105 protein-coding genes and 2 pseudogenes are annotated in these 113,588 nt (G+C 63.9%); 60 read left to right on the plus strand and 47 right to left on the minus strand.

The window, feature by feature from the left end; translation table 11 throughout:
* The 6 genes from NKI49_RS15680 to NKI49_RS15705 all read left to right on the plus strand — a co-directional run.
* Window positions 1-2,499 (plus strand): beta strand repeat-containing protein (locus tag NKI49_RS15680; protein ID WP_352695677.1); only part of this gene is annotated, 2,499 nt, incomplete at its 5' end.
* A gap of 26 nt (window positions 2,500-2,525) precedes the next feature.
* A complete protein-coding gene (locus NKI49_RS15685) occupies window positions 2,526-2,894 on the plus strand; it encodes a hypothetical protein (RefSeq protein WP_352604028.1) in 369 nt (122 codons plus the stop codon).
* Between the two features lie 32 nt (window positions 2,895-2,926).
* Window positions 2,927-3,685: a lytic transglycosylase domain-containing protein gene (locus NKI49_RS15690; RefSeq protein ID WP_352604026.1), complete on the plus strand. Its 759-nt coding sequence runs from the start codon at window positions 2,927-2,929 to the stop codon at window positions 3,683-3,685.
* A 92-nt stretch (window positions 3,686-3,777) separates the two neighbouring features.
* Window positions 3,778-4,971 (plus strand): ABC transporter substrate-binding protein, encoded by a 1,194-nt coding sequence (locus tag NKI49_RS15695; protein ID WP_352604024.1) that lies wholly within the window; start codon window positions 3,778-3,780, stop codon window positions 4,969-4,971.
* Between the two features lie 375 nt (window positions 4,972-5,346).
* Window positions 5,347-5,736 (plus strand): thermonuclease family protein, encoded by a 390-nt coding sequence (locus NKI49_RS15700; RefSeq protein ID WP_352604022.1) that lies wholly within the window; start codon window positions 5,347-5,349, stop codon window positions 5,734-5,736.
* Window positions 5,737-5,928: 192 nt separating this feature from the next.
* A complete protein-coding gene (locus tag NKI49_RS15705; protein ID WP_352604020.1) occupies window positions 5,929-6,666 on the plus strand; it encodes a GGDEF domain-containing protein in 738 nt (245 codons plus the stop codon).
* Window positions 6,667-6,832: 166 nt separating this feature from the next.
* Here NKI49_RS15705 and fabF read toward each other — a convergent pair whose 3' ends face one another.
* Window positions 6,833-8,128, minus strand: coding sequence for a beta-ketoacyl-ACP synthase II (fabF, locus tag NKI49_RS15710; protein ID WP_352604018.1), 1,296 nt, complete (start codon window positions 8,126-8,128; stop codon window positions 6,833-6,835).
* A 156-nt stretch (window positions 8,129-8,284) separates the two neighbouring features.
* A pseudogene (locus NKI49_RS15715) lies at window positions 8,285-8,498 on the minus strand (TetR family transcriptional regulator); the annotation flags it as partial.
* A gap of 307 nt (window positions 8,499-8,805) precedes the next feature.
* Between NKI49_RS15715 and NKI49_RS15720 the strand changes: the two are divergent.
* Both NKI49_RS15720 and NKI49_RS15725 read left to right on the plus strand, forming a co-directional pair.
* Entirely contained in the window at window positions 8,806-11,220 is a 2,415-nt protein-coding gene (locus NKI49_RS15720) for a TOTE conflict system archaeo-eukaryotic primase domain-containing protein (protein WP_502899549.1), read from the plus strand.
* A gap of 23 nt (window positions 11,221-11,243) precedes the next feature.
* The gene (locus tag NKI49_RS15725) at window positions 11,244-13,724 is read left to right on the plus strand and encodes a DEAD/DEAH box helicase (RefSeq protein WP_352604016.1); all 2,481 of its coding nucleotides are present in this window, start codon (window positions 11,244-11,246) and stop codon (window positions 13,722-13,724) included.
* A 47-nt stretch (window positions 13,725-13,771) separates the two neighbouring features.
* On the opposite strand, the gene NKI49_RS15730 is transcribed toward NKI49_RS15725, so the two are convergent.
* Window positions 13,772-15,055, minus strand: a complete 1,284-nt coding sequence (locus NKI49_RS15730; protein WP_352604014.1) for an NAD(P)/FAD-dependent oxidoreductase — start codon at window positions 15,053-15,055, stop codon at window positions 13,772-13,774.
* A gap of 366 nt (window positions 15,056-15,421) precedes the next feature.
* Here NKI49_RS15730 and NKI49_RS15735 point away from each other — a divergent pair, with 366 nt between their 5' ends.
* From NKI49_RS15735 to NKI49_RS15765, 7 genes are all read left to right on the plus strand, one after another.
* Window positions 15,422-16,195 (plus strand): SDR family NAD(P)-dependent oxidoreductase, encoded by a 774-nt coding sequence (locus NKI49_RS15735; protein ID WP_352604012.1) that lies wholly within the window; start codon window positions 15,422-15,424, stop codon window positions 16,193-16,195.
* Between the two features lie 82 nt (window positions 16,196-16,277).
* Window positions 16,278-17,600: a histidinol dehydrogenase gene (hisD, locus tag NKI49_RS15740; RefSeq protein WP_352604010.1), complete on the plus strand. Its 1,323-nt coding sequence runs from the start codon at window positions 16,278-16,280 to the stop codon at window positions 17,598-17,600.
* Window positions 17,601-17,615: 15 nt separating this feature from the next.
* Window positions 17,616-18,641, plus strand: coding sequence for a zinc-dependent alcohol dehydrogenase (locus NKI49_RS15745; protein WP_352604008.1), 1,026 nt, complete (start codon window positions 17,616-17,618; stop codon window positions 18,639-18,641).
* A gap of 32 nt (window positions 18,642-18,673) precedes the next feature.
* Window positions 18,674-19,405 (plus strand): histidine utilization transcriptional repressor HutC, encoded by a 732-nt coding sequence (gene hutC / locus NKI49_RS15750; protein WP_352604044.1) that lies wholly within the window; start codon window positions 18,674-18,676, stop codon window positions 19,403-19,405.
* 226 nt (window positions 19,406-19,631) lie between these two features.
* The gene (locus tag NKI49_RS15755) at window positions 19,632-20,639 is read left to right on the plus strand and encodes an ABC transporter substrate-binding protein (RefSeq protein ID WP_502899546.1); all 1,008 of its coding nucleotides are present in this window, start codon (window positions 19,632-19,634) and stop codon (window positions 20,637-20,639) included.
* A gap of 112 nt (window positions 20,640-20,751) precedes the next feature.
* The gene (locus tag NKI49_RS15760) at window positions 20,752-21,519 is read left to right on the plus strand and encodes an ABC transporter permease (protein ID WP_502899545.1); all 768 of its coding nucleotides are present in this window, start codon (window positions 20,752-20,754) and stop codon (window positions 21,517-21,519) included.
* A 10-nt stretch (window positions 21,520-21,529) separates the two neighbouring features.
* A complete protein-coding gene (locus NKI49_RS15765) occupies window positions 21,530-22,312 on the plus strand; it encodes an ABC transporter ATP-binding protein (RefSeq protein ID WP_352604004.1) in 783 nt (260 codons plus the stop codon).
* 16 nt (window positions 22,313-22,328) lie between these two features.
* On the opposite strand, the gene NKI49_RS15770 is transcribed toward NKI49_RS15765, so the two are convergent.
* From NKI49_RS15770 to NKI49_RS15785, 4 genes are all read right to left on the minus strand, one after another.
* The gene (locus tag NKI49_RS15770) at window positions 22,329-23,429 is read right to left on the minus strand and encodes an alcohol dehydrogenase family protein (RefSeq protein WP_352604002.1); all 1,101 of its coding nucleotides are present in this window, start codon (window positions 23,427-23,429) and stop codon (window positions 22,329-22,331) included.
* A 169-nt stretch (window positions 23,430-23,598) separates the two neighbouring features.
* A complete protein-coding gene (locus tag NKI49_RS15775; protein WP_352604000.1) occupies window positions 23,599-24,978 on the minus strand; it encodes an aspartate aminotransferase family protein in 1,380 nt (459 codons plus the stop codon).
* A 29-nt stretch (window positions 24,979-25,007) separates the two neighbouring features.
* The gene (locus tag NKI49_RS15780; RefSeq protein WP_352603998.1) at window positions 25,008-26,501 is read right to left on the minus strand and encodes an NAD-dependent succinate-semialdehyde dehydrogenase; all 1,494 of its coding nucleotides are present in this window, start codon (window positions 26,499-26,501) and stop codon (window positions 25,008-25,010) included.
* A 130-nt stretch (window positions 26,502-26,631) separates the two neighbouring features.
* Window positions 26,632-27,123, minus strand: coding sequence for an Lrp/AsnC family transcriptional regulator (locus tag NKI49_RS15785; protein ID WP_352604040.1), 492 nt, complete (start codon window positions 27,121-27,123; stop codon window positions 26,632-26,634).
* Between the two features lie 83 nt (window positions 27,124-27,206).
* On the opposite strand from NKI49_RS15785, the gene ehuR reads away from it, so the two are divergent.
* The 10 genes from ehuR to doeB all read left to right on the plus strand — a co-directional run bounded on the left by ehuR (window position 27,207) and on the right by doeB (window position 37,008).
* Complete coding sequence (gene ehuR, locus NKI49_RS15790; protein ID WP_352603996.1) at window positions 27,207-28,592, plus strand: MocR-like ectoine utilization transcription factor EhuR; 1,386 nt, start codon at window positions 27,207-27,209, stop codon at window positions 28,590-28,592.
* A 176-nt stretch (window positions 28,593-28,768) separates the two neighbouring features.
* Entirely contained in the window at window positions 28,769-29,560 is a 792-nt protein-coding gene (gene ehuA / locus NKI49_RS15795; protein ID WP_352603994.1) for an ectoine/hydroxyectoine ABC transporter ATP-binding protein EhuA, read from the plus strand.
* A gap of 105 nt (window positions 29,561-29,665) precedes the next feature.
* Window positions 29,666-30,517: an ectoine/hydroxyectoine ABC transporter substrate-binding protein EhuB gene (gene ehuB, locus NKI49_RS15800; RefSeq protein WP_352603992.1), complete on the plus strand. Its 852-nt coding sequence runs from the start codon at window positions 29,666-29,668 to the stop codon at window positions 30,515-30,517.
* 70 nt (window positions 30,518-30,587) lie between these two features.
* Window positions 30,588-31,247, plus strand: coding sequence for an ectoine/hydroxyectoine ABC transporter permease subunit EhuC (gene ehuC / locus NKI49_RS15805; protein ID WP_352603990.1), 660 nt, complete (start codon window positions 30,588-30,590; stop codon window positions 31,245-31,247).
* Between the two features lie 16 nt (window positions 31,248-31,263).
* Complete coding sequence (ehuD, locus tag NKI49_RS15810; RefSeq protein ID WP_352603988.1) at window positions 31,264-31,923, plus strand: ectoine/hydroxyectoine ABC transporter permease subunit EhuD; 660 nt, start codon at window positions 31,264-31,266, stop codon at window positions 31,921-31,923.
* 3 nt (window positions 31,924-31,926) lie between these two features.
* Window positions 31,927-32,706: an ectoine utilization protein EutA gene (gene eutA, locus NKI49_RS15815; protein WP_352603986.1), complete on the plus strand. Its 780-nt coding sequence runs from the start codon at window positions 31,927-31,929 to the stop codon at window positions 32,704-32,706.
* A gap of 5 nt (window positions 32,707-32,711) precedes the next feature.
* Window positions 32,712-33,698, plus strand: a complete 987-nt coding sequence (eutB, locus tag NKI49_RS15820; protein WP_352603984.1) for a hydroxyectoine utilization dehydratase EutB — start codon at window positions 32,712-32,714, stop codon at window positions 33,696-33,698.
* A complete protein-coding gene (eutC, locus tag NKI49_RS15825; protein WP_352603982.1) occupies window positions 33,695-34,687 on the plus strand; it encodes an ectoine utilization protein EutC in 993 nt (330 codons plus the stop codon). The genes eutB and eutC overlap by 4 nt, the downstream gene beginning before the upstream one ends.
* 135 nt (window positions 34,688-34,822) lie before the next feature.
* Complete coding sequence (doeA, locus tag NKI49_RS15830; RefSeq protein WP_352603980.1) at window positions 34,823-36,001, plus strand: ectoine hydrolase DoeA; 1,179 nt, start codon at window positions 34,823-34,825, stop codon at window positions 35,999-36,001.
* On the plus strand, window positions 36,001-37,008 hold the full coding sequence (gene doeB, locus NKI49_RS15835) for a N(2)-acetyl-L-2,4-diaminobutanoate deacetylase DoeB (RefSeq protein WP_502899543.1): 1,008 nt from the start codon (window positions 36,001-36,003) through the stop codon (window positions 37,006-37,008). Before doeA ends, doeB begins: the two co-directional genes overlap by 1 nt.
* Window positions 37,009-37,173: 165 nt before the next feature.
* Here doeB and NKI49_RS15840 read toward each other — a convergent pair whose 3' ends face one another.
* The 8 genes from NKI49_RS15840 to NKI49_RS15875 form a co-directional block, all read right to left on the minus strand.
* Window positions 37,174-37,629: a MaoC/PaaZ C-terminal domain-containing protein gene (locus NKI49_RS15840; RefSeq protein WP_352604038.1), complete on the minus strand. Its 456-nt coding sequence runs from the start codon at window positions 37,627-37,629 to the stop codon at window positions 37,174-37,176.
* Complete coding sequence (locus NKI49_RS15845) at window positions 37,626-38,702, minus strand: Gfo/Idh/MocA family protein (RefSeq protein ID WP_352603976.1); 1,077 nt, start codon at window positions 38,700-38,702, stop codon at window positions 37,626-37,628. The genes NKI49_RS15840 and NKI49_RS15845 overlap by 4 nt, the downstream gene beginning before the upstream one ends.
* A complete protein-coding gene (locus NKI49_RS15850; protein ID WP_352603974.1) occupies window positions 38,695-39,024 on the minus strand; it encodes an L-rhamnose mutarotase in 330 nt (109 codons plus the stop codon). The genes NKI49_RS15845 and NKI49_RS15850 overlap by 8 nt, the downstream gene beginning before the upstream one ends.
* A gap of 9 nt (window positions 39,025-39,033) precedes the next feature.
* A complete protein-coding gene (locus NKI49_RS15855) occupies window positions 39,034-40,146 on the minus strand; it encodes a mandelate racemase/muconate lactonizing enzyme family protein (RefSeq protein ID WP_352603972.1) in 1,113 nt (370 codons plus the stop codon).
* Window positions 40,147-40,151: 5 nt separating this feature from the next.
* Window positions 40,152-41,249, minus strand: coding sequence for an ABC transporter ATP-binding protein (locus NKI49_RS15860; RefSeq protein WP_352603970.1), 1,098 nt, complete (start codon window positions 41,247-41,249; stop codon window positions 40,152-40,154).
* Between the two features lie 4 nt (window positions 41,250-41,253).
* The gene (locus NKI49_RS15865) at window positions 41,254-42,120 is read right to left on the minus strand and encodes a carbohydrate ABC transporter permease (protein ID WP_352603968.1); all 867 of its coding nucleotides are present in this window, start codon (window positions 42,118-42,120) and stop codon (window positions 41,254-41,256) included.
* Window positions 42,120-43,016 (minus strand): carbohydrate ABC transporter permease, encoded by an 897-nt coding sequence (locus tag NKI49_RS15870; RefSeq protein ID WP_352603966.1) that lies wholly within the window; start codon window positions 43,014-43,016, stop codon window positions 42,120-42,122. Before NKI49_RS15870 ends, NKI49_RS15865 begins: the two co-directional genes overlap by 1 nt.
* A gap of 132 nt (window positions 43,017-43,148) precedes the next feature.
* Entirely contained in the window at window positions 43,149-44,468 is a 1,320-nt protein-coding gene (locus NKI49_RS15875) for an ABC transporter substrate-binding protein (RefSeq protein WP_352603964.1), read from the minus strand.
* A 169-nt stretch (window positions 44,469-44,637) separates the two neighbouring features.
* Here NKI49_RS15875 and NKI49_RS15880 point away from each other — a divergent pair, with 169 nt between their 5' ends.
* A complete protein-coding gene (locus NKI49_RS15880) occupies window positions 44,638-45,423 on the plus strand; it encodes an IclR family transcriptional regulator (RefSeq protein ID WP_352603962.1) in 786 nt (261 codons plus the stop codon).
* Between the two features lie 64 nt (window positions 45,424-45,487).
* Complete coding sequence (locus NKI49_RS15885; RefSeq protein ID WP_352603960.1) at window positions 45,488-46,327, plus strand: amidohydrolase family protein; 840 nt, start codon at window positions 45,488-45,490, stop codon at window positions 46,325-46,327.
* A 102-nt stretch (window positions 46,328-46,429) separates the two neighbouring features.
* Here NKI49_RS15885 and NKI49_RS15890 read toward each other — a convergent pair whose 3' ends face one another.
* The 6 genes from NKI49_RS15890 to NKI49_RS15915 form a co-directional block, all read right to left on the minus strand.
* The gene (locus tag NKI49_RS15890) at window positions 46,430-47,575 is read right to left on the minus strand and encodes an extracellular solute-binding protein (RefSeq protein WP_352604036.1); all 1,146 of its coding nucleotides are present in this window, start codon (window positions 47,573-47,575) and stop codon (window positions 46,430-46,432) included.
* Between the two features lie 14 nt (window positions 47,576-47,589).
* Window positions 47,590-48,750 (minus strand): CaiB/BaiF CoA transferase family protein, encoded by a 1,161-nt coding sequence (locus NKI49_RS15895; RefSeq protein WP_352603958.1) that lies wholly within the window; start codon window positions 48,748-48,750, stop codon window positions 47,590-47,592.
* A 2-nt stretch (window positions 48,751-48,752) separates the two neighbouring features.
* Window positions 48,753-49,304 carry a MaoC family dehydratase gene (locus tag NKI49_RS15900; protein ID WP_352603956.1) on the minus strand — a complete coding sequence of 184 codons (552 nt, stop codon included), beginning with the start codon at window positions 49,302-49,304 and terminating at the stop codon, window positions 48,753-48,755.
* Between the two features lie 399 nt (window positions 49,305-49,703).
* Window positions 49,704-50,687 (minus strand): Tim44 domain-containing protein, encoded by a 984-nt coding sequence (locus tag NKI49_RS15905; protein WP_352603954.1) that lies wholly within the window; start codon window positions 50,685-50,687, stop codon window positions 49,704-49,706.
* A 74-nt stretch (window positions 50,688-50,761) separates the two neighbouring features.
* Window positions 50,762-51,058 carry a TFIIB-type zinc ribbon-containing protein gene (locus tag NKI49_RS15910; protein ID WP_352603952.1) on the minus strand — a complete coding sequence of 99 codons (297 nt, stop codon included), beginning with the start codon at window positions 51,056-51,058 and terminating at the stop codon, window positions 50,762-50,764.
* 297 nt (window positions 51,059-51,355) lie between these two features.
* Window positions 51,356-52,333: a zinc-dependent alcohol dehydrogenase family protein gene (locus tag NKI49_RS15915; RefSeq protein WP_352695680.1), complete on the minus strand. Its 978-nt coding sequence runs from the start codon at window positions 52,331-52,333 to the stop codon at window positions 51,356-51,358.
* On the opposite strand from NKI49_RS15915, the pseudogene NKI49_RS15920 reads away from it, so the two are divergent.
* Window positions 52,293-53,127: pseudogene (locus NKI49_RS15920) on the plus strand (LysR family transcriptional regulator). The gene NKI49_RS15915 and the pseudogene NKI49_RS15920 sit on opposite strands and share 41 nt — an antisense overlap.
* Before the next feature lie 146 nt (window positions 53,128-53,273).
* Entirely contained in the window at window positions 53,274-54,920 is a 1,647-nt protein-coding gene (locus NKI49_RS15925; protein WP_352603948.1) for an acetolactate synthase large subunit, read from the plus strand.
* 113 nt (window positions 54,921-55,033) lie between these two features.
* On the opposite strand, the gene NKI49_RS15930 is transcribed toward NKI49_RS15925, so the two are convergent.
* A complete protein-coding gene (locus tag NKI49_RS15930; protein ID WP_352603946.1) occupies window positions 55,034-55,678 on the minus strand; it encodes a GNAT family N-acetyltransferase in 645 nt (214 codons plus the stop codon).
* Between the two features lie 164 nt (window positions 55,679-55,842).
* On the opposite strand from NKI49_RS15930, the gene NKI49_RS15935 reads away from it, so the two are divergent.
* The 3 genes from NKI49_RS15935 to NKI49_RS15945 are packed head-to-tail and all read left to right on the plus strand — an operon-like array spanning window position 55,843 to window position 59,510.
* Entirely contained in the window at window positions 55,843-57,144 is a 1,302-nt protein-coding gene (locus NKI49_RS15935) for an ArgE/DapE family deacylase (RefSeq protein ID WP_352603944.1), read from the plus strand.
* Window positions 57,141-58,199 (plus strand): phosphotransferase, encoded by a 1,059-nt coding sequence (locus tag NKI49_RS15940; RefSeq protein WP_352603942.1) that lies wholly within the window; start codon window positions 57,141-57,143, stop codon window positions 58,197-58,199. The genes NKI49_RS15935 and NKI49_RS15940 overlap by 4 nt, the downstream gene beginning before the upstream one ends.
* A complete protein-coding gene (locus NKI49_RS15945; protein WP_352603940.1) occupies window positions 58,200-59,510 on the plus strand; it encodes an aspartate aminotransferase family protein in 1,311 nt (436 codons plus the stop codon).
* Window positions 59,511-59,541: 31 nt separating this feature from the next.
* Here NKI49_RS15945 and NKI49_RS15950 read toward each other — a convergent pair whose 3' ends face one another.
* The 5 genes from NKI49_RS15950 to NKI49_RS15970 are packed head-to-tail and all read right to left on the minus strand — an operon-like array spanning window position 59,542 to window position 64,154.
* Window positions 59,542-60,840: an NAD(P)/FAD-dependent oxidoreductase gene (locus NKI49_RS15950; protein WP_352603938.1), complete on the minus strand. Its 1,299-nt coding sequence runs from the start codon at window positions 60,838-60,840 to the stop codon at window positions 59,542-59,544.
* Window positions 60,837-61,820 (minus strand): branched-chain amino acid ABC transporter permease, encoded by a 984-nt coding sequence (locus tag NKI49_RS15955; RefSeq protein ID WP_352604034.1) that lies wholly within the window; start codon window positions 61,818-61,820, stop codon window positions 60,837-60,839. The genes NKI49_RS15950 and NKI49_RS15955 overlap by 4 nt, the downstream gene beginning before the upstream one ends.
* Window positions 61,817-62,725 (minus strand): branched-chain amino acid ABC transporter permease, encoded by a 909-nt coding sequence (locus NKI49_RS15960; RefSeq protein ID WP_352603936.1) that lies wholly within the window; start codon window positions 62,723-62,725, stop codon window positions 61,817-61,819. Before NKI49_RS15960 ends, NKI49_RS15955 begins: the two co-directional genes overlap by 4 nt.
* Entirely contained in the window at window positions 62,722-63,489 is a 768-nt protein-coding gene (locus NKI49_RS15965) for a branched-chain amino acid ABC transporter ATP-binding protein (RefSeq protein ID WP_352603934.1), read from the minus strand. Before NKI49_RS15965 ends, NKI49_RS15960 begins: the two co-directional genes overlap by 4 nt.
* Window positions 63,486-64,154 (minus strand): ABC transporter ATP-binding protein, encoded by a 669-nt coding sequence (locus NKI49_RS15970; protein WP_352603932.1) that lies wholly within the window; start codon window positions 64,152-64,154, stop codon window positions 63,486-63,488. The genes NKI49_RS15965 and NKI49_RS15970 overlap by 4 nt, the downstream gene beginning before the upstream one ends.
* Before the next feature lie 125 nt (window positions 64,155-64,279).
* Between NKI49_RS15970 and NKI49_RS15975 the strand changes: the two genes are divergently transcribed.
* Genes NKI49_RS15975 through NKI49_RS16000 form a run of 6 tightly spaced genes read left to right on the plus strand, consistent with a single transcriptional unit; the run spans window position 64,280 to window position 68,627 of the window.
* Entirely contained in the window at window positions 64,280-65,014 is a 735-nt protein-coding gene (locus NKI49_RS15975) for a GntR family transcriptional regulator (protein WP_352603930.1), read from the plus strand.
* The gene (locus NKI49_RS15980) at window positions 65,011-65,502 is read left to right on the plus strand and encodes a DUF3830 family protein (protein ID WP_352603928.1); all 492 of its coding nucleotides are present in this window, start codon (window positions 65,011-65,013) and stop codon (window positions 65,500-65,502) included. Before NKI49_RS15975 ends, NKI49_RS15980 begins: the two co-directional genes overlap by 4 nt.
* Window positions 65,495-65,848, plus strand: coding sequence for a TIGR04076 family protein (locus NKI49_RS15985; RefSeq protein WP_352603926.1), 354 nt, complete (start codon window positions 65,495-65,497; stop codon window positions 65,846-65,848). The genes NKI49_RS15980 and NKI49_RS15985 overlap by 8 nt, the downstream gene beginning before the upstream one ends.
* Window positions 65,845-66,900 carry an aldo/keto reductase gene (locus NKI49_RS15990; RefSeq protein ID WP_352603924.1) on the plus strand — a complete coding sequence of 352 codons (1,056 nt, stop codon included), beginning with the start codon at window positions 65,845-65,847 and terminating at the stop codon, window positions 66,898-66,900. The genes NKI49_RS15985 and NKI49_RS15990 overlap by 4 nt, the downstream gene beginning before the upstream one ends.
* A complete protein-coding gene (locus NKI49_RS15995) occupies window positions 66,897-67,328 on the plus strand; it encodes a hypothetical protein (protein WP_352603922.1) in 432 nt (143 codons plus the stop codon). Before NKI49_RS15990 ends, NKI49_RS15995 begins: the two co-directional genes overlap by 4 nt.
* Before the next feature lie 39 nt (window positions 67,329-67,367).
* Window positions 67,368-68,627, plus strand: a complete 1,260-nt coding sequence (locus tag NKI49_RS16000) for an ABC transporter substrate-binding protein (protein ID WP_352603921.1) — start codon at window positions 67,368-67,370, stop codon at window positions 68,625-68,627.
* Window positions 68,628-68,709: 82 nt separating this feature from the next.
* Here the strand turns inward: NKI49_RS16000 and NKI49_RS16005 are convergent, their stop codons facing one another.
* The 9 genes from NKI49_RS16005 to pcaQ form a co-directional block, all read right to left on the minus strand.
* Window positions 68,710-69,426, minus strand: coding sequence for an ABC transporter permease (locus tag NKI49_RS16005; protein WP_352603919.1), 717 nt, complete (start codon window positions 69,424-69,426; stop codon window positions 68,710-68,712).
* A 79-nt stretch (window positions 69,427-69,505) separates the two neighbouring features.
* Complete coding sequence (locus NKI49_RS16010) at window positions 69,506-70,378, minus strand: ABC transporter permease (protein ID WP_352603917.1); 873 nt, start codon at window positions 70,376-70,378, stop codon at window positions 69,506-69,508.
* Window positions 70,375-71,478 carry an ABC transporter ATP-binding protein gene (locus tag NKI49_RS16015; RefSeq protein WP_352603916.1) on the minus strand — a complete coding sequence of 368 codons (1,104 nt, stop codon included), beginning with the start codon at window positions 71,476-71,478 and terminating at the stop codon, window positions 70,375-70,377. Before NKI49_RS16015 ends, NKI49_RS16010 begins: the two co-directional genes overlap by 4 nt.
* A gap of 76 nt (window positions 71,479-71,554) precedes the next feature.
* Entirely contained in the window at window positions 71,555-72,580 is a 1,026-nt protein-coding gene (locus NKI49_RS16020; RefSeq protein WP_352603914.1) for an ABC transporter substrate-binding protein, read from the minus strand.
* Window positions 72,581-72,632: 52 nt separating this feature from the next.
* Window positions 72,633-73,631: an AraD1 family protein gene (araD1, locus tag NKI49_RS16025; protein ID WP_352603912.1), complete on the minus strand. Its 999-nt coding sequence runs from the start codon at window positions 73,629-73,631 to the stop codon at window positions 72,633-72,635.
* A gap of 29 nt (window positions 73,632-73,660) precedes the next feature.
* Window positions 73,661-74,437, minus strand: a complete 777-nt coding sequence (locus NKI49_RS16030; RefSeq protein ID WP_352603910.1) for an SDR family NAD(P)-dependent oxidoreductase — start codon at window positions 74,435-74,437, stop codon at window positions 73,661-73,663.
* A gap of 11 nt (window positions 74,438-74,448) precedes the next feature.
* Window positions 74,449-76,176 carry an IlvD/Edd family dehydratase gene (locus tag NKI49_RS16035; RefSeq protein WP_352603908.1) on the minus strand — a complete coding sequence of 576 codons (1,728 nt, stop codon included), beginning with the start codon at window positions 76,174-76,176 and terminating at the stop codon, window positions 74,449-74,451.
* A complete protein-coding gene (locus NKI49_RS16040; protein WP_352603906.1) occupies window positions 76,173-76,973 on the minus strand; it encodes a FadR/GntR family transcriptional regulator in 801 nt (266 codons plus the stop codon). Before NKI49_RS16040 ends, NKI49_RS16035 begins: the two co-directional genes overlap by 4 nt.
* Before the next feature lie 193 nt (window positions 76,974-77,166).
* Complete coding sequence (gene pcaQ, locus NKI49_RS16045; RefSeq protein ID WP_352603904.1) at window positions 77,167-78,084, minus strand: pca operon transcription factor PcaQ; 918 nt, start codon at window positions 78,082-78,084, stop codon at window positions 77,167-77,169.
* Window positions 78,085-78,177: 93 nt separating this feature from the next.
* Here pcaQ and pcaD point away from each other — a divergent pair, with 93 nt between their 5' ends.
* From pcaD to NKI49_RS16080, 7 genes are all read left to right on the plus strand, one after another.
* Complete coding sequence (gene pcaD, locus NKI49_RS16050) at window positions 78,178-78,990, plus strand: 3-oxoadipate enol-lactonase (protein ID WP_352603902.1); 813 nt, start codon at window positions 78,178-78,180, stop codon at window positions 78,988-78,990.
* Window positions 78,983-79,390, plus strand: a complete 408-nt coding sequence (gene pcaC, locus NKI49_RS16055; protein ID WP_352603900.1) for a 4-carboxymuconolactone decarboxylase — start codon at window positions 78,983-78,985, stop codon at window positions 79,388-79,390. The genes pcaD and pcaC overlap by 8 nt, the downstream gene beginning before the upstream one ends.
* Window positions 79,380-80,135: a protocatechuate 3,4-dioxygenase subunit beta gene (gene pcaH / locus NKI49_RS16060; protein WP_352603898.1), complete on the plus strand. Its 756-nt coding sequence runs from the start codon at window positions 79,380-79,382 to the stop codon at window positions 80,133-80,135. The genes pcaC and pcaH overlap by 11 nt, the downstream gene beginning before the upstream one ends.
* Window positions 80,135-80,749: a protocatechuate 3,4-dioxygenase subunit alpha gene (gene pcaG, locus NKI49_RS16065; RefSeq protein WP_352603896.1), complete on the plus strand. Its 615-nt coding sequence runs from the start codon at window positions 80,135-80,137 to the stop codon at window positions 80,747-80,749. The genes pcaH and pcaG overlap by 1 nt, the downstream gene beginning before the upstream one ends.
* A gap of 19 nt (window positions 80,750-80,768) precedes the next feature.
* On the plus strand, window positions 80,769-81,821 hold the full coding sequence (locus tag NKI49_RS16070) for a 3-carboxy-cis,cis-muconate cycloisomerase (RefSeq protein WP_352603894.1): 1,053 nt from the start codon (window positions 80,769-80,771) through the stop codon (window positions 81,819-81,821).
* On the plus strand, window positions 81,821-82,993 hold the full coding sequence (pobA, locus tag NKI49_RS16075) for a 4-hydroxybenzoate 3-monooxygenase (protein ID WP_352603892.1): 1,173 nt from the start codon (window positions 81,821-81,823) through the stop codon (window positions 82,991-82,993). The genes NKI49_RS16070 and pobA overlap by 1 nt, the downstream gene beginning before the upstream one ends.
* Before the next feature lie 339 nt (window positions 82,994-83,332).
* Entirely contained in the window at window positions 83,333-84,367 is a 1,035-nt protein-coding gene (locus NKI49_RS16080; RefSeq protein ID WP_352603890.1) for a LacI family DNA-binding transcriptional regulator, read from the plus strand.
* Here NKI49_RS16080 and NKI49_RS16085 read toward each other — a convergent pair.
* From NKI49_RS16085 to NKI49_RS16095, 3 genes are all read right to left on the minus strand, one after another.
* Entirely contained in the window at window positions 84,355-85,320 is a 966-nt protein-coding gene (locus NKI49_RS16085) for an alpha/beta hydrolase (protein WP_352603888.1), read from the minus strand. The two genes, NKI49_RS16080 and NKI49_RS16085, sit on opposite strands and share 13 nt — an antisense overlap.
* 8 nt (window positions 85,321-85,328) lie before the next feature.
* Window positions 85,329-86,477 (minus strand): Gfo/Idh/MocA family protein, encoded by a 1,149-nt coding sequence (locus tag NKI49_RS16090; RefSeq protein ID WP_352604032.1) that lies wholly within the window; start codon window positions 86,475-86,477, stop codon window positions 85,329-85,331.
* A 269-nt stretch (window positions 86,478-86,746) separates the two neighbouring features.
* On the minus strand, window positions 86,747-87,508 hold the full coding sequence (locus tag NKI49_RS16095) for a DeoR/GlpR family DNA-binding transcription regulator (RefSeq protein WP_352603886.1): 762 nt from the start codon (window positions 87,506-87,508) through the stop codon (window positions 86,747-86,749).
* Between the two features lie 161 nt (window positions 87,509-87,669).
* On the opposite strand from NKI49_RS16095, the gene NKI49_RS16100 reads away from it, so the two are divergent.
* The 12 genes from NKI49_RS16100 to NKI49_RS16155 all read left to right on the plus strand — a co-directional run bounded on the left by NKI49_RS16100 (window position 87,670) and on the right by NKI49_RS16155 (window position 99,394).
* On the plus strand, window positions 87,670-88,470 hold the full coding sequence (locus NKI49_RS16100) for a beta/alpha barrel domain-containing protein (protein WP_352603884.1): 801 nt from the start codon (window positions 87,670-87,672) through the stop codon (window positions 88,468-88,470).
* A 3-nt stretch (window positions 88,471-88,473) separates the two neighbouring features.
* Complete coding sequence (locus NKI49_RS16105; protein ID WP_352603883.1) at window positions 88,474-89,424, plus strand: PfkB family carbohydrate kinase; 951 nt, start codon at window positions 88,474-88,476, stop codon at window positions 89,422-89,424.
* 86 nt (window positions 89,425-89,510) lie between these two features.
* Window positions 89,511-90,656: an ABC transporter ATP-binding protein gene (locus tag NKI49_RS16110; RefSeq protein ID WP_352603881.1), complete on the plus strand. Its 1,146-nt coding sequence runs from the start codon at window positions 89,511-89,513 to the stop codon at window positions 90,654-90,656.
* A gap of 110 nt (window positions 90,657-90,766) precedes the next feature.
* Complete coding sequence (locus NKI49_RS16115; RefSeq protein ID WP_352603879.1) at window positions 90,767-92,014, plus strand: ABC transporter substrate-binding protein; 1,248 nt, start codon at window positions 90,767-90,769, stop codon at window positions 92,012-92,014.
* Window positions 92,015-92,156: 142 nt separating this feature from the next.
* Entirely contained in the window at window positions 92,157-93,053 is an 897-nt protein-coding gene (locus NKI49_RS16120) for a carbohydrate ABC transporter permease (protein WP_352603877.1), read from the plus strand.
* A gap of 2 nt (window positions 93,054-93,055) precedes the next feature.
* Complete coding sequence (locus NKI49_RS16125) at window positions 93,056-93,898, plus strand: carbohydrate ABC transporter permease (protein WP_214471291.1); 843 nt, start codon at window positions 93,056-93,058, stop codon at window positions 93,896-93,898.
* 207 nt (window positions 93,899-94,105) lie between these two features.
* Window positions 94,106-94,927 carry a sugar phosphate isomerase/epimerase family protein gene (locus tag NKI49_RS16130; protein ID WP_352603874.1) on the plus strand — a complete coding sequence of 274 codons (822 nt, stop codon included), beginning with the start codon at window positions 94,106-94,108 and terminating at the stop codon, window positions 94,925-94,927.
* Window positions 94,928-94,931: 4 nt separating this feature from the next.
* Window positions 94,932-96,008 (plus strand): Gfo/Idh/MocA family protein, encoded by a 1,077-nt coding sequence (locus tag NKI49_RS16135; RefSeq protein ID WP_352603873.1) that lies wholly within the window; start codon window positions 94,932-94,934, stop codon window positions 96,006-96,008.
* Window positions 96,008-96,826 carry a sugar phosphate isomerase/epimerase family protein gene (locus tag NKI49_RS16140; protein ID WP_352603871.1) on the plus strand — a complete coding sequence of 273 codons (819 nt, stop codon included), beginning with the start codon at window positions 96,008-96,010 and terminating at the stop codon, window positions 96,824-96,826. Before NKI49_RS16135 ends, NKI49_RS16140 begins: the two co-directional genes overlap by 1 nt.
* On the plus strand, window positions 96,826-97,656 hold the full coding sequence (locus NKI49_RS16145) for an alpha/beta fold hydrolase (protein WP_352603869.1): 831 nt from the start codon (window positions 96,826-96,828) through the stop codon (window positions 97,654-97,656). The genes NKI49_RS16140 and NKI49_RS16145 overlap by 1 nt, the downstream gene beginning before the upstream one ends.
* Window positions 97,653-98,375 carry a ribulose-phosphate 3-epimerase gene (locus NKI49_RS16150; protein WP_352603867.1) on the plus strand — a complete coding sequence of 241 codons (723 nt, stop codon included), beginning with the start codon at window positions 97,653-97,655 and terminating at the stop codon, window positions 98,373-98,375. The genes NKI49_RS16145 and NKI49_RS16150 overlap by 4 nt, the downstream gene beginning before the upstream one ends.
* Window positions 98,372-99,394 (plus strand): ROK family protein, encoded by a 1,023-nt coding sequence (locus NKI49_RS16155; protein ID WP_352603865.1) that lies wholly within the window; start codon window positions 98,372-98,374, stop codon window positions 99,392-99,394. Before NKI49_RS16150 ends, NKI49_RS16155 begins: the two co-directional genes overlap by 4 nt.
* A 107-nt stretch (window positions 99,395-99,501) precedes the next feature.
* On the opposite strand, the gene NKI49_RS16160 is transcribed toward NKI49_RS16155, so the two are convergent.
* A complete protein-coding gene (locus tag NKI49_RS16160; RefSeq protein ID WP_352598923.1) occupies window positions 99,502-100,830 on the minus strand; it encodes a dicarboxylate/amino acid:cation symporter in 1,329 nt (442 codons plus the stop codon).
* 315 nt (window positions 100,831-101,145) lie between these two features.
* Here NKI49_RS16160 and NKI49_RS16165 point away from each other — a divergent pair, with 315 nt between their 5' ends.
* The 3 genes from NKI49_RS16165 (at window position 101,146) to NKI49_RS16175 (ending at window position 104,836) form a co-directional block, all read left to right on the plus strand.
* On the plus strand, window positions 101,146-102,954 hold the full coding sequence (locus NKI49_RS16165; protein WP_352598921.1) for a sensor histidine kinase: 1,809 nt from the start codon (window positions 101,146-101,148) through the stop codon (window positions 102,952-102,954).
* A complete protein-coding gene (locus tag NKI49_RS16170; protein ID WP_352598919.1) occupies window positions 102,951-104,342 on the plus strand; it encodes a sigma-54-dependent transcriptional regulator in 1,392 nt (463 codons plus the stop codon). Before NKI49_RS16165 ends, NKI49_RS16170 begins: the two co-directional genes overlap by 4 nt.
* 65 nt (window positions 104,343-104,407) lie before the next feature.
* Window positions 104,408-104,836: a GNAT family N-acetyltransferase gene (locus NKI49_RS16175; RefSeq protein ID WP_352598917.1), complete on the plus strand. Its 429-nt coding sequence runs from the start codon at window positions 104,408-104,410 to the stop codon at window positions 104,834-104,836.
* Here the strand turns inward: NKI49_RS16175 and NKI49_RS16180 are convergent.
* The 7 genes from NKI49_RS16180 to murQ form a co-directional block, all read right to left on the minus strand.
* Window positions 104,833-105,948, minus strand: coding sequence for an anhydro-N-acetylmuramic acid kinase (locus NKI49_RS16180; RefSeq protein WP_352598915.1), 1,116 nt, complete (start codon window positions 105,946-105,948; stop codon window positions 104,833-104,835). The two genes, NKI49_RS16175 and NKI49_RS16180, sit on opposite strands and share 4 nt — an antisense overlap.
* Window positions 105,949-105,953: 5 nt before the next feature.
* Window positions 105,954-106,943: a serine hydrolase domain-containing protein gene (locus tag NKI49_RS16185; protein WP_352598913.1), complete on the minus strand. Its 990-nt coding sequence runs from the start codon at window positions 106,941-106,943 to the stop codon at window positions 105,954-105,956.
* Between the two features lie 229 nt (window positions 106,944-107,172).
* On the minus strand, window positions 107,173-108,921 hold the full coding sequence (locus NKI49_RS16190) for an ABC transporter ATP-binding protein (protein WP_352598911.1): 1,749 nt from the start codon (window positions 108,919-108,921) through the stop codon (window positions 107,173-107,175).
* A complete protein-coding gene (locus NKI49_RS16195; protein WP_352598909.1) occupies window positions 108,918-109,757 on the minus strand; it encodes an ABC transporter permease in 840 nt (279 codons plus the stop codon). The genes NKI49_RS16190 and NKI49_RS16195 overlap by 4 nt, the downstream gene beginning before the upstream one ends.
* Complete coding sequence (locus NKI49_RS16200) at window positions 109,757-110,716, minus strand: ABC transporter permease (protein WP_352598907.1); 960 nt, start codon at window positions 110,714-110,716, stop codon at window positions 109,757-109,759. The genes NKI49_RS16195 and NKI49_RS16200 overlap by 1 nt, the downstream gene beginning before the upstream one ends.
* A gap of 148 nt (window positions 110,717-110,864) precedes the next feature.
* A complete protein-coding gene (locus tag NKI49_RS16205) occupies window positions 110,865-112,382 on the minus strand; it encodes an ABC transporter substrate-binding protein (RefSeq protein ID WP_352598905.1) in 1,518 nt (505 codons plus the stop codon).
* 122 nt (window positions 112,383-112,504) lie between these two features.
* Entirely contained in the window at window positions 112,505-113,428 is a 924-nt protein-coding gene (gene murQ, locus NKI49_RS16210) for an N-acetylmuramic acid 6-phosphate etherase (RefSeq protein ID WP_352598903.1), read from the minus strand.
* Between the last annotated feature and the right edge of the window lie 160 nt (window positions 113,429-113,588).

Here is a 113,588-nt window from a genome sequence, read left to right on the forward strand (position 1 = left end):
CAGCACATTGTGGCAAATGGTGCTCAGATCAGCTCGATCGGCAATGTCGGGGTCGTCGCGACCGATACCGACGGCGACGCCACCACCGGCATCGTCAATATCAATGTGCAAGACGACGTGCCTGTGCTGAATTCGATCCAGAATGCAATCGCAGCTAATACGACTGGCACTGTTACCGGCCATATCGATGTTCAGTATGGAGCAGATGGGCCGGATGCCGGTTCCGCGCTGGTCATCACCGGCTATGATAACCTGCCTGGGATTGTCGAAGTTCTGTCAACCGACGGTCAAACGCTTACGGCCTTCATCGATACCAACAATGACGGCATCCATGACGCGGGCGAAACCCAGGAGTTTTTCAAACTCAGCCTGAATGATACCGACAACACCTATACCCTGACCTACACTGAGCGTCCTGTCATCTCCATTCCACTCGATTTCAGCTCGGCAATTGGTGGCGGCGGCGGTGAGACATTGACGGTACCTGCCGGCAGTTACGAGCTGACGTTCAATGGCGGTATCTTCAACGGAACGACTTTGGTCGACCTAGGCCAAGGTGACAACGCTGACAACGTCAAGCCGACAGGTACTGGTTTCGGCATAGGTGGTTCAACAGACCAAACGACGATCGAGAACAACGAAGGATTCTTTGTTAAGGTCACATCAAACGGAAATCCCACAGTTGCGGACGCGTTGACGTTCGAGATGGATCGAAACGGCGGCGGCGGCACCACGACCATGGTGGTCAACTGGCGCGCGTTCGACGCGAATGGAAATCCGATTTCGGGGGGTACTGGCTTCAACGCTGGATCGGGTTCTCAAACCTTTACGGTTGTACAGTCGCCGAGCACCGGATTCATTACAATAAACCCGCCGGGCGAGTTCGCGTCGATCGAAGTATGGTTTACCGACCAGAACGGCAAGGGAAATGCCAGAATTGACGGGGTACAGCTCGTCACGACTGTCGTCCCCGAAGATCAGCCGCTCCACTTCGATATTGCGGCGCGGGATGGGGATGGTGACGTAAGTGCGCCAGCTACGCTGAGCGTCCTCCTGCAGGGCGGCGAAGGTCCTGGTTATACGCTGCAAGGCACAGCAAGCGATGAAATCATGACCGGAGGTTCCGCCAACGACACGATCTGCGGCGGCGGCGGTAACGATGTCCTCATTGGCGGCACCGGTATCGATCAATTCCGGCTGGCGACCAACACCGGGACGGATACCATCAAGGACTTCGTGGTCGGGACGGACAAGATCGGTCTGCTGGACACGAATTCGACCGGAGGCGGCAGCGTCAATTTCGTCAATACGATCGGAACCTCCGCCGGCGCGACCCTCAATGCCAGCGACTTTGCGGTGCGGGGATCGATCTCCGCCCTCACAGCCGGCGACTCGGCGCACGTCGTTCAAATCAACGTGGCGCAGACGTCAGCCGAGATCGCGGCGGCGACAGCCGCGATGGCAGCCAACACCTATGTGCTTGTCTTCAACTCGACCACCGTACATGGCGAACTTTGGTTCGATACGAATTGGAACGACGCTGCGGACCGCACCAAGGTCGCAACCTTCGACAACATCACCACAATCGCGCAGCTCAACGCGGTCACCGTCACGGATTTCGTTGTCTACAATAGCGCCACCGACCCCATCATTCTTGACGTCAATCATGATGGCTTCGCCTTCTCCGACCTCAACCACGGGGTCCAGTTCGACATGAATGGCGATGGCACGAAGGATCAGGTCGCATGGAACACCTCGAACGACGGCATGCTGGCGATCGACCTCAACCATGACGGCAAGATCGACGACGGCACCGAGTTGTTCACGCCGGCCTTCGGCGGTGGCAACTTTGCCAGCGGCGCGGCAGCGCTGGCTTCGCTCGACAGCAACCATGACAGCGTTATCGACCACAACGACGCCGTATTCGACAGCCTGCTGATCTGGAAGGACGCCAACGCCGACGGCATCAGCGACGCTGGGGAATTGTCACATCTCGCAGATAACGGTATCGTCTCCATCAGCACAGCGGCTACTCCGACTGTTGGCGAAATCGACGGACAGACCGTGACAGGCAACGGAACCTTCCAGATGGCCGACGGCACGACCGGCAACTATGTCGAGGTCGAACTCGACACCTCACTTGTTGCACCGGCTGAGCCGTCCGTTGCCACTGATGGTACGAAGACCTTCGCCATTGCCTCGCTCGACGCCGCCGATCTGATCGCGGACTTCCACGATGGAGCCAACGGCGACAAGATCGACCTTACCGCTCTGCTCAAGGGCCTGGCGGGCGTCGTCGATCTCGAAGCCGGCGGTTTCTTGGAGATCGCGCAGTCTTCGGCCAATGCGGCGAACGCCGAAGTCAAGGTTGATACCGATGGCGGCGGCGACAACTATCATACGGTCGCCGTGCTGGAGAACTACACGTTCCACAGCGCCGCCGAAGCAGTTAAAATACTCTACGATGACAGCCACGGCACCAAGACGGACGTGGCCTAAGGGGCGAAAGGGACGGGGTGAGAAACATGAAAAGATTTTTGCGTGTGGCTTTCGGGGCTGGCCTGATGTCGATCTTGTCGACGGGCCTCAACGCCGCCGACATCATCGAAGGTCCTTCGGTCGACTATTGCCGCACCGTCGGCACGTCCAACCTGGTGCTGAACGACAACATCGTCGATCTTAGGGAGCAGGTGGTCAAGCTGATGGACGAGTCGGTCGCGGTCGCCAACAGCTCGGAGTGGATCAACTCGTCCCGGCCGGTTTTCGTCTGGGCGTCGGAGGCCAAGGTCGCCTGCGGCATGGCCTATGGCTACCTGAAGACGAGCTATAAGGACGAAGACACGCTCAACAAATGCGAGTGTTTCCACGATCGCATGGTCGAGTACATGCACTGACCGCATAGGCCAAGCCACGCCTGTTGGCCGTCATGAGCGCCGACGCAACATTTTTGAGGGCGATCGCTGGAACGATCGCTTTGATCGGCTTTAGCCAAATCGTCACGCCGGCCCGCGCCAACTGGCTGGAACGGCCTCGCATCGAACAGCATCCGTCGTCCGGCGTGACGCGGCCGACGAATTGCGAGGCGGCCGCGCAGTGGACCCGGCGGACGTTCAAGGCGTTCGCGACCTGTCAGGCTTCCCTCTACGGCCTGGAGCCCGTGTTGGCGCATGCCGTCATGGAGATCGAAAGCGGGTTCGATCCCGGCGTGCAAGGGGCCGACGGCGAAATCGGCCTGATGCAGGTGATGCCTGCCACGGCCAGAATGCTCGGCTTTCGGGGCTCGCTCGATGATCTGAGCGCGCCTGCGACCAACATCGCGCTCGGCGTCAGATATCTTGCCCAGGCAAACAGCCTCGCCGCGGGCGACCTGTGCACCACCGTCATGAAGTATCGCGCCGGACACAATGAAAGCCGGTTCTCGGCGCTTTCCGTCCGCTACTGCCAGCGCGCACGGGCAATCCTGGCCAGGGAAGGGTACGAGGTGACCGGACCTTTGCCGGTGGCGACCTTCGGCTTTTCGGCGTTCCCGACGGCAGGAGATGGCGGCGCTCCTGCCCAGGGCAGGGGTGTGTGCGTGCGCCGCGTGTTCGTGCCCGGGCCACGATACATGAAATGCGCCGACTATCGGACCGCCGGGCAAGCACGACAGATCAAGGCGCTCAGGGCCAAGCTTTTCGGCGGATAAAGAATTACAGACAGCATGGCAAGTCGGCCGTAAACATGCGTTATGACCAGACCGGGAAGAATACCCGGCGGCACATAGGGGGTGGAGCAATCATGGAAGCTGGCCGACAGGTCCACTGTCCGCGGGCAATCGCCTTTGCGCTCGCCATGGCATTGTCTGGCTGCCAGTCGAAAAGCGGCGTTTCCGAAGCGCTCGATCCGGCGGCGATCGCCGTGCCCGCCGGGCAGAATGGCGAAGCCGGTGCCGTCACGGCACAGGCGACCCAGTCGCTGGGCTCCGGTCCGACAAAGATCACGATGTTGCTGCCTTTGTCCGCCCCCGGAACGGCAGGGGAAAACGGCAGGAAGATGCTCGATGCCGCCAAGCTGGCGATGACCGATATCGGCAGCGGATTGCTTACACTGACGGTAGAGGACACGAAAGGCGACAGCGCGCAGGCCAGCAAATTGGCGGTAACGGCCATAACGACGGGATCGAAAGTCGTCATCGGACCAACCGAGCTGCCGGCAGCCCAGCATATTGCCACGCTGTCCGGACCGCAGCGGCCACCGGTTCTGGCGCTTGCCGACAATTTCGCGGGCGGCGCCGGGGTCTATGCCGTGCTCCTTGGCGAAGCCGACAGCGCCGCGGCGGGCGCCGCGGGAATAGCCGCGAAAGGCGGCAAGAAGTTTGTATTGCTCGTCGCAGCCGGCCCCGACGCCAGCGCCGTGGAGAAGCGGGTCGCAAACAGCCTCAGCATCTATGGCGCGGCACTCACGGTCACTGTCCCGTATTCGGCCGGCGACGGTGGCGCGAAGGCGGTGGACGAAATGGGCTCACTCGTGGAAACCCCCGACGCCGTAATCGTGGCCAGCGGCAACGGCAGTCCCTCGCCCATCCTTGCCGCTCTCAAATCAAAGGGCATTCCGGGAAAAGCGATCTCCGTGGTCGGAACGAACCGTTGGCTGGAGCATCCCGTGGATCCGCTGTTCGAGGGGGCATACATCGCCACGCTCGATTCGCGCGAAACCGGGCCGATCGCCGACCGCTTCAGGACGACATATAACTACCCGGCCGACGTCAACGTCGCCTACGCCTATGACATGGTTGCCCTGACGGCAGGGATCGCCAGCGCGGTCGGGCCCGATGGCTTCAGCAAAAAGGTTCTCGAGAATCCAAACGGGTTTCGTGGGTCGACAGGCCTGTTTCGGTTTCGGGCTGACGGATCCAGCGAACGATCGATGCCGTTCTATCGGATTGAAAAAGGTGCTCTCAAGCTGGTTGCGAAATCGACGTCGGGTTTTTGACCGGCGAGAAGCCCTGGGAACCTGTTCGAGCTGATGGGCAGGCTTGACCGCAGCCACTTGGCGATAGGGCTCGGAAGTCTCCTGCTTCTGAGCGGTGTCCTGCTCATCGTCGAGGCCGGAAGGATGCTTTCGGTCGGTCCGCCCGTCTTGGTGCTTTCGCGCAATCCTGTGCTGGCCCCTTCGCACGATAGTGACGGCACGCGACCGATCCGACGACCGGCTGCGCCGGCTACCGACGCACGGCACCGAGGACCGGTACGCAAGGTTGCTCAAGGCCTCATCGCTCCGCCCCGGCTTGATCCCACGGAGATCGAAAGGGTCGAGCCCCGTCCGCCGCTCAGCGAACTCGGTCTCGCCGTGCCCCCGAAGACGCCGATGCCTGGGGATTGGCGGGAGCTACTGCTCTACCGCCCGGTTGCCACATCGTCGGCGATCTTCGAATCGATGGGCCGGAAGGTAATCATCAGCGGGGTGCAGAGCATCGACCTCGACAGAGCGTGTTCGTTTCACGGCGTCACCTGGCCTTGCGGCCAGCGCGCACGCGCCGCTTTCAATTCCTGGTTAAGGGGACGGTCGCTGAAGTGTTTCGTGCCGCCTGCCGTCGAGCGTTTTGCCATCGCCGCACCGTGCAGCCTGGGCAAGCAGGATGTCGGCGCCTGGCTTGTCTCGAACGGCTGGGCGATGGCGCTGCCGAGCGGCATCTATGGCAAAGCGGAGGCGACAGCCAGAAACGCGCAGATGGGGATATTCGGCCCAGCACCATAGTCAGCCACCCGGTCTCTGATATTTTGTTAACCGTCGCGGGCGCAGCCTTCTCCCAGGGCAAACCGTTTTTGTCCGCGGTCTCGATGATTCATTCCGCCGATCGATCAAATTGCAAGGTTCCTCTAAACTGAAATTGCAGCACGCCGGCCCTATACCAGCCCATCCACAGGAGATCGGCCAGTGACAAAGACTATGGTGACCACCGCCCGGGCATGGAAAGGCGTTGCCTGGCTGACCTTTCTGGGAACCGCGGGAATTTTGGCCCTTTCCGTTGGCCTGAATTACCTGCTCCTGTTCTCGCAGGTACTGACGCCGTTTGGGCGCAGCATGGTCACGGCAATCCTGTTGCCTGTCATCCTTGGTGTTCCGCTTTTTCTGTTCCTTGGGTTGAAGCAGGTGGAGGTCCGTCGCTATCGCCGGGAACTCGACAAGTCAGCTACCTTCGATGCCCTGACAGGCTGCCTGAACGGAGCGGTCTTCACGTCGATGGTCGAAAGAAGAACAGCAAGGCCATCAGCGTCAGGTCCGAGATCGGGCGCCTTCCTGGTCATTCATCCGGAACATCTGCGGTCCATCAACCTGCGCTTTGGTCTTGAATGGGGCGACGAGGCCTTGCGGCTCATCGCCTCGACCATACGATCATCGGTACGCGCAGAGGATCTGGTTGGACGCATGGGGACTTCGATGTTCGGGGTTTTCCTCTCAGGTGCGACCGAAGCAGAAGCCAAGGAAATTGGCGAGCGTATCCGGATGCGTGTCGCGCAAGTCTATTTCGCACCAAAGGGAATGGAGGATGCCCTGACCATCAAAGTCGGCGGCGTGGTGTTTGAAACCGAGGTGGAGTTCGCGGACATGTTCCGGTCCGCCGAACAGCGCATCTCCGGCGCCCAGGGCGGAGCCGCATTCGAACTGACGCATCTCCACAGCTGACGATCGCTGCGGAACGCCGGCGCGAAGGGGCTGCTCGGGTCACCCTGGCTTCTCGACCATCTCATCCGTCGCGTTTCACGTGCACCGTCCTGCGGAGCGCATTCTGTCCTTTCTTGTAGCGCTGTGGCGCCGGCGAAATGACCCGATGGCAGGAGGCACTCAGTATTTACTGGATCGTGCTCCCGTCGCCCTGCTTATCCGTCCAGCGTCGGAACAACGCGCTGGCGTTGACTCCTCCGAAGCCGAAGCCATTGCAGATCGCATACTCCATCGCCATCGGCCGCGCCTGGTTTGCGACGAAGTCGATGCCCTCGCCTGCCGGATCTGGAACTTTCAGATTAAGGGTCGGAGGCGCTATCTGGTCTCTGAGCGCCAGGATCGTGAAGATGGCACCAAGCCCGCCGGCGGCGCCGAGCAGGTGTGCGGTCGCCGACTTTGTTCCGCTGACAGCTATGGCGAGATCTGTGCCGAAGAGCCTCTTGATCGCCTCGATTTCTCCCAGATCTCCGACTGGCGTGGAGGTCGCGTGCGCATTGAGGTGGCGAATCTCACGCGCCGAAACGCCGGCTTGGGCAATGGCGATCTCCATGGCTCGGCGCGCGCCGTCGCCGTCCTCGGGACCGGATGTGACGTGGTGAGCGTCCGCCGTCGTGCCGTAACCAACAAGCTCGGCAAGCGGTTTGGCGCCGCGCGCAAGCGCATGGCTCAATTCCTCGATGACCAGGATGCCGGCCCCTTCGCCCATGACAAACCCGTCCCGCGACGTGTCGAATGGCCGAGAGGCCTCGTCGGGACGGTGGTTGAAGGAGGTCGAAAGCGAACGAGCCGCGGCAAAACCACCGAGGCTGACCGTATTTATGCATGCCTCCGTTCCGCCGCACACGGCAACATCGGCTTCTCCGGCGCGGATGAGACGAGCCGCGTCGCCGATCGCCTGGATGCCGGCCGCGCATGCAGTCACCGGTGCGCCGATTGGACCTTTGAAGGCGTAGCGGATCGAGATGTGGCCCGCCGCGAGGTTCACCAGGAAGGACGGTACCGTAAAGGGCGATAGGCGGCGGACGCCGCGCTGATCGACCGTGCGCACCGCCTCCGTTATGGCCGGAAATCCCCCGATCCCCGAGGCGATGATCGTGGCTGTACGCAAGCGGTCCGCTTCCGAGACAGGTGCCCACCCGGCCTGGGCAACTGCTTCCTCTGCCGCCGCCATGGCGAAGAGAATAAAGCGGTCCACCTTGCGCTGGTCTTTCGGCGCAAAGGCGGTATTCGGATCGAAACCAGCTTCGGGGTCTTCTTCCGACGAAGGAACCATTCCGCCGACCTTCGCCGGCAGGTCTCGCGCCACATCGTCCGAAAGTCCCCGGATGCCCGAGCGCCCGGCCAGGAGCCGCGACCAGGACGCTTCGACTTTTGCGGCAAGGGGCGTGACCGCTCCCATTCCTGTGACAACAATCCGTCGCATCTATTCTCCTATCATTGGGTGCGAGCCCAGCGCGGCCCACACCGTGGCTTGGTTCCGTGCGGACCCGCGCGGATGGCAAAGATTAGCCATTCCTCTCAGGCGGCGACGATTGCGCGAACCTGCGCGGTTGCCGCATCCAGAAAATCCTGGGCGAGGTCGGGATCGTTGACGAAGTGTCCGCCCGGACGCCTGCGCCGCCAGGTCGTCCTTGGACGCGAACTGCTTGTAAAACGCGCGCCCTGCGTCAGCCCGGCACCCTCCATCAGGTCCTTGAGTCCGATGCCGTCAAAGCCGTGCTTCCGAAACAGGCGGCTCGCCACATTGATTACCGATTGCCGGTTTTCTCTGCCTGAATGCGAGTGACGCGCATAGTCGATCTCCGCAATTAAATTGCGATCGACATCTATCGAATATAGAGGTCGAACGCAATCTATTTGGTGGAGGCGATAGGGATCGAGGAGGAGAAGCGCCGCGCGATCCGGATCATCATGGCGCGCAAATCCGCGTGTCTGGTCAGCGCGCCGGTTGCCGTTGTTACGACATTGAGGCATTGAGACCAAGCCGGCGTTTGGCTCGCCGAACCGCCGCACGCATCTGAAGGAGATTGTTCTGTGTCGAGCGGTGGCACCGAGATTGAGCGCGAGATCGAGCGGATTCGAACCAAAATAGCCGCGATTATGGCTGAACGTACCAAGCTCGAGGCAGAGTTGGGCGATCTCTTGAACCAGCACGCCGCTATAGCGCGGGTAGAGCATCAGCCAAACACCGTCAGAGACGCACTGACCGTCACGACGACGTCCTCCAGCACCGATAAGATCGCGCTCTTTCGGCGCCTCTTTGCAGGTCGTCCTGACGTATTCGCTCTCCGATGGGAAAATCAGAAGGTCGCCAGGTCTGGTTATGCGCCCGCCTGCGCCAATGAGTGGGTTAGGGGAATATGCGGCAAGCCCAAGGTCAAATGCGGCCAATGCCTTCATCAAGCCTTCATCCCAGTCTCAGACGACGTGATCGAAAAGCACTTACGCGGCGACAGCCTAGGCTCATCCGCCAGTGACTTCGTCGCTGGCGTTTATCCGCTGCTTCCTGACGAGACCTGTTGGTTTCTTGTCGCGGATTTCGATGGAGAGGATTGGGCGGCCGATGCGTTAGCCATGGTCGAAACATGCCGTGCCAATGGGGTGCCGGCCGCCCTTGAGCGTTCTCGGTCCGGTAATGGAGGTCACATCTGGATTTTCTTTTCCGAGCCGATTCCGGCTCGCACAGCGAGACAGCTTGGCGCTGCAATGTTGACTGAAACCATGGAACGCCGTCCCGAGATCGGCTTTGCCTCATACGATCGCTTCTTTCCAAGCCAGGACACCATGCCGGTCGGCGGGTTCGGCAATCTGATCGCCTTGCCTTTGCAGCGCAGGGCGCGCGAACGCGGCAATAGCGTCTTTATCGACAAGGATCTTCGCCCGCATGAGGACCAATGGGCATTCCTGGCGGCGATGCCCCGGCTATCCGCCAATGCTGCGTCGGAAATTGTCACAGACGCAGAGATGCGCGGCCGCGTTTTGGGTGTACGAATGCCGGTCGAAGACGACGAAGTGGGCGAGCCGTGGCGCATGACGCCATCACGGCGTCCAAAAGTGAGGCCGATCGGCATTCCCTTGCCGAGCAAGATCACCATCGTGGTCGCGGATCAGATCTACGTCGACCGGACCGGCTTGCCGTCGGAGATGACAGCACGGCTCATACGTTTGGCCGCCTTCCAAAATCCTGAGTTCTATCGTGCGCAAGCCATGCGGATCCCAACTTTCGGCAAGCCCCGAATCATATCTTGCGCCGAAATTCATGCGCGTCACGTAGGATTGCCGCGAGGGTGCCTCGACGAAGCCATTGAGCTGATCGGTGGTGAGGGTGCCGACGTGGAAGTGAATGATCTCCGGGTGATCGGCAATGCGCTTCCGGGCCGAGTGCGATTCCAGGGGACGTTGCAAGCCCCCCAAGTTAAGGCATTTGATGCACTCACGCCGCATGACTATGGCGTACTGGCAGCAGCGACGGCTTTCGGCAAGACGATTGTGGCGGCCGCACTTATTGCTGAACGGGCGTGCAATGCGCTTGTTCTCGTCCATCGTCGCGAGTTGCTCACCCAATGGATGGAGCGGCTGAGGACATTTCTCGATGTCGATCCGAAGGACATCGGTATCGTCGGGGGCGGACGCAGGAAGCCGACCGGTATCATCGATGTCGCGCTAATCCAGAGCCTAGTGCGTCGCGGTGAAGTATCGGACATGGTGGCGGATTACGGTCATCTTGTCGTCGACGAGTGTCACCATCTTTCGGCAGCGAGCTTTGAGCTTGTCGCCCGGCGGGCAAAATCACGCTATGTCCTCGGGCTATCGGCGACCGTGACTCGGAAAGATGGGCATCACCCGATCATCTTCATGCAATGTGGACCCGTTCGACATCGCGTTGATGCTCGCGTGCAGACGGCCGGACACGGGATCGTTTATCGGGCGAAACATCGATCGACAGCGTTTCAATTGCCGCCAGTTTTGGCAGCCTCGGATCGTCCTTCCATGCCAGCGATCTATGCGGCCATCGCGCAGGACGAGCCGCGCAACAACCTGATCTTCGACGACGTACTGAAAGCGCTGGAGGCGAGGCGATCACCTGTCGTGCTCACCGAGCGGAGGGATCATCTCGAATACCTCCAGAGACGGTTTTCCCGGTTCGTGCGCAATCTTGTCGTTCTGCGGGGCGGGATGCCTGCGGCTGAGCGCAAGCTTTCAGAGTCGGTCCTTCGAGTGCCTGACGATCAGGAACGGCTCATTATCGCCACGGGACGTTATCTTGGCGAGGGCTTCGACGATCAGAGGCTTGACACGCTCTTCCTCACGATGCCCATTTCCTGGAGAGGCACGCTGGCTCAGTACGTCGGTCGCCTCCACCGCCTGCATGACAGGAAGACCGAGATTCTCGTCGTCGACTATGTCGACGAACAGGTGCCGATCTTGGCGCGCATGGCGGCAAAGCGGAGAACGGGATATCGGTCGCTCGGTTACGCAGTTGAGTCGCCCGCATCTGCGCCTGATTTCTCGTGAGAAATTTCTGGAACAATATTTCGATGAAATCCAACCGCCAAAGCCTGAAATCCGCGACCAAGCCGAACAGCGAACCTAAGCTCTCGCGCACCCACGCGCCCGCCGATCTATCGCCGGTGGACTGGCAACGCGGCTTGCGCCGCCAGTTTGGTCGCGAGCAGGATTTCGGGCTTGAAAATCTGACCAGCGAACCGTTTTTCTCCGAATTTCGGGTCAGTAATCCAGCTTCGAAATCCACTTACCGCGTCGCGATCCGAGGCTTGGGGCCAGGTGGCAATTTCTGTTCGTGCCCCGATTACGCCACCAGCGAATTGGGCACCTGCAAGCACCTCGAATTCACCCTGGCCAAATTGAAGAAAAAGCGCGGCGCCAAGACAGCATTTGCGCGCGGCTACCAGCCTGCATTTTCCGAGTTGTATTTGCGCAACGAAGGCAAGCGCCGCGTGCATTTTCGCGCCGGAACGGACTGCCCGCCGGCGGTGAGCGCCGCTGCCGCCGGTTTGTTCGATGCCGAACGCGACGGGATGCTGCCAGACGATCGCTTTGGCGAGCTTGAGCGTTTTATGGCGATGGTGTCGAAGTGTGGTCACGAGTTGCGGGCCTATGACGATGCGCTCGATTTCATCGCTGGAAGGCGAGATGCGGACCGGCGCGCCGCAAAGCTCGAACAACTGTTCCCACGCGGAGCCGCCGATCCCGACCTGCTGGCATTCCTGAAAGTGCCGCTCTACCCCTATCAGGCGGAGGGTGCGCTGTTCGCGGTGCGAACCGGCCGGGCACTGATCGGTGACGATATGGGGCTGGGCAAGACGATACAGGCAATTGCCGCGACGGAAATACTGGCGCGCCATTTTGGCGTCTCGAAAGTGCTGGTGGTCTGTCCGACCTCGCTCAAATACCAGTGGCAAAGCGAAATCATGCGGTTTTCGGGCCGCAAAGGCGAGGATGCGGCACGTGTCATCAACGGCGGCCGGGCGCAGCGGCAGAAGGACTACGCCTCGGACGGTTTCTGCAAGATCACAAACTACGAGAAGCTCAAGCCGGATCTTGACCTGATCGCCGCATGGGGACCCGAACTGGTCATCGTCGATGAGGCGCAACGGGTCAAAAACTGGAACACAATCGCAGCGCGTGCCTTGAAACGCATCGATAGCTCCTACGCGATCGTGCTTACCGGGACGCCTTTGGAAAACAAGCTGGAGGAACTGGTCTCCATCGTCCAGTTTGTCGATCAGCACCGGCTGGGACCGACCTGGAAGCTGCTGCATGAGCATCAGGTCAAGGACGAAGCCGGGCGCGTCACCGGCTATACCGGGTTGGAGAAGATCGGCCAAACGCTGGCGCCGGTCATGATCCGCCGGCGCAAATCCGAGGTTTTGCGGCAACTGCCCACCCGGACCGACCAGAACCTGTTGGTGCCAATGACAGAGATGCAAATGCTCTATCATCAGGAAAACGCCGACGTGGTGGCGAAAATCGTCCAGCGCTGGCGCAAGGCCAGGTTCCTGTCGGACATGGACCAGCGGCGGCTGACCAGTGCCCTGCAGAACATGCGCATGTCGTGCAACAGCACCTATCTGCTGGACCGCGAAACCGACCATGGCGTCAAGGCCGACGAATTGGCGGCACTCTTTGACAAATTGTTCGCCGAGCCCGAAGCCAAGGCGGTGGTGTTTTCACAATGGACGCGGACCCATGATATCGTCATCCGCCGTCTCGAAGCGCGTGGGCTTGGTTACGTCAGCTTCCACGGCGGCGTGCCCTCGGGCAAACGCCCGGCTCTGGTTGAGCGGTTTCGCCACGATCCCACCTGCCGCGTGTTCCTGTCCACGGATGCCGGCAGCACGGGCCTCAATCTGCAGCATGCCTCGACGTTGGTGAACATGGATTTGCCGTGGAACCCGGCAATCCTCGAACAGCGCATAGCGCGCATTCATCGCATGGGCCAAGTGCGGCCAGTGCAAGTCGTCAATTTCGTGGCGAAGGGCAGCATCGAGGAGGGAATGCTTTCGGTGCTGGCGTTCAAACGCTCGCTGTCGGCAGGAATTCTCGATGGCGGCAGCGGCGAGATTTCGCTCGGCGGTTCGCGTCTGAACCGCTTCATGAAAGATGTGGAAAATGTCACTGGACGCATGGGTGAGGGCGAGGCCGTCACACCGGCTGAGGAAGTGCGGAATATCGCCACTGATGACGCCGGATCCGGCGAAGATGCAGATGCGGATGCAAGCGCCGAGACGGTGGTCGCGCGCACTGATGGGGCCGGAGCACCACAGCGCGATACAGATCCCGATCCATGGCAAGTCTTGGTGCAGTTCGGCTCTCAATTTGTCGCCGCGCTGGCGGCCGCCAACGATCCCAACGCCCCGGCGCATTCATGGGTTGAGCGCGATCCAGCCACCGGCGCGCAAAATCTCAAAGTGCCGCTGCCGCCCCCGGACGTTGCGAGGCAACTTGCTGACACGCTTTCCGCACTCGCGGACAGCTTGCGGGGGAAGAATGCGTGACCGACTGAGCTGAACGCCAGACGATCAGGTCGGGCCGGCCCTCTACGTCATAAGCCGATCCGGTCCTTCAGCCGCCCCGAAAGGATCGCCGCCTTCACCCCGACTGGCCAGAAACGGTGAAACCGGATCGGTTTCAGCGGCGATATCGGCATGGGAAACGGCACGGTCTCGTCACCGCGCAGACACCGCGCCAAAGCGCTGCCCATTGCCGAGGCCATGGCAACACCGCGGCCATTATAGCCAAGGCAGACCAGGATGCCGTCCTGCGGCTCATGAACGTGTAGGAGATGGTCCTTGGTGATCGCAACCCGGCCGTTCCAGCCATGTGTCCAGCGCGTTCCCGCAAGCGCCGGCCAGAGCCGCAGCGCATAGTCGGTGAGATAGCCGACGGCGGCGGCATTTTCGATCGGCCTCATCGGTCCGCGGCCGCCCATGAGAAGGCGGTTCCGCGCGTCGATCCGATAGTAGACGGTGATGTTGCCGGCTTCATAGACGACCGGTCTTTCGGGGAGAATGGCAGCTGCGACCACAGGCGACAGCGGTTCGGTCGCCGCTATGGCGCTGAACACCGGGACGAGCGATTGCTTCAGACCCGGCCACAGGTCGCCAGTATAGCCGTTGGTCGCGACAACAACCTTCTCGGCGCTGACAGAACCGCTCGCGGTTTTGAGGATCCACCGTCCGGCCTCCCTGCTCAGTGAAAGAACCTCGCTGCCGCCGAATATCCGCGCTCCGGCATTCTGCGCGGCGGCTGCCAGGCCAAGGGCATATTTCAACGGATGGAGGTCGCCGCCGCGGGCGTCGAACATGCCGCAGATGTATCTGTCCGCGCCGGTTCGCGCCGCCATCGCCTTTGCGTCCAGCATGCTGACTGGCATCCCGCGCCGCTCGCATTGCCCGGCTGTAGCCCGCACCGCGGTCGCCGGCTTCGGTCGGATGGCGGCACGGACAGTGCCGTTCTGCCGCGCCTCGCAGTCGATCGACAGGCGCTTGATCAGATCGAACGTGAAATCCGGTGCGCCATAGGAAAAGTCGACCATCCGCCGGCCGAGATCGGGGCCGAACATCGCCTCGATCGTGTCGGGGTCGTATTTGAGGCCGGGATTGACCTGACCCCCGTTTCTGCCCGAGGCCCCCCAGCCCGGCTGGCAGGCCTCGATCACGACAACGTCGTCGCCGGCTTCGGCCAGGTGCAAGGCGGTCGAAAGACCGGTGAAGCCGCCGCCGACAATGGCGACCCTTGCTCGTTGTGCGCCGCCGAGTGCGGGGTAGTCGCCGGTGTGGCCGGCCGTTTCGCGATAGAGGCTCTTGGGCGGACTGCTTTCAAGCATATGGTGGGTTCTCATGACATCCGCCACAAGGGAAGCCGAGGATGGCCGAAGTCAATATGCCACCTCCGCGCCCGTGCTGACCTGCTGCCTTGCTCCGAGGTAGAAGAACAAACAATCGTCCAGCCGCTTTGCAACGCCAAACATGCATTGGACCGCCGCGGGGATGTCGTTCCGGACGAAGACCGGGAGCTTGATCTGCTCTTCGATCTCGCCTTGCAAGGGCTTTGAGCGACGTGTTCGAGCGGTTGCGCGTTGCCGCCTCGGCGGTCATCGGTAGTCCAACTAATATGTACATGCTTGTATGTATAAGCTGCGATTGCTAGTCTCGAAACCGGCACCGAGGCCGACGCCGGCAAGGAGGATCACATGCGCAATGCTTCTCTTTTCGACCTGTCGGGCAGGAAGGCGCTTGTGACCGGCGCCAGCCGTGGCATCGGGCGCAGCATCGCCGAGGCCCTCAGCGCCGCCGGCGCCGACGTCGCCGTCACGGCGCGCAGCCTGGCGTCCCTTGAGGAGACCACGGCAGCCATCCGCGCGGCCGGTGGGGTTGCGCACGCCATCGCTCTCGACGTCACCGATGTCGGCCGGTGCCGGGCGGCCACCGACGAGGCAGCCGGCCTGCTCGGTGGTCTCGATATTCTCGTCAACAATGCCGGGATGGAAGAGGTTCGGCCATCGCTCGATGTCGATGAGGCCCTGTGGGACCGGATCGTCGACACCAATCTCAAGGGTGCGTTCTTCTGCGCGCAGGCCGCCGCGCGACAGATGCGAGACGCCGGGCGGTCCGGCGCCATCATCAATCTCTGTTCGCTGACATCGCAGGTCGGAATCCCCACCGCGGTGCCCTATGGCTCGTCGAAGTCGGGCCTGCTGGGCATGACCCGCGCCCTTGCGGCGGAGTGGGCGGAGCTCGGCATTCGGGTCAACGCCATCGCCCCGGGCTATTTCAGGACGGCGATGACGGATGTGTTCTACAGCAACGAAGCATGGCAGCACTCGATGCTCGCCAAGATTCCGCAGCGCCGTTTCGGCGATTTGCGCGACCTGCACGGCGTTGCCGTGTTCCTCGCGTCGGATGCGGCAGCCTACATAACCGGCCAGTCCATTCCGGTGGATGGTGGTTTTCTCGCATCGATTTGAGGCAGTTCGCCATGGTTCTATCTCAGCGTTCTCCGCGGATGTGACCGACCGGCGCATTGCGTCCTAACAGAAGGAATACCCCATGTCCGACATCAGCTTCCACGATCTGTCATCACTCGATGCCACCCAGCGGGCAAGTCTGCTGAAGCGTGCCGAGGCAGATCTGTCGGTCTTCGTCGAAAAGGTCCGCCCGATCATCCAGTCGGTCAGGGAGGAAGGTGACGCTGCCCTGATCCGCTTCGCCAGGGAGTTCGACAAGGCCAATGTGGCCGAAGGGGAACTGAAGGTCTCGGAAGCGGAGTTCGCCGCTGCGTTCGACAAGGTCGAAAAAGACGTCGTGGAGAGCATCAGCTTCGGCATCGACAACATCCGGCGCTTCCATGAGGAGCAGAAGCCCGAAACCATGTGGCTCAAGGAGGTCCGGCCGGGCGCCTATGCCGGCGACAGGTACACGCCGATTGCGTCCGTCGCGCTTTACGTGCCGCGCGGCAAGGGCGCCTTTCCGTCGGTGACCATGATGACGTCGGTTCCGGCTGTTATCGCCGGCGTGCCGCAGATCGCCATCGTGACGCCGGCGACATCGGACGGTTCGGTGGATGCGGCGACGCTGGTCGCCGCGCGTCTCGCCGGTGTCGAGACCGTGTACAAATGCGGCGGCGCCCAGGCGGTCGCCGCCGTCGCCTACGGCACCGAAACGGTGAAGCCTGCGCTCAAGATCGTCGGCCCCGGTAGCCCTTGGGTGGTCGCCGCAAAGAGCGTCCTGTCCTCGGTCATCAACACAGGTCTTCCGGCCGGCCCGTCGGAAGCGATCATCTTTGCCGATGACAGCATCGACGGCGGCCTTGCCGCTCTCGATCTGCTGATCGAGGCCGAGCACGGGCCGGATTCCTCGGCCTATCTGGTGACGCACAGCCGCAAGGTCGCCGAAGCCGCATTGGCGGCGATCCCGGAACACTGGTCGCGGATGACCGAGCAGCGTGTCGAGTTCTCGCGCGCGGTGCTGACCGGAAAGCGCGGCGGCATCGTGCTGACCGCATCGCTGGAAGACAGCTACCGCTTCATCAACGATTATGCGCCCGAACATCTCGAGATCCTGTCGACGGAGCCGTTCGCGCATCTCGGACACATCACCGAGGCGGCCGAAATCCTCATGGGCCTTCATACGCCGGTGACCCTTGCCAACTTCGTCCTCGGGCCGAATGCGGTGCTGCCGACCAGCCGCTGGGCGCGAACCTATGGACCGCTTTCGGTGACGGATTTCGTCAAGCGCTCTTCGGTCGGCTATGTCACCTCGGCCGCGTATCCCGAACTGGCGATGCATGCCCGCAGGCTCGCCCGCTACGAAGGGTTCAGTTCGCATGAGAACGCGGTCTCGGAGATCCGCGATCGCTATCTCGCCGGCTGAGTGGAAGCGATCGCGATGAAAGCCGCACGACTTTATGGACCCGGCGACCTGCGCGTCGAGGATATCGCCATGCCGGGTGCGCCGGATGCCGGCTGGGTGAAGCTCAGGGTCGATGCCGCCGGCATCTGCGGTTCGGATCTGCATAATTACCGGACGGGGCAATGGATAAGCCGGTCACCCTCGACGGCCGGCCACGAACTGACCGGCACGGTGATCGCCATCGGCGAGGGCGTGGATACTGTTGCCGTCGGCGACAGGGTGATTGCCGATTCCCGGTTCTGGTGCGGAGAATGTCCGCAATGCCTTGCCGGCAGACGGCACCTCTGCGGTTCGCTGGGTTTCGTGGGAGAAATCTGCGACGGCGGCTTCGCCGAGCAGGCGGTCTTGCCCGCACGGCTGCTGCATGTCGTCGATGCCGCGCTTGACGAGCGGGTCGCCGCAATGGCCGAGCCGCTGGCGGTGGCATTGCACGCGGTGCGGCGGCTGCCGAAGACGACGGGCTCCGTGCTGGTCGTCGGCTGCGGCACGATCGGCGGCATTGCTGCTCTGCTGCTCTCCCGAACCTTCGCAGGTACTGTGCTTGTCGCCGACCGCAACCAGGGCCGCTGCGCCCGTGTGGCGCGAGTGACCGGTGCCAGGATCGTCGACCTGAACCGCGATGCCATCGCCGCTGCAACCGCCAATGCCCCGTTGCTGACGGCTGTCGAGGCGACCGGCAGCATCGCGGCACTCGGCCAGTTGCTCGGCGTCCTCGATCCTGGCGGCACGGTAGCGATGGTCGGCATATTCCACGGCCGCCTCGACATCGATCCCAATCTTCTGGTCGAACGCGAAATCGCATTGCTGGGATGTCATGCCTTCGCCGACGAACTGCCCGACGCCGTGCGGATGCTCGGCGAACTGAGCGAGCCGCTGCTGGCCCTGATCGACCGCGAGATCGGCCTGGACGACGTTCCAGCCGCCTATGACCGGTTGTTGGCGGGGCAGAGCGACGGCTTGAAGACAATCATCCGGATGCGGCAAACTGTCGGGCATGCCTAGTTTCCGATACCTTGCCGGAAAGGACTTTGAAGATGATCGAATTGCCCGATACGGCCAGTCCTCTTTACGAGAAGGTCAAGGACTACATCCTGACCAATATCGGGACGGGCCGGTGGAGCAAGGATAGGAAGCTTCCGTCCGAGAATGAGTTCGTGGCTTCGCTGGGCGTGTCGCGGATGACGATTCACCGGGCCTTGAGGGAGTTGACCGCCGCGGGATTTCTGATCCGGCTGCAGGGCGTCGGAACGTTCATCGCGCCGCCTCGGCCGCAGTCGACGCTGATCGAGATCAACAACATCGCGGCAGAGATCGTCGAACGGGGCAACAGGCATCGCTCCGAGGTTCTCGTTCTCGAAACGATCATGCCGACGAAGGAGCTGGCGCTTTCGTTCGAGTTTGCAAAGCGCGTCTCGATCTATCACTCCGTCGTCGTCAATTTCGAGAACGACCTGCCGGTGCAACTGGAAGAGCGCTTCGTCAATCCGAGCCTGATCCCCGACTATGACAAGCAGGACTTCACCAAGACGGCAACCTATGACTACCTCATGCAGAAGACGCCGGTGACCGAGGTCGAGCATATCATTTCCGCGATACCGGCCGACAAGGAGACCGCCCGGCATTTGGGCATCGAAGTCGGTAGCTGCTGCCTGCTTCTGCACCGTCGCACCTGGACGGGCGCGGTCGTGGCGACGATCAGCAAGCTGACTTATGCCGGAAGCCGCTACTCGCTAGGCAGCCGCTATTCCCCGTCGAGATCCATCTGACGGCAGGGGATTAATGCGGAAAATGGAGTCTTTCCAACTTGTATATGCATGTATGTATTTCAGCCTTGACATACGCTCCAGCTGACGTTGAAATATCCTTGCACTTCACCATGGAGTGGCAGGTAAGACGCCGAGGCACAGTGCCGCGAGAGCGGAAACCCGCAATCTCACCAGACCGGATGCCAGGTTGAAAAAAGCGGTCTGATCATCAAGGGGAACAAAGATGATGCCTAACCTAACAGCACAATTTCGCGCGTTTGTGATGGCTGCCACTGTCGGGCTCGCAGCCGCCCCGGCAGCCCACGCGGCCGATGCGGCCATTCCCACCACTCCGGAAGCAGGCACGTTCAAGATCGGCATCGAGCCCTGGCTCGGATATGGCCAATGGCATGTCGCCGACGCCAAGGCCCTGTTCAAGGCGAACGGCCTGTCGGATGTCCAGATCGTCAATTTCGCCGAGGACAAGGATATCAACGCCGCCTTGGCAAGCGGCCAGCTCGACGCCGCCAACATCGCCACCCACACGGCGATGGGCATGGTCGCGGCCGGCCTGCCCGTGAAGATCGTTCTGCTGCTCGACGTCAGCATGACCGCCGACGCCATGATCGCCGGCAAGGACATCACCTCGATCAAGGACCTCAAAGGCAAGGAGGTCGCCTTCGAGGAAGGCACGACGAGCGACATCCTGCTCAAATACGCGCTTGCCAGGAACGGCATGTCGATCGACGATGTGAAGCCGGTTCCGATGCCGGCTGCCGATGCCGGCAGCGCCTTGATCGCGGGCCAGGTGCCGGTCGCCGTCACCTACGAACCTTACCTCACTGTCGCCATGGCGCAGAACAAGGACATCAAGCTGCTCTTCACCGCCGGCGAGGATCCCGGCCTGATCAGCGACGTGCTGGTGGTGCGCGACGAGGTGATCAAGTCGCGGCCCGGCCAGGTGCTGGCCATGATCAAGAGCTGGGACGCCGCGCTCAAGGATTACAATGCCGATACGCCAGGTGGCCGCGCCATCATCGCCAAGGCCGTCGGTTCGGACGTCAAGGACCTCAACGCCGCCTTCGATGGCGTGCGTTACTACTCTCTCGCCGAGAACAAGACGGCGCTTACCGGCGATTTTACCACCAAGACATTCGCCGACGTGGAAGCGGCGGCCAAGAATGCCAAGCTGCTCCAGGCCGATGTGACGCCGGAGCAGATGATCGATCCGTCTTTCGTCAAGGCGGCGCAATGACGAAGGCCGGATCGCGTTGGTAACGCAGATGCCCGGGGAGCCTTCCGCGAAAACCTTCGCACCAGGGCCTGGCCCGAAACAGGCGACGCGCCGCCGATCCTCCGGGATCGGCGTGCCCATCCCCAGGTCCCGCTTCCTGATGATCGCGGTGGCGGTCTTTGTCGGGCTTGGCCTTGCGTGGTGGGCGGCGACCGGACTGGGATGGGTGAAACCCATCTTCCTGCCGTCGCCGGGCAGCGTTGCCACCCAGATCGCCAAGCTCGCGGCTGACGGCACCTTGTGGCTGGACCTCAAAACCTCGATCTACCGTATCTCCATCGGCTTCCTGCTCGCCTCGGCGCTGGCCATACCGATCGGCGTGCTCATCGGCAGTTTCCGGTCGTGGGAAGCGGCCATCGAGCCGCTGGTGGATTTCATCCGCTACATGCCGGTCGTCGCTTTCGTGCCGCTCTCCATTCTGTGGGCCGGCACCGGCGATTCGCAGAAATTCCTGATCATCTTCATCGGCACCTTCTTCCAGCAGGTGCTGATGATCATGGACAACGTGAAACGGGTTCCCGCCGATTTCATCGGCCTGGGCCGAACCCTCGGCCTGCCGGACCGCAAGATCCTGACGCGCATCGTCGTTCCCAGCGCCTTGCCGGGCATCTGGGATACGCTGCGCATCAGCCTCGGCTGGGCGTGGACGTGGCTGGTGCTGGCCGAACTCGTCGCGGCGACATCGGGTCTCGGCTATCGCATCACCGTTTCGCAGCGCTATTTCCAGACGAACACCATCATCGGCTACATCCTGCTCCTGGGCGTGCTTGGTCTCATCACCGACCAGGTCATGAAGGCACTGGAAAAGGTGCTCTTCCGGCAGGAAGGCCACTCGCAATGAGGACCGGCCGATGAACGCCCCCAAATTGCGGATCGCGGGTCTGCACAAGAGCTTCGGCACGGGCGAGCGGCGCACCGAAGTGCTGCGCGACATCAACCTCGATCTTGCCGACAACGAATTTGTCTCCCTGGTCGGCACGTCGGGTTGCGGCAAGAGCACGCTGTTGTCGATCGTGGCCGGATTGCAGGACTTCGACGCCGGCGATCTCAGCATCGACGGCGCGCCGATCCTGCGGCCGGGGCTCGACCGTGGCGTCGTCTTCCAGTCCTACACGCTGCTTCCCTGGCTGACCGCGCGACAGAACATCGAGTTTGCCCTCAAGGCCGCGGGCTACGACCGCTCGACCTGCCGCAAGATCGCGCTCGAGCATCTCGACCTCGTCAAGCTGTCGGGTAGCGCCGACCGCTACCCGGCCGAACTCTCGGGTGGCATGAAACAGCGCGTCGCCATCGCGCGTGCGCTTTCCTATCGGCCCAAGATGCTCTTGATGGACGAGCCCTTTGGCGCGCTCGATGCGTTGACCCGGCATCAGATGCAGGAACTCCTGACCCAGATTTGGGAGGAACACAGGCTCACCGTGTTGTTTGTCACGCATGACGTCGAAGAGGCCGTCTACCTGTCGGACCGTATCGTCGTCATGGGGATCGGCCCGGGCCGCTTCACGCAGACCTTCAAAGTCGACATCGAGCGTCCGCGCCGCGAGGAGGTCATGGAAAGTCCGGCTTTCATGGATTTGCAGCGCGGCGTGCACAAGGCGATCCGCGAGGCGTCAAGACGTCCCGAAATGGCGTAGCGATTGCTGCGGCCGCCTAGGCCGGGCGCTCCGCGACGGCGTCGGGCACCACCACCAGCTTGCCGACAAAATCCTTGGCGATGAAGTCCGCCTGGGCGCGGTGGAAATCGGAGAGCCTGTAGACGCCGCCGACCAGCGGCCGGATCTTCCTCTCCTCGATATAGCGCACGATGCGGCGGAAATCCGCCCGCGTGCCTTGGCTCGAGCCATGCAGCTGCAGCTGCTTCAGATACATGGTCCGGAGATCGAGTTGCACAACCGGTCCGGCGATCGCGCCGGCGGTGGTGTAGCGGCCCTCGGGGCGAAGGATGCGCAACAGGTCGTTGAAAATCGCACCGCCGACCAGGTCGGCCACCACGTCGATGGGCTGGCCGCCGGTCGCTTCGGCCACGGCGTGCGGCAGGTCGGCGACGCTACGAGTGATGACAGCCTCGGCGCCGATGTCGAGTACCGCCTGTTCCTTGCCCTTGCCGACAACGGCATAGGGAATGGCACCGCGCGCCCGCGCCAGTTGGACGATGCCGGAACCGACACCGCCCGAGGCGCCGGTGACCAGCACGCGCTCGCCCGCCTTGAGGCGAGCGCGTTCCAGCATCTGTTCGCCGGTGAGATAGGCACAGCAGAAGGTGGCGAGCTCGACGTCGCTCAAGTCAGTGTCGACGACATGCGCGTTCTCGGCCGGCACCGTCTGGAACTCGGCGTAACCACCATCGCGGCCGTGGCCCATGTAATCGATGTCTGCGAGGGAATCGTCGTCGCGGTTGTAGATGGAGAAATCGACCATCACCCGTTCGCCGATGCGATCCGGCGAAACGCCGGCCCCGACGGCAACGATGCTGCCGACCGTGTCGGTGCCCTGGATGCGCGGGAAGCTCAGCGTGTTGCCCTGGCGGCGCCAGGTCGACACCGCCGCGGCATCTTCCTCAGTGCCGTAAGCGCCCTGGCGTACCCAGACATCGGTGTTGTTCATGCCGCAAGCGGTGACCTTGACCAGCACTTCGCCAGGGGCGGGGGCCGGCACCTTCACATCGGTGCGGTAGACCAGTTTTTCAGGTCCGCCGTGCCCGGTGAGCAGCACGGCGGCCATGGTGGCGGGGAGGGAGGGATGAGAGGTCATCAATGTGGCTTCCAGAAGTTGCAGGTTTGCGCTGCCCCTCACCCTCACCCTCTCCCCGTGAACGACGGGGAGAGGGGAACGCCAGCGCTGCGGCTATCTTCCTTCTCCCCGTCGTTCACGGGGAGAAGGTGCCGGCGGGCGGATGAGGGGCAGCGCCGATCATCGACAATCAGAGATTGGCAAACACGCTCTTCACGGCATCGGCGGTCTTCGCCACCACGATGTCGGCTTCTTCGCGGGTCAGGCAGAGCGGCGGCGCGAAACCGAGGATATCGCCCTGCGGCATGGCCCGGCCGATGACACCGCTGGCTGCAAGTGCCGTCGCCACCTGCGGTCCGACCTTCTGCGAGGCGTCGAAGAACACCCGGTCGTCCCTGTCGGCGACGAACTCGACCGCCGCCAGCATGCCGTCGCCACGGACCTCGCCGACATTTTTGTGGCCGCCGACCGCGTTGGTCAATTCGGCGCGGAAATAGGCGCCGGTTTCCCGGGCATTTGTCACCAGGTCCATCTCGTCGATCAGTTCGAGATTGGCGACGCCAGCGGCAACGCAGATCGGATGCGCCGAATAGGTCCAGCCATGGCCGAGCGAACCGAGCTTGTCGGATCCCTGCACCAGCACCTGCCACATCTTGTCGGCGACGATGACGCCCGACAGCGGCGCATAGGCCGAGGTCAAGCCCTTGGCGATAGTGATCAGGTCCGGCTTGATGCCGTAATGGTCGGAGCCGAACATCGTGCCAAGCCGGCCGAAGCCCGTCACCACTTCGTCGGCGACCAGAAGCACGTCATATCTCTTCAGCACCGCCTGAATCTTTTCCCAATAGCCGGCCGGCGGCGGCACAATGCCGCCGGTGCCGAGGATCGGCTCGCCGATGAAGGCGGCGACCGTCTCCGGCCCTTCGGCAAGGATCATCTCTTCGAGCTTGTCGGCGCAATGTTGCGAGAACTGCTCCTCGCTCATCGAGCGGTCGGCGCGGCGGAAATAATAGGGCGCCTCGGTGTGCAGGATCGGCGCGCGCGGCAGGTCGAACGCATTATGGAAGAGGTCGAGGCCGGTAAGCGAACCGGTCATCACGCCCGAGCCGTGATAACCGCGCCAGCGCGAGATGATCTTCTTCTTCTCCGGACGGCCGAGCACGTTGTTGTAGTACCAGATCAGCTTGATGTTGGTTTCGTTGGCATCCGAACCCGAAAGGCCGAAATAGACCCTCGACATGCCTTTCGGCGCGCGGTCGATGATCATCTTGGAAAGCGTGATCGAAGCCTCGGTGCCATGGCCGACATAGGCGTGGTAATAAGCGAGGTTCTTCGCCTGGGTGGCGATGGCGTCGGCGATCTTCTGGCGACCATAGCCGACATTGACGCAATAGAGGCCGGCGAAGGCGTCGATGCTCTTCTTGCCATTGTTGTCCCAGACGGTGACGCCTTCACCGCCAGCCATGATGCGCGTCGGGCTCTCACCGCGCGCATGCGTGCCCATATGGGTCGAGGGATGGAAGAAGTGGTCGCGATCCCAGGCGGCGAGTTCGTTGGACTGGTCGAGCATTTTTTGACTCCTTGAAAGGTCCGGGTGGGTTAGGCCACATCCAGGCAGAGATACTTGAGATCGGTGAAGGCTTCGAGCCCATGGCGCGAGCCTTCCCGGCCGATGCCGGACTGCTTGACGCCGCCGAAGGGGATCGGCGCGCCCGTGATCTTGACGCGGTTGATGGCGACCATGCCGTAGTCGAGTGCGCGGCCCATACGCTGCTGGCGGGCGCCGTTCTCGGTCACGACATAGGCGACGAGGCCGTATTCGGTGGCGTTGGCGCGGGCGATCACCTCGTCCTCGCTGTCGAAAGGCGTCACCGCCGCGACCGGACCGAAGGTCTCCTCGCGCATGATAAGCGCTTCGTCGGAAACGTCGGCCAGTAGCGTCGGCTGGAAGAACAACGGTCCGGCCCGATGCCGCCTGCCGCCGGTGAGACAGCGAGCACCATGAGCGGTCGCGTCCGCAACCTGCTCCTCGACCTTCTTGACGGCGCGTTCATGCATCAATGGCCCGATGTCCGTTTCGTCGGCAAGGCCGTTGCCGGTCCGCAGCGCCTCGATGCGCCTGGCGAAGGCGGCGCAGAAGCGATCATAGACCGGACGCTGGACATAGATGCGGTTGGCGGCGAGGCAGTCCTGGCCCGAAGTGGCGAATTTGGCGTCGATTGCAATGCTCACGGCCCTGTCGAGATCGGCGTCGGCAAAGATGATCAACGGCGCGTGGCCGCCAAGCTCCATCACCAGCCGCTTCATCGTCGGCGCGCTCTGTGCGGCAATCAGCCTGCCGATCTCGGTCGAGCCCGTGAAGCTCATGGCGCGGACGCGCGGATCCTCGCACATCCGCCCGACAATGGTCGCGGCCTTGCCGGTGATCACGTTGAAGACCCCAGCCGGCAGGCCGGCGCGTTCGCCGAGTTCGGCAAGCGCCAGCGCCGACAATGGTGTTTCCGAAGAAGGATGCGCGACGATCGTGCAGCCGGCGGCAAGTGCTGCGGCGGCCTTGCGGGTCAGCATGGCCGAAGGAAAATTCCAGGGCGTCACGACGCCGACGACACCCAGCGGCTCGCGCCGCACCATCATTTCGGCGTTCGGCAGATGGCTGGTGACGCTCTCCGCGTTGAGGCGTTTTGCTTCTTCCGCATACCATTCGATGAAGGAGGCGGCGTAGTCGATCTCGCCCAGCGACTCCTTCAGCGGCTTGCCTTGCTCTAAAGTCATCAGCAGAGCGAGGTCGTCTTTCGCGGCGATGATCAGCTCGAACCATTTTCGCAGAATTCTTGCGCGCTCCTGCGGCAAGGCAGCCCGCCAGGCCGGAAAGGCGCGCGCGGCGGCATCGATTGCATTTGTCGTCTGGCGCGCATCGAGCGCGGCAACAAAGGCGACGGTGGTGCCGGTAGCCGGATCGGTGACCTCGAAACTTTCGGCCGCCTCACTCGCCGTCCAGTGCCCGTCGACATAGGCAAGCTCGCGCAGCAGCCGGCGGTCGGCAAGGCAATCGAGCGCTTCATGGCGATGCGAGCGGGCGAAATGCGCGGACATGGTCGAGGCCTCCCGGTTCGGACTGATACGGAAAGACTATCCGTCCTGCGCAGACAGAGAGGCTGTTTGGACGCTCGTCCGTAGAGAGAATCTCTCTATTATGCCACACTGGCGGACGATCTCTCCGACCTCATGTCGAGGCCGGCAACAGGTCGGCGACGGGAAGAGCAATCTCGTCCTTCACCGTCTTGGTGACGATGTAGGTGAAGTAGCGGTCGATGCCGATCTCGCGCTCGAGCAGTCCGTCGACCAACCGCTGATAGGCGTCGATGTCGCGCGCCATGACCTTCAACACGTAGTCGACGCCGCCGCCCACCGACCAGCAGGCGACGATCTCGGGGATGTCGCGGATGGCGCGTTCGAAACGGTCGAAGTCGGCCTGGCGGTGGCTGGCCAGCGTCACTTCCATCAGCACGGTGGCGACCGGTGCGACGACGCGCATGGCGATCCTGGCATGATAGCCCGAGACGATGCCGGCCTTTTCCAGCTTACGCAGCCGCATCCAGCAGGGCGTCGGCGACAGGCCCACCTTTTCGGCCAGCGCCAGCTTGGTGATGCGCCCGTCGCGCTGGATGGCGTCGAGGATTTTGAGGTCGATCCCGTCGAGTTTCGCGGCTGTCATCGGCATCCACTTTTTCGTTCACGGCACCATGACGGCGCATTATTTCGATTGTCAATTGCACTGATTTCGATCTCTAATAAGTCATGACATTGTGGCGTCCCGATCCCGCGCTTATCCGGCGGCCTGCCTATCAATCGCTGGCCGACCAGTTCGCGCGCGCCATCCATGACGGTCGCCTTGCCAACGGCACGCGGCTGCCGACGCATCGCCGGCTGGCCGACGACCTCAAGCTTTCGGTGCAGACGGTCAGCCGCGCCTATGAGGAGCTGATCCGCCGCGGCCTGATCTCGGGCGAAATCGGCCGTGGCAGCTTCGTTCAGACGCAGCGCCGTGAGCCCGAGCCGCCCTATCTGCCGGAGCGGCTGGGCGAAGTCATCGACCTGTCGATCCTGAAGCCGGTCTGCGAGCCGATGCATCTGGAGCTGATGAAACAGGCGCTGGGCTGGCTGTCCGAAAACCTGCCGTCGAGCTCGGCGCTGTCGTTCCGGCCCAACATGGTGTTTCCGCGCCACCGCGCGGTGGCGGTCGAATGGCTGAAACTATGCGGGCTGGATATTTCAGCGCAGAACATCAGCCTGACCAATGGCGCCACGGCAGGGATGACGGTGGCGCTGATGAGTGTGGCGCCGCCGGGCTCGACCGTGGCGACGGAAGCAATCGGCCACCACACACTGGTGCCGCTGGCGCGCTATCTCGGCTTCAACCTCGAAGGCCTGCCGATCGACGACAACGGTCTGATCCCCGAGGCGCTGGACGAGGCTTGCCGGCTTTCCGACATCCGCGCCGTCTTCGTGCAGCCCTCGGTGATCAACCCGACGGCAACGCTTATGGACGCAGCGCGCCGCGAACAGATCGCGGCCGTCGCCCGCAAGCATGACATCGCCATCATCGAGAACGATGTGCTGGGCCCTCTTGTCGAGCACCGGCCGCCGCCGGTTGCCGCCTTCGCGCCGGAGCGCACGCTCTACGTCACCTCTTTCACCAAGATCGTGGTTCCCGGTCTGCGCATCGGCTATCTCGCGGCGCCCGACCGCTATGTCGCCGCCGTTGCCAACAGGCATCTGGTCTCGAACTGGATGGCGACGCCGCTGGTGGCCGAGATTGCCACGAAATGGGTGGCCGACGGTACGGCGATGGAGCTCGTCCGCTGGCAGCGCACGGCATTGCGGCGGCGACTGGATATCGCGGCGGAGGTGCTGGCCGGGGTCGACTACCGCGCCCGGCGCGACGGGCTGCATGTCTGGCTGCAGCTGCCCGCGGACCGCGCCGAGGAGAGCTTTGTCGCCCAGGCCCGCCTGCAGGGCGTGGCGATCGCACCGGGCACTTCCTTCCGGATCTCGGATGCGCCGTGGCGTCCGGCGGTGCGCATTTCGCTGGGTTCGACCACCGAGGGGGAACTGCGCGCCGGCCTCGGCGTTGTGACAAAGCTTTTGCTTGGCGACCCGGAGCATCTCCTGCTGGCGATCTGAGCACGAAGCCCAAAAGCGCGCGGCGCTCTTGAGACGACGCATGCACAAAAGTCAGCGGCGTTGCTCCGAAATTGTGCGGAATGGGAAATATTGTCATGATATTATTTTCCCAATTGACATGATTTGGCGCGTTCCGCATCGTTAAGACACAGGCTTCTCCAGCCGGGGAAATTCATTTGTCCGCAACCGCGCCCATCATCAAGATCGACGGCATCACGAAGAGCTTCGGCAGTTTCAAGGTGCTGGACGGCCTGTCGATGCAGGTCATGCCGCGCGAGAAGCTGGCGCTGATTGGCCCGTCCGGCTCCGGCAAGACGACGATCCTGCGCATCCTGATGACGCTGGAGCGCATCGACGGCGGCCATATCCAGATCGACGGCGAGCAGCTCTACCACATGGAGCGCAACGGCCAACTGCTGCCGGCCGACGAGCGTCATCTGGCCCGGATGCGCCAGAAGATCGGCATGGTCTTCCAGCTCTTCAACCTCTTTCCACACAAGAGCGTCATCGACAATGTCACGCTTGCGCCGATGCTGACCAAGGGCATGCCGCGCGCCGCCGCCGAGAAGCGGGCGATGGAACTGCTCGACATGGTGGGCATGGCCGACAAGGCCAAGGCGATGCCGGCGCAACTGTCCGGCGGCCAGAAGCAGCGCGTGGCGATCGCCCGCGCGCTCGCCTTGCAGCCGAAGATCATGCTGTTCGATGAAGTGACATCGGCGCTCGATCCGGAACTGGTCGAGGAGGTGCTCAGCGTGTTGTGGCGACTCTGTGCCGAAACCGACATGACCATGCTGCTGGTCACCCATGAGATGGGTTTTGCCCACGACTTCGCCGACCGGGTGCTGTTCTTCGACCGCGGCAGGATCGTCGAGGAAGGCAAGCCCGACGAGATTTTCCGCAATCCTAAGCAGGAGCGCACGCAAGGCTTCCTGAAGAAGATCATCGCGGCCGGACATCGCGTCTGACTGCTATGCCCAGAGGACGGTCAAGCCGTCCTGCAATCGAGCCGGAAATGGGCGGTGAAGCCGCCCAGCTACAAAACCAAGACAAGAAACAAGGAGTTGGGAACAATGAAGAAGTTTGGCATTCTGGCCGGTGTCGCCGGCCTTGCACTGACGGCGGTGCTGGCCGTCTCGACCGCCGGTTCGGCCGACGACAGCAAGCTCGAGCAGCTCAAGTCGCAAGGCTTCGCCCGCCTCGCCATCGCCAACGAGCCGCCCTATACGGCGGTCGCTGCCGACGGCAAGGTCTCGGGCGCGGCGCCTGATGTGGCGCGCGAGATATTCAAGCGGCTCGGCGTCGCCGACGTTGTCGCCTCGATTTCCGAATATGGCGCGATGATCCCCGGCCTGAAGGCCGGCCGCTTCGACGTCGTCACCGCCGGCCTGTTCATGAAGCCGGAGCGCTGTGCGGCGGTTGCCTATTCCGAACCGGTGCTGTGCGATGCCGAGGCGATGCTGGTGAAGAAGGGCAATCCGAAGGGCTTCAAGAGCTACGAGGATGTCGCCAAGGACGCCAATGCCACGATCGGCGCGCCCGGTGGCGGCACTGAGGAGAAGCTGGCGCTCAATGCCGGTGTTCCGCGCGAGCGCGTCATCGTCGTGCCCGATGGCCAGAGCGGCCTGAAGATGGTGCAGGACGGCCGCATCGATGCCTATTCGCTGCCGGTCCTGTCGATCAACGACCTCATCAAGAAGGCCAACGATCCGAACCTCGAAGTCATCGCTCCGGTACAGGGCGCGCCGGTCTATTGCGATGGCGCCGCCTTCAACAAGGGCGACGAGGCGCTGCGCGACGCCTACGACGTCGAGCTGGCCAAGATGAAGAAGTCGGGCGAGTTCGCCAAGATCATCGAGCCCTACGGCTTCTCGGCCGCGGCGGCGATGTCGACGACGCGCGACAAACTCTGCTCCGCGAAATAAGGCGCCTTCTTCCTTCTCCCCGCGAACGGGGAGAAGGACCCCAAGAGCGAACGTTGGAAACCTTTAATTTATGACCCAGTGGTCCGGCTATCTCGGCCTGATATTGCAGGGAGCGCTTGTCACCATCGAGCTGACGCTGATGGGGTCGGTGCTTGCCCTGATCATGGCCTTTCTCGCCGGCATGGGGCGGCTGTCGCGTTTCTTCGCGCTGCGGGCGCTCGCCACCGCCTATATCGAGTTCTTCCGCGGCACATCGATCTTCGTGCAGCTGTTCTTCGCTTATTTCGTGTTGCCACTGTTGGGTTTCGAACTGACCCCGCTGCAAGCCGGCGTGCTGGCGCTAGGCCTGAATGTCGGCGCTTATGCCGCCGAAGTCGTGCGCGGCGCCGTGCAATCGATCGGCCGCGAGCAGCATGAAGCCTGTGTCGCGCTCAATCTCGGCCGCTGGCAAGGCTTGCGTCACGTCATCCTGCCGCAGGCGTTTCTGGTGATGCTGCCGACATTCGGCAACAACGCCATCGAACTTCTGAAAGCCACTGCCGTGGTTTCGCTGATCTCGCTCGCCGACTTGACCTTCCAGGCGCAGGTGGTGCGAGCGCAAACCGGCAACACCATGGTGCCGTTCACCACCATTCTGGTCATCTATTTCGTTCTGGCGCTACTCATCTCATGGGGCGTGCGCTCGCTGGAACGCCGCATGGCGCGCGGCCTCGACGGGGTGCGCGTCTGATGGAATGGGCCCGCTGATGGAATGGGATTGGGATTTTGTCCGGCAGATCCTGCCGACGCTGATCCAGGGGGTGAAGATCACCATCCTGGCGACGCTGCTCGGCTCGGTGCTGGCGGCGATCGTCGGGCTGGGCATTGCGCTGGCGCGTCGCTCGCCAAACAAGGCGCTGTCGCGCACCGTCGGTTTCCTGGCCGAGTTCATCCGCGGCACGCCATTGCTTGTGCAGCTCTATTTCATCTTCTACGTGCTGCCCGACATCGGCATCCTGCTGCCGCCGCTTGTAGCCGGCGTGATCGGTCTTGGGCTGCACTACGGCACCTACACCGCCGAGGTTTATCGCGCCGGCATCGAAAATGTGCCGCGCGGCCAGTGGGAGGCCGCCAAGGCGTGCAATCTGAACGCCAGGCAGACCTGGACCCAGATCATCATTCCGCAAGCGATCCCGCCGATGATCCCGGCGCTCGCCAACTATTTCATCGCCATGTTCAAGGAAACGCCGCTACTGTCGGCGATCACCGTGCTGGAACTGATGAACCAGGCGAAAAGCGTCGCCAACACTTACTACCGCTATATCGAGCCGATCACGCTGGTTGGCGCTTTTTTCCTCGCCATCAGTCTTTGTTCGGTCGTGCTGCTGCGCTGGCTGGAACGCCGCTACGGCAAGATCGAGAGATAATTGATGAAACCCTTGCCGGAGATCAAGCTTGCGCCCAACCGCCCGCCGCTCGATGAGCGCCCGCTGCAGCGGCGCGTCGGCCTGATCATTCTCGCCACCGATCATACGACCGAGCCGGATTTTCGCCGCATGGTGGCAAGCGAACGGATCGGCGTCTATGTCGCGCGCATCCCCTACGCCAACCCGACGACACCGCAGAATTTGCGCAAGATGCAGCCGGCGCTGACGTCGGGTGCCGCGTTGATCCTGCCCGACGAGCCGCTCGACGCCATCTGCTACTCCTGCACCTCCGCCTCGGTGGTGATCGGCGATGCCGAGATCGAGACGGCGATCCAGGCCGCCAAGCCCGGCGTTCCAGTTGTCACGCCGCCGATGGCTGGCGTGCGCGGGCTGAATGCGTTCGGCGTGCGCAGGATCAGCATCCTCACGCCCTATACTATCGAGACCAGCCGGCCGATGGCGGCCTATTTCGCGGAACGCGGTTTCGATGTCGTCAGTTTCACGTGCCTTGGCTTCGAAGATGACCGCGAGATGGCGCGCATCGCGCCGGCCGCCCTTGTCGACCTCGCACGCCAGGCGACACATTCGCAGGCGGAAGCCCTGTTCGTGTCCTGCACGGCGCTGCGCGCCGCGCTCGCGGTCACGGGCATGGAACAGGCGATCGGCCGTCCGGTGGTGACCAGCAATCAGGCAACCGCCTGGAACAGCCTGCGGCTTTGCGGTGACGACACGGCGCGCCCCGAGTTCGGCCGGCTGATGACCTTGGCTTTGCCGCGCGATTGATGATCATGACTACAGTTACACTTGACGATATCCGAGCCGCACGTGAGCGCATCGCCGGCAAGGTCGAGCACACGCCGACCGTGCTTTCGCCAACTCTCTCGGAGCGTCTCGGCGTTCCCGTCCACCTCAAGCTCGAGCACCGCCAGACCACCGGCGCCTTCAAATTGCGCGGCGCCTCGAATGCCGTCGCCTCGCTGAATGCGCAGGAGAGGGCACGCGGCGTTGTCGCGGCTTCGACCGGCAATCACGGCCGGGCCCTGGCGCATGCCGCGAACCTCGAAGGCATGCGCGCGGTGATCTGCATGTCGCGGCTGGTGCCGGGCAACAAGCTTGACGAGATCCGCCGGCTTGGCGCCGAGATCCGCATCGTCGGCAACAGCCAGGACGATGCGCAGCAAGAGGTCGAGCGGCTGGTGGCCCAAGAAGGGTTGGTCATGCTGCCGCCCTTCGACCATCCTTCAATCATAGCCGGGCAAGGCACGCTCGGGCTGGAGATGATCGAGCAGGTCCCGGACGCCACCCTCGTTCTGGTGCCTTTGTCTGGCGGCGGGCTGGCTGCCGGCATTGCCGCGGCCGTCAAGGGCGTCAGCCCAACGACAAAGGTCATCGGCATCTCGATGGCGCGCGGTGCGGCGATGAAGGCGAGCCTCGATGCCGGCCGGCCGGTGCTGGTGGAGGAGTTGCCGACATTGGCGGATTCGCTCGGCGGCGGCATCGGCCTCGACAACCGGCTGACTTTCGCCATGTGTCGCGACCTGCTCGACGACGTCGTCCTGCTCGACGAGGACGAGATCGCCGCCGGCATTCGCCATGCCTATGCGCAGGAGCGCGAGATCGTCGAAGGCGCTGGCGCGGTCGGCATCGCCGCGCTGCTCGCCGGCAAGGTCAGGGCGAACGGCCCGGTGGTCGTGCTTCTCTCCGGCCGTAACATCGATATGGATCTGCACCGCAAAATTGTTTGCGGCGAAGCAATCACGGAGCGTGCCGCATGAGCCGGATAACGATCCTCACCGAAGCCGAACTGCGCTTGATCGTGACGCTCGACCTCGATGCCGTCGCCTGTGTGGAGAATGCTTTCCGCGCGCTCGCCACATTGCCGGTTGCGATGCCGCCGATCATGCGCCTCGATATTCCCGAGCATCGCGGCGAGGTCGATGTGAAGACCGCCTATGTGCCCGGCATCGACGGTTTTGCCATCAAGATCAGCCCCGGCTTCTTCGACAATCCGAAGCTCGGCCTGCCCAGCGTCAACGGCATGATGGTGCTGCTGTCGGCGAAAACGGGCCTGGTCGAAGCGCTGCTGCTCGACAATGGCTATCTCACCGATGTGCGCACGGCCGCCGCAGGGGCGGTTGCGGCCAAGCATCTGTCGCGGCCAGATTCCTCGGTTGCGGCGATCTTCGGCGCCGGTGTCCAGGCCGGGCTGCAGCTCGAAGCGCTCATGCTGGTCCGGCCGATCGCCGAGGCGCGCATCTGGGCGCGCGATGCCGCCAAGGCAGAGGCGACAGCGGGCGCCTTGCGCGAAAAACTTGGGCTGGACGTGCGCGCCGAGCCGGATGCGCCACAGGCGGTTGCCGATGCCGACATCATCGTCACCACGACGCCCTCGACCGAGCCGCTGATCAAGGCCGGTTTCGTTTCCGCGGGCCAGCACATCACCGCCATGGGCTCCGATGCCGAGCACAAGAACGAAATCGCCCCGGCAATCCTGCGCATGGCCGACCTTTATGTCGCCGACAGCGTTCGCCAGACGCGGCGGCTGGGCGAACTGCACCATGCCATCGCAGCCGGCGTGATGGCGGCCGACGCCGAGGTGACCGAACTCGGCCAAATCGTCGCTGGCACAAAACACGGCCGCCGCTCGGCCAGCGACATCACCATCGCCGACCTGACCGGCACCGGCGTGCAGGACACGGCGATCGCCACGCTCGCTCGCGACCGGGCGCGGGCGGCCAATTCCGGAACCACTTTCGAAAGCTGATGCTGGCCAAAGCGTGATCCGGAAAAGTGGGAACCGGTTTTCCGAAAAGATCACGCGCAAACAAGAAACAGACGACGAGCCGGATTCAACAAAGTTGAAACAGGCTCTATGCCCAACAAACTAGGAAGCAAAAGAATGATGCCTAACCTGAAATTCTCGCGCGGCGAATATGCGGATCGCCTCGCCAAGACGCGGAAAGCCATGGAGGCGAAGGGCGTCGATCTTCTTGTTGTCAGCGACCCTTCCAACATGGCCTGGCTGACCGGCTATGACGGCTGGTCGTTCTACGTACACCAGGCGGTCATCGTACCGCCATCGGGCGAGCCGGTCTGGTACGGCCGCGGCCAGGACGCCAACGGCGCCAAGCGCACCGCCTATCTCGCGCATGACAACATCGTCGGCTACGCCGACCATTATGTGCAGTCGACCGAGCGCCACCCGATGGACTTCCTGTCCAGCGTGCTTGCCGACCGCGGTTGGGGCAAGCTCACCATTGGCGTCGAAATGGACAATTACTGGTTCTCCGCGGCCGCCTTCGCGTCGCTGCAGAAGCACTTGCCCAATGCCCGCTTCGTCGATGCGACCGCCTTGGTCAACTGGCAGCGTGCGGTGAAAAGCCCGACCGAGATCGACTACATGCGCAAGGCCGCCCGCATCGTCGAAGCCATGCACCAGCGCATCGTCGATAAAATCGAGGTCGGCATGCGCAAATGCGATCTCGTTGCCGAGATCTATGATGCCGGCACGCGCGGCGTTGACGGGATTGGCGGCGACTACCCGGCGATCGTGCCGCTGCTGCCGTCGGGCGCGGATGCCTCGGCGCCGCATCTCACCTGGGACGACAAACCGATGAAGCGGGGCGAGGGCACCTTCTTCGAGATCGCCGGCTGCTATAACAGGTACCATTGCCCGCTGTCGCGCACCGTCTTCCTTGGCAAACCGACACAGGAATTCCTCGATGCCGAGAAGGCAACGCTCGAAGGCATGGAAGCAGGGCTCGCGGCAGCCAGGCCCGGCAACACCTGCGAGGACATTGCCAACGCCTTCTTCGCCGTTCTGAAGAAATACGGCATCGTCAAGGACAACCGCACCGGTTATCCGATCGGCCTGTCCTATCCGCCGGACTGGGGCGAACGCACGATGAGCCTGCGACCGGGCGACCGCACCGAGCTCAAGCCCGGCATGACCTTCCATTTCATGACCGGCCTCTGGCTGGAGACGATGGGGCTGGAAATCACCGAATCCATCCTGATCACCGAAACCGGTGTGGAGTGCCTGGCCAATGTGCCGCGCAAGCTGGTGGTGAAGGATTGATGCCGATGTCGAGTCTGCGCCCATCACCGGTCACGCCGACCGTCGATTTCGACCGCGACGGCGTCCAGCATGGTTTCCTGCGCCTGCCCTACAGCCGGGACGATTCGGCGTGGGGTTCGGTCATGATCCCGATCTGCGTCATCCGCAACGGCAAGGGGCCGTCGGCACTTCTGACCGGCGGCAACCATGGCGACGAGTATGAAGGGCCGCTGGCCCTCTACGAACTCGCCCGCACGCTCGATCCCAGGCAGGTCAGCGGTACGGTCATCATCGTGCCGGCGATGAACTATCCGGCGTTCCGCGCCGGCACGCGCACGTCGCCGATCGACAAGGGCAACATGAACCGCAGCTTTCCCGGCCGGCCGGATGGCACGGTGACCGAGAAGATCGCCGACTATTTCCAGCGCGAGCTGCTGCCTCGCTCCGATATTGCGCTCGATTTCCATTCCGGCGGCAAGACGCTCGACTTCGTGCCGTTTTGTGCGGCGCATATACGGCCCGACAAGGCGCTGGAAGCGCAGGGCTTCGCCGCGGTCGAAGCATTCTCCGCGCCCTGGTCGATGAAGATGCTGGAGATCGACGCGGTTGGCATGTTCGACACCGCCGCCGAAGACATGGGTAAGCTGTTCATCACCACCGAGCTCGGCGGCGGCGGCACCTCGCGTGCCGAGACCGTTCGCATTGCCCGGCGCGGCGTCCTCAATGTGCTGCGCCACGCCGGCATTGTCGCTGGTGCGGTCGAGAAGAGCCCGACGCAATGGCTCGACATGCCATCGGGCGATTGCTTCTCCTTCGCCGAGGACGACGGCATGATCGAAACCATGGTCGATCTCGGAGAGCCCGTCGAAGAGGGCCAGGTTCTGGCGCGCATCCATTCCGTCGGCCGCACCGGCTCCGCCCCGCAGGAAATCAGGGCAAGGATGTCGGGCCTGCTGGCGGCGCGCCATTTTCCCGGGCTGGTCAAGGCCGGCGACTGCACTGCCGTGGTGGCCGTGCTGGTCGATTGATACTCGGGGGGCTCGATCGCAGGAAACGTCCAGGACTCCTCGGGGATGCGACTGCGGATACGCGGATACTCATATCCAGGAACCTGGGCGGCGCGCGCTGGTCCTGCTGCTCGGACTCGAGCGCATTACCGCGCGCGCCACCGGCTCATAAGAACAGTCCCAGCTTCAGCCCTGCGCCGGCTTGCGTTCGACGATGTAGATGTGGTCGGCCGCCAGCACCACTTCGTCGCGCTGGTTGATTACCTCGCAGCGTTCGATCACCCGTCCAGAACCCGGTCGTTTCGGGTCGTCTTCCTTGGCCGCGATGGTGGTGCGCGTGCGGATCGTGTCGCCGATGAACACCGGCTTGATGAAACGCAGCCGGTCGTAGCCGTAGGAAAAGGCGACCGGGTTGACGATGGTTGCCGTCAATCCGATGCCGACAGAGAACACCAGCGTGCCGTGGGCGATGCGCTGGCCGAACGGCTTCGTCTTCATGAACTCGGCGTCCATGTGATGCGGGAAGAAATCGCCGGTGTGGCCGGCATGGACGATGAAGTCGGTCTCGGTGATGGTGCGGCCGCTGGTCAGCCGAGAGGAGCCCACCTCGTAGTCCTCGAAATACTGAATCTGTTCCATCAGAGTCTTTCCGCGATCGGCGTCGCTGGTGCCGCGCTCGACTGATAGGCCGCTTCGACCAGCGCCATCGTGCTCCACGCATCCTCGACCGGGCTGATCAGCGTCGCGTCCTCGCCCGCCGCGAAACGCTGGACATTGGCCATGCGGCCGACGAAGGCATCGGGGAACCACTCGCCGGCCAGGGGCACGGCGATCCAGTCGGTCCCGCCCTTCGGGTAGATCTCCAGCACATCCGGTTCCCCGCGCGGATAGTCGAGGTTGAGGCCGAGTTTGACATAGGCCGCGCCCTCGGTGCCGCAAATGCGGAATTCTGAGGCCTGGTGCCGACGGCCGAACTTGTGATCGTGGTTGATCGACAGTGCGCAGCGCACGGTATCGCCATAGTCGAGGATGGCGCTGGTACGTGTCTGCGCCACCGCATGGTTGGGGTGGCCGAGCGTCTTGGCGTGCACACCCCGCGGGTCGCCGAGCAGCTGCCGGATCAGGTCGAGATAGTGGATCGAATGCATGGCGATCTCGACGCGCGGTGCCTTGAGCAGGAATTCCCACAGCTGCCACGGTGTCGCCAGCGCGAGCCAGACGTCAAAGTCGACAATCTCGCCGAGCCAGCCCTTGGCGATGGCATCCTTCAGCGCCAGCATCATCGGAGCGAACCGCCCCTGGAAGTTCACCGCGGCCTGCAGTTTCTTGGAACGGCAGATCTCGAGGATTGCGGTCGCCTCGGCAAGGCTGCTGCCCATCGGCTTCTGGATCAGCGCCACGGCGCCGTCAGGCAAGGCCTTCAGCACATCGGCATGGCGGGCGGGCGGTGTTGCTAGATCGAAGATAGCACCTTCGACGGCGACCGCTTCCTCGGGCGTGCGGAAGGTGGTCACACCCCATTGGCTGGCCAGCTTTTCCGCCTTGGCGTGATCGGGATCATAAAGCCCGGCGATCGGGAAGCCGGCCTTCCGGTAGGCCGGGAAATGCGCGTCGCCGACGATCGATCCGGCGCCGAAGGTGACGATCGGCCGGGATTCTGTGGGCTTGGGCCAGGATTGGACCAGTGAGGCAGGGTCGAAATCGCTTTCAGTCATGGTGGAAGACCTCGTCCATCGCAGCCCACCATTCGCCCTCCTTGCGGGTCGCCAGCGGCTCCTGGCAAGGCATGCAGACGGCCCACCATTCCTGCGTCCTGGGGTCGGCAGCCATCTTGGCCATGTCGGCGGCATAGTCGGTGCCGTGATATTCGAAAGTGCTGAAAAGCAGGTTCTCCGGCCGCTTCAGGTAGATCGAGTAGTTCTTGATGTTGCAGGCCGAGATCATGGTCAGCACGTCGGGCCAGACGGCGGCATGGAGGCGGACATACTCCTCGACCTTTTCCGGCTTCAGCCCCAGAACCATCCCCATCCGCTGCATGCCCGTCTCCTATTTCGTGATCGCCGTGGTGAATTCGGCGATGCTCATGGCCTTGACTGCGTCCCAGTCCCAATCGATGCCGATGCCGGGCTCGTCGGGCGCCAGCGCCTGCCCATCCTCGATGCGCATGCGCTTGCCGGTCAACTGGTCGAGTTGCGGAATGTACTCGACATACCGGCCGTTCTGAACAGCGCAGGCCAGGCTGACATGCAATTCCATCAGGAAATGCGGGCAGACCGGAATGTCGAAGGTCTCCGCCGCATGGGCGACCTTGAGCCAGGGCGTGATGCCGCCGATGCGGCCGACATCGACCTGCACGACCGAACAGGCGCCCTTCTGCATGTATTCACGGAAATGCCGGATGGAATAGAGCGACTCGCCGATGGCGATAGGCGTCGGCGTCGAGTTCGACAGCCGCACATGCCCATCGATGTCGTCGGCCGGCAGCGGCTCCTCGATCCAGGCAAGATCGAGTTCGCGCAGCCTTGCGGCGCGCCGGATCGCCTCGTCGACCGAAAAGCCCTGATTGGCGTCGGTCATGATTTCGTAGCCGTCGCCGACCGCCGTGCGCACCGCCGCCAGGCGGGCGAGATCTTCGGAGCCGTGCGGCTTGCCGATCTTCACCTTCGAGCCGCGAAAGCCCTTTTCCTTGGCGGCCAGCGCGTCGTCGACCAGCGCCTGCGTCTCGATGTGCAGCCAGCCGCCTTCGGTCGTGTAGAGCGGACAGCGGTCCTTGGCGCCGCCGGCCAGCTTCCACAGCGGCAATTCCTGCTTCTTCGCCCGCAGATCCCACAGCGCGGTATCGATCGCCGCGATCGCGATGGCCGTGATCGCGCCGATCGTCGTGGCATGGGTGGCGAATTCGAGATCGTGCCAGATCGCCTCGATCATGTCGGGGTCGCGGCCGATCAGGCGCGGCGCCAGATGGTCGGACAAAAGCCGCATCACTGACGAGCCGCCGGTGCCGATCGTGTAGCTGTAGCCGGTGCCCACCGCACCGTCGGAATCGGTGATCGTCACGATGGGCGTTTCCTGGCTGACGAAACTCTGGATGGCATCGGTGCGTTTGACCTTGGGCACAAGGTCCACCATCCGCAGTTCGACTTTCTCGATCTTGGCCATGCCGGTCAGCTCCGCAATGTCTTTCCGGTGTCGGCGGCAAACAGATGCGCCTGCGACAGGTCGAGGCTCATGGCGACCCGCTCGCCCGACCGCAGCGGTCGCGGGTTCAGCATGCGTGACACCCAGTCCATACCGTTGAACTCGACGAACACCAGCGTCTCGTTGCCGAGCGGCTCGGTGACCGTGGTCGGCAGTTCGATCTGGTGGACGTCGGCCGCGCCGCCGGAACTGATGCCATGGCCGGTCGGATAGATGTCGTCCGGCCGCAGCCCGAACACGATCTTTTCGCCAGTCGCGACATTGGCCCTGAACTGGCCGGGCAGCGGCAGTCTTTCGCCGCTGGCGAAAACCAGCTGGCCGTCATCGATCGTGGCCTCGTGCAGGTTCATCGGCGGCGAGCCGATGAAGCCGGCGACAAAGCGCGTCGCCGGCCGCCGGAACACCTCGTCGGGCGTGCCGACCTGTTCGATATGGCCGTCGCGCATGATGACGATGCGGTCGGCGAGCGTCATCGCCTCGACCTGGTCATGGGTGACGTAGATCACCGTCGATTGCACCTTGGCATGCAGTTTCTTGATCTCGGTGCGCATCTGCGTGCGCAATTTGGCGTCGAGGTTGGAAAGCGGCTCATCGAACAGGAATACGTCGGGGTCGCGCACGATGGCGCGGCCCATGGCGACACGCTGGCGCTGGCCGCCGGACAGTTGCGACGGTCGGCGGTCGAGCAGCGTGTCGAGACCGAGGATGGCCGACGCCTCGGCGACGCGGCGGTCCATGTCCTCCTTGGCCGCACCCGCGATCTTCAGCGAGAAGCCGAGATTCTCGCGCACCGTCATGTGCGGGTAGAGCGCGTAGGACTGGAACACCATCGAGATGTTGCGCGAGCGCGGCGGCAGGTCGTTGACGACGCGCCCGCCGATCTCGATCGAGCCGGCGCTGATCTCTTCGAGCCCCGCGATCATGCGCAGTGTCGTCGACTTGCCGCAGCCGGAGGGGCCGACCAATGCGATGAACTCGCGGTCCGCGATATCGAGATCGATGCCGTGCACGATCCCGATATTGCCGTAGCGCTTGGTCAGTTTGCTGAGGGAAACGGTTGCCATTGGATCAGCCTTTCACCGCGCCGGAGGTCAGGCCGCCGACAAGGTGTTTCTGGACGATGTAGGTGAGGGTGAGCGCCGGAATGATCATCACCACGGCGAGCGCGCACATGCCGCGCCAGTCGATGGTGAATTCGGCGGTATAGTCGAGCAGGCCGACCGGCAGCGTCTTGGCGCTCACCGAGCGGGTCAGCTGCGAGGCCAGCGCGAACTCGTTCCAGCAGGTCAGGAAGGCGAAGATTGCGGCCGACGCGATGCCCGGACCGGCAAGCGGGAACTCGACCTGCCAGAAGGCCTGCCATCGCGTGCAGCCGTCGATCTGCGCCGCTTCCGCAAGATCCTTCGGCACCTGGCGAAAGAAGCCGTCGATCAGCCAGATCGTGAACGGCACGTTGAGCGCGACATAGGCCAGGATCAGCCCGAAATGCGTGTCGATGATGCCGAGCCGCACATACAGGAAGAACAGCGGCAGCGACAGCGCGATGCCCGGCACCGTGCGCGTCAGCATCAGGCCGAGGAAGACGCCGGATTTGCCGCGAAATCGGTAACGCGCGAAGGCGTAGCCGCCGGCCATGCCGATGGCGACCGCAATGGCCGTCGAAGTCACCGAGATGATCAGCGAGTTGCGGAAATATTCGATGACCGGGATGCCGCCCTTGCCGATGCCGCTGAACATGGCGACATAGGCGTCGAACGAGATCTCCTGCGGAATCCACACCGGCGGCTTGGCCATGATCTCGACCGTCGGCCGCAGCGACGACAGCACGATCCACAGGCCGGGCAGGCAGATGGTCAGCATCGCCAGGAACAGGCCAATGCGATAGACGACGCCCGTGAGCCGGCGCTTCAGGCGGGCGGAAGAATTCTCGTCCATCACCACTCAGCACCGATCTGCGTGCGCGCCGCGGCAAGCTTGTTGAAGAAATAGACGGTGAAGGCGATCGACAGCAGGATCGAGAAATAGGCCATGGCGTTAGCCATGCCCATGCGCCCGTCGCTGTAGGCGGTGCGCGCTACCAGCGTCCACAGCAGCTCGGTGCGGCCCGCCGGTCCGCCATCCGTCATGATCTTGACGATGTCATAGGCGCGCGCCACGTCGAGCGAGCGGATGGTCATGGCGATGTAGGCGAAAGGCATGACGAACGGCCATGTCACATAGCGGAATGTCTGCCACGGCGTGCAGCCGTCGACCCGCGCCGCCTCGACCGGCTCCTTGGGCATGGCGAGCAGTCCGGCCAGGATCAGGATGGCGAAGATCGCCGTCGACGACCAGATCTCTGCGATCGAGATGGCGATGAAGGCGAGATGACCCTCGATCAGCCACGGTATGGCGTCCCTGGCAAGCCCGAGCGACTGCAAGGCATTGTTCACCAGGCCGATATTGTCGTTGAACATGAACTTGAACTGGAAGCCGACGAGGATCGGCGAGAACATCATCGGAAACATCATCAGCGTGCGCAAAATGCGCTGCCCGCGAGTCGCCTTCTCGACCAGCATGGCGAGGCCGAGGCCGAGCAGCATTTCGAGATTGAGCGCGATCGTCAGCAGCAGCACCGTGCGGCCGAACGCCCACCAGAAATCGGTATTGGCCAGGATCGAAAGATAATTCCTGAAGCCGACGAAGACGAAGAACGTCTCGGGCCGTGTCAGCCGGAAAGGCGTGAAGCTGGAATAGAGCGACAACAGCAACGGCACCACGACGACCGCCGCCAGCACGATCATCGCCGGAAGCAGCAGCAGGAATGGCGCGGATGGCTTGAAGCCTTTCATCGGGATTCCGTGAGGTATTGCATTCAACTATCGGCCTCGTGCTCGTCGAGGCCCGGGCCAGGGTAGGGCTACCGCAAGACGTGATCGCCTCCCCCACATTCCAGATGGGGGAGGCGGTCTTGGGAGCGATTGCTACAGCTTGCCGGCGTCCTCGAGGATCTGCGTCGCCTTGGCGGCGGCATCATCCAGCGCCTGCTTGGAGGTCTTGTCGCCAAGGATAGCCGCCTGCAGCTCGGGATAGACGGCGTTCGAGATTTCGATCCACTCGGGCGTCTGCGGCACGGCGAAGGCGTGCGTGGCCTCCTCCTGGAAGGCGGAGAGGACCTCCTTCTTGTAAGGATCGTTTTCGGCCTGCTTCAGGTCCCAGTCCCACACGGCCGTGCGGGTCGGCAGCGGGCCCGCGGCCGCTTCGAGCTTCTGGCTGTCCTCATTGGTCAGCCACCACACCAGCGAGGCCGCTGCCTCCTTGTTCGGGCAGTTCTCGGTCACCGAGAAACCGTGGAACCCGGACCAGCCGGTGCGCTTGCCCGAAGATCCCTTCGGCGCGACCTTGACGCCGACATTGCCGGCGACCTTCGACGACTTCGGATCGTTGAAGAAGCCGGCCCAGCCCGGCCAGTCGAGATTGATGGCGACGGTGCCGGACGCAAAGCCCTGGCCGAGATCGTCCCAAAGATAATTGGTCGTGCCGGCCGGCACGGCCTTGGCCTTGTAGAGGTTGACGAACCAGTCGAGCGCCCGGATGCCCGCCTCGGAATTGAAGACGGGCTTGCCGTCCTTGTCGAGATACTCGCCGCCCTCGGCGACCACCATCTCGTAGAAGCGGCCGTTGATGGCCTCTTCCTTGCCGGCGAACTGCGTGCCGTAAAAATTGGGCGGGTTGGCGAAGAACTCGGCCTGCTCGGCGACTTCCTTCCAGCTGTCCGGCGGCACCAGGTCGTAGCCGTATTTGGCCTTGAACTTGGTCTTGTTGTCGGCGTTCTCGTAGAGGCTCTTCTGGTAATAGAGCGCCGAAACGTCGAACTGCGCGCGCGGCAGCATCTCCAGCTTGCCGTCGATGGTCGCCGCTTTGATCGTCGATGGCACGAAGGCTTCGATCTCTTCCTTGGGCAAGAGCATGCCGAGGTCGGTATAGAGGCCCGTATACTGCGGCGCGAACGACGAATGGTTCCAGCCGACGCACCAGTTGGTGCTGCCCGAAGCGATGTCGGACTTGAGCTCCTTGTCGATATCGAAGCCGTTCTTCTTGGTCAGGATGTTGACTTTGGCGCCGGTCAGCTTCTCCCATTCGGGGATTCGCTCGTAGAGCTTTTCGTACTGCTGGCCGCCGATCAGCTTGGCGTCGATGGTGACGCCTTCGAATTTGCCGGGCAGGTCGCCGGCAAGGGCAGCGCCTGCACCGAATGCAAGCAACAATGCGCCGGCACACACGCCGGAAAGCAGTCTGTTCATTGGTATCCTCCCTTGGTGCGCCTCAGCGGCGACCGCAACTCGTCTCGATGACAAGAGTGCTACATTCATATACAAACAAAACATTCACGGATACGTCAAGGCGAAAATTTGTTTCCGCCGGGCGCGTTCCTGCGTATATGAAGGGCAGAATTCACCGGAGGGACGAGCCATGGACGACAGCGAAGACGAGCGCTATCGCGCGCCGGCGCTCGACAAGGGGCTCGACATCCTTGAACTGCTGGCCGGCGTCGATGGCGGCCTGACGCAGGCCGAAATCGCCAAGAAACTCGACCGCAGCCCCAACGAATTCTACCGCATGCTCGACCGGCTGGTGCGGCGCGGCTATGTCACGCGGCTCGACGGCGACCGCTATTCGCTGACACTCAAGCTGTTCGGCCTGGCGCAGTTGCACGCTCCCGTCCGGCGGCTGGTTTCCTACGCCACGCCGCTGATGCGCGAACTGGCCGAGGTCTCGCAGCAGGCCAACCAACTCGTTGTTTTCGATCGTGGTTCCGCTGTCGTGATCGGTCAGCAGGAGGCGCCGAACTATTGGGGGATTTCGATCCGGGTCGGTGCCCACATCAGCCTGTTCGACACCGGCTCGGGCCATGTGTTGCTGGCGTTCCGCTCGCCAGAAGAGCGGCAGATGATGATATCGGAACATGTCCGCAGCACCGACAAGACGGCGCAACCGGCCGAGTTCTTCGCCCGTCTCGACCAGATCCGCGACCGTGGTTACGAGATGATGGCCTCGATGCAGACCGCTGGTGTCTTCAACCTGTCGGCGCCGGTGCGCGGTTCCGACGGCAAGGCGATCGCGGCGCTGTCGATCCCTTACATCACCGTCGTCAACGCGCCTTCCGCGCCCGATATCACAAGGACCATCGAGCTGTTGCTGGCAACGTGTGAAAGGCTGTCGCACCTTGCGGGGTCGGCCGTCGGCTCGTCGGCATGAATTCTTATTTGAATGAAGAATTCCCCCGTGAGATGATTGGAAAAGCCCGGAGGAGGAGCCCACGATGATCATCGACACCCATCTGCATCTGATCGATCGCTCGGTTCTGCGCTATCCCTGGCTTGCCGGCGTGCCGGCGCTCAACCGCGATTTCTCCTATGAGGAATATGCCGTGGAGGCGCACCGCGTCGGCGTCGAGCGCGTACTGCATATGGAGGTCGATGTCGATCCGGCCGACATAGAGGCCGAGATCGCTCGTGTCGAAGGGCTGTCGCGGCAGCCCGGCAGCATGTTGGCCGGGGCGATCGCATCCTGCCGGCCGGAAGAGGCTGGCTTTGCCGCTCATCTCGAGCGGCAGCGGGCAAATCCCTTCGTCAAAGGTTTCCGCCGGGTTCTCCACGTCGTGCCCGACGACCTGTCCGAAGGCGCAGTGTTTCGCGACAACATCAAGCGGCTTGGCGGCACCGGCCTGACCTTCGACCTGGTCGTGCTGCCGCATCAGATCCCGAAGGCGATCGCGCTTGCCGACCTGGCACCCGATGTCCAATTCGTCCTCGATCATTGCGGCGTTCCCGACATCAAGGGCAATGGCGAGCATCCGTGGCGCAGGCACATGAGCGAGATCGCGCGGCGCCCGAATGTCATGGCCAAGATTTCCGGTGTCGTCGCCTATGCCGATCCCGGCAGCTGGACCGTAGAGACGCTGCGGCCCTACGTCGAGCACACCATCAATTCATTCGGCTGGGACCGTGTCGTCTGGGGCAGCGACTGGCCGGTCTGCACGCTTGGTGGCGGCCTGTCGACCTGGGTGGCGGCGACCCATGCGCTGCTTTCGGGCTGCACCATTGCCGAGCGCGACAGGCTGTTGTCGGCGAATGCCCGCAAGCTCTGGCGGCTTGCCTAACCGGCCAACAGGGGATGTCGTTATTCCTGCGACACGGTTCACCAATCGCCGAGGTTTTTTGTGGCGCGATCCTGCCGTCCTGTTCTCCTCCGTTGGGTTCGTTCAGGTTTTCCCGCTCGCAGCACTGGACACCTGCGCCGGAGAACTCTGCCGGAACAGGCGATTGAGATCATCGACGACCTGTCGGGCCTTATGCCCGGCGGCCATGCCGGAAAGGAGGCGGTCGGACGCCGCCTGCTGGAATGCCATGTAGCCGTCATGGCGCGGCCGCACCCATGCGCCTTTAAGTGTCGCGCGCGTTTCGCGGTAGAAATCGCCGGCCGTGGCGTTGACGGTCTGGTCCTTCCAGGCCGCCGCATGGCCGGGCTGTCCGCCGGCGGCGGCGTAAAGACCACGCTGGACATCGCCGCTGGCGATCCAATAGGCAAAATCGATCGCGGCTTTTTTTGCCTTGGAAAAGGCCGACACGGCTATGCCGGTGCCGCCGAGCGCTGAGCCGACAGGGCCAGTCGAACCGATGACCGGGATGTCGCCGAAGGCCAGCCGCCGTGCACGAAAACCCGCCACCGCATAGGAGACGTAGCCATAGATCAGCGGCGCGCAGACGATACGGGAACCAGCTTCCGTCATCCGTTCCGAAACGGCGATCGGATCCATCTCGATGCAAGCCGGGTCGACCAAGGCGGCGATCTCGCACATCGCTTCGAAGGCTTCGCTGCCGGCCGCGGTGCCGATAAGGTCACGGGATGGATCGGTCGCGCAGGGATGACCGAGATTGCCGGCCAGCGTGTAGAACACCATCAGCGCATGGGGTGGCCGCAGCGGCAGCAGCACGCTTCCTTGCCGGGCAAGGTCGAGCACGTCGCTCCACCGCGCCGGCGGCGCATCGAGCGCATCCGGCCGCCAGGCCTGGACCTGGCTGGCCGCATCGATCGGAAACGCCCATTGCCTCCCGTGCCAGTTGTAGCTCGGATAAGACTGGCCGACGCTGCCCGAGGCGAGCGCGGCACGCTCCGCCTCGCGGCCGGCGACATCCAGCGGCGCAAGGCAGCGCTCCGCCGTGATCTGGCCGACATGCGGATGGTCGATGACGATGAGATCGTAGGCGCGCGCCAGCTCCTCGACCGGGAAGGATTCAAAATCCTGCAGCGAACGCTTGTCCCAGACGATGGCAACACCGGTCTTCTGCTCCCAGAGCGAAGAGCAGGCGACCATCGGATCATAGCCGCGCGGATGGCTCCAGGTCATGCCTTTGAGCGTGCTCACAGGCCGAACTCCTCACGGATTGCAGCGCTGTGTTCGCCGATGCGCGGTGCTGCCCGGTCGACTTTGGCCCTGATACCGTCGACCCTGAGCGGCGAACTCGTGGTGAGGATCGAGACGTCGTCCTCGCGCGTCACCGTCTGGAGCATGTCGAGCGACTGGAAACCCTCGCTCGCCAGCATTTCAGGCCAGGTCAGCACCTTGGCACACCAGATGTCGGCCGGCTCGAGGATATCAAGCCATTCGTCGATCGTCCTGGTGGCGATCCTCTGCGCGATGATCGCCTTGATGTCGTCGCGCGCGGTGAACCAGGATGCCGGTTCGTCGCGGTAGGGCGAGAGTTCATCGAGCGACAGCAGGTCGGCGAGTTTGGGGATCGGTGTCATGGCGATGGCGAGATAGCCGTCCTTGGCCGGGTAGACGCCGTAAGGCGCGGAGAGATAGGCATGCGCACTGCGGAAGCTGGAGCGGCGGGGCAAGCGGCGGCCGTCATTGAGGTGCGTGGTCAGCACCTCGAACTGGAAATCGACCAGCGCTTCCAAAAGGCTGGTTTCGATATGGCTCCCCTGGCCGGTGATGCCGCGCCGTACCAGCGCGGCCAGAATGCCTTGCGCGCAGGCGGCACCCGCCAGCATGTCGCCGATGGCAAGCCCGAACGGCACCGGCCCCTGGTCCTCGTCGCCGTTCAGCCACATCACCCCGGAACGCGATTGCGCCAGGAGGTCCTGGCCTGGCCGCTTGACCCAGGGGCCATCCTCGCCATAGCCGCTGATCGAGGCATAGACCAAGCGCGGGTTGATCTTGCGGACGGTCTCGTAGTCGAGGCCGAGCCGCTCGATGACGCCGGGCCGGAAATTCTGGATCAGCACATCGGCCTTGGCCAGCAGGCCGCGCAACGCCTTCAGGTCAACCTCGTTCTTCAGGTCGATGGCGAGGCTTTCCTTGGCCCGGTTGATGGCGTGGAAGATGGTGGAATCGCCGCCGATCTCGGTGTCGCTGAGATAGAGCCGGCGCGACAGGTCGCCGCCATCCGGACGCTCGATCTTGATGACCCGAGCGCCGAGATCGAGCAGCCTGAGCGAGCAGTAAGGCCCGGACAGGAACTGGCTCATGTCGACGACGACGAGACCGGCAAGCGGCAATTCGGCTGCAGCCGGCATCGTTACTTCTCCGTCTTGCCGACGAAATCGGCCGGGTTGCGATATTTCACCGTTTGCAGGTGCTCGCAATAGAGTACGAGCTCGCCTTCGCCCTTGAACACTTCGTAGCTGGCGCGGATCAGCCCCATTTCCTTATAGCGGGGTTTCTTGTCGAGGTTGGAACGGATCGAATAGATCGTATCGCCAATGAAGACAGGTTTGATGAAACGGAGCTTGTCGTAGCCGTAGGAAAAGGCGTTGACGCAGTTGGTGGCGACCAGCCCAAGTCCGGCCGAGAAGACAAAGGCGCCGGCGATCAGCCGTTTGCCGAAAACGCCTTCGCTTTCGGCGAACATCTGGTCCTGCACATAGGGGTGGATATCGAGCACCAGCGTGTTGAACAGGTGGCTGTCGCCTTCCGCCATGGTGCGGCGCAACGAGCGGATCTTCTGGCCAACCGGCCAGTCCTCGTAGAACCAGTTTTCGGCGTTCCACACCGGCAGGGCCGCGTGATCCCCGGGCATGTTTCTGGGGTGCGTCGAGGCGACGCCGACAGTGGGGGCGAAGTCGCTCATGGCCGATCTCGCGGGAGGCTCCGGGCAGCCATTTGAACACGCATCAAAGCGCCTGAAAGCACGACGTCTCCTCCCGCCAATCTTCTTTTGTAAATAGTATTTTCACATATGAGGTTACGTTGCAAGCATGAACAGGCGAAATCTTGGCAACTCCCGCGCGCCGAAGCGCTCCGGGACAGCGGGCAAAACATGCGAAATACCTGTCTGGCGCTTTGTCGGCAGCATGAACCGCGCGGCGCCCTGTTTTCAGGGCGCGCACGGCGCCGGTCTCGGCATCCAGAGCTTCGACGAGGAATGCTGGGATCAAAAATCGCCAAACCAATGATGCCGGAAGCGGGCTAAGCGGCGTAACCAGGCGCGGACGCTACCATATCCTGCACTGAACCGCGTAGCCGCGGCTCAGGCCTGCTGTATTGCCGAGAGTTTCCAGTTCGAGCCATTCTCACGCACGAATGTCCACAGCTCGGTCGTCTCTGTCGGATGTTCTTCATCGCCCTCGACCACCTTGCCGCTGGCCCGTTCGCGGGTCACGTCACGAGACTCGTAGCGCAATGCGGCCGTGGCGTAGTCGCGACTGTCCTCGCGCCAGCTTTCCGCGATGTCGGCCTGCAGCAAAGTGATGTCCGACACCTCGTTCCTGATACCTTTGTGTGCATTGTCGGCCAGCTCTTCGGACAGGTAGGACACCATCTCGGGGGTCACCGCCCGGCGCAACGCGGCATGATCTTCGCGTCCGAATGCTTCCTGGACGTCGGTCAACAGCTGCTGGAATGTATCGAGGTCGGTCTGAGCCAGCGTGATCTCATCGGAACCGGTGGCCGAAGAGCCTCCGCCCGAACCGCCGCCAAAGCCGGGAATTGTGAAGGAGCGTGCAGGGTCCGTCTGCTGCTGTGCCGTTGCGCGGTTTTCAAACCTCGAAGCCTGGGCATTGCCAGCGCCCGCGAGCGCGGGAACAGAAGATCGCGACCGGAAGAGCCTGATAGCCAACATGATTGCGCCACCGATGAGCAGGGCCTGAAGCAGGAAACCGAACATGCCCGCCAGGCCGCCGAAGCCCTGGCCTACGAGCAGGCCGATCAGGCCGCCGAGCAGCAGACCGCGCATCATTGTTCCACCGAAGCCGCTCATGAAGCCGGGCCGTTGCAGGCCGGCCTGCGGCTGTCGGGCCGCAGTGTTCACACCGGTGTTGGGCGTCATCGAACGCTCGATCGGAGCGGTCGGCGCCGGTGCGGTTCTGGTCGGCGGTGCCGATTGGAACGTACGCATGCCACGACTGCCGAAACTGCCGCCGCGGCGCGCCTCGGCATGATCCATCGCGACCATGGTGAATGCAAGAAACAGTCCCGCAAAGAGGGCGGAAAATCGGCTTGTGCGAGAGATCATCGGGGATGGACCTTTATCCATGTTGTTTTGGAAATTTTCGGCAAATGCCGGCCCAGCCATCGGCCGCTATGCGCTCAATCGAACAACTCTTCGAGGAAGGATTTCTTCCGCTTCGGATAGCGGTGGCCCTGCGAGCGGGAATAATCGTCGTCGCGGCCGTGGCCATGTTGCGACTGCGGGAATGCTGTCGGCTGCGGCGCGGGCGATGCGTCCCTGCCGGAACGCTCGATGATCTTGTCGAGTTCCCCTCGATCAAGCCAGACGCCGCGACACTGCGGACAATAGTCGATTTCGATACCCTGGCGTTCGCTCATCACGAGCGCGACGCGGCAGGAGGGGCAAACCAAACCAAGGAGGGAAGAAGACGTCATGTGGGGCTCCAAACCAGAAAGAAATGAGCCCGCTTGACCGAAAGGATGGAAACGGGCCCGTTATAGCGGTCCGACATCACGATCGCCAAAAGCGATAGTCAGAGGGGCCCGGCCCGCACCGGAGACTTAGGAATCCGGAGCCGTGCCTTCAAGGGCGATGTTGATTGCGAGGACAATTTGTTCGCCATCGGCTCAGGCTCGCGGCCGGGCTATTCGATCATAGTGCCGCCACGCAACATGAGCGTGTCTTGTGCGCGGCGATCCGGTGCCTGAACCGATGACGGGGACGGTTAGCGTTCAGATCGTCACCACGATCTTGCCGAACTGCTCGTTCGATTCGAGATAACGATGCGCTTCGACGATCTGATCGAAGGCGAAGGTCCTGTCGATGATCGGCCTCAGAGTGCCATCCTCCAGGCCTTCGAGGATGAACGCCTTGGCGGCCTGCAGCTTCGCCGCGTTGCCGGTGATCTCGTGGACGAGGTAGCCGCGCAGCATCAGCGTCTTGGCCAGCACGGTGGACAAGGGGAACGGTGTCGGCTCGGGGCTCAATCCACCATATTCGATGAGAATGCCGCCCCTTGCCATCGCCGCCGTCAGCGGCTCGAAGATCGGGCCGCCGATTGCGTCCAGCACCACGCGCGCACCTCGCGGTCCGGTGATTTCGCTCAGCCGCGCAGTAAGGTCTTCCTCGGCCGGCACCACGACTTCGGCCGCTCCGGCGTCGAGGAGGGCTTGTCTCTTGGCCGATGTTCGCGTCACCGCGATCGCGGTCGCGCCGACCTTGTTGGCGATCTGGATCGCGGCGAGCCCGACACTGCTCGACGCCGCCGTGATGACGACCGCGTCTCCGCTGATTAGTCCGGCAATGTCGATCAGGGCGCCGTAGGCGGTGAGGTACTGCATCCAGACGGCCGCCGCCGTCTGCCAGTCGAGCGATGGCGGATGCTTGACGACGAGCTCGGCGGGGTAGGTGACAAGCTCGCCATAAGCGGGCCAGCGGATCATCGATCGCGGCGGGATGACACTGACGGCGTCGCCTAGCGCGAAGTCTTTCACACCTTCGCCCAATGCCTCGATGACGCCCGCCGCCTCCAGGCCAAGCCCGGACGGCAGCTTCGGCGTCTCGATATAGGCGCCGGCGCGCAGCAGCGCCTCGGCGCGATTGACGCCGAGTGCCTTGACGCGGATTTGAACTTCGCCCGGCCCTGGTGGGGGAAGCTCGACATGTTCGATGCGCAGGACCTTCGATCTGTCCGGACCGATGGTTGGCAAGCATGTTCGCTTTCTCGAGGACCGGCTGGGCGTGCGCCTCATCAACCGGACCACGCGGCGGCAGAGCCTGACCGATTTCGGCCGCGCCTATTATGAACGCTGCCGGGTCGTGCTGGGCGAGGCCGAAGCCGCCGACGCGCTCGCCGCCGACCAGCTCACCGAGCCGCGCGGAAAACTGCGCGTCACCATGCCGGCGCATTTCGGCCGCCACTGCGTGACACCGGTGCTGCTGGCGCTGGCGCGGCAAATTGCTGGAACTCGACCTGTCGCTCAACGATCGCTTCGCCGATCTTGCCGATGACGGCTACGATCTAGCCATCCGGACCGGCGCGCTGGACGACAAGGCAGGCGTGATCGCGCGGCGCGTCGCGCGCCAGGCCATGGTCGTCTGCGCGGCGCCCTCATATCTGGAACGCCATGGCGAACTGCGGCGAATCGAGGATATCGGCGATCACCAGGCGATTGTCTACCGCCGGCTCGGCCAGATCGTTCAGCCATGGCTGTTTGCACGCGAGGGGCAACCCTCGCAGGAGATCACGCCAACCGGCCGGCTGCGGCTCGACGATCTCGACGCCATCGCCGATGCCGCGGTTCACGGCATGGGCCTTGCCTGGTTGCCCTACTGGCTGGTTCGCGAGCGCATCCAGGCCGGCGCGCTGGCGGCCCTGTTGCCGGACCAGCCGCGCTATCTCTACGACTGCCACGCACTTTGGCTGCAGACGCCGCACCTGCCGCTGAAGACGCGCCTTGCCGTCGATGCGCTGGCCGCCGCCCTGCCGAAATCCATGGCCTGACCGCCGCTTTGCCGCCTCGGCAAGGACGCAAACTCGGGTTTCTTTCGCATAGCTGGTATGGAGACCCGCTTCGGGTCTTTGAGGCGCAGCGTTCCGGTGCGATATGAATGGCTGACGGAAATATGCGCATCGCAGGAGAGACGTTTATGGCCAAAGGTTCGGATCTGTTCGTGGCCGCCCTCGAGAACGAAGGGGTCGACCGGATTTTCGGCATTCCGGGCGAAGAAAATCTGGACATGGTCGAATCCATCCGCCGTTCGTCGATCCAGCTGGTCCTGACCCGCCACGAGCAGGCGGCCGCCTTCATGGCCGCCACCTATGGCAGGCTCACCGGCAAGCCCGGCGTCTGCATCACCACGCTTGGCCCGGGCGCGCTCAATCTCTCGACCGGCGCGGCCTATGCGCTGCTCGGCGCGATGCCGATGATCATGATCACCGGCCAGAAGGGGATATTGTCATCGCGGCAGGCACGCTTCCAGATCGTCGACATCGTCGCGGCGATGAAGCCGCTGACCAAGCTGTCGCGCCAGATCGTCTCGCCGAAGATGATTCCGTCGCTGGTGCGCGAAGCCTTCCGCGTCGCCCAGGAAGAGCGCCCCGGCCCCGTGCATCTGGAACTGCCGGAAGACATCGCAGCGGCGGAGTGCGAGCCGATCGCCCTGGTGCCGACGCACCCGGTCGAACTGCCGATGGCCAGTGCGGCCGCGCTCGACCGCGCCGCCGGGATGATCATCGAGGCCAGACGCCCGCTGTTGATGCTTGGCGCGGCGGCGTCGCGGCCGCGCTCGACCTCCGATCTGGCCCAGTTCGTGTTGCGCACGCAAATTCCCTATTTCACCACGCAGATGGGCAAGGGCACCGTGCCCGGCGGCACCGAACTCTACATGGGAACGGCGGCGCTTTCGGAACGCGATTATGTGCATGAGGCCATAGAACAGGCCGACCTGATCATCACCATCGGCCACGACACGGTCGAGAAGCCGCCCTTCATCATGGGTGCCAGGGGACCGAAGGTCATCCATGTCGGTTATCACACAGCCGATGTCGAGCAGGTCTATTTCCCGCAAGCCGAGATCGTGGGCGATCTCGGCCCGTCGCTGAAGCTGCTGGCCGATCGCATCGAGGGCAAGATCCCCAATGCGCAGGCCCTGCTGCCGCTGCGTGAAGGCATTTTGAGCCGGATCGCCGCGCGCGCCACCGAGGATCGCTTCACGCCGCAGCGCATCGTGCATGACGTGCGTGCCGTGATGCCGGCGGACGGGATTCTCGCCCTCGACAACGGCATGTACAAGATCTGGTTCGCCCGCAACTACCGGACGCGCATGGCAAACACGCTGCTGCTCGACAATGCGCTGGCCACCATGGGTGCGGGCCTGCCGTCGGCGATGATGGCGGCGCTGCTCTATCCGCAGCGCCGGGTCATGGCCATCTGCGGCGATGGCGGCTTCATGATGAACAGCCAGGAACTGGAGACCGCCGTCAGGCTCAAGCTCAACCTGGTCGTCCTGCTGCTCGAGGACCATGCCTATGGCATGATACGCTGGAAGCAGGCGGTCGACGCGTTTCCGGATTTTGGCATGACCTTCGGCAATCCCGACTTCGTGAAATACGCCGAGGCCTATGGCGCCAGGGGGACCAGGGTCGGTTCGATCGGTGAATTGCAGCCCACGCTGGAGCAGGCCTTCACCGGCGGCGGCGTGCATCTCGTCGTCGTGCCGATCGACTATTCCGAAAACACCAGGGTGCTTGTCGAGGAATTGCGCGAGCGGCTGCCAGCGCCGCGGGCGAAATGACGGCACCGGCGCCTCACGGGACAGCTATGCGGTCAGCCGGCCCAGGCGTGCACCTTCCGCCGCCCATCGTGCCATCGTCGTCAACTTGCAGCGGCCTGCGGAGACGGTTTCGTCTAGCTTCCGGCGACCCACTCCGCTTCGATCAGGGGAATCTGCGGTGCGGCATCGCGCGGCAAGGTTCCCTTGATCCGGGGATCGTCGGCAATTTCGAACCCGGTCGCAACGGGAACAAACCCGCAGGCCTTGTAAAAACCGATGACGCTGTGGTGGTCGAAGCTGCTGGTGTGCAGCCAGATGCGGCTTGGACCGAGGCGCCATGCCTGATCGAGCGCTCCGGCCATCAGCCGCTTGCCAAGGCCTTGGCCGGTCAATGAAGGGAACAGCCCGAAATAGGTGATCTCGATCTCGTCGCCGTCGGCCACGGAGAACTCGACCATGCCGACATGATCGCCTTTTTCGTCGTAGCCGTAGTAGAGATGCTGGCGGGTGTCGGCGAAATGCGTGGTGATCTCGGCATCCGACATTTCGGCAGCGCGATCCCAGAGCCAGGGCGCGCCGATCTCGAGAAAAATGGCGCGGTAGGAGGCGCAGTCGGGCTTTGTGATCCGGGTCATCGTCAGCGGCTGCCCGAGACCCAGCACCGGCCTGCGCGCTTCCATCCACGTCACCGCGTTGACGATCTTGCCAGCCGGCAGACGCCGGTAGCCGACCGCCAGATCGGTGATTTCATCCGGCAACGTACCTTCGGTGATCAACATCTATCCTCGGTCTTCCGCACGTCGCTTTACCGGCCCAGGACGTGATGCCAACTATGCGGCCATCTGCCAAGAGGCTTCGGAGGCTGGTCGTCATTTTGGCCGGCCGGCCTTTCCTCAAATGGCATATGAGATATGACACACCATCCAAGTGAGAGCGAAACATGATGCCTGAGCGAATTGCGGACGAGGCCATTCTCAGCGCGGTCGACGACGGCTTCGTGCGACAGGTCGCGTTCCTGGCCGACCTCGTGCGCTTTCCTTCCCAACGCGGCGAAGAACACGCCGCTCAGTCGTTCATGGCCGCCGCTTACGAGGCCGACGGCTATGCGGTCGACATGTGGCGCGTCGATGTCGACGCTATTCGCGACCTGCCGGGTTTTTCGCCCGTGGCGGTTTCCTATGACGATGCCTTCAATGTCGTCGCCACCCACACGCCGCGAAACGCGACCGGCCGCTCGTTGATCCTCAACGGCCATATCGACGTCGTGCCGACCGGGCCGCTCGATCGCTGGGTGCGCGACCCCTATGACCCGGCGATCGAGGACGGCTGGATGCACGGCCGCGGCGCCGGCGACATGAAGGCCGGCCTGTCGGCCTGTCTCCATGCGCTGACGGCATTGCGCAGCCTCGGCTATCAGCCGGCGGCGAAGGTGTTTTTGCAGTCGGTCGTGGAGGAAGAGTGCACCGGCAATGGCGCGCTCGCTTGCCTGCAGCGCGGCTACCGCGCCGATGCCGCTTTCATCCCCGAGCCGCTGGAACCGCGGCTGATGCGGGCGCAGGTCGGGCCGATCTGGTTCAGGGTCGAGGTCGATGGCGATCCGCAGCACGCGTCGGGCGCCTTCTCGGCCGGCGCCAACGCCATCGAAAAGGCCTTCGTCGTCATCCAGGCGCTGAAGCAGCTCGAAATCGTCTGGAACGCGCGCAAGGTCGACGACAAGCATTTCTGCGATCACCCGCACCCGATCCGCTTCAATCTCGGCAAGATCGAGGGCGGCGAGTGGACATCGAGCGTTCCGGCGCGCTGCGTCTTCGAAATGCGCGTCGCGACCTATCCCGGCCAGAAGCTCCAGGATGCCAGGACCGAACTCGAGGCCTGCATCGCCGATGCGGCCCGCGCCGATCCGTTCTTGGCCAATCGCCCGCCCAGGATTGGCTATAACGGCTTCATGGCCGAGGGCTACGTGCTGGAAGGCGCCGACGAGATGGAAGCGGTGCTGCGCCGCAGCCACACCGCCGTCTGGGGCGAGCCGCTGACGGAACACGTCACCTCGGCGACCACCGATGCTCGCTTCTTCGGCCTCTATGCCGGCACGCCGGCGATCGTCTACGGGCCGATCTGCCGCATGCCGCACGGCTATGACGAGGCCGTCGATCTGGACTCGGTGCGCAAGGTCACCCAGACCATCGCCCTGTTCATCGCCGACTGGTGCGGGCTCGAGCCCGTCGATCCCGAGGCCAAACCATGAATACCGAAGTGCCAGATACTTTCGGCGAAACGCTCGCCGAGGACGCGCCGGATGTTTCGGTCGCCGACGCTCTTGCCATCCTGCGCCGGCACTACGGGCTCGCCGGCACCGCCCGTCCGCTGCCGGGCGAGCGTGACCATAACTTTCACATCCAGACTGAAGGCAAAGGCGAGTTCGTCCTGAAGATCTCCCATCCGGCGGAAGAGGCCGGCTTCACCGATTTCCAGAACAAGGCGCTCGACCATATCCTTGCGGTCGATCCCACCTTGCCCGTGCCCTCGGTGCGCCAAAGCCTTGACGGCGAAGCGCAGTTCGCGGTCGGCGTCGGCGAATCGGCGCCACGCATCGTCAGGCTGGTCACCTATCTGCCCGGCCAACTGCTTTCCCACTCGCCGACATCGGCGGCGCAGGATCGCAATCTCGGCATTTTCCTCGCCCGCCTTGGCCGGGCGCTGCGCGGCTTCTTCCATCCGGCGGCCGGCAGCGACCTGCTTTGGGATATCCGCAAGGTCGCCAAGACGCGGCCGATGCTGGCGCATATCACCGATCCCGGTCGGCGCGCGATGGTCGAACGCGTCATCGACGCCTTCGAGGAACATGCGGCGCCCATCATCCCGGCATTGCGCGCCCAGATCGTCCACAACGACATGAATTCCTACAATGTGGTGATGGACGCATCGCGGCCGGAAATGGTCAGCGGCATCCTCGATTTCGGCGACATGATCCACTCGCCGCTGATCTGCGACCTTGCTATCGGCGCCGTCTATCGCTGGCCAGCGGCAGGCCATCCACTGGTGTCGGCCGCACGCTTCGTCGCCGGCTACCAGTCGGTGCAGCCACTGGAGGACGAAGAGATCGGCATCCTCTTCGATCTGATCCGTGCCCGCCTTGCGCTCATCGCCAACATCGCCAGCTGGCAGGCGGAGCGCTTCCCGGCCAAGCGCGACTATGTGCTGCGCCTCATCACCGAGGTCTGGGCATCGCTCGAACGGCTGGACGGACTGTCGTCCGCCGATGCCCGCCGCTATTTCCTCGACCATTCCAAGCCGGAGTAGATGCTCGTGTCCCAGCCCTCGTCACGTCCTGCGAATACCGACACCACGGTATCGGACCGCGCCCTGCTCGAACGCCGCGCCAGGCTGCTCGGGCCCACCTACCGCGCCTTCTACCGCAACCCGGTCCATCTGGTGCGCGGCAGCGGCGTCTGGCTCTACGATGCGCAGGGCCGCAAATTCCTCGACGCCTACAACAATGTCGCCTCGGTCGGGCACTGCCACCCGCGCGTCGTCGAGGCCCTGTCGGGGCAGGCGGCTACGCTCAACACCCACACACGTTATCTCAGCGAGATCGTCCTCGACTACGCGGAAAAGCTGCTCGGCACCTGCCCGCCTCATCTTGGCCACGCCATGTTCACCTGCACCGGCAGCGAGGCCAACGACCTCGCCATCCGCATCGCCCAGCATTCCAGCGGCGGCACCGGCGTGATCATCACCGACTTCGCCTACCACGGCGCCACCATCGCCACCGCGCAGCTGTCGCCGGCGGCGGTTGGCGCCAAGGGCGTACCCGCGCAGCATCGGACCGTGGCAGCGCCGGATACATTTCGCGACCATGGCCGCGCCGCGCATGCTTTCGCCAGCAATGTCGCCGCGACCATCGAGGATATGCGCGCGCAAAATATCCGCCCGGCCGCGCTGCTTCTCGACTCGGCCTTTTCCAGCGACGGTATCTTCTTTCCCGAGGCGGCGGTGATGCGCGAGGCCGCGGATCATGTCAGGAAGGCCGGCGGCATCGTCATCGCCGACGAGGTCCAGTCCGGCTTTGGCCGGCTCGGCCAAGGCATGTGGGGTTTCGCCAATTACGGCATCGAGCCCGATATCGTCACGCTGGGCAAGCCGATCGGCGACGGGCATCCGATGGCAGCCGTGCTCGTGCGGCCTCAGCTCGTTGCCTCCTTCGGCTCGAACACCGGCTACTTCAACACCTTCGGCGGCAACCCGGTCGCGGCCGCCGTCGGCATCGCCGTGCTCGAGGTGATCGACGGCGAAGGCCTGATCGAGAATGCCCGCAACGTCGGCGCCTATACGGGCGATCTGCTGCGCGCTTTGCAGGGCCGGCACGGCATGGTCGCCGATGTCAGGCACAACGGCCTCTATTTCGGCGTCGAGCTGACGGCGGATGGCGACGACGCGTTGGCCGCCGGCAAGACCTCGGCTGTCGTCGAAGCCATGCGCGAGGACGGCGTGCTGATCTCGTCCTGCGGTCCGCGTGGCAATGTGCTGAAGATCAGGCCGCCTCTGCCGTTTGCCCGCGACAACGCCGAGCAACTGGCCGAGACGCTCGATCGCGCATTGTCGCAGTGGTGATCGGGTCTCCGCATGCTGATGATCGTCCGGCCTAGCCGTCCAGCCGGTCGCGCAGCATGCTCCAGCCGAGCAGCACATTGGGCGCGTGCCGCAGCACAGCGTGAAACGGGATCGGTGCCGGCGGCGCGAAGGGCAGCGGAAGGTCACGCGCATCGGTTCCCGCGGCCCAGTCGGCCAGCACCTTCCCCATCGCCGTCGTCATGGCGATGCCGCGCCCATTGCAGGCACGGCCGGCGATCAGCCCTGGCCCGAGGTCGATGAGGTGCGGCAGGAAATCCGGTTCGACCGCCGCCATCCCCGACCAGCTATAGGCCAGCGGCGGCAGGTCGGACAGATCGAGATGCCGGCCAAGCCGTCGCCAGATCGCCTGCGGCACGCGCGTATCGGCGCTGGCGCCGAGGATGTGCATGCCGCCGCTGATCAGCCGATTCTCGGCGTCGAAGCGGAAGGTGAAGAGATTGCGCCTGGTATCCCCGACACCTTGACCGCCGGGCAAGAGGCGGGTGCGAGTTTCGCGCGGCAGAGGCGCGGTCGCGATCTGGAAAACCTTCAGCGGAAAATAGGTCCGCTGCAATGACGGATTGAGTGGCCCGCCATAGGCGTTGGTCGCGATCAGCACTTTGGCGGCGTGCACCGAACCCGATGGCGTTTTCAGCGTCCAGCCTTCGGCCGTGCGATCGATCGACGCGACCGGGCTATGCTCGAAAATCTGCGCGCCGGCCCTCTCCGCCGCATCGGCCAGCCCGCGCGCGTATTCCACCGGATTGAGCACGCCACCCGAACGGTCCATCCAGCCGCCGGCGTAGCCGCGCGCGCCCGTCAGCGCTTCGACCTCTTGCCGATTCAGCGTGACGGTCGTCCTGCCGCGCAGTGCCCATTGCCCGGCGCGTGATTTGACCTTCTCGAACGCGGCGAGCGAATGCGCCGGCTGGATCCACCCGTTCTGCAAGGCGTCGCAGTTTATGCCGTGCCGCCGGATCAGATCGAAGACGAGGTCGGCGCTGCCGGCAGCGAAATCGATCAGCCTTTCGCCGCGTTCGGATCCGAGGTGGGCAAGAATGTCGTCCGGATCCATCTTGGCGAAGTTCGGCACGACGAAACCGGCATTCCTGCCGGTCGCGCCCCAAGCGATGAATTCGGCTTCGAGAACGGCGACGGAAAGCCCTTTCCCGGCCGCGTGCAGCGCGGTCGATAGACCGGAAAAGCCGCCACCGACAATGGCGAGATCGACGTCGATCTCACCTTGCAGCGCCGGCCGCTCGCGCCGGTTCCGGCTGACGGCATGCCAGAGCGAAGTGCCATGTGCCTCCTGCCGGACCAAGGCATTCATGACCCAGAACTGCTCTTGGCCGCAGCCACCTTCGCCCGTTTGCCGAAGCGCGGCCGCCGCGGCCTGTCGCCGAACAGCCCGTTCGGCCGGATCAGCAGGATGACGCAGAGCATGACGCCGATGGCGACGATCTGCAGCGAGGCGGCGCGCGCTTGCTGTTCCGGCGGGAACAGCAAGCTGGTCAGGGTGCCCGATCCTGCCCAGATCGCCCACACCAGGACGCTGCCGATGACGGCGCCGAGATTGCTGCCCGAGCCGCCGACGATCAGCATCACCCAGACCTGGAAGGTGAGGATCGGCAGGTAGTTGTCCGGTGCGATGAAGCCGGTGAAGTGCGCCTGCAGCGCGCCGGCCAGCGCCATGATGGCGCCGCCGACGGCAAAGGCCTGGACGCGGTAGAAACGCGCGCTCTTGCCCAGCGAGATTGCCGCTCGCTCGTCCTCGCGCAACGCTTTCAAGACGCGCCCCCATGGGCTGCGCGACAGGTGCTCCAAAGCGAGATAGGCGATCAGCGTGACCGCTGAGACGACGGCGAGGTTGGCCAGGTTGAACAACAGCGGCGTCTCGGCAAGGCCGCCGAAGGGGCGCGGAATGAAGCCGATGCCGAACGGTCCGCCGGTCAATTTCTGTGCGTTGAGCGCGACCAGCTGCACGACGACGGCGACGCCGAAGGTGGTGATCGCCAGATAGTCGGACCTGAGCCGCAGCGTCGCCATGCCGGTCAGCGCGGCGGCGATGCCGCCGACGACCATGGCACCAAGCCAGCCGGCAAGGATCGGCAGGCCGAAACCGCCCAGCCGCGCGGCATCATCCGGCGTGGTCAGCAGCGCCGAGGTGTAGGCGCCGATGGCGACGAAGCCAGCGAGGCCGACATTGAAAAGCCCGGTCAGTCCCCATTGCAGGTTGAGCCCCAGCGTGACCAGCGAAAAGATCAGCGCGGTGGTCAGGAAGAACGCGCCGTAGCCGAGCAGGTCCATCAGCGTTCCCTTACACCAAACAGGCCGATCGGCCGCACGAACAGCACCGCCATCAGGATAACGAAGGAGACGGCGGCGCGCCATTCGGCGCCGATCATTTGCACGGCGCCGGCTTCGGCGAGCCCGATGATCAGGCCGCCGAGCACAGCACCTGGAATGCTGCCGATGCCCCCGAGGATGGCGGCGGCGAACATCGGCAGCAGCATGTCGAAGCCCATGAACGGACGGATCTGCACCAGGATGCCGATCATCACGCCGGCCACGCAAGCGAGCGCCCCGCCGATGATCCAGGTGACGCGGACCACGCTGGCGACGTCGATGCCGACGATGCGGGCGAGTGCCGGGTTCTGGCTCAAGGCCTGCATCGAGCGGCCGGTCTGCGTGCGCGTCATCAACAGATGCACGCCAAGCACGAGCGCGGCTGTCAGCAGCAAAAGCGCGATCTGGTCGGGCGTGATGCGAATGCCGAAGCCGACCGGCATGGCGATCTGGATCGCCCGGCTGAAATAGGTCGGCCGCGAGGTGAAGGTGAACTCGAGCAGGCTCCGGAGCGCCATCGAGGCGCCGAAGCTCGCCATCACCACGATGATCGCCTGGCCCTGTGAGCGCAGCCGCGCGAACAGCACCTTGTCGAGCAGGAGTGCCAGGAGGGCGGTGAATGCCATGCCGACGAGCAGCGCGACAAGAAGCGGCCAGCCGAACGACAGCGGTCCGATCGGCGCCACCTTGCCGAAGGCCGCACCGATGGCGCCGACGACGGCCAGCGTTGCATAAGTCCCCCAGGCCATGAAATCGCCATGGGCGAAGTTGGAAAAGCGCAGGATCGAGTAGGTAAGCGTCACGCCGATCGCGCCGAGGCCGATCATCGAGCCGGTCAAGAGGCCGTCGACGACGAATTGCAAGCTCATGCCGCGCCTCCCTTGCCGGCGTGCCCCACCTTCTCTGCACCAAGCGGCCGCTGGCCAAGATAGAGTTCGGCGACGACGGGGTCGTTCCACAGTTCGGAGGCGACGCCTTCGTGCCGGTCCTTGCCCTCGACCAGCACATAGGCGCGGTCGCCAATGGCAAGTGCAGCCTTGGCGTTCTGCTCGACCAACAGGATGGTGACGCCGGACTTGCGGATGCCGGCCAGCATCTCGAACACCATCGAGACGAATTTCGGCGACAGGCCGGCCGACGGCTCGTCCAGCACAAGCACCTTGGGATGGACGATCAGCGCCCGCGCGACGGCCAGCATCTGCCGCTGCCCGCCCGACAGGTTGCCGGCGGCGGTCCGCCGCTGGCGGACGAGGTCGGGGAAGGCCGCATACATTTCGTCCATGCGGGCAGGGATTTCGCGCCGCTCGAGAATGCCGCAGGCAACTTTGAGATTGTCCTCCACCGACATTAGCGGGAAAATGTTCTCGGTCTGCGGCACGAAGGCGAGGCCGAGCCGCACCATGGTGTGGGCGGGAGCGGCGGTGATGTCCTTGCCGTCCAGAAATACCGTGCCGCCGGTGATCGGGACCAGGCCGGCGATCGCCTTGATGAAGCTCGACTTGCCGGCGCCGTTCGGACCGAGGACGACGACGATCTCGCCCTTGCCGACGGTGATCGAGGCACCACGCACGATCGGCACGCCGGGTTCGTAGCCGGCTTCGAGATCGCGGACATCGAGGACAATCTCGCTCATGCCGCGCCTCCGAGATAGGCCTCGATGACACGCGGGTCGCGGGCGACCTCTTCCGCCGTGCCTTCGCTCAGCAACTGGCCGCTCGCCATGACCAGGACGCGATGGCAGAGCCGCGTCACCATGTCGATATTGTGCTCGATCAACAGGAAGGTGATGCCGCGCGCGTTGATGTCGCGGATGCGGTCGATGATGACTTCGAGCAGCGTCGCGTTGACGCCCGCCGCCGGCTCATCGAGCAGGATGATGGCCGGGTCGGCCATCATCACGCGGGCGAGTTCGAGCAGCTTGCGCTGGCCGCCGGAAAGCACGCGCGCCGGCTCGTGCGCCAGGTGGGTGAGGGTGACGAGGTCCAGCAGTTCGAGGGCCTTTGTCCTGGCCGCTCTTTCCTGCGCCGCCACCCGCCACGGAGTGACGAAATTGGCGAGCAATCTTTCGCCGGCCTGTATGATCTCGCCGCTGCTTGGCGGGATGCTGCCGGCCAGCAGGTCGAACATCGTCGTCTTGCCGGCGCCGTTCGGGCCGATAAGGCCGAGGATTTCTCCCGCCTCGACGTCAAACGATACGTCGTTGACGGCGACGAGGCCGCCGAACCGCCTGACGACGTTTCTTGCGCTTAGAACCGGCGCTTGGGTCTCCCGCCCGTGCCGTTCGGTTGCCTCGCTCATCAAACCCTCTGGCCGAAGACGATCGGTGCCGCCTCCTGATTTTGATTTGTGATCACACTTGCGTTGATCACGCTATTCGGCTTTAATTTCATCCGCAAGCCGAAAACGGGCCGAGATGGATTTCCATGCAAAAGGCTGCCATCGAAAAGAACAATGAAGCGATCGCTGCCCAGCTTGCGCCGGTCGGCCGCGAGACCGTGCAGGATCGCGTCTACTCCGAGTTGCGCCGTGCCTTGATCGGCGGCCTGTTCGAGCCAAGCCAGGTGCTGACCATCCGGGGCCTTGCCGATGCGCTGGTCACCTCGACCATGCCGGTGCGCGAGGCGCTCGGCCGGCTGATCACGGAAAAGGCGCTGGAGGCTCTGCCCAACCGCTCGGTGCGGGTGCCACCGATCACGCTGGAACGGTTGGATGATCTCCTGCGTGCCCGCATCCTGATCGAGGGCGAGGCGATCGCGCTGGCCGCCGCGCGCATGGGCCCGCGCCAGATCGCCACCATCGAGACCATCCTGGGCGAATGGGACGAGATGCGGGCGCTGAAACACAAGAAGGATGTCGATCGCGAAGTCACGCTCAACCAGAGCTTTCATTTCGAGATCTATCGCTCCTGCGGCTCGGCCGTGCTGATCCCGATGATCGAGAGCCTATGGCTGCAATCCGGACCCTGCATTCGCGTCGCCATCTACGCCTTCTCGGAAGCCGGCGAGGTCGACACCGCCCAGTATCACCGCCGCATCGTTACCGCGCTGGCCACTCAGGACGCGCAGGCGGCGCGCGAGTCGCTGGCCGCCGACATCAGCCGGCCCTTCACCTTCCTGCGCAGCAAGCTGCAATCCGCCGCCGCGAAAGACCGGACATGACCGCCATCAGCATCACCGAGCCGCGCTCGAAGCTCTCCGTCACGGCCCAGCTGCTGCCCGGCAAGGCGCCGGAGAATGCAGCCTTTCTCAGGGCTTATCTGGGCACTCCGCGCGTCGTCCCCGGCATCCATGCGATGTGGACCGGGCCGGAAATCTCCTGCCCGGTGCCCGCCGCCGATCTCAAGGGACAGGCCTATGCAAAAGCCCTGCCGGCGGAGAACGCGACTTTGACGCCGCAGCCGGGAGACATCGTGCTGTCCTACGTGCCGCCGCGCATGTGGGGCGGCAACCCCAGTGCGATCTTCGATATCGGCCTGTTCTACGGGCAAGGCGCGCGTCTCTTGTTCCCGATCGGCTGGCTCGCCGGCAGCGTGGTGGCGCAGGTGCCGCCTGAGGAGCGCGAACAGTTCGCCGCCGCATGTGGGGTGATCCGGCGCAACGGTGCCTGCGACGTGACCTTCAGCCTGGTGGAGGCCTCAAATGGCTGACGACAGTTTCGAGCTCTTCGACCTTCGCGTCGAGGCCGTCATCCCGCAGGGCAAGCCGATCTATTGCGGCGCCAAGCAAGGCGACTATTTCGAGCTCAAGGGCGAGATGCTGTCGATGCCGGCGGGGCAAGGCTTCTCGATCTATTCGCTTGCCGCCGTGCTGCCGCTGCTGGCGGCAAAGCAGCGACCGACCCACGCCAACGACTGGATGACATCGGATGCCGAGGTTGCTTGTCCCGATCCCAATTGCGCCAGCCGGCTGCGGATCGTCAGGACAGGTAAAAGGCGGTTCAGCCATGCCGAGACGACGGCGGTGCCGCTGCCGGAGGAGGGTAACCGCGGATGACAGCCAAGACCTTCGAACTCAGCCCCGGCTACACCATCTCGCGTGTCATTCGCGGCGGTTGGCAACTGGCCGGCGGGCATGGCGCCATCGACCGCCAGCAGGCGGTCGCCGACCTGATCGCCACCTTCGACGCCGGCATCTGGACCTATGATTGCGCCGACATCTACACCGGCGTCGAGGAGTTGATCGGCGCCGCGCGTCTGCGGCTGGCTAGCGAGCGCGGCCTCGACGTCGCGGCCAGGATGAAGGTGCATACCAAACTGGTGCCCGACCTCGAACGGCTCGCCAACATCAGCCGCGACTATATCAGGGGCATCATCGACCAGTCGTTGCGGCGGCTGAAGACCGAAGGGCTCGATCTCGTGCAGTTCCACTGGTGGGACTATGCGATAGCCGGCTATGTCGAGACGATGGGATGGCTCGACGAGCTTCGGTTGGAAGGCAAGGTGCGTAATCTCGGCACCACCAATTTCGACACGCCGCGGCTGGCCGAAATCCTCGCCGCCGGCATCCCGCTGGTCAGCCAGCAACTGCAATATTCGGTGCTCGACCAGCGGCCGGGCAACAGCCTCGCCGCGCTCGCCGCGAAAAACGGTGTCAGCTTCCTCTGCTACGGTTCCGTGGCCGGCGGTTTTCTCAGCGACAGATGGCTGGGCGCGGCCGAGCCCGCCACGCCGCTCGAGAACCGGTCGCTGGTCAAATACAAGCTGATCATAGACGATTTTGGCGGCTGGGATCTGTTCCAGCAGCTGCTTCAGGCGTTGAAGTCCGTTGGCGATCGCCATGGCGTCGACATCGCGACAGTGGCGAGCGCCTGGGTGCTCGCACAGCCGCAAGTGGCTGCCGTCATCGTCGGCGCCCGCAACCAGGCGCATGCGCTGGCGAATGCGAAAATCATGGACATCGCGCTTGATGCCCAGGATCGCGCGAAAATCGCGTCGGTGATCGCGCAAAGCCAAGGCCTCGAGGGCGACGTCTACACGCTGGAGCGCGACCGCCACGGCCGTCACGGATCGATCATGCACTACAATCTGAACGCGGGTCGGACATGAGCGCCATCAACGACACGCTGTTTTCGAGGGCCAGCGCCGAGGTGATCGACCTGCATCGCTTCTTCGTCGGCTGGTTCGTTGCCGCGCGCGCAGACGAGGTCGATTTCAGCCGCTTCGAACGCGCCATGGGCGAAGGCTTCGCCATGGTCGCGCCGGACGGCCAGGTTCTCGATCGGGCGGCGGTCGTCGATCATGTCCGCTCGAGCCGCGCCACTTGCGACGACGGCTTTGCCATCGCGATAGAGGGCATCCGGACCGGCTGGCAGAGTGCCGATACCATCGTCGTCTTCTACGTCGAGGCGCAACTGCGCGCGGGCAGGCACAGCCGCCGCCAGTCGAGCGCCGTCTTCACCATCAGTTCATCGGCGCCCAACGGCGTCGAATGGCGACATCTGCATGAAACCTGGCTGCAGATGCCGGAAGGCTGAACAGGCTCCAGAGATCAGAACAACGAAAGGGGAACAACAATGACAAAAACGATACTCCAACTCACCACCGCGCTCGCTCTCGTGACGATCGCCGGTGCGGCACAGGCCGCCGATTGCAAGATCACCGTCGGCCTGGTCATGGAACTGACCGGGCCGGCCGGCGAATATGGCCAGGCCGGCGCCAAGTCGGTCGAGATGGCCTTCCGTGACATCAACGCAGCCGGCGGCGTGCGCGGCTGCGATCTGGCGGCGGACACGCGCGACAGCCAGAGCCAGGGCAACATCGCGGTCGACGCCGCCACCCAGTTGGTCCAGGTCAAGAAAGTGCCGGTCATCATCGGCGGCATCATCTCGTCGGTGTCGATCCCGATCCTGACCTCGGTCACGGCGCCCGCCAAGATCGTCCAGGTCTCGCCTGCCTCGTCTTCGCCGACGCTGACGGCGCTCGGCCGCGACGGCAAGACCAACGGCATCTTCTTCCGCACCATCACCTCGGATGCTCTGCAAGGCGTCGCCGCCGCCAAATACGCCATCGACAAGGGCTTCAAGAAACTGTCGATCATCCATGTCAACAACGACTTCGGCGTCAACATGGTGGCTGAATTCTCGCGCGCCTATAAAGCGCTCGGCGGCACCATCGTGTCCGATACGCCATACAACGAGAAGCAGTCGAGCTATGCCTCCGAAGTCACCGCGGCTATGGGTGGCGAACCGGATGGGCTCTATCTCGTCAGCACGCCGGTCGACGGTGCAACGGTCGCCCGCACCTGGATTTCGCAAGGCGGCGTGCAGAAATTCCTGCTCAATGACGGCATGAACAGCCCCGACTTCATCGAATCCGTCGGCGCCGACTACCTGAAGGAGGCCTATGGCACGTCGTCGGGCACCAGCCCAACCGCATCGACCGACTACTTCATGAAAAACTACAAGGAATTCTCCGGCATCGAGCCGTCCAATCCGGCCGCCGACCGCTCCTACGATGCCGGCGCCATCGTCGGCCTCGCCATCGCTATTGCCGGCTCCGAGGATCCGGCCAAGATCAAGGACGCGATGTACAAGGCGGTCGACCCGGCCGGCACGCCGATCTTCGCCGGCAAGGACGAGTTCGCCAAGGCGCTCGGCTTGATCAAGGACGGCAAGCCGATCCGCTACGAAGGCGTCATCGGTCCGGTCGCCTTCGACAAATATGGCGACATCACCGGCCCGTTCCGGCTGTGGAAGATCGTCGACGGCAAGGTGACGACAGACGGCGAAATGACGACCGACGACGTCAACGCTTTGCAAGCCAAGCTTCAGTAAGGCATCTTATTTGTCCCGCCCGGTATCGGCCCCGCAAGGTCGATGCCGGGCATCGTTTTGCCGGCATTGCCCCGCATCGTTCTTACGTCCGTTCCGTCGCGACTTGCCTGGGGATCAGGAAACGGGCGGCGAGTATGCAAAGCAGCACCGTGAACATCAGGATCAGCGCCACCAGCGCATTGATATCGGGTGAGAAGCCGAGCCGCATCATTGCCCATAGCCTGACCGGCAGCGTGCTCTGCGTGCCGGTGACCAGGATGGTGATCATCGTTTCGTCGAACGACAGCGCGAAGGCCAGGATGCCGCCGCCGACCATGGCGCTCGACAGATTGGGCAGGATGATGCGCCAGAAGGTCTGCCAGCCCGTGGCGCCGAGATCGTAGGACGCCTCGACCAGCGTGCGGCTCATCGACTGCAACCGCATCAGCACGGTGCGATAGACGATCGCCAGCACAAAGACGGTGTGTCCGATCACGACCGTCAGCAACGAACGTTCAAGGCCGATCTCGCGGAAGAAGATCAGCAGGGCCAGGCCGCTGATGATGGGTGGCATCAGGAACGGCAGGAAGATGATGAACTGCAGCACCGAACGCCCGGAACGGCGGCCGTGATAGTAGAGCGCCAGCAGCGTTCCGCTGACCACGGACAGGATCACGGTGCAGAGACCGACGATCAGCGTGGTGCGCAGGGCGGCCAGGATGTCATGGTTTTCGGCCAGCGCCACATAGGTCGAGACGGTCGGTGACGACCAGTCGACACTGCCATGCAACACCGCGAAGAACGACGACACGATCGGCACGAACAGCGGCTGTAGAGCAGCACGGCAACCAGTGTCGTGATCGCGGCCAGGAAGATGGTGGACGGGCGGGGCAGGGCGGTCATATCGGCGTTCCCCGGCTGCGCCCGAAGCGTTCGCCGACAAGGATTGCGACGATGACCACGACCGCCAATGCCACAGACAGCGCCGCGCCGAACGGCCAGTTATAGGCCGTGCCGAACTGGCTGTAGAGGATGCGGCCGAAGGTAAAGCCGCTGATCCCGCCGACCATTTGCGGTGTCAGGAAATCGCCGATTGCCAGCACGAAGACGAAGCTCGCCGCCGAGGCGACGCCGGGCAGGCTGAGCGGCAAGGTTATGCGCAGGAACGTCTGCCAGCCGCTGGCGCCAAGATCGTCGGAAGCACGCAGCAACGTCTGCGGGATCCGCTCCAGCGACAGGAAGATCGGCAGGATGGCGAACGGGATCAGCAGCAGGGTCAGCGTCAGCAGTATGGCGTTCATGTTGAACACGAAAAGCGTCGACGGTTCCCGCAGGATGCCGAGCGCCACCAGCGCCTTGTTGAGAAAGCCATTGAGGCCGAGAATGCTGCGGATCGCGTAGATCTTGATGACGTAGCTCATCAGCAACGGCACCAGCAGCAGCATCAGCAAGGCGTAGCGCCAGCGCCCTCTCAATGTCGTCAGGAAATAGGCGGCGGGATAGGCAAGCAGAATGCAGAGGACCGCCACCGAGACGCACAGCATGATGGTGTTCCAGAACACCGGGAGAAAGACTGGATCGGTAAGGAAGCGGATATAATTTCCTAGCGACAGCCCGTAGACGATCGTGCCCTGGTCGACGCTGAAGAAGCTGTAGCCGAGGAAGATCGCCAGCGGTACCAGGACAAAGACCACCGGCAGGGCGAAGGCCAGCACCGTCACCAGCAGAGACCATCGCCTCTCCGCGGGCGGTATCGAGCCGGTTTCGTTCATGCCAGCACCAGGTGGCCTTCATGCGGCGCAAAGGAGAGGGATACCGCCCCGCCGGATGTGAGTGCACTGCCGCCGATCCGGCTTGGGACCCGCAGCCGCAGGCGTTGCGCGGCGTTGTCGGCGCCGGCGGTAATGGTGGCGACGGTCGATGAGCCGGCAAAGGCCAGATCGGCGATCGTGCCGGAAAATCGGTTCTGGGTGTCGTCCGCGCCAGCGAGGTGCAAGGCCTCGGGACGGAATGCAGCGAAGGCGCTGGCGCCATCCGCCACGGCTTTCAGATGCGGCTGGCCGTCGATCGAGCAGACCAGCCGCCCGAGTGCCGTCTCGATCGATCGCAGGGCGCCCTGGACCATCCCGAGTTTTCCGGCCACCAGATTGTTCTCGCCGAAGAAACGCGCCACGAACTCACAGTTCGGCTTGTAGTAAAGCTCGTGCGGCGTGCCGAGCTGGCGGATGTGGCCGGCCTGCATGACGCAGATCCGGTCGGCCATGCCGATGGCCTCTTCCTGGTCGTGGGTGACGAACAGGAAAGTGGTCTTGATTTCGCGCTGTATGGATTTCAGGAATTCCTGCATCTGTCGGCGCAGCTCGAGGTCGAGCGCGGCAAGCGGCTCGTCGAGCAGGATCAGGCGCGGCTGGCAAATCAGCGCCCGGGCCAGTGCGACGCGCTGCCGCTGGCCGCCCGAGAGCTGGGCTGGGAACCGATCGGTGAAACGTTCGAGCTGGACCAGTTCCAGCGCTTCCGCGACACGGCGCTCGATCTCCTTGCGCTGGATATGGCGCACCGAAAGCCCATAGCCGACATTGCCGGAAACGGTCAGGTGCGGGAACAGCGCATAGTCCTGGAACACGGTGTTGAAAGGCCGCTGGTTGATCGGCATGCGGCTGATGTCCCGGCCGTCCAGGCGGATCTCGCCCGAGCTCAGCGGCTCCAGCCCGCCGATCAGCCGCAGGACCGTGGTCTTGCCGGAGCCGGACGGCCCGAGCACGGTCAGAAACTCGCCGTCCCGGATCGACAGGTCGATGTCGTGCAGCACGGGCACCGTGCCGTAGGATTTCGAGACGGACCGCAGCGTCAGTAGGTCGGCGTTCTGGTTCATAAGATACTCTCGCATACGCGTCGGCGGTCCGGAACGTCCGGACCGCCGGGTCCTTCGAAGTGGGGGTGCGGAAAGGTCAGGGCGTCGCCTTGACTTCGTTCCACATGTCCGAGCGCTTCAGCGGGTCCTCGACATTGTCGAGCCAGACAAGCTTGTCGTTGCCGCCGGCGCTGCTCGTCTCCGTCACCGTGTTGCCGAAGCCGGTGCGTTCTGAAAGCTCGCCGCTGACCTTCTTGGTCAGCATGAAGTCGATCCACTTCTCGGCCGCCGCATTGTCGCGGACGCCCTTGGAAACGACCCAGTTGTCGAGCCAGGCCAGCGCGCCCTCGCTCGGGTTGACGTAGGCGACATGGGCGCCGATCTTCTGCAACGCCTTGACCTGCTGCTGGCCGTAATTGGCCCAGATCAATGCCACATCGTTGTTCTGATAGATCTGCTGCGCCTCGTCGGCGGTGGTGTAGAAGCTCAGCACGTTGCGCTTGAGTTCGACCAGCTTGGCCTTGACCGCCGCCATCTGCTCTTCGTCGAGATTGAATGGATCCTTGTAGCCGAGCGTCAGCGCCGTGAACGAGAAATTGTGCTCGCCATTGTCGTAGGCCAGCACCTTGCCCTTGTAGGCCGGGTCCCACAGGACCGACATCGAGGTCGGCGCCGGCTTGACCTTGTCGGTGTCGTAGATGAGACCGATGGAATCGAAGCAGAACGGAATGCCGTAGACCTTGCCGTCCTTGGTGTCGCCGCTCACCTTTGTCAGGTCGCGGAAGCGCGGCAGCACTTCCTTCTGGTTGGCGAGCTTCGTCACGTCGATCGGCGATACCAGATCGGCCTTGATGTAACGCTGCAGCTGGGCGGTGTTGACGGCGAAGACATCGAAGTCCTGCCCTTCGCTGCCCTTGATCTTGGCCCAGATCTCGTCATCGCTGCCGATGAAGACGACATCGACGCCGATTCCGGTCGCCGCCGTGAAATCCTTGACCCAGTCCGGGTCGGCATAGCCGTCCCAGGCCAGCACCCGCAGGTTCGCGGCCAGCGCCGCCGATGTCATCAGGCCGATGCCGAGCCCGATCGTCGCCATTCTCAGAAACAGTTTCTTCAGTCCCATTTTTAATCTCCCATTGTCATTCTGTTGGACCGCTATTTCCGGACATGCGCCGTCACAGCCGGGTGACGGCGACCAGTCCCTCGTCCGGCACCGACACCATCCGGTTGCGCAGTGGCTTGCCGAATGTCTGTGCCTGGATTTCATACTCGTCGCCGGCAGCCGTCTTGACGCCGGAGGCGTAGCTCATCACCGCCGCACCGAAGAAATAGGCATGCAGGTCGCCCGCCCTGCGGTGCATCGGGTAGCGGAAATGGAAGTGTTCGAGATTGGCGATCGAATGCGACATGTGCGCTTCGCCCGACAGGAATTCCTGCTCCCAGATCACAGCGCCGTCGCGCAGGATGCGGGAACGGCCGCGCACTTCGTCGGGCAGGTCGCCGACAAGCACTTCCGGCCCGATCGAGCAGGAGCGCAGCTTGGAGTGCGCGAGATAGAGGTAGTTCTCGGCTTCCGTCACATGGTCCGAATATTCATTGCCGAGCGCATAGCCGATGCGGTAGGGGCGGCCGTCTGGCCCATTGAGATAGAGGCCGACGATCTCGGCCTCCTCGGCGCCGGCGCGCGCGAAGGCAGGCATCGGCAGTGGCGCACCGGGCGGCACGACGCAGGTGCCGACGCCCTTGAAGAACCATTCGGGCTGGATCCCGATCTGCCCGGCAGCGGGCTTGCCGCCCTCCAGGCCCATGCGGAAGATCTTCAGCGAATCCGATTCCTCGGCATCTTCGCCATGGGTCAGCACATGCATCTTGTCGCGCGCGGCGGCACTTCCGGTGTGGGTCAGGCCGGTGCCGGTGACCAGGAAGCGCGCCGGCTCGGGATGGTCGACCGGCGCCAGCACGCGGCCGTCGCGCAACAGCTCGTCATAGTCGATCGCAGCGGCGCCCGCCCGCTTCCCGGCCAGCGCGGCGATTGATGCGCCCTCGGCAATTGCCGCTTCGGCCAGTTCCAGTACGCTGCCGGTCTTTTCGAGCGGGTGCAGGTGATCGCCGTCGTCGGAGACACGGCCGACCCTTCTGCTGCCATCGGGCATTCTGTATTGAACAAGACGCATGAAACCACCTTCTTCCAAGACTGAACCGGTCACACCCAGCCGGCATCGACGATGAACTGCTGGCTCGTGCACATGCGGCTGTCGTCGGCGGCGAGGAACAGCGCCATGCGCGCGATGTCGGAAGGCCGCAGCCGGTCGGGAAGGCACTGCCTCTCCTCGATCTGGCGTTCGCCGGCCGGGTTCAGCCACAGGCGCATCTGGCGCTCGGTCATCACCCAGCCCGGCACCATGCAGTTGACGCGGATGCGCTCGGGGCCGAGTTCGCGGGCAAGTGCCCGCGTCATGCCGTAGACCGCCGCCTTGGCCGTCACATAGGCGGGGCAATCGGCATCGCCGACCATCCAGGTGATGGAGCCGAAATTGATGATCGAGCCGCCGCCCAGCGCGCTCATCTGCGGGCGCACCGCTTGCGCTGCAAAGAACTGATGGCGCAAATTGACCGCCATGCGGTCGTCCCAATATGCCACCGTCACGTCCGTGGTCTGGTGGCGGTCGTCGTTGCCGGCATTGTTGCACAGCACCTGGATCGGGCCGTTGTGCCGCATTGCTTGCGCGGTGGCTGCCTGCAGCTCTTCCACGTTGCGCAGGTCGCAGGGAATGAACAGCGGCGCGGGCTGCCCCTCGGCCGCGATCGCATCGACCAGGCGCCGTGAAAGCTCCTCGGCCAGATCGACGAACGCGACGCGGCTGCCTTGGGCACAGAAATGGCGCACCAGACTTTCGCCGATGCCGCTGCCGCCACCGGTTATGAAGACGCTGCGACCCGTGAGGCTGGGGTAGGTCGCGTAGCCGATTTCATCCGTCATCGCGCGCCTCTCTAGTGGGAATGCCGAGGAATGCCGGCATCGCGGCGGCCGACCAGAAAGTCGAAATCGCAGCCCTTGTCGGCCTGCAGCACGCGCTCGACATAAAGGCTCTGGTAGCCGCCCTCGGGCGGCGCCGGCGGCTTCCAGTCACGCCGGCGGATCGCCAGCTCCTCATCCGAAACCAAGAGTTCCAGCCGGCGGCCGGCAACATCGAGTTCGATGAAATCGCCGTCGCGCACCAGGGCCAGCGCGCCGCCCGCGGCGGCCTCAGGCGCCACGTGCAGCACCACCGTGCCGTACGCGGTGCCGCTCATGCGCGCGTCGGAGATCCGCACCATGTCGGAGACACCCTGCTTGAGCAGCTTGGCGGGCAGCGGCATGTTGCCAACCTCGGCCATTCCGGGATAGCCGCGCGGCCCGCAGTTCTTCAGCACCATCACCGACGAGGAGTCGATATCCAGCTCCGGATCGTCGATGCGCGCGTAATAATGCTCGATGTTCTCGAACACGACGGCCTTGCCGCGATGCTGCATAAGCTCCGGCGTTGCCGCCGACGGCTTGATGACGGCGCCGTTGGGCGCCAGATTGCCACGCAGGATCGAGATGCCGCCTTGCTTGGTCAAGGGCTCGCTCAGCGGCCGGATGACCTCGCTGTTATAGTTGGCCGCGCCGTCGATCAACTCTCCGATCGTCCTGTCGCTGACGGTCATGGCGTCGCGATGAAGAAGCCCCACTTCATCAAGCGACGCCATGACCGCAGCCAGCCCCCCGGCATAGTAGAAATCTTCCATCAGGAACCGGCCCGACGGCATCAGGTCGACAATGGTCGGGACATCGCGGCCAAGGCGGTCCCAGTCATCGAGGCCGAGATCGACGCCGATCCGGTTGGCTATGGCGATCAGATGCAGCACAGCATTGGTCGAGCCGCCGATCGCGCCATTGACGCGGATGGCATTCTCGAACGCCTGCCTGGTGAGGATCTGCGAAATCGTCACGTCCCTGCGGACCAGTTCGACGATCTGGCGCCCGGCCATCTGGGCAAGCACGCCACGGCGCGAATCCACGGCCGGGATCGCCGCATTATCCGGCATGCCGATGCCGAGCGCCTCCACCATGCTGGCCATGGTCGAGGCCGTGCCCATGGTCATGCAACTGCCCGCCGACCGGCTCTGGCCCTGTTCGGCGGCGAGGAAGTCGGCGACCGGCATGCGACCGGCCTTCACCTCCTCGGCGAATTTCCAGACATGGGTGCCCGAGCCGATATCCTGGCCTCGGAACTTGCCGTTCAGCATCGGCCCGCCCGAAACGGCGATGGTCGGCAGGTTGCACGACGCAGCCCCCATCAGCAGCGCCGGCGTGGTCTTGTCGCAGCCGACAAGCAGGATCACGCCATCGATCGGATTAGCGCGGATGGATTCCTCGACATCCATGCTGACCAAGTTGCGAAACAGCATGGCTGTCGGGCGCATGTTGCTTTCGCCCAGCGACATCACCGGAAACTCCAGCGGCAGCCCGCCGGCCTCATAGACGCCGCGCTTGACGTGATCGGCCAGCGCGCGCAAATGCGCATTGCAGGGCGTCAATTCCGACCAGGTGTTGCAGATGCCGATGACCGGGCGACCGTCGAAAGCGTCGGCGGGAATGCCCTGGTTCTTCATCCAGCTGCGATGCATGAAGGCGTTCTTGCCTTCGCCACCGAACCAGGCCTCGGACCGCAGCTTGCGTTTGGTGTCGGTCACGATACCTGACCCCGATCGTTGCGGCGTTTGTTGCGGTTTTCGACACTGCGGCGCACGTCTTCCTCGGCATTGTCGATGAGGACCAGCAGTGCCTTTTGCGCACCCAATGCGTCGCCAGCCGCGATCTTCTCGGCCACTTCCCTGTGCAGCGGCAAGGAGTGACGCTGCCCTTCCGGATTGTCGTTGGAGAGGCGAAAACTCATTACCAGGGCGGTTTCGACCAGCGCCGCCAGCGAGCCGATCAGTTCGTTGCCGGTCATGCGCAGGATGGTCTGGTGGAACAGCAGGTCAGGCTTGGCGAAGCGGTCGCCATCGTCGACAACCGCTTCCATCTCGGCCAGAGCGGCGTTGATCTCGGCAACCTGCGCCGGTGTGGCACGCTGCGCGGCGAGTGCCGCCGACATCGGCTCAATGGCCCGGCGCAGTTCGAACAACGCCCGGACGTCGTCGGCGCTGACGCCGCTGGCGTAGCGCCATGACAGGACGTCCGGGTCGAGGAAATTCCAGTCGGAGCGGGGACGCACCCGCGTGCCGGTCTTCGGCCGCGACTCCACCAGCCCTTTGCCGGCCAGCACCTTGATCGCTTCGCGCAGCACCGTGCGGCTGACCCCCAGCATCTCGCTGGAATCGTCGGCATTGGGCAGCGCCTCGCCTGGCAGGAAATCGCCCTGCACGATCCGCAATCCAATCTGCTCGACGACCGTCGCGTGCAGCGCCGTCGAGCCGCTGAATACCGCGACCGCGACACGCGAAGTGCGCGCAGCGCTGAATGATTTCTTATTCTTCATACTATTCATATGATATGTCTTATAGGCACGGTGATTGGAGTCAAGGGAGGGGAGCGCGCCGATCGCAAAGAATTCCGCTGCCGGGCAGCACCAGATGAGTTCGCCTCGAGCGGCGACGGAATTGCGATGTTGAGATGCTCCGGCTGCCGGCGGCGCGATGACTTCAGGCCAGGAAGACCACCGGCTCGAACGTTCCGAAGCCTCAGCTGCCTTGCCTAGCCGCTTCGCGGATGGTCTTCAGCAGGATCGAGAAAGCCGGCGAGGGCGCCGCGTCGGTGCGCATCGTCAGGCCGACCGGTCCCTTGGTTTCCTCGGTGTTGACCGGCAGGGCGACGAAGGCGCCGCTGCCGAGCTCATTGGCGACGACACCGGCCGAGATGATCCAGACGGCATTGCTTTGCCGCAGGAAGGCGCGGCCGAAGGAGTCCGAGACGGTTTCGATTTCGGTGGCCGGCGCGGTCATGCCGTTGGTGATGAACAGCCGGTCGACGAAGGGGCGGATGACCGATTCCCGTGTCGGCATCAGCATCGGGAATTCATCGAGGCGCGTGAACACGTCCTGCCCGGGATCGAGCAGCGGATGTCCGGCGCGCACCACGAACAGCACCTGTTCGGAATAGAGGTGCTCGAAGAAGAAGCCGGTCATGTTTTCCGGCGCCGCCAGCCGGCCGACGACGAGATCGAGCGCGCCGATGCGCAATTGTTCGAGCAGTACCGCGTTCTCGCCGGTGACGATCTTGATCGCGGCCTTGGTTCCTTCCTTGAGAAACAGGCTCATGGCGAGCGGCATCACGCGCACTGACACTGTCGGCAACGCCCCGATGCGGATCGGGTGGCGATTGACCGACCCGTCCTGCCTGACGGAATCGACCCCTTGCTTCAGCGCCATGACCGCCGTGCCGGCATGGCGAAGGAAGATCTCGCCGATGCGCGTCAGACGGATGCCGCGGCCATCGCGTTCGACCACGGCGATGCCCAGCGCCTCTTCCAGTTCGCGCAAGGTCTTGGTCACCGCCGGCGGGCTGACGTGCAGGAAATCGGCCGCCCTCACCACGCTTCCTTGCCGCGCAACCTCGAGAAATGCTTGCAGGTGACGGAAGCGGATGCGGCCTTCGGACATGAGTTCGATAACCTGTAAGTTAATGAAACGGCACAAAATATCATTTTACCGAACCAAATGCCTCGTGCAATCTGGAGATGGAGGATCGAAATCGTGCCATTCGTCACCATCGACGGCATCACGCTGCACCACCTTCACGTTGAGGCAAACGGCGCGGCGCACCCGATCGTCTTCATCAATTCGCTCGGTACCGACTTTCGGATCTGGGACGAGGTCGTGGCGCGGCTATCCGGTGAAGTGCCTCTGCTCGTCTACGACAAACGCGGTCACGGCCTGTCGGATATCGGCGGCGGCGTGCGTTCGATCGACGACCATGTCGACGATCTCAGTGGTCTTCTCGACCATTTCGGATTCGAAAAAGTGGTGCTGTTTGGCCTCTCGGTCGGCGGCATGATCGCGCAGCGGCTTTATGCCCGCCGGCCTGAAATAGTCCAGGCGCTCATCCTCAGCGACACCGCCCACAAGATCGGCACCGCCGAGAGCTGGAACAGCCGCATCTCGATCGTGGAGCGCGACGGCATCGAGGCGATCGCCGACGGTGTGATGAAAGTGTGGTTCACACCGGATTTCCATGCCGCGCGTGCTGCCGAGCTTGCCGGCTGCCGCAACATGCTGGTCAGACAAGCGCTGCCCGGCTATGTCGGTACTTGCATGGCGGTCCGCGACGCCGATCTCACCGACAGCGCACGGCGCATCGCGGTGCCGACGCTCTGTGCCGTCGGCGACCAGGATGGCTCGACGCCTCCCGATCTCGTCCGCTCGCTGGCCGGTCTGATCCCCGGCGCGCGTTTCGAGATCATCCGCGGCGCCGGGCACATCCCTTGCATCGAGCAACCAGAGGCGCTCACCGCCTTGATCCGCGATTTCATCGCATCGCTTCCCTCTGGAGCAGAAACCCATGGATGAGGTCCCCGACAACACAGCCAGATACCGCGCCGGCCTCGCGGTGCGCCGGTCGGTGCTCGGCGACAGCCATGTCGACCGGGCCGAAGTCGCCGCCACCGGTTTCGACCAGCCTTTCCAGGAACTGATTACCGAGGCCGCCTGGGGAACGGTGTGGGCACGGCCAGGCTTCACCAAGCGCGAGCGATCGATCGTCACGCTGGCGCTGCTGGCGGCACTCGGCCATGATGAGGAGGTCGCAATGCATGTGCGCGCCACCTCCAACACCGGCGCCTCGCGTGACGATATCCGCGAGGCGTTCCTGCATGTCGCCATCTATGCCGGCGTGCCGGCCGCCAACCGTGCCTTCAGAATAGCCAAGGAAGTGTTTTCGGAAATGGACGAAGCCAGGAATGCCCGCTAAGTCCGGATCGAACCGGGGGCCCGAGACCGGCGCCTTTTTCCGGCGCGACCGGACATGGCATCCGCCGGCGCTGACGCCGAACTACAAGACGTCAGTGCTGCGCTCGCCGCAGAAGGCGCCGCTCGCCTTCGACAACACGCTGTCGGAAATAGCCGGCCCTGTCTTCGGCCACGCCATGCTGGGCGAGCTCGACGCCGACTTGATCCATAATTTCGCCAAGCCCGGCGAGAGCGCGCTCGGCGAGCGCATCATCGTCTATGGCCGGGTGCTCGATGAACGCGGCGTCGGCGTGCCCGGCGCGCTGCTCGAATTCTGGCAGGCCAATGCCGGCGGCCGTTACCGCCACAAGAACGACGGTTATCTGGCGCCGCTCGATCCGAATTTCGGCGGCTGCGGACGCGCCATATCAGGCGACGACGGCGGCTATGCCTTTCGCACCGTCAAGCCCGGCCCTTATCCCTGGCCGAACGGACCGAACGACTGGCGGCCCTCGCACATCCATTTCTCGGTGTTCGGCCATGGCTTCGCGCAGCGGCTGATCACGCAGATGTATTTCGAAGGCGACCCGCTGATCTGGCAATGCCCGATCGCACGCGGCATCCCCGACAAGGCAGCCATCGAAACGCTGATCGCCGCGCTCGACATGCAAGCGACCATCCCCTTCGACGCGCGCGCCTACAAGTTCGACATCGTGCTGCGCGGGCGCCGCTCGTCGCTGTTCGAAAACAGGCTGGAGGGCAATTGATGGTCCAGTCGCTGGATCGGCTCAGGGAAAGCCCCTCGCAGACCGCCGGACCATACGTCCATATCGGACTGACGCCGAATTTCTGCGGCATCGCCGGCGTCTATGCGAGCGACCTCGGTGTGACCATGGTCAACGACAAGACCAGGGGCGAACGCATCGGCCTGCGCATCCGGGTGCTCGACGGCACCGGCACGCCTTTGAAGGACGCGCTGATCGAGATCTGGCAAGCGGATGCGGATGGGCTCTACAATTCACCGGCCGAACTGCGCGGTGCCGCCGATCCGAACTTTATCGGCTGGGGCCGTTGCCCGGCCGACATGGAAACCGGCCTGTGCACGTTCGAGACGATCAAGCCGGGCCGCGTTCCTTTCCGGGATGGCCGCCTGATGGCGCCGCACATCACGCTCTGGATCGTCGCGCGCGGCATCAATCTCGGCCTGCACACGAGGCTCTATTTCTCCGACGAGGAAACGGCCAATGCGCAGGATCCGATACTGGCGCGCATCGAGCATCGCATTCGCGTGCCGACGCTGATCGCCGAGCGCACCGGCGACACCTACGTCTTCGACGTCCATCTCCAGGGGGAGAAGGAAACAGTCTTCTTCGACAGCTGATGGTCAGGAGGAGCAGGACATGACCGTATCGCCTTTCGACCATCCGCTGCTTTCCGGTCTTCTCGGCGATGAGGAAGCAAGCCGGCATTTTTCCGTCGAGGCGGAAATCCAGGCGATGCTGGCCTTCGAGCGCGCGCTGGCGGAAGCGGAGGCCGAAAGCGGCATCATCACGAAGGACGCGGCGGCAGCCATCGCGGCGGCGCTTGCCACGTTCCGGCCGGACACGGCCCTGCTGCGGGCGGGTGTCGCCCGGGACGGCGTCATGGTGCCGGAACTGGTACGCCAGATCAGGGCCGCGGTCGGCGAACCGCATGGCCAGAAGGTGCATTTCGGCGCCACCAGCCAGGACGTTGTCGACACCGGCCTTGTGCTTCGGCTGAAGCCGGTCGTAGAGCATCTCGGCTTGCTCCTGACCGAAACCGTCATCCGGCTCACCTCGCTCGAAGAACGTTTTGGCGGCAAGGCGCTGACCGGGGCGACGCGCATGCAGAAGGCGATCCCGATCGAAGTGGCCGATCGCGTCAGGGCGTGGCGGGCGCCGCTGCAACGGCACCAGGAAAGATTGTCGGAACAGTCCAGGCGCTTGTTGGTGGTGCAGTTCGGCGGTGCCGCCGGCACGCTGGAAAAGCTCGGCGAGAAAGGACCAGCGGTGCGTGCGGCCCTTGCGACAAAACTCGGCCTTGCCGACGCGCCGCAATGGCACAGCCAGCGCGATACGCTCGCCGATTTTGCCGGCTGGCTGTCGCTGGTGGCCGGCAGTCTCGGCAAGTTCGGCCAGGACATCGCGCTGATGGCGCAAGGCGGAACCGACATCGCGCTCTCGGGCGGTGGCGGCTCGTCGGCCATGCCGCACAAACAGAACCCGGTGAAGGCCGAGGCCCTGGTGGCGCTTGCCCGCTTCAACGCCACGCAGCTTTCCGGCATGCATCAGGCGCTCGTGCATGAGCAGGAACGGTCGGGCGCCGCCTGGACGCTGGAGTGGCTGCTGCTGCCCCAGATGGCCGTCGCAACGGCAGCGTCGCTGCGCCTCGCCGCCGAACTGGCCGCAGAGGTCGAAAGCCTGGGACATTGATGCGCACGCAGGTCGTTATTGTCGGCTCGGGACCGTCCGGCCTGCTGCTTGGACAGTTGCTCCACGGCACCGGCGTCGAGACGGTCATCCTGGAACGTGCAAGCCGCGACCACGTGCTCGGCCGCGTACGCGCAGGCGTACTCGAACAAGGCACGGTCGAGTTGCTGGAAGAAGCGGGTGCTGCGGCACGGCTGCACGCCGAGGGGCTGCCGCATTCCGGCATCTCGCTCGCGTTCGACGGACGCCTGCATCGCATCGACATGGCGGCGCTCACCGGCGGCAGGCATGTCACCGTCTACGGCCAGACCGAAGTGACTCACGACCTGATGGACAAGCGTGATGCAGCCGGACTGACCACGATCTACCAAGCGGCTGATGTCGCGCTGCACGATTTCGACGGCGAGGCGCCTTTCGCCACCTATGACAGGGATGGCGTCACGCATCGCATCGATTGCGACTTCATCGCCGGCTGCGACGGCTACCACGGCGTCAGCCGCAAGTCGGTGCCGCAGCGCGCGCTGAAAAGCTTCGAGCGGCAGTATCCGTTCGGCTGGCTCGGCGTGCTGGCCGAAGTGCCGCCGGCCGATCGCGAGCTGGTCTACGCCAACCACGAGAGGGGTTTTGCGCTGTGTTCGATGCGCTCGACCCGCCGCAGCCGCTACTACCTGCAATGCCCCGAGGGCGACCGTGTCGAGGCATGGTCGGACGACCGCTTCTGGGACGAGTTGCGCCGCCGCTTGCCGGAACAGACGGCGGCGAGCGTCGTCACCGGTCCATCGTTCGAAAAGTCGATCGCGCCGTTGCGTTCCTTCGTCGCCGAGCCGTTGCGCTTCGGACGGCTTTTCCTGGTTGGCGACGCCGCCCACATCGTGCCGCCGACCGGCGCCAAGGGTCTCAACCTCGCCGCCAGCGACGTGCGCTATTTGTTTGCGGGCTTGCGCGATTTCTACCGCGAAAAATCCACGGCCGGCATCGACGCCTATTCAGGCAAGGCGCTGGCGCGGGTCTGGAAGGCGGTGCGTTTTTCCTGGTGGATGACGACCATGCTGCACCGCTTTCCCGATACCGGCGACTTCGGCCAGCGCATCCAGGAAGCCGAACTCGACTACCTCGTGCACTCCAGGGCCGCATCGACCGCGCTTGCCGAAAACTATGTCGGCTTGCCCTACTGAGCATCGACGCCATTGGCGCCGCGCGCGTTGGGAACGTTCAAGTCATCGAGGAGATCTCATGCGCCTAAGCGTCATCGAATGCGCCTCGAATTGCGGCAGCTCGCGCAGTGTGCCGGCGAGTGCCTGGCGCGCTCCGGCCAGTAGGCGATCGCGTCGGCTGACGCTTTCAGAGCGTAATTAAATAATTTTGACGTGTGCGATCATTTTGCAATGTATCGAGAAGTGTGAAATTTAACTGAATAAGTTCCGTCAAAGCATTGCCGCATTGCGGCTACGGCCGCAAGACTGGTGCTGGCTGGACGACAAGGCTGGCGCGCGACGGCAGGGAGGCTTTAATCGATGGCGGAGAAGACGCATCGCACAATGGATGACTTCGCCCAGGCATGCGGCGTGTCGCGGCCGACGCTGTCGAAATATTTCGACGATCCGGAGAGCGTCAAGCCGGCGACGCGGGCGCGCATAGAAGCGGCGCTGCGCTCATCGGACTATCAGCCGAACCTTTTCGCGCGCAACCTCAACCGCAAGCGCACGCGCAATGTCGGCATCGTCGTGCCGACGGTCACCGATCCGTTCTATGCCGAGATGGTCAGCCGCATCGAGTTGCGTTGCCGCGATGAAGGCTTCTGGCCGATCGTCATCTCTTCGCACGGCTCGCCGAAACTGGAGGCGGAATCGGTCAGGACGCTGATGTCGCTGAAGGTCGCGGGCGCCATTGTCGCGCCGTTGGGGTCGGTTTCCGAACCGGGCGTCTTCGACAAGATGGGCGAGAACATTCCGATCGTCTATTTCGACACTTACATCGAGGGCAACACGCCTTTCGTCGGCAACAACAACCATCAGAGCACGTCGACCATGGTCGATTATCTCTGCCGGTCCGGCGAACCGCCGGTCTATGTCGACATTCCCCATGTCAATCACAATTCGAGCGAGCGCCTTCAAAGCTATGTCGAGACGATGGAGGCCGCGGGTTTCGAGCCGGTCGTCATGGACGCGGCGCTCGACTACACCTGGGACTTCGAGCGCATTGGCCATGAATGGATGGAAAGGACGCTCGCGGCCGCAGGCCTGCCCGGCCGCACCATCCTGTGCGCCAACGATCGTCTGGCCTTTGGCGTCATGTCCGCCGCCTACTCGCGCGGGCTGAAGATCGGCCGCCGGCCCGATTGCGATTTTCGTGTCGCCGCCCATGACGATCATCCGTTGAGCCGCTACACCTGCCCGCCACTGACCACCATGGCCCAGGATTTCGCCACCATGGCCGGCCGCAGCGTGGAGATACTGTTGGCTTTGCTGGAGGAGGCCGACCCGCCCCGACAGGACATGGTGCGAAGCGTCAAGCTTGGCGCCACCCTGGTGATGCGTCAGTCGGCCTGAGCATCCGGCATCTGCCGGAGCCAGGCCGCCGTCTCGCTCACCGCTTGCCGTGCAGCGGGGATATGGCGGCCCATCGAGACGAAGCCGTGGACCAGGCCCGGCCAAAGCCGCAGCACCACCGGCACGCCCTCGGCCCGCAGCCGCTCCGCATAGGCTGTGCCCTCATCGGCGAGGATGTCGCATCCCGCGACCGCGATGAAGGCCGGCGCGGCGCCGGCAAGGCTTGGCGCCAGCAGCGGCGAAACGCGCCACTGCAGAATGTCGTCGGGCGTTCGCACATAGTGGTCGCGGAACCAGGCCATGGTTGCGGCGGTGAGCCCGAAGCCGTCACCGAAATGCCGGTAGCTGTCCGCCGTCTGGCGGGCATCGGTGTTCGGATAAAACAGGATCTGGGCGGCGAGCGGCGGCACCATCCCGTCGCGCGAAAGCAGCGCCAGCACGGCGGCCAGATTGCCGCCGGCGCTGTCGCCGGCGACGCCGATGCGGGCCGGGTCTATGCCGAGTTCCCCGGCATGCTCCGCCATGAAGCGGAGCGCCGCCATGCAGTCCTCGAGCCCAGCAGGAAACTTGTGTTCCGGTGCCAGGCGGTAATCGGGACAGATGATGACGGCGTTGCCCAGATTGGCCAGCCAGCGGCAGATCTCGTCATGCGAATCGAGATTGCCGATGACCCAGCCGCCGCCATGCAGATAGAGCACGGCGCGCGCTCCGGTTCGCGGCGCACCGATGCCGCGATGGATGCGGATCGTGACCGGCCCCTTCGGCCCATCGATCTGCCGTTGCGAAGTCGTCGCGACCGGCTCATGTTCGCCCTGCTGCGTCGGGAACGCAGCGTTGTAGGCGCCCCGCGCGGCTTCGACGCTGCCATTCTCGAACGGCTCGCCGCAGGCCGCACGGCCGATTTCGAGGGCGCGCAAAGCATCGGGGTCGAGCGTCATCGCCATCTCCGTCATGATTGCATCTAGGCCAGCAGGCCGCGGGCCTCGTCCTCCGAGAGTAGGGCCGGCTGGACGACGTCGCCGGCAATGGCGACCGAACTTTGCGTCTCGCCGGAATGCAGGATCGCCTCCATGACCTCCAGCACATGCAGCGCCAGATTGCCGGGCGCGCGGGGCGTCGCACCGGTCTTGAGCGAGCGCACCAGATCGGCGACGCCGAGCATGCGGTAATTGGCGCGGTCGGGCGCCGCGTAAGGCCAGTTGCGGGCGCCGTAGAGCTCGCCTTCGCTGGCGAAATCCTTCCACTCAGTGCCGCGTTCGGAAAGCGAGACGGTGCCGCCGAACGTGTCGGGGTCAGGCAGGCGCAACGACCCTTCCGTGCCGTGCAATTCGATCGGATGGTTGGAGTGGCGAAAGACATCCCAGGAAGCGCCGAAGGTGACGGTCGCGCCCGAGCGGAATTCGAGCAGCGACAGCACGTTGGTCGGCGTGCCGACCTTGAACGTCGTGTTCTTGAACGGCCCCTCGGCTGATATCAGCCGCTCCTCCTGGCCTCGCGTCGCCATCGCCATGACGCGCTCGACCGGGCCGAGCAGATTGACCAGCATGGTCAGGTAATAAGGGCCCATGTCGAACACCGGGCCGCCGCCCGGCTGATAGTAGAATTGCGGGTTAGGGTGCCAGTGTTCCATGCCGCGCCCCATCATGAAGGCGGTGCCGGTGACCGGGCGGCCTATGGCGCCGTCGTCCATCAGCCGGCGCGCCCGCCGTCCGGCGGCGCCGAGAAAGGTGTCGGGGGCCGAGCCGAGCAGCAGGCCGCGCTTTGCCGCCTCCGCCACCAGCCGGCGCCCGTCGCCGGCCGAGGTCGCCAGCGGCTTCTCGGTGAAGACATGTTTTCCCGCCGAAAGCGCAGAAAAGGAAATGTCGAAATGCGCCGCCGGAACGGTCAGGTTGAGAACAAGGTCGATCTCGGGATCGGCCAGCAGCGCGTCGACGCCAAGCGGCCGGATGCCGTATTCCTTCGCCCGCAACGCCGCCATGTCGGCCGAAATATCGGCGCAGGCGCGCAACTCGATGCCGCCGAAGAGTGCGGCATTGCGCAGATAGGTCATCGAGATGTTGCCGCAGCCGATGACGCCGATCCCGAGTTTCTGTTTCGATTCCGCCTGCATTTCGATCGTTCCTCCCAATGCGGTCATGCTCTGCCGGATCCGCCGTGGCGGTAACGGGTCGCGTTCCAAGCGCTATACAACGTTTTGAATCTTGACGCGCGTAAAATTTTTGTAGAACATGCGGAATGCTGGCACGATATAGGGAGGCTGCCAGCCCTGGGAGGAGAAAAGAAAATGATAGACATCAAAAGCGGCCGACCGCCGGTACTAAGCCTGTGGGTCATGCGCGCATTGGATATTTGCGTCGGCGCCAAGGACCGCGACGGGGGTCAGGCATAGATCACCTTGGCTCCGGTCCTATCAAGCTGGCCGCGTATCGGGCCGGAGAGGCCATCGTCGGTGATTACGACATCGACGCTCGACAGCGAAAATGCCTTGGAGGTTCCGCTGACGCCCCATTTGCTCGAATCCGCAAGGAGGACAACGCGCCGGGCCATGCGCACGAGGTTTCGCTTCGTTCGCGCCATGTCTTCGTTCACGTCGACCACATCCAGTGACGAGTCAATCGCATGCGCTCCAACAAAGACCTGATGCGCTACCAAGCCGCCGAGAGCCGTGTCGGCATTGGTGATCAGCGTGCTCACCGTGTCTGGATAGACCCGGCCACCGATCATGTGAACATCGAGCCCGGGCCGATGCATCAGATGCTGCACGATATTCATCGCCGTGGCCGCGACCACGACATTGCTGAGCGGCGGTAACAGCATGGCAACCTGCATCAATGTCGAGCCGCCGTCGAAGATGACCGATTGGTTGTCCTCGAACAGTTCTACCGCTGCCCGGGCGATGCGTTTCTTTGCATCGAGGTTCGTTTGCATCCGCCGGGCGAACGCGGCCGTGGTCGAATCTGTGGTCCGGATCACCGCCCCTCCACGGGTCTTCGTCAGCAGTCCCTTGCGGTCCAGTATCTCGAGGTCGGAGCGCACCGTGACTTCCGACACGCCAAAATCGTCTGACAGGTCCTTGATGCGAACCTGTCCGCTGCGTTGCACTTCACCCAGGATCGATTGGCGTCTCTGCTCTGACAACATTGCCCTGTTCTTGCCTCCATGCGCCAAGCGATCGCCCTGGCCTCGGTTCACTCTATCAAAAATACGCGAAATCGAAAGATTTCGAAAGATTGCATTTATCCTTTCTTTCGAAAACACTAGTCCGGGATTTTGAAATCAATCGATTGGAGAGTTTTGGACTCATGAGCCTCGGAACCAAGGTGCGCCTGGCGCGCCTCTTCTCACATCCATCGGGGAATCTTTTTGGCGGCGCGGTCGACCACTTTGTCGGCTATGGCGACGTGCGCAAAGGAGGTCTTGCCGACCTGCCAGGCGCGCTTGCACGCGTCATGGTGGGCAAACCCGACTACGTCAGCATCCAGCCTGGCACCGCGCGCCATCTGTGGCCGCAATACGCGGGCAAGGCTTCCCTGGTGATCCAGGCCGGCTGCTTCACCCCAGACGATCGCATCAGTGAACTGATTGCAACGCCCGAGGATGCGGTGCGCGCTGGCGCCGATGCGTTGGCCGTGGCCATTCCGGTGCGCGGCGCGACCGAGGGCAGATACATACGCTGGCTGACCGATTCGGTGAATGCGGCGGCCCGTTACGGCATGCCGGTGGTGGCGCATATCTACCCCCGCGATTTCACCGACGGGGCAAAGATCGTCTTCACCCCCGACGAGATCGCCTATGCGGCACGCATCGGCTACGAGTCCGGCGTCGACGTGATCAAGATCGGCTACACGGGCGATTTCGAGTCGTTTCGAGAGACCGTTCGGACCTGCCCGGTGCCGGTTGTGATCGCCGGTGGTCCGAAGACCGACACGCTGCTCGGCGCTCTTCAGCAGACGGCGGACGCCATCCGTGCCGGCGCGCGCGGTGCCGTGGTGGGCCGCAATCTCTGGGGGCACGGCGATCCGGAAAAGGCAGCGATTGCCTTTCGAGGCGTCATCCATGACGGCCTTTCGGCGCAAGACGCCTTGGCGAAGGCGGGTGCCTGAACGATGCCCACCGTCCCTTCAATCCTCGGCTTCGGAGCTATTGCGATCGACGACATCGTCTATGTCGATCAGCCGTTGTCGGCGGGCAAGGGGAAGGTTCTGCAAAGTGCCCGAGCTTTCGGGGGAAATGTCGCGACGGCACTTGCCGCCGTCGCGCGGCTCGGCGGAACCGCCGGGTTCATCGGATGGCTGGGCAGTGCCGCCGCCGACGCCGTGTCGTGCGATCTCGTTGCGAGCGGTGTTGAAACCGCGTTCGCGCCGCGCCACCCGCACGCGCGCCCGGTGCGCTCGCAGATCACCGTCGGTTCGGATGGGGAGCGGTTCATCGCGTATGACGACGAAGCGATGCTGGGCACCGCGCCGGACTTTCCGGACGAGGTCCTCAGCCGCGCGACCGTCCTGATCGTCGATAGTTACGGGGTCGGGTCGCTGGATGTCGTGGCTCGGGCTCGCGATCTCGGCCTTGCGATCCTCGGCGATGTCGAATGGAGCTGCGGCGCAGCCACCGAGAGACTGATGGGGCTCTGCGACCATCTCATTCTTCCGCTCGGCTTTGCGCGGACCGCCACGGGCCGCCGGTCGCCGGCCGAGATACTCGATGCGTTGTGGTTGCCGTCGCGGTCCGCCGTGGTTCTGACGGATGGCGGCAGGGGCGTCTTCTATCGCGGACGCGAGGAGACAGGTCTCTGGCACCTGCCTCCGCACCGGGTGGCCGTCGTCGACTCGACCGGCGCCGGTGACTGCTTTCATGGCGCCTATGCCTTTGCATTGACGCGCGGGGCCGACACCGCAGGCCGGGTTGCATTCGCGGCCGCGGCGGCGGCCCTTTCGATAACGGGGCGGGGCGGGCGCGAGGCGCTTCCGACCGACGACCAGGTCACGGAACTCCTGGCATCGACGAACGCGCCTTCGGCAGTCGAACTGAAATATGCGGGGCCCGATACGGCAACATAGCCCGAACTATCGGAAACATTTCGCAGGTGAAAATAAGCCGAGAACAATCATAAAAATCAGTGGCTTAGACTTGTGGAGGGAGGAATATGGCAGAAGTCGTTCTTGAGAATATCTGCAAGACGTACGGGAACAATTTTCACGCAATCGACCAATTGAACCTGTCGGTCGAGAACGGCGAGTTCTTGATTCTCGTCGGGCCGTCCGGCTGTGGCAAATCCACCGCGTTGCGGATGATTGCGGGACTGGAGGACGTCACCAGCGGCAGCCTTCGGATCGGCGGAGTCGACGTCGTCGACATGCCGCCCAAGGACCGCGACATCGCGATGGTTTTCCAGAGCTACGCCCTCTATCCGCATATGACGGTGTTCGAAAACATCGCCTTCTCGATGCGGCTGGCGGGCAAGCCGAAGGCCGAGCGCAAAAAGCGCGTGGACGAGATCGCCAAAACCCTTCAACTGACGTCTCTGCTGGACAGCAAACCCGCGAACCTTTCAGGCGGACAGCGTCAAAGGGTTGCCATGGGCCGCGCCATGGTGCGCGAGCCGGCAGCCTTTCTCATGGACGAACCCCTTTCCAATCTGGACGCGAAACTGCGTGTTCAAATGCGCGCCGAAATCACCAGCCTGCAAAAGCAGCTCGGCGTAACGACCATATATGTGACCCACGACCAAACCGAAGCCATGACGATGGGCGACAGGGTCGCGGTGTTGAAAGGCGGCGTGCTGCAGCAGGTCGACACACCCAAGAGGCTCTATGAATCGCCGGTGAACGCCTTCGTTGCCGGCTTCATCGGGTCTCCTTCGATGAACCTTTTCGAGGCGACCCTGACGGGCGACGAACTGATATCCGGCGCCTTGGCCATCCGGCTGCAGGATGCAGCCTTCGTGCGCAGGCCGGACTTGAGGTCGTATGCGGGGCGCAAGATCGTGTTCGGGATACGACCGGAGGATCTCTATGACAGCAGCCTCGAATCCGGCCGCAAGTATCAGACGATACCGGCAAAGGTGACCTCGATCGAAGAACTCGGATCCGAACATATCGTCCATCTCAACATCGACGCGGTCCGGGTGGACTCCGGCGACCCTGACGCGGTGCAGGATTTCGGCCTGGCGTCGAATGCGGTGGCGAAATTCGAACCGGTCAGCACAGTCCGCTCCGGCTCGGAAATCAGCTTGGCCCTGGATGACGCCAAGCTCCATTTCTTCGATCCCGGGACGCATCTGGCGATCTGAATATCGGCAACAAGACCCGCGGGAGAGGGTGAGGCGCCTGCATAAGAAGACTTCTGAATAAGCAGACGATCGGCCGCATTGTGCGGTCGATCCTAAAGAAGGAGGAGAAAATGACGTTTCGTATAAGACCCGCGATGCTGAAAATAGCCGCGGCCGCATGGTTGCTTGGTGCGACCGGCGCCATGGCGGATACGACGCTGGAATTCACCCAATGGTGGGAGCCCGAATTGCCGGCTGGCTCGCTCAGGGCAATCATGGATGACTTCGAGGCCGCAAACCCCGGAATCAAGGTGACGCTGGTCAGCGGCCCCTACGCGACCACGCGAGACCAGATCTCGGTTGGTGCTGCAACCGGAACGCTCAGCGACGTCGTCGGTCTCGACGGTGCCTGGGTGAACAATCTGAATGCGCAGAACGCACTCGCCGACATGAATCCGATGATGGATGCGAGCGGTTTCGACAAGAGCCAGGTCGCCGACATCATCAAGGTGGACGGCAAGGCGGTGATGTTTCCCGTGGCCTCCTTCGTCTATCCGGTCTTCGTGAATTTGGACCTCGCCGCCCAGGCAGGCGTGACCAAGCTGCCGTCGACCCGTGCGGAGTTTCTCGAAGCCGCCAAGAAGATGACGAACGCCGACAAGAACCAGTATGGCTGGGTGTTGCCCCTGTCGCTGCAAACGCCATCCGGCGTCCAGAACGACATGATGTCGTGGGTTTGGGCTTCGGGTCAGTCGATGATGGCGAACGGCAAGCCAGACCTTGAGGGCAAACCGGTGGTGGATATGCTCACCTTCGTCAAATCACTCAACGACGCCGGCACCATCTCGCCCGGCATCGCCACGAAGACCGAGCAGGAAAAGGTCGAGGAGTTCGTCAACGACCGCGTCGGGATGATGATCGACTCGCTCGCGCATGTGAACCTCATCCGCAAGCGCAATCCCAAGCTGAACTTCGACCTCATCCCGGTGCCGGTCGTGGAGAACTATACCGGTAAGCGCGGCCTTCCCTATGCCTCCTGGGGCATCGGCATCTCTGCTGCCTCGAAACATCAGGAAGAGGCCTGGAAACTCGTCCAATATCTGATGAGTGAAAAGGTGAACGCCAAGCTCGTGTCGCTTGCAAACGCCTTCCCGGGCAACGTCAACGCCAAGCCCGATTTCGTGACCTCGGACAAGGCTTTCGGCAAGGCTTTCGAAATCTTCAAGACCGGTTATCTCGCCAATGAGTTCACCGGCCTGCCGGTGCCTGAAGACCTGATGACCCAGTTGGACGTTCAAGCCCAGAAGATGCTCGCCGGCGAGCAGTCTCCGGAACAAGCCGCAGCCACCACTCAGAAGGGCTGGATGGCGAAATTCTGATCGGCCTGTTCCCGTTTGCAATCTCCGACCGGGTGGCCTGGCTTCGGGCAGGCCACCCGGCAACAACGGATCGGCAATTCGAGATGGATGGATCTGTCTACGAAGCTTCCCTTCTCTTGAAGGCGTATCCCAAGGTTGGCACATGACCCGGCAAAAGCGCTCCCACCATAAGCTGAAACGAGCGGTCGCACCCTACCTCTATCTGTCGCCCTCGCTGCTCATAATCGGGCTTCTGATGCTGCTGCCGATGGTGACGGTGATCGCCTACTCGTTCCAGAACAGCGCGGTGCTGCGTCGTGACCCGTCCTTTGCCGGACTGAAACACTACCAGGCGATCTTCGACGACCCCGTGTTCTGGGCTTCGCTGTGGCACACGCTCTACTTCACATGCATGAGTGTCATTTTCCACATGACCATCGGCATGCTCTTCGCGCTCATGCTGAACAGCGACCGCATCAATCCGACGCTGCGCAATATTCTGCGCGTTCTCTACATACTGCCCTGGCTGTTCACCGCGGTGATTATCGCCGTGATCTGGCGCCTCCTGCTTGAGCCGAACGGTGTCGTGAATAGCATTCTCATGCAAATCGGCATCATCGGTTCAAAGGTCGAATGGTTTTCCTCGCCCGAGACCGCGCTGCACGCCGTCACCTTCGCCAATATCTGGGCGGGTTATCCGCTCTTGATGGTCAGCCTGCTCGCGGGGCTGCAGGGCATTCCGAAGGATTTCTACGAGGCAGCCGATATCGACGAGGCGAAGGCCTACCAGAAGCTGATCTTCATCACCATCCCGCAGCTGATGCCGATCATCATCAGCATCTCGCTGCTCGACTTCATCTGGACCATGCAGGTCTTCCCGTTAATCTGGATAACGACGGGCGGTGGCCCGATCTACTCGACCGAGGTCCTCAGCACCTACACGTACAAGCTGGCGTTTTCGAGCTACAACCTGTCGCAGGCTTCGGCGAGCGCTGTGGTCATCTTGTTGATCTCTCTCGGCCTGACGCTGTTCTACATTCGCTATCAAAAGGCTCGGTAGTCATGAGGAAAAGACATACGCCGAAAGACAGGCTGATCACCGTCGCGCTCCATGCAGCGCTTGCAGCGGGGCTCTTTTTCGCGGCATTCCCGATCTACTGGATGCTGAGCAGTTCGTTCAAATCGAATACCGAAATCTTTGCCCTGCCACCAACCATCCTGCCAAAGGCCTTCACTCTGGAAGCGTATGCAGCCATCCTTGGCGACCCGGTAAAGCTGCGCTTCTTCTTTAATAGCTATTTCGTGGCGGGAGCGGTGACCGTGCTAACGGTGCTGATCGCCTTGCTGGCGGCCTACGGGTTCAGCCGCTTCAACTTCCGCGGCAAAGGCAGCCTGAACACACTCATCATCAGCACGCAGACCATTCCGCCGATCACGCTTTTGATCCCCTTCTTCGGGCTTGTCGTCTCATACGGTATCTTCGATACCTATGTCGCACTTATCCTGACTTACCTGGTTTTTACACTGCCGTACGCGATCCTGCTGATGACGGGATATCTGAACACCTTGCCCCGCGATCTCGATGAAGCCGTGGCTGTCGATGGCGGCACCAGTTGGACAGCGCTTTGGCGGGTGATTGTCCCGATTTCATTGCCTGGTATCGTGGCGACGTCCGTCTACACCTTCCTGTTGTGCTGGAACGAATTTCTCTTTGCGCTGACGCTGACGAAGTCGACGTCCATGCGCACCGTCCCGATCGGCATCCAGCTGTTGATGGGGCAGCACGCCTTCGAATGGAACCAGATGATGGCGATGAGCGTGCTCGGCTCGCTGCCGCTCTTGCTCATCTACCTCGTTGCCCAGAGGTACTTCCTCGCCGGCATGACCGCGGGCTCGGTCAAGTAGGATGTCCATCCCAAGGAGAACCGAAGGAGCAGGCCCCCGCGTGCCGCAATCGAATGATTGGGCCTGTCTGCCGGCAGGCGATATCGCCGCGGCCGCGGCCGTCGTCACCGTTCCGCCGACCGTGCTCGTGTTGCTCTTCCCGCACCACATCATCGAACGGCTGACGCAGGGCGCATCAAGGAATAGGCGGTATCAAGGAATGAAAGGATGAACGTGAAAGACCTCAAAGTCGGCTGCCAGACCTTCACCTGGGAAATGCTCGGCAAGGCCTGGACCGGCGGTCCCGACGATCTGCTGAGGGCGATCGCCGACGGCGGCTATGCCGGCATCGAGATCACCGATACCATGATCGGCCGCTACGCCGGCAAGCCTGCGGAATTCGCCGCGGCGCTTGGGGCATCCGGCCTGACGCTGGTCTCCTTCGCCTTCGGTTCCAAGAGCGGTTTCACGTTGAAGGAAAAGATCGGCGACGACCTCGAAACTGCCAAGCGTTGGATCGACTTCGCCGCCGCCTTCCCAGGCGCGCTTGTCTCGATGGGCTCGGCGACCGTCGTCTCCGACGGGCCGCGCGACGACAAATTCGCCGTTGCGGCGGAGGTTTACAACAGGGCCGGCGAGCTCGGGCGCCAGGCCGGCGTCCACGTCGCCGTGCATCCGAGTTCGCACCACAACACGCTGCTGTTCGACCGCGCCGACTACGACACGATCTTTGCCTTGCTCGACCCCGATCTGGTCGGCTGGGTGCCCGATACCGGCCACATCCTGCGCGGCCACAAGGACATGTCCGATACGCTCACCACCTATCGGGACCGCATCCGCTATATCCACCTGAAGGACGTCGACGCCAAGGGCAATTGGGCCATGCTGGGTAAAGGGGTCTGCGACACGCGTGAAGTGATCGAGATCGCCGGCACCGCGCCGCGCTTCAACGGCTGGCTGGTGCTGGAAGAAGAATCCGACACGGCTGCCGCCGATCCCGCCGGCGCGGTCAAGACCAACCGCCAGACGATGCGCGGCTACGGAGCCTGAGACGATGATCAAGAAACAGGACAGACGGCTCAGGGTCGGCGTGCTCGGCTGCGGCCCCATCGCGCAGTTCGCGCATCTGGAATCCTGCGTCAAGGCCGGCAACGCCGACCTCTACGCCATATGCGACGCCGCGCCCGACCTGCTCGCCCGCATGGGCGCCACCCACGAGCCGCAAAAGATGTATGCCGATTATGACGCCATGCTCGCCGATCCCGAACTGGAAGCGGTCATCGTCGCCACGTCGGATGCCTATCACGTGCCGATGTCGGTCAAGGCGCTTGACGCCGGCAAGCATGTGCTGTGCGAAAAGCCGATCGGCACTTCGGTCGAGGAGGGCGAGGCGCTGGCGGCGGCGGTGAAGCGCTCCGGCAAGATCCTGCAGGTCGGCCACATGAAGCGCTTCGATCCGGCGCTGGAGGCCGCGCGCGATTTCGTCCGCGACGAAATGGGCGAGGTGCTGGCGCTGAAGGCCTGGTATTGCGATTCCACCCACCGCTACACCAACACCGATGCGGTGCAGCCGCTGCCGGTCACCAGCAAGCTGGCGAAGAAACCGTCGGGCAATCCGAAGGCGGATCTCCGGCAGTATTTCATGCTGGCGCATGGCTCGCATTTGGTCGACACGGCGCGCTTCCTGTGCGGCGAAATCGTCGCCGTGCGCGCCCGCCTGAATGAACGTTTCGGCGCCTATTGCTGGTTCGTCGAGACCGAGTTCGCCAGCGGCGCGCTCGGCCATCTCGATCTTACCGTCGCCGTGCGCATGGACTGGCACGAAGGTTTTCAGCTCTATGGCGAGAACGGTTCGGTGATCGCCAAGACGTTCAACCCCTGGTATTTCCGCGCCAGCGAGGTCGATATCTTCCACGAGAAGACCGCCACGGCCCACAAGCCACTCGGCGCCGACGGCCATTTCTTCCGCCGCCAGTTGGAAGGCCTTGCCGATACGGTGCTGACCGGTGCGCCGATGCGCGGCGCCAATGTCGAGGACGGCATCGCCTCGATCCGCGCCATGGTCGCCATTGCCCGGTCTGTCGAGACCGGCGAGCGGATTGAACTCGCCTCGGTCTCGGGTGCGGTCTGATGCGTCTCGGTATCTTCGCCAAGACGTTTGCGGGCACCGAGCCGGCTGCCGTGCTGAAAGCCGTGCGGCAGGCCGGTTATGAGACGACGCAGTTCAATCTCGCCTGCGCCGGCCTGCCGTCGATGCCGGATGCGGTGCCTGATGCAGCCATTCAGGCCATCCGCGCCGCCGCGCAATCGACCGGTGTCTCGATCGCTGCGCTGTCCGGCACCTACAATATGGCGCACCCCGACAAGGCAGTGCGCGACGATGGTCTCCGGCGTCTCGCCATCGTCATCGAGACGGCGGCGGCCCTCGACATTCCGCTGGTCACGCTCTGCACCGGCTCCCGCAATGCCGCCGATCAATGGGCATATCATCCCGACAACGCCACCCCGGCAGCCTGGTCCGACATGGCCGTCGAGATGGCGAAGGCGCTGGCCTTGGCCGAAAACGCTGGCGTCGATCTCGGCATCGAGCCCGAGCAGGCCAACATCGTCACCTCGGCGAAGGATGCGACGCGGCTGATCGCCGACTTGGGATCGAAGCACCTCAAGATCGTGCTGGATCCGGCAAACCTCTTCGAGCACGCGACACCGGGCGAGGCGCGCGCCATCGTCGCCGCAGCGATCGACGAGGCCGCCGGCCACATCGTCATGGCGCACGCCAAGGACCGCCACGGTGACGGCCGCTTCGCCACCGCAGGACAAGGCATCGTCGATTTTCCAGATTTCGTCGCGCGGCTGAAGGCTGTGGGATTCGATGGCCCGCTTGTTACGCACGGACTGTCCGCCGACGAAGCCCCCGGCGTTGCCGCCTTCCTGCGGGGGCTGCTCTGATGGGGGTGGCGTCGGTCATGCTGCGCGACGATGCTGCGCTTCGGATATTCGACACGGGGCAGGGCGGGGTTCCCCTGGTCTTCCAGCATGGTCTCGGCGGTGATGCCGCCCAGGTGGCCCAGAACTTTCCCGACAGCCCATCACGTCGCCGGCTCACCGTCGAATGCCGGGCGCAAGGCGGTTCCGGCGCCGGCAGCCGCCGCCCCTTCTCGATCGCCATGTTCACCGACGACGTGCTGGCGGCCGCCGATGCGGCTGGCTTCGAACGCTTCGTCGCCGGCGGCATCTCTATGGGCGCGGCAATGGCGCTGCGGCTTGCAAGCCGTCACCCGGACCGCATCCTTGGCCTGGTGCTGGTGCGTCCTGCCTGGACCTTCGATGTGGCGCCGCAAAACATGCGCCCCTACGCCGAAGCGGCGGAGCTCATCCGAAACCATCCGCTGGACGAAGCGCGCGACATCTTCGCGGCTTCCGCGACCGCGTCCCGGTTTCGCGACGAAGCGCCGGACAATCTCGCTTCGCTGCTTGGTTTCTTCGCGCGCGAAAACGCAACCGTCTTCGCCGAGGTGATGCAGGCGATCGCCAATGACGGGCCCGGTGTCACGCGGGCCGAAGCCGCCGGCCTCGCAATCCCCACTTTGGTCATCGGCTGCGGCATCGACCTCGTCCATCCGCTGGCGGCCGCTCGCAGCCTCGCCGACGCCATCCCCGATGCCGCCTTTGTCGAGGTGACGCCGAAGGCTGCCGACAAGGACCGCCACTTTGCCGAGATCCGTGCCGCTATCGGCGCCTTTCTCGACACAAATTTCAACCAACAGGACCAGTCATGATCTCGAAGCCACTCTCAGGCCCGGCCGCCATCGCCGCATTGCCGCGCGACCGCATGATCGCCGAATTCTCGCTCTGGTCGGCCGATCTCGCTAATTTCGAGAGCGACCTCAGGCGTATCGAGCCCTATGTCGACCTTCATCACGTCGACGTGGCGGACGGTCATTTCGCGCCGTCCTTCCTGTTCTTTCCCGATCTCGTCGCCCGCATCGCCAGGCTGACGGCGAAGCCTATCCACGTCCACCTGATGGTCGATGCCGACATCGTCGAGGCACAGACGCGCCAGTTCATCGAGGCCGGTGCCGACATGATCAGCGTCCATGCCGAAAACGGCGAGGCGGGTTTGCGCGCGGTTCGGTTGGCGCGTGAACTCGGCGCCGAAGCAGGCGTCGTGCTCCGGCTGGAGACGCCGGTCGAGACGGTGGCCCCTTTCGTCCCGGAAGTCGCTTTCGTCACGCTTCTCGGAACGGCGATCGGCGTCAAGGGCCAGAGCCTTTCGGACGAGGCCTGTGACAGGCTGGGCGCCGCCCGCGCCATCTTGCGGAAAGCAGGACGTGAGGATGCCGTGGTGCTCGCGGCCGACGGCGGCATCCGCCACGAGACCGTGCCGCGGCTTCGCGCCGCCGGCGCCGAAACCGTGGTTCTCGGTTCGCTCGCCTTTGGCGACAAGGATCTGGCCGGCCGCATCGGCTGGCTGCATGGGCTGAAGGTCGCGGCATGAGCAACGAGGCCGCTCTTGCGATCGATCTGGGCGGCACCGAGCTTCGTGCCGCGCTGGTCGACCGTGACGGCAAGATCCTGGCGTTCGCGGCGGTGCCGACGCAGGCGCAGGCTGGTCCCGACGTGGTGATCGGCCAGATCGAGGCGCTGGCGGCGACCGTCCATGCCGAGGCACCGGCGCTCGCCATCCTTGGCGTCGGCGTCGGTGCGCCGGGACCGCTCGATCCGCTGGCCGGCATCGCGGTCGGCCCGCCGACACTCGCCGGCTGGCTGGACGTACCACTCGCCGACATTCTCGAACGGCGGCTCGGCCTGCCGGTGCGGCTGGAGAACGATGCCAATGCAGCGGCGCTCGGCGAATGGCGCTTCGGTGCCGGCCACGGCGCGCGCTCGCTGGTCTTCGTCACCGTCTCGACCGGTATCGGCGGCGGCGTCGTCGTCGACGGGCGCATCCTGCACGGTCGCCGCGGGCTTGCCGCCGAGATCGGCCACATGACCATTACCAATGAAGGTGAACGCTGCATGTGCGGCGCCGTCGGCTGCTTCGAGGCCATCGCCTCGGGCACAGCACTTGGCCGCCGCGCCAATGCCGCGACATCAGCCTTTGATGGCTCGACGCTGCGGCGCCTCTCGGCGGACGGTGAGGTGACCGGCCGCCACGTGGTCGAGGCGGCGCGGCTGCGGGACGATCTCGCTCTGTCCTTGCTGGAGGAGGAAGCCCGCTGGCTTGGCATCGGCTTCACCAACCTCTTGCATCTCTATTCGCCTGACGTGCTGGTCGTCGGCGGCGGCATTGCCAACGGCCTCGACCTGATGGCTCCGGCAATAGAGGCGACCATCAGGCAGCGGGCCATGCGCGCCTATCGCGACGTCCCCGTCGTCCAGGCCCAGCTTGGCCGCCACGCCGGGCTGGTCGGCGCCGCCAGCCTTGTCCTGTTCGATGACGGGGGTACTTTGGCGGCCCGCATGCCTGTCGGTCCAAGCACATATCCGAACACGAGGAGGGACTTCACCGGCTGAGCTCAGGCTGCGCGGCGTGCGCACGTCCCACAGCGATGCCGAGATAGCTCCGACGGCCGGAAGCGGCATGCTTCCGGCCGTCGGCATTGGCATTTGAACCGCGCAGCCTACTCGGCGGGAACGATGTCCGCCGGCAGGCTGTCGTCGGCCTTGCCCGCCAATGCGCTCGCCAGCTTGGCTTCGTCGAGTTCGCCTTCCCAGCGGGCGACAACCAGCGTGGCGACGGCGTTGCCGACGAAATTGGTCAGCGCCCGGCACTCCGACATGAAGCGGTCGACGCCGAGGATCAGCGCCATGCCGGCGACCGGCACCGACGGAACGACCGAAAGCGTGGCGGCAAGGGTGATGAAACCGGCGCCGGTGATGCCCGCGGCACCCTTGGACGAAAGCATCGCAACCAGCAGCAGCAGGATCTGGTCGCCGAAGGACAGATGGATGTTCGTCGCCTGCGCGATGAACAATGCCGCCAGCGTCATGTAGATGTTGGTGCCGTCGAGGTTGAAGGAATAGCCGGTCGGAATGACCAGCCCGACCACCGAACGCTTGGCGCCGGCCTTCTCCATCTTTTCCATCAGCGAGGGCAGGGCGGCTTCCGAAGAGGACGTTCCCAGCACCAGCAGCAGCTCTTCCTTGATGTAGCGGATCAGGGACAGGATGGAGAACCCGTTGTAGCGGCAGACCGCACCCAGCACGACGAACACGAACAGCAGCGACGTCACGTAGAAGGTGCCGACCAGCATTGCGAGGTTGATGACCGAGCCGATGCCGTATTTGCCGATGGTGAAGGCCATGGCGCCGAAAGCGCCGATGGGGGCCGCCTTCATCAACACGCTGACCAGCTTGAACATCGGCGCCATCAGCGCCTGCAGGAAGTTGAGCACCGGCGCGCCCCGGTCGCCGACCAGCGCCAGCGCGATGCCGAACAGAACCGAGAAGAACAGCACCTGCAGGATGTCGCCATCGGCGAAGGCGCCGACGATCGTCCCCGGGATGATGTTCATCAGGAAGCCGGTGACCGACTGGTCATGCGCTTTGGCCGCGTAGGTGTTGACAGTCGAGGCATCGAGCGTTGCCGGATCGATGTTGAAGCCGGCGCCCGGCTGCACGACATTGGCGACGACGAGGCCGATGATGAGGGCGAGCGTCGAGAAGGTGAGGAAATAGAGCATCGCCTTGCCGGCGACACGCCCGACCTTCTGCAGGTCTCTCATGCCGGCGATGCCGGTCGCCACCGTCAGGAAGATCACCGGGGCGATGATCATCTTGACCAGCTTGATGAAGGCGTCGCCAAGCGGCTTCATGCTCTCGCCGATCGACGGGTAGTAATGGCCGAGCAAGATGCCGACGGTGATGGCGACGAGTACCTGCACGTAGAGTTGGGCGTAGAAAGGCTTCCGCTGCGCGGCGGGCGCGCCTGATTGGTCTGCGATGTGCATCGAACTCTCCCTGGCCGGATGGACGGAATGCACCGCCCTGCGTGACTTCTCCCATCGCGGCGTTCCGGTCGCACGCCGCTGGGAACAACTTTTGCAAGCCCTGTGCCAGATCGGGGAAAGCCTGAAACCCCGGCATTTCGGCGCTTTTCGAGGTCCCGCCGAGAATACTTGTGCGGATTTCCGCACAGGCGACATTTGCCTGGGCGGAATTTCGCATTAGAGTGGCCGCGAGGGCGCGACGAAAAATGGAGAGGGCAGACGCCGCAAGCAGGCACAGATAGCGGCTCAGCTTCCGGCAGTGACCTGCTGCGTGAGATGGCAGCCCGCCTGCGCGATGGCCGCTGGCTTGTCGTCGCGATCGCCCTCGCGGTCCTGACGGGTGCGATCGTCATTGCCGGGCGCATCGCCTCCGGCGAGGCGGCCGACAATCTGCGCGACACAGCGCTTGCCGCCCTGCCGCTGGCGGCGGGAACCCTGACCGGCGAAATCGAAAAGCAGCGCCTGGTGCCACTTGTGCTGGCACGCGACGATGCGGTGCGCGAGGCACTTCGCCGGGCCGGAAGAACGGAAGACACGGCCCTCAACAACAAGCTCAGGGCGATTGCCGGCGATGCATCGGCGTCCGCCATTTATGTCATCGACACGTCAGGCATCGCCATATCAGCCAGCAATGCCGGCGAGCCGGCGAGCTTTGTCGGCATCGATTATAATTTTCGCCACTATTTCAACGAAGCAATGGCGACGGGCGCCGCCAGCCAGTATGGCCTCGGCACGATCAGTGGCCGGCCGGGTCTCTATCTTGCCAGCCGGGTCGACGATGCCGGCAAGCCGCTCGGCGTTGCGGTGCTGAAGGTCGAACTCGACAGCGTCGAAGCCAATTGGCGCTCCAGCGGCTTTCTCGTCTTCGTCACCGACGAACACGGCGTGGTGCTGGCAACCAGCCAGCCCGAATGGCGGTTTCATGCGCTGGCGCCGTTGTCGGCACAGGACGCCGCCGCTGCCCACGAACAGCTACAACTGCCCGATGCCGGATTCGAACCGCTGCCGATACGGCGCGGTGCTGGTGATGGCTTGGCGGCGATCGGCATTGCCGGAAAGCCGCGCCAGTTCGTCGAGGTGGTGCAGGATTTTCCGGGTGCGGTTCCCGGCTGGCGTTTGTGGCTGCTCACGCCAGCCGACACCGCTCTCACCACCGCCGCCAACACGGCTCGGCTGACCACGCTGCTCGGGCTGCTGCTGACCGGCCTGCTCGCCTTCATACTCACCCGGCGCCGGCGCGCTCGCCTGTTGCGGCAGGAGGCGCTGGCGCGAATGAACGTCGAGCTCGAGAGCCGGGTCAGCACGCGAACGGCCGAACTGACGCGCTCCAACACGGCACTCGCCGAGGAAATCGCCGAGCGCGAAAACGCCGAGGCCAAGGTCCGGGCGCTGCGCGACGATCTCGCCCAGGCCAACCGGCTCTCCATCCTCGGCCAGATCGCCGCCGGCGTGGCGCATGAGATCAATCAGCCGGTCGCCGCGATCCGCACTTACGCTGAAAATGCCGGGCGTTTTCTCGAACGCGGCAAGACGGTGCCGGCCAGCACCAACCTGACCTCGATCGTCTCGATGACCGAGCGCATCGGCGCGATCACCAGCACGTTGCGTACTTTCGCCCGCCGGCCCGGCGTTGCCGCCTCGCCGCTGCCGGTGCGCGAGGCGATCGACGGCGCGCTGTCGCTGCTGTCCGGCCGCATCCGCGATTCCGGCGTTACCATCGTCAAGCCGCGCGGCTCCGCCTCGCCGGTGGTGATGGCCAGCCGCATCCGGCTGGAGCAGATCCTGGTCAACCTGCTGCAGAACGCGCTGGACGCCATGAAGGACCAACCCGATCCCCGCATCGAGATCGAACTCGCCGAGCGCGACGATCACGTGCTGATTTCGGTGCGCGACAATGGTCCGGGCCTTGGGCCGGAGGCGGCCGGCAATCTGTTCATGCCGTTCCAGACCACCAAGGAGAAGGGGCTGGGCCTCGGGCTGGTGATTTCGCAGGAGATCGCCCAGGAACTCGGCGGCACGCTGCGGTTCGATTCCGGCAGCGGCATCGGCGCATCCTTTACCATCGATTTGAGGCGGATTGAATGACAGAGGGATCACGGCTGGTGGCGCTCGTCGACGACGATGCGGACCTGCTTCACGCCACCATGCAATTGCTCGAGCTTGCCGGCTTTACAGTGATCGCACTCGATGCCGCCGAGGCGGCGCTTGCCGTCGTCGACAGGAATTTCGACGGCGTGGTCGTCAGCGATATCCGCATGCCGGGCATGAACGGTTTGCAGCTGTTCGACCGGGTCAAGGCGATCGACCCCGATATACCGGTGATCCTGGTCACCGGGCATGGCGACGTCGATCTCGCCGTGGCGGCACTCAAGGACGGCGTCTACGATTTCATTTCCAAGCCCTACGCCGGAGACCGGCTTATCGAGGCGTTGCGGCGGGCTTCGGAGAAGCGGCGGCTGGTTATGGAGAACCGGCGGCTGCGCGAAGCCGCCACACAGGCCGCCGACGGCCTGCCGCTGATCGGCGAAGCACCCGCCATCCGGCGGCTGCGCGAGACCTTGCGCCAGATCGCCGACATGGATGTCGACGTGCTGGTGGAAGGGGAGACCGGTACCGGCAAGGAGGTGGTGGCGGACCTCCTGCACAGATGGGGGCGGCGGCGCGCGAAACCCTTCGTGGCGCTGAATTGCGGCGCGCTGCCCGAGACCGTCATAGAAAGCGAGCTGTTCGGCCACGAGGCCGGCGCATTCACCGGGGCGCAACGGCGGCGCATCGGCCGCATCGAGCATTCCAGCGGCGGCACGCTGTTCCTCGACGAGATCGAATCCATGCCGCCGGCCCTCCAGGTCAAGCTGCTGCGGGTGCTCGAAACGCGCAGCCTCACCCCGCTTGGCTCGAACGAGATCAGGCGTATCGATTTGAGGGTGGTCGCGGCGACGAAGGTCGATCTCGGCCGGCCGGACCAGCGCGGCGATTTTCGCGAGGATCTCTATTTTCGCCTCAACGTGGTGACGCTGCGCATCCCGCCGCTGCGCGAGCGGCGCGGCGACATCCCGATGCTGTTCGGGCATTTCCTCGGCAAGGCGGCGGAGCGGTTCGGCCGGCCTGTCGCGAAGGTGAACGCCGCGGTGAGCGACCACCTCCAGTCGCATGACTGGCCCGGCAATGTGCGCGAGCTCGCGCATTTTGCCGATCGCGTTGTGCTCGGTCTCGGCCCGGAAGACGAGACGAGGGCGATCCCCGCGCAATCGCCGGAGCCTGCGGCCACGTTGCCCGAACGGGTCGGCCACTACGAGGCGCAGCTCATCCGCGATGCGCTGCGCGATCATGGTGGCGATGTGCGCGGCGCCATCGATGCGCTCGGCGTGCCGCGCAAGACGTTCTACGACAAGCTCAAGCGCTACGGCATTGCCGCGTCCGAATTCCGCAATGGCGGCGGTCCGGATGCGCAGCCTGTTCGGGAACAGACATAGAATTAAGCAAGCGCCACCCTTCGTAAAGCTGGGCTCGCATCCAGCAGTTGATGTCGGAAAAAGCCATGAACACGACACTTGAAACAACCGCCGACCCCCTGCCGGAAGAACTCGCCTTTCTCGGCGAGCGCCTGACGGCGTTCAACGACGGTGATGTCGGTGCATCGGGAAAAAAGGCCCTGGCGGTGTTCGTGCGCGATGATGCCGGAGCGATTGTCGCCGGTATTTCGGGCTACACCGCCTGGGGCTGGCTCTACGTGCAGTGGCTGTGGGTCGATGAAAGGCTGCGCGGCCGGCACATGGCCGGCAGGATGCTGGACGCGGCCGAACAGGAAGCCGTGGCGCGCGGCTGCAAAAATGCCTGGATCGACACTTTCAATCCGAACGCCGCCAGGGTCTATCAGCGCCAGGGTTATCAGCCCTTCGGCACGCTTGCCGATTTCCCCGTCGGCCGCAGCCGCATCTTCCTGCAGAAGACGCTGTCCGGGGCTTAGCCGGCGAGGCGTCCGCCACACATCGGCTGTGGTGCGCCGGTGGTGCTCGGGAAGCTGATAGGCAGGCCGCGCAGCACGCGAACCGCGAGAAAGGCAAAGCACTCTGCTTCCACAGCGTCGCCGCTCCAGCCGAGGCTTTCGGCCTGCACCACCTCGACGCCGGCGCGGCTGGCGAGCATCGCCATCATCGTCGGGTTGTGGCGGCCGCCGCCGCTGACCACCAGCTTTTTCGGCCGGCCCGGCAGAAGGTCGAGCGCCTTGCCGACTGCGGCAGCCGTGAAGGCGGTCAACAGGGCCGCGCCATCCTCGGCGTTCAGGCCGTCCGCCATCGCGGCGCCGAAGTCGAAACGATCCAGCGATTTGGGGTATGGCTTGGTCAGATAGGGGTGCTGCAAGAGCTTGGCGAGACGGGCCTCGTCGACCTTGCCCGCATGGCCAAGCGCGCCGTCGCGGTCCATTTCGCCGAGCCCCTTCGACTTGATGAAATCGTTGAGCGGGGCGTTGGCGGGGCCAGTGTCGAAGGCAACGACATTGTCGGCGCCATCCCACCAGGTGATGTTGGCGACGCCGCCGAGATTGAGCACGGCCACCTCGCCGCTGGCGCCGGCGCTGCGCATCAACGCGGTGTGATAAGCGGCCGCCAAAGGCGCGCCCTGTCCGCCGGCGCGCATGTCGGCAGAGCGGAAATCATAGGCAACCTTGGTGCCGAGGATCGCATGCATCAGTTCGCCATCGCCGAGCTGCCGGGTTTGGCCGAGCCGGCCGATTTGCGGCGCGCGATGCAGCACTGTCTGGCCGTGGAAGCCGACGACGCCGATGTCCGCCATCGTCATCCCATAGCCTTCGACCAGTGCCCTGACCGCCGCCGATTGCGCGCGCGTCAGCGCCTCCTCGGCCTCGCGGAAGATCGCCGGCTCCGGCCCGGTGAAGTTCCAGGCCCTTGCTTGCCTCAGCGTCTCTTCCAGCAGGGAGCGGATCGACGGGGGGTAGGGCATCAGCCGGTAGGTGCCGAAATCGTCGATCCGTTCGCCGTCGGTCTTGATCAGCGCGACATCGATGTTGCCGTCGAGCACGGTGCCGGTCATCAGGCCCACGGCCCAGATTGGTTCCATGATCACTAGTCCCCGTTAATGAGATCGCCGACCGCCTGCCGAAGCGAAACGATTCCGCTGTCGAAATGACGTGTCGGATGGATCCGGTTGGTGAGCAAGGTCCACGCCTTGCCGCTGTCGAAGTCGATCCACAGCCCCGTACCGGTAAAGCCGGTGTGGCCTATCGTTCCCGGGCTGCACAAAGCGCCGCCAGACCAGCCGTCATAGGGACGCTCCCAACCATGGGTGCGGGTGGCGGACAAGGGCTGCCGCATCAGCGCGATCGAACGTTCGGGTGCGCCGGTCAGCAGTCCTTGGGCGAAATCGAGCACCGAGGCCGCCGTACCGAACAGGCCGGCATGCCCGGCGCCCTGCAACGCCGCGCAATTGTCGTCGTGCACTTCACCCGAGAGCACGCGATGGCGCCAGGTGCAGTCTTCCGTTGCAGCGGCGGTATCCGGTTCGGCGGACCACGCAAAGCCCGGCCCGGGCTCCATGTCGCGGATCGTCTTTCCCGACAGCCGCTCCAGCGCGAAACCGAGGAGGATGAAGTTGATATCGGAATAGACCGGGTCACGTGCCCGCCATTCGCGCTGCAGGATGAAGGCGCGCAGCAGTTCGGGATCGCGACCGTAAGTGTAGATCGGCTCGACCGCCGGGAACGGCGTCTGGTGGCCGAGGCATTGGCGGAACGTCAGCTTCCGTTCCCAGGCCCCTGCATCGTACTGGCGAAGGTCTGGGAGCACCGAGATCAGCGGCGCATCGAGATCGATGACGCCGTCTTGCGCCAGAGCCAGGATGCGCGGCGTGGTGAAGATGACCTTGGTCAGCGATGCCAAGTCGAACCAGGTCTCCTCGCGCATCGGTCGCTGCTGCGGCACGAGCTGCGCGGAGCCGATCGCCCTGGTGATGCGGCCGCCGTTGCGGTCGACGATGCCGAGCACGCCGCCGGGAATGCGCTTGGCGGCTACTGCTGCTGCCAATGGCTGGAATGCGCGATCGAAGAGCTCCGTCAATGCGAGCCTCCGTCTGAAAGGCAGCGATCCGTCGCGCCCCCCTCTGTCCTGCCGGACATCTCCCCCACGAGGGGGGAGATTGGATGTGGCCACCGCTTTCGCCAATCTCCTGCGTTGGAAGGTGGGCGGAAAGCCGAAGCTGCCGATCTCCCCCCATGTGGGGGAGATGCCCGGCAGGGCAGAGGGGGGCGCTGTCCCGCCGACCTCACACATCCAAAGGCACAACCCATCACGCCTCCACCCTCGCTATATGATCCCCACCAAACCGCTCCCACCTGGCCTCCGCCGGCTCAAATCCCTGCGGGCGCACCAGCGAGGGCACCTGGCGTGTGTCGATCTCGAAACGCTCGTTCCGCCGGTCGATGGTCGGAACGGCTGATATGAGCTTTTTCGTATAGGAATGTTTCGGCTTCGACAGCACCGAGGCCGCGTCGCCGATCTCGACGATCTGGCCGGCATAGATGACGGCGATGCGGTGGGCGATCCGCTCGACCACAGCCATATCGTGCGAGATGAACAGATAGGCCAGCCCGAACTCGCGTTGCAGGTCGACCAGCAGCTCCAGCACCTTGGCTTGAACCGAGACATCCAGCGCCGACACCGCTTCATCGAGAACGACCACGGAGGGGTTCAGCATCAGCGCACGGGCAATGCATAGCCTTTGCCGCTGGCCTCCGGAGAACTCGTGCGGATAGCGCTCCAGGCTGTTCTTGGGCAGGCCGACGCGTTCCAGCAGGCTCGCCATCCTGCTCCGCGTCTCGGCATTCACCCGGCCGCCGGTGGCGATCACCGGCTCGGCCAGAATGCTCTCTATGGTCAGCCTCGGGTTGAGCGAGGCATAGGGGTTCTGGAACACCATCTGGACGGGCTTGGCGCTTTGCTGCGCGGAAGCCTTGCGGGCACCGACCGAGAAGCTGCCACGCGTCGACCGCACCAGCCCAAGCACCGCGCGCGCGGTGGTCGACTTGCCCGAGCCGCTCTCGCCGACGATGGCCAGCGTCTCGCCCGGCATCAGGTCGAAGTCGACGCCATCGACGGCATGCACCGCGCCCGTGGCCCGGCTGAAGAAATTGCTCTTGAGGGGAAACCGCACCACCAGCCCGTTGACCTCCAGGGCCGGTTCCGTGCCTGCGCCCTCGTCGCGCCGCCCGTCCGAACGCGTCGCGCGGCCGTTGGCGAAATGCGGCACGTCGTGCAGCAGATGCCGCGTGTAGGGGTGCCGCGCATCGTCAAGGATCTGGTTCAGCTCGCCTTGCTCCACCGCCTGCCCGTTCTGCATCACCATCACCTTGTCGGCGATGCCGGCAACCAGGCCGATATCATGGGTGATGAAGATCATCGACATGCCGGTTTCCCGCTTCAACTCGGCAAGCAGCGCCATGATCTGCGCCTGCACCGTCACGTCGAGCGCCGTGGTCGGCTCGTCGGCAATGAGCAGGCGTGGGTTGCAGGCGAGCGCAATCGCGATCATCACCCGTTGCAACATGCCGCCCGACAGCTGGTTGGGCGTGTATTTCAGCCGCCGCGCCGCATCGGGAATGCGCACGCGGTCGAGCGCATCCTTGGCCGCCGCCGTGGCTTGCCGGCCGGACAAGCCGCGATGCAGGCGAAACGATTCCTCGATCTGCGAACCGATGGTCAGCACCGGATTGAGCGATGTCATCGGCTCCTGGAAGATCATGCCGATCTCGGCGCCGCGAATGCCGGTCAGTTGCGGCTCGGTCGCGGTCATCAGGTCGAAAAGACTGCCGCCGGCCCGTTTCAGCCTCATCGAGCCGCCGGTGATGCGGCCGCCGCCGAAATCGATGAGCCGATTGATCGACAATGCGGTGACGGACTTGCCCGAACCGCTTTCGCCGACGATGGCCAGCGTCTCGCCGTCCGCCACCTCGAAGCTGACACCACGCACCACTTCATTGGTTTGCGGAGTGCGGCCGAAGCCGACGCGCAGATCGCGGACGGACAGCAGCGGGGTCATGCCGGCGCCCTCCGCATCCTCGGATCGAGGATATCGCGCAAGGCGTCGCCAAGCAGGTTGAAGCCGAGGATGCTGACCATGATCGTCAGCCCCGGGAAGATCATCAGCCAGGGCGCCGTCTCCATCAAATTGCGGCTGTCGCTCAGCATCAGGCCGAGCGAGGCGGCGGGCGGCTGCGTGCCCAGTCCGAGGAAACTCAAGCCAGCCTCGGTCAGCAGTGCCCAGGCCAGCGCCAGCGTCACCTGGACCGTCAACGGCGCCACCAGATTGAGCAGCAAATGCCGCGTGACGATGTAGCTCGAACTGCTGCCGAAAGTACGCGCGGCGTCGACGAACTCGCGCGCCTTGAGCGACAAAGCAGGGCCGCGCACCACGCGCGTGAAGATCGGCGTGTAGACGATGCCGATGGCAACGACGCTGGTCCATGTGCCCGGTCCGGCAACGGTGACGATGAGCAGCGCCAAAAGGATGGCCGGGAAGGCGAGCAGGACATCCATGATCCGCATCACGACGCCGTCCCAGCGGCGACCCAGCCAGGCGGCGGCCAGCCCCAGCACCGTGCCGGCAAGGGTCGCGACGGCGACCGAGAAAAAGGCAACGGTGAAGGACTGCCCGATGCCGGCCATCAACCTGCTGGCGACGTCGCGGCCGAACAGGTCGGTGCCCATCCAATAGGCGCTGTCGGGTGCGTGCAGCCGGTCGATCCGGTATTGCGTGATGGGATTGTGCGGCGTCAGCCCGAGCAGACCGAGGATGGCGATGATGACATAGACGCCGACGATGACGCCGCCGATGCGGCCGCTGCCGTGTCCGAAGATGGCGCGCAGGACGCGCATCACTGCTCTCCCAGTCGGATGCGCGGATCGAGGGCGACATAGGCGAGATCGACCAGGAGGTTGACGATCATGAAATTGAAGGCGACGAACAGCACGCTTCCCTGCACCAGCGCGTAGTCGCGCTGCTGGATCGCGTCCAGCACCATGCGGCCAAGACCGGGCAGCGCATAGATCTGCTCGACGATGACGGCGCCGCCGAGGAGATAGCCGAATTCGATGCCGCTCAGCGTCACCACCGGGATCAGCGCATTGGGCAAGGCGTGCCGCCAGATGACGCTGCGCGCCGAGGCGCCCTTGCTGCGGGCGGTGCGCACATAGTCGTCGCTCAACACGTCGAGCATGGCCGAGCGCGAGATGCGGGTGACGGAAGCCGCGAAGGCGAAGCCGAGCGTGACGGCGGGCAGGATCAACTGGCTGAGATTGCGCAGGGGATCCTGCCAAAGCGGCGCGAATTCGCCCATCGCCGGCAGCACACCGAAACCGGCCGACAGCGTGTAGATGATCAGCAGGCCAAGCACGAAGCTCGGCGTCGACTGGCCGATCATGGCGACGACGCGCACCCCGAGATCGGATGGTTTTTCGTTGTGCGTGGCGGCAAAAATCCCGGCTGGCATGCCGACCGCGAGCGCGATGACCATCGACAGCACCGCCAGCTCCAGCGTCAGCGGAAAGCGTTCGAGGATGACGTCCAGCACCGGTCGGCCATAGGTGACGGAGATCCCGAAATTGCCGTGCAGAATGCCTCCTATCCAGCGCCAGTACTGGACGAACCAGGGCTGGTCGATGCCGAAATAGGCGGCGAGCGCATCCCGCTGCGCCGGCGTCAGCAGGCCGGCTTCGGTGCCCAGCATCGCGGTGATCGAATCGCCCGGCACCATCCGGATCGCCACGAAGACCAGGATGGACACGCCAAGCAGGACGAGAGGAAACGCCGCCAGTCGTCGCATCAGATAGTTCACGCGAAGAAGTCCTCTCGCCTAGAGCATGATGCCGAAAAGTATGAAGCGGTTTTCGGACGACATCATGCTCTATCCCTTTGATCTAGAGGCGGATTCAGATTTCAGGTCGATTCGACCTGAAATCATCCGACGCTAGGGCCGGCGGCGGCTACTGCTGGATGGTAACCTTGCTCAGGCTGAACAGCGTGCCCGTCGGCGTCGGCACGAACCCGGCAATGTTCTTCTGCTGGGCCGTATAGCTGTACGAGGTGTAGAGCCAGATCCACGGCGACATTTCGGCAAGGTGCTTCTCGAACTCGGCGAAGATCGCCTTGCGCGCCGCCGGGTCGGTCTCGGCGCGGCCCTTCTGCATCAGGCTGTCGAGCGTGTCGTCGATGTAGTTCGCCACCTTCTGCAGATTGCCTGATTTGGTCCAATAGCGGTTGTACATCGTGTAAGGGTCGGCCCGGCCGCCATTGAGCGCGATCGCCATGTCGAAATCGCCCTTCAGCCAGGCGTCGACATAGACGTTGAGCTCCATCATCTTGATGTCGAGCTTGACGCCGATTTCAGCCAGTTGCGACTGGATGACCTGGGCTTCCGCCGCCGCTGTCGGCGGCTCGCCGGTGGCGCCGATCACGGTTGCCGAAAAGCCATCGGCAAAGCCGGCCTCCGTCATCAGCTTCTTGGCCTTGCCGACATCGCGCTTATAGCAGAACAGCTGGCTCGGATCGGTCGCCAGAGCAGGGATGGTCAGCGGTCCGGTGACCTTGCCTTCGCCGAGCGAAGCGGTGTCCAGCACCTCCTGCCGGTCGATGGCGCAGGAGATCGCCTGGCGCACCTTTAGCTCTGTCATCGGCTTGCGCGACGGGTTGAGCTGCAGCACGTGATAGGCCAGCACCGGCACGCGGTTCAGTTGCAGGCTGGGTTCCCTCGGCACCAGCGTGGCGACGAGCGGGTCGTTGAGCAGCGCGAAATCGATCTGCCTGGTGCGCATGGCGGCCAGGATCGCCGCTTCGTCCGGCAGCACGCTGATCTCGATGCCATCGACGCCGGTAGCACCTCCGGCCCAATCCTTGTTGGCGCTCAGAACCTCCTTGGCGTTGGGGTCCCATCTGTCGAGCTTGAACGGGCCGGAGCCGACCGCTTTGGTGCCGATCGAGCCGGCCGTGACTTCGCTTGCCGGGACGATCGCCGCGTTGACGTCGCTCATCGCCGTCAGGATCGGCACGTCGGGCTGCGACAGATGAAACACCACGGTTCCTGCATCCGGCGTGTCGATGCTTGCGATCGACAGGAAGTTGGCGCGGGCGGCGGCGCCCGTCTTCTCGTCGAGGATGCGCTCGAACGACGCCTTGACGTCGGCCGGGGTCACGGCAGCGCCGCCCTGGAATTTCGCCTTGGGATCGAGCTTGAAGGTCAGCTCCTTGCCGTCCTTGGAAAACTCCCAGGACGTGGCGATGGCGGGAGTGATCTGCAGGCTGGCATCGACCCGCACCAGCGGTTCGTAGATCAGCTCCAGGAGCCGCAGTGAGGAAAAGGCCGTCTGCTTGTGCGGATCAAGTCCCGTGGCGTCCTGCGACCAGGCCATGTGCAGCGTCGCAGCTTGCGTCGAAGCCGTCGCAATGCCGAGCATTGCCGCCAGAGTGATGCCTGACAGGAGTGTTCTTGTGAGGTGCCGTGCCATTTCTCTCTCCCATTATGATTGAACTTGCCTTGCAGTTTCCGCGGGCCTTTCCAAGGCACACATGCTTTGGAGTATCGGCCCAGCCTATGCGGCTTCACGCCGTCGTATCCCACGCGGCTTCTTCACGCCATCGCGTCGCCGATTGCCTTTCGCAGGAAGCCTCCAGCCTTGGCGAGGGCAGCGCGCGCCTCCTCGACGCCCATGCCGGTGATGGTCACCAGGATCGCCAGCTTCACGTCATTGCCTGTCTGGCCGAGCGCCTGCCTGGCCCGCGGCGCCGTGCAACCGGTCGTCTGCATGACGATCCTGATCGCTCTGGCGACCAGCTTCTTGTTGGAGGGGTTGAGGTCGACCATCAGGTTCTGGTAGCTCTTGCCGATGCGGATCATGCTGGCTGTGGTCAGCATGTTGAGCACCAGCTTCTGCGCGGTTCCCGATTTCAGCCGCGTCGAGCCGGTCAGCACCTCCGGCCCGACAAGCGGCGAGATGGCAATGTCGGCGACGCCGGCTATGGTCGATGCCGGATTGCAGGACAGGGCCACCGTCGTCGCGCCCACCTGTCTTGCATAGTTCAATCCGCCGATGACATAGGGCGTGCGCCCGCTGACCGCGATGCCGACCACCACGTCGTCTGGGGTCAGCCCGATCTCCCGCAGCGCCTGGGCGCCCATTTTCGGATCGTCCTCGACGCCTTCCAGGGATCGCACAAGGGCGTCGGGACCACCGGCGATCAGGCCGACGACCATGCCTTCGGGCACGCCGAAAGTGGGCGGGCATTCCGAAGCGTCGAGAACGCCAAGCCGGCCGCTGGTGCCGGCGCCCATGTAGATCAGCCGCGCGCCTTTCTGGAAGGCGAGCACGATCCGGTCGACCGCGGCCGCGATGTCCGGCAGCACCTTTTCGACGGCCGCCGGGACCACCCGGTCCTCGTCATTGATCTTGCGCAGGACGTCGATGGTCGGCAGCAGGTCAATGTCCATGGTCCGCGGATTCCGGCCTTCGGAAACCAGCCGGTCCAGCTCGGACATCAAACCTTGCTCGCTCATCCCAATGCTTTCAAATCAGGTCGCTCAGCCGGTAACGAGAGCGGTTCCTCGACGGCGCCAGTACACGCGTACTTCTACCGTCGCCGCCACCCCGTTTCGTTAACGTCTTAGAATTCCATATTCGTTACGTCAACGGAAGGATGGAATAAATTATTCCTCC

The sequence above is a fragment of the Mesorhizobium sp. M0587 genome, assembly GCF_040320945.1.
Classification (GTDB): Bacteria; Pseudomonadota; Alphaproteobacteria; order Rhizobiales; family Rhizobiaceae; genus Mesorhizobium.

Bases quoted from the DNA above. Each gene is read 5' to 3' on its own strand.
- NKI49_RS15685 (WP_352604028.1), top strand. From the start codon at position 2,526: ATGAAAAGATTTTTGCGTGTGGCTTTCGGGGCTGGCCTGATGTCGATC.
- NKI49_RS15690 (WP_352604026.1), top strand. From the start codon at position 2,927: ATGAGCGCCGACGCAACATTTTTGAGGGCGATCGCTGGAACGATCGCT.
- NKI49_RS15695 (WP_352604024.1), top strand. From the start codon at position 3,778: ATGGAAGCTGGCCGACAGGTCCACTGTCCGCGGGCAATCGCCTTTGCG.
- NKI49_RS15700 (WP_352604022.1), top strand. From the start codon at position 5,347: ATGCCTGGGGATTGGCGGGAGCTACTGCTCTACCGCCCGGTTGCCACA.
- NKI49_RS15705 (WP_352604020.1), top strand. From the start codon at position 5,929: ATGGTGACCACCGCCCGGGCATGGAAAGGCGTTGCCTGGCTGACCTTT.
- fabF (WP_352604018.1), bottom strand. From the start codon at position 8,128: ATGCGACGGATTGTTGTCACAGGAATGGGAGCGGTCACGCCCCTTGCC.
- NKI49_RS15720 (WP_502899549.1), top strand. From the start codon at position 8,806: ATGGCTGAACGTACCAAGCTCGAGGCAGAGTTGGGCGATCTCTTGAAC.
- NKI49_RS15725 (WP_352604016.1), top strand. From the start codon at position 11,244: ATGAAATCCAACCGCCAAAGCCTGAAATCCGCGACCAAGCCGAACAGC.
- NKI49_RS15730 (WP_352604014.1), bottom strand. From the start codon at position 15,055: ATGCTTGAAAGCAGTCCGCCCAAGAGCCTCTATCGCGAAACGGCCGGC.
- NKI49_RS15735 (WP_352604012.1), top strand. From the start codon at position 15,422: ATGCGCAATGCTTCTCTTTTCGACCTGTCGGGCAGGAAGGCGCTTGTG.
- hisD (WP_352604010.1), top strand. From the start codon at position 16,278: ATGTCCGACATCAGCTTCCACGATCTGTCATCACTCGATGCCACCCAG.
- NKI49_RS15745 (WP_352604008.1), top strand. From the start codon at position 17,616: ATGAAAGCCGCACGACTTTATGGACCCGGCGACCTGCGCGTCGAGGAT.
- hutC (WP_352604044.1), top strand. From the start codon at position 18,674: ATGATCGAATTGCCCGATACGGCCAGTCCTCTTTACGAGAAGGTCAAG.
- NKI49_RS15755 (WP_502899546.1), top strand. From the start codon at position 19,632: ATGCCTAACCTAACAGCACAATTTCGCGCGTTTGTGATGGCTGCCACT.
- NKI49_RS15765 (WP_352604004.1), top strand. From the start codon at position 21,530: ATGAACGCCCCCAAATTGCGGATCGCGGGTCTGCACAAGAGCTTCGGC.
- NKI49_RS15770 (WP_352604002.1), bottom strand. From the start codon at position 23,429: ATGACCTCTCATCCCTCCCTCCCCGCCACCATGGCCGCCGTGCTGCTC.
- NKI49_RS15775 (WP_352604000.1), bottom strand. From the start codon at position 24,978: ATGCTCGACCAGTCCAACGAACTCGCCGCCTGGGATCGCGACCACTTC.
- NKI49_RS15780 (WP_352603998.1), bottom strand. From the start codon at position 26,501: ATGTCCGCGCATTTCGCCCGCTCGCATCGCCATGAAGCGCTCGATTGC.
- NKI49_RS15785 (WP_352604040.1), bottom strand. From the start codon at position 27,123: ATGACAGCCGCGAAACTCGACGGGATCGACCTCAAAATCCTCGACGCC.
- ehuR (WP_352603996.1), top strand. From the start codon at position 27,207: ATGACATTGTGGCGTCCCGATCCCGCGCTTATCCGGCGGCCTGCCTAT.
- ehuB (WP_352603992.1), top strand. From the start codon at position 29,666: ATGAAGAAGTTTGGCATTCTGGCCGGTGTCGCCGGCCTTGCACTGACG.
- ehuC (WP_352603990.1), top strand. From the start codon at position 30,588: ATGACCCAGTGGTCCGGCTATCTCGGCCTGATATTGCAGGGAGCGCTT.
- ehuD (WP_352603988.1), top strand. From the start codon at position 31,264: ATGGAATGGGATTGGGATTTTGTCCGGCAGATCCTGCCGACGCTGATC.
- eutA (WP_352603986.1), top strand. From the start codon at position 31,927: ATGAAACCCTTGCCGGAGATCAAGCTTGCGCCCAACCGCCCGCCGCTC.
- eutB (WP_352603984.1), top strand. From the start codon at position 32,712: ATGACTACAGTTACACTTGACGATATCCGAGCCGCACGTGAGCGCATC.
- eutC (WP_352603982.1), top strand. From the start codon at position 33,695: ATGAGCCGGATAACGATCCTCACCGAAGCCGAACTGCGCTTGATCGTG.
- doeA (WP_352603980.1), top strand. From the start codon at position 34,823: ATGATGCCTAACCTGAAATTCTCGCGCGGCGAATATGCGGATCGCCTC.
- doeB (WP_502899543.1), top strand. From the start codon at position 36,001: ATGCCGATGTCGAGTCTGCGCCCATCACCGGTCACGCCGACCGTCGAT.
- NKI49_RS15845 (WP_352603976.1), bottom strand. From the start codon at position 38,702: ATGACTGAAAGCGATTTCGACCCTGCCTCACTGGTCCAATCCTGGCCC.
- NKI49_RS15850 (WP_352603974.1), bottom strand. From the start codon at position 39,024: ATGCAGCGGATGGGGATGGTTCTGGGGCTGAAGCCGGAAAAGGTCGAG.
- NKI49_RS15855 (WP_352603972.1), bottom strand. From the start codon at position 40,146: ATGGCCAAGATCGAGAAAGTCGAACTGCGGATGGTGGACCTTGTGCCC.
- NKI49_RS15860 (WP_352603970.1), bottom strand. From the start codon at position 41,249: ATGGCAACCGTTTCCCTCAGCAAACTGACCAAGCGCTACGGCAATATC.
- NKI49_RS15865 (WP_352603968.1), bottom strand. From the start codon at position 42,120: ATGGACGAGAATTCTTCCGCCCGCCTGAAGCGCCGGCTCACGGGCGTC.
- NKI49_RS15870 (WP_352603966.1), bottom strand. From the start codon at position 43,016: ATGAAAGGCTTCAAGCCATCCGCGCCATTCCTGCTGCTGCTTCCGGCG.
- NKI49_RS15875 (WP_352603964.1), bottom strand. From the start codon at position 44,468: ATGAACAGACTGCTTTCCGGCGTGTGTGCCGGCGCATTGTTGCTTGCA.
- NKI49_RS15880 (WP_352603962.1), top strand. From the start codon at position 44,638: ATGGACGACAGCGAAGACGAGCGCTATCGCGCGCCGGCGCTCGACAAG.
- NKI49_RS15885 (WP_352603960.1), top strand. From the start codon at position 45,488: ATGATCATCGACACCCATCTGCATCTGATCGATCGCTCGGTTCTGCGC.
- NKI49_RS15890 (WP_352604036.1), bottom strand. From the start codon at position 47,575: ATGACCTGGAGCCATCCGCGCGGCTATGATCCGATGGTCGCCTGCTCT.
- NKI49_RS15895 (WP_352603958.1), bottom strand. From the start codon at position 48,750: ATGCCGGCTGCAGCCGAATTGCCGCTTGCCGGTCTCGTCGTCGTCGAC.
- NKI49_RS15900 (WP_352603956.1), bottom strand. From the start codon at position 49,304: ATGAGCGACTTCGCCCCCACTGTCGGCGTCGCCTCGACGCACCCCAGA.
- NKI49_RS15905 (WP_352603954.1), bottom strand. From the start codon at position 50,687: ATGATCTCTCGCACAAGCCGATTTTCCGCCCTCTTTGCGGGACTGTTT.
- NKI49_RS15910 (WP_352603952.1), bottom strand. From the start codon at position 51,058: ATGACGTCTTCTTCCCTCCTTGGTTTGGTTTGCCCCTCCTGCCGCGTC.
- NKI49_RS15925 (WP_352603948.1), top strand. From the start codon at position 53,274: ATGGCCAAAGGTTCGGATCTGTTCGTGGCCGCCCTCGAGAACGAAGGG.
- NKI49_RS15930 (WP_352603946.1), bottom strand. From the start codon at position 55,678: ATGTTGATCACCGAAGGTACGTTGCCGGATGAAATCACCGATCTGGCG.
- NKI49_RS15935 (WP_352603944.1), top strand. From the start codon at position 55,843: ATGCCTGAGCGAATTGCGGACGAGGCCATTCTCAGCGCGGTCGACGAC.
- NKI49_RS15940 (WP_352603942.1), top strand. From the start codon at position 57,141: ATGAATACCGAAGTGCCAGATACTTTCGGCGAAACGCTCGCCGAGGAC.
- NKI49_RS15945 (WP_352603940.1), top strand. From the start codon at position 58,200: ATGCTCGTGTCCCAGCCCTCGTCACGTCCTGCGAATACCGACACCACG.
- NKI49_RS15950 (WP_352603938.1), bottom strand. From the start codon at position 60,840: ATGAATGCCTTGGTCCGGCAGGAGGCACATGGCACTTCGCTCTGGCAT.
- NKI49_RS15960 (WP_352603936.1), bottom strand. From the start codon at position 62,725: ATGAGCTTGCAATTCGTCGTCGACGGCCTCTTGACCGGCTCGATGATC.
- NKI49_RS15965 (WP_352603934.1), bottom strand. From the start codon at position 63,489: ATGAGCGAGATTGTCCTCGATGTCCGCGATCTCGAAGCCGGCTACGAA.
- NKI49_RS15970 (WP_352603932.1), bottom strand. From the start codon at position 64,154: ATGAGCGAGGCAACCGAACGGCACGGGCGGGAGACCCAAGCGCCGGTT.
- NKI49_RS15975 (WP_352603930.1), top strand. From the start codon at position 64,280: ATGCAAAAGGCTGCCATCGAAAAGAACAATGAAGCGATCGCTGCCCAG.
- NKI49_RS15980 (WP_352603928.1), top strand. From the start codon at position 65,011: ATGACCGCCATCAGCATCACCGAGCCGCGCTCGAAGCTCTCCGTCACG.
- NKI49_RS15985 (WP_352603926.1), top strand. From the start codon at position 65,495: ATGGCTGACGACAGTTTCGAGCTCTTCGACCTTCGCGTCGAGGCCGTC.
- NKI49_RS15990 (WP_352603924.1), top strand. From the start codon at position 65,845: ATGACAGCCAAGACCTTCGAACTCAGCCCCGGCTACACCATCTCGCGT.
- NKI49_RS15995 (WP_352603922.1), top strand. From the start codon at position 66,897: ATGAGCGCCATCAACGACACGCTGTTTTCGAGGGCCAGCGCCGAGGTG.
- NKI49_RS16000 (WP_352603921.1), top strand. From the start codon at position 67,368: ATGACAAAAACGATACTCCAACTCACCACCGCGCTCGCTCTCGTGACG.
- NKI49_RS16010 (WP_352603917.1), bottom strand. From the start codon at position 70,378: ATGAACGAAACCGGCTCGATACCGCCCGCGGAGAGGCGATGGTCTCTG.
- NKI49_RS16015 (WP_352603916.1), bottom strand. From the start codon at position 71,478: ATGAACCAGAACGCCGACCTACTGACGCTGCGGTCCGTCTCGAAATCC.
- NKI49_RS16020 (WP_352603914.1), bottom strand. From the start codon at position 72,580: ATGGGACTGAAGAAACTGTTTCTGAGAATGGCGACGATCGGGCTCGGC.
- araD1 (WP_352603912.1), bottom strand. From the start codon at position 73,631: ATGCGTCTTGTTCAATACAGAATGCCCGATGGCAGCAGAAGGGTCGGC.
- NKI49_RS16030 (WP_352603910.1), bottom strand. From the start codon at position 74,437: ATGACGGATGAAATCGGCTACGCGACCTACCCCAGCCTCACGGGTCGC.
- NKI49_RS16040 (WP_352603906.1), bottom strand. From the start codon at position 76,973: ATGAATAGTATGAAGAATAAGAAATCATTCAGCGCTGCGCGCACTTCG.
- pcaQ (WP_352603904.1), bottom strand. From the start codon at position 78,084: ATGTCCGAAGGCCGCATCCGCTTCCGTCACCTGCAAGCATTTCTCGAG.
- pcaC (WP_352603900.1), top strand. From the start codon at position 78,983: ATGGATGAGGTCCCCGACAACACAGCCAGATACCGCGCCGGCCTCGCG.
- pcaH (WP_352603898.1), top strand. From the start codon at position 79,380: ATGCCCGCTAAGTCCGGATCGAACCGGGGGCCCGAGACCGGCGCCTTT.
- pcaG (WP_352603896.1), top strand. From the start codon at position 80,135: ATGGTCCAGTCGCTGGATCGGCTCAGGGAAAGCCCCTCGCAGACCGCC.
- NKI49_RS16070 (WP_352603894.1), top strand. From the start codon at position 80,769: ATGACCGTATCGCCTTTCGACCATCCGCTGCTTTCCGGTCTTCTCGGC.
- pobA (WP_352603892.1), top strand. From the start codon at position 81,821: ATGCGCACGCAGGTCGTTATTGTCGGCTCGGGACCGTCCGGCCTGCTG.
- NKI49_RS16080 (WP_352603890.1), top strand. From the start codon at position 83,333: ATGGCGGAGAAGACGCATCGCACAATGGATGACTTCGCCCAGGCATGC.
- NKI49_RS16085 (WP_352603888.1), bottom strand. From the start codon at position 85,320: ATGACGGAGATGGCGATGACGCTCGACCCCGATGCTTTGCGCGCCCTC.
- NKI49_RS16090 (WP_352604032.1), bottom strand. From the start codon at position 86,477: ATGCAGGCGGAATCGAAACAGAAACTCGGGATCGGCGTCATCGGCTGC.
- NKI49_RS16095 (WP_352603886.1), bottom strand. From the start codon at position 87,508: ATGTTGTCAGAGCAGAGACGCCAATCGATCCTGGGTGAAGTGCAACGC.
- NKI49_RS16100 (WP_352603884.1), top strand. From the start codon at position 87,670: ATGAGCCTCGGAACCAAGGTGCGCCTGGCGCGCCTCTTCTCACATCCA.
- NKI49_RS16105 (WP_352603883.1), top strand. From the start codon at position 88,474: ATGCCCACCGTCCCTTCAATCCTCGGCTTCGGAGCTATTGCGATCGAC.
- NKI49_RS16110 (WP_352603881.1), top strand. From the start codon at position 89,511: ATGGCAGAAGTCGTTCTTGAGAATATCTGCAAGACGTACGGGAACAAT.
- NKI49_RS16115 (WP_352603879.1), top strand. From the start codon at position 90,767: ATGACGTTTCGTATAAGACCCGCGATGCTGAAAATAGCCGCGGCCGCA.
- NKI49_RS16120 (WP_352603877.1), top strand. From the start codon at position 92,157: ATGACCCGGCAAAAGCGCTCCCACCATAAGCTGAAACGAGCGGTCGCA.
- NKI49_RS16125 (WP_214471291.1), top strand. From the start codon at position 93,056: ATGAGGAAAAGACATACGCCGAAAGACAGGCTGATCACCGTCGCGCTC.
- NKI49_RS16130 (WP_352603874.1), top strand. From the start codon at position 94,106: ATGAACGTGAAAGACCTCAAAGTCGGCTGCCAGACCTTCACCTGGGAA.
- NKI49_RS16135 (WP_352603873.1), top strand. From the start codon at position 94,932: ATGATCAAGAAACAGGACAGACGGCTCAGGGTCGGCGTGCTCGGCTGC.
- NKI49_RS16140 (WP_352603871.1), top strand. From the start codon at position 96,008: ATGCGTCTCGGTATCTTCGCCAAGACGTTTGCGGGCACCGAGCCGGCT.
- NKI49_RS16145 (WP_352603869.1), top strand. From the start codon at position 96,826: ATGGGGGTGGCGTCGGTCATGCTGCGCGACGATGCTGCGCTTCGGATA.
- NKI49_RS16150 (WP_352603867.1), top strand. From the start codon at position 97,653: ATGATCTCGAAGCCACTCTCAGGCCCGGCCGCCATCGCCGCATTGCCG.
- NKI49_RS16155 (WP_352603865.1), top strand. From the start codon at position 98,372: ATGAGCAACGAGGCCGCTCTTGCGATCGATCTGGGCGGCACCGAGCTT.
- NKI49_RS16160 (WP_352598923.1), bottom strand. From the start codon at position 100,830: ATGCACATCGCAGACCAATCAGGCGCGCCCGCCGCGCAGCGGAAGCCT.
- NKI49_RS16165 (WP_352598921.1), top strand. From the start codon at position 101,146: ATGGCAGCCCGCCTGCGCGATGGCCGCTGGCTTGTCGTCGCGATCGCC.
- NKI49_RS16170 (WP_352598919.1), top strand. From the start codon at position 102,951: ATGACAGAGGGATCACGGCTGGTGGCGCTCGTCGACGACGATGCGGAC.
- NKI49_RS16175 (WP_352598917.1), top strand. From the start codon at position 104,408: ATGAACACGACACTTGAAACAACCGCCGACCCCCTGCCGGAAGAACTC.
- NKI49_RS16180 (WP_352598915.1), bottom strand. From the start codon at position 105,948: ATGGAACCAATCTGGGCCGTGGGCCTGATGACCGGCACCGTGCTCGAC.
- NKI49_RS16190 (WP_352598911.1), bottom strand. From the start codon at position 108,921: ATGACCCCGCTGCTGTCCGTCCGCGATCTGCGCGTCGGCTTCGGCCGC.
- NKI49_RS16195 (WP_352598909.1), bottom strand. From the start codon at position 109,757: ATGCGCGTCCTGCGCGCCATCTTCGGACACGGCAGCGGCCGCATCGGC.
- NKI49_RS16205 (WP_352598905.1), bottom strand. From the start codon at position 112,382: ATGGCACGGCACCTCACAAGAACACTCCTGTCAGGCATCACTCTGGCG.
- murQ (WP_352598903.1), bottom strand. From the start codon at position 113,428: ATGAGCGAGCAAGGTTTGATGTCCGAGCTGGACCGGCTGGTTTCCGAA.